The following is a 115,343-nucleotide window of genomic DNA, read 5'->3' on the forward strand; positions in this document are numbered from 1 at the left end:
AGAACCAGGCTGGCAGCTTCGAGTTTGAACTCAGGAGTGAAGGAACGACGTTGTCTTTTCATTGAACACCTCTTTGGCGGCAAGATTACCACCTATCTGGGTGTCCGGGATTATTGAACCACTACAATGCCTTGCCCCTACGCAATTGAATTTATATATCCATGCGTAGGGTCCCGACATGTCGGGACAGCGCCCTTGCCGAATCCGCTGCAACAGATACCTAAAACAACAAACGCCATAAAACAAAAAGCCGCACCCTAGCGGGTGCGGCTTCAGTTTGACGGGTAAAGCAACTCAGGACTAACGCCTGTAGAGAGAGTGGAATTCAGTCCTGTGCTTCAAACCGTCGTTACCGTCTGGCGCTTAACGAGCCGCCATTTCATGACGTTTTGGCAGTTTGAAGGTCCATACGGAACCACCCTGGTTGAGGTCTTTCACGCGCTTGGCCACTTCGCCGCCCCACAGTGGTACCGCACCACCCCAGCCAGAGACCACGGCAACGTACTGTTCGCCGTCCTGATCCCAGGTGATTGGGGTACCAACAATGCCGGAACCGGTGTTGAACTTGTACAGCATCTCACCAGTCTTGGCGTCGAAGGCCATCAGGTAGCCTTCAGGGTTACCGGTAAATACCAGACCACCAGCCGTTGTCATCACACCACCCCACAGCGGAGCGTTGTTCTGATAGCGCCATACTTCCTTGCCAGTCTTTGGATCGATCGCACGCAATACGCCAATGTAATCTTCATTGATTGGCTTGATGGTGAAACCGGCACCCAGATAAGCCGCGCCTTTCTTATAAGCGGTCGGCTCGTTCCAGATGTCCATTTCCCATTCGTTGGACGGTACATAGAACAGACCGGTGTCTTTGCTGAATGCCATTGGCATCCAGTTTTTACCACCCAGGAAGGATGGTGCCGCGACAACGGTTTTACCCTTGTGACCATCAGCAGAATCTGCCGGGTTACCTGGACGCACGTCGTCGTTGTAGATCGGACGACCTTTCTTGTCGAGGCCCTTGGCCCAGGTGATCTTGTCTACAAACGGGAAGCCACGGATGAAGTCGCCGTTTTCGCGGTTCAGTACGTAGAAGAAACCATTACGGTCAGCCGTTGCCGCCGCTTTAACGGTTTTGCTGCCGTCCTTGTAGTCAAACGAGATCAGTTCGTTTACGCCGTCGTAGTCCCAGCCATCGTGTGGTGTGGACTGGAAGTGCCATTTGATAGAGCCGTCATCCGGATCAATGGCAACACGGGAAGAGGAGTACAGGTTATCGCCAGGACGCAGGTGGGAGTTCCATGGTGCCGGGTTACCGGTACCGAAGAACAGCTGGTCGGTGTCGGCGTCATAGGTGCCACCCAGCCAGGTGGCGGCACCACCGGACTTCCACAGGTCGCCAGGCCAGGTTTTGTTGGCCTTGCCGCCAGTGATGCCGTTTTCAACCTGCTTGCCGTTCTTCCACACATAACCCATGTGGCCTTCAACGGTTGGACGGGTCCAAGCCAGTTCACCGGTCTTGGCATCGTAGGCTTCTACCTTGCCGACAATACCGAATTCACCACCGGATACACCGGTAATAACCTTGCCCTTGACGACCATCGGTGCCGCCGAGATGGAATAACCGGCCTTGTAGTCAGCAACGGTTTTTTTCCAGACGGTTTTACCTGTGTCCTTGTCGAGCGCAACCAGCTTGGCGTCCAGCGTACCGAAGATCACCAGGTTGTCGTACAGGGCCACACCACGGTTGATCACGTCACAGCAAGGCATGATGTTTTCTGGCAGACGGGCGTCGTACTGCCACAGTTCTTCACCGGTTTTGATGTCGATCGCAAAAACGCGGGAATAAGAGGCGGAGACGTACATTACGCCGTCTTTCACCATTGGCTGGGATTCCTGACCACGCTGTTTTTCACCGCCGAAGGAGAAACCCCACACCGGAGTCAGATCTTGCACGGTCTGGGCGTTGACCTTGGCCAGTGGGCTGTAACGCTGGCCCTGCAGGCCCATGCCGTAGCTGACGACGTCGTTGGTGGTTGCCTGGTCGTCGAGAATGTCTTTGTCGGTTACACCCGCCTGGGCAGGGCTTGCCAGAGCGATGGCAGCAACCAGAGAGGACAGCGCCAGACCCTTCAAGCCGATAGAAGTTGTTTTCATTATTTTCTCCTTGGAAGGATTTTCTTATTCGTATAGGAGCTTCTGTGCCCGCCCAAGTGGGTTGGCAGCCACAGGTGCATCTTTTTCCAGATACCCGATCATTGTTGGTTTCGAGCGCTTTTCATCCAATCCGACCTGCGGGTTGATTTCCCAGTACCTTGGTAGCAGTCCCGATACCGCGACTGGTACTGCCGAATGATCAGTAGTGCTGATATAACAGGCGTTCAGTCGAAAATTCCGCCAGCCAACAGCAGCAATAAAAACGGCGCGGCCGCCAGGCGGCCACGCCGGGAGAAGAAACACACACAGGGAATTATTGCGTCTGTTCCTGAACCAGATAATGGTCAGTCTTGAGGAAAGGAAAGTGATAGCGGTCAGCGATGCTGGCCATCTGGCCACTGAACACCAGCTGGTTGATCACTTCTTCCAGTTCATAGGCCAGGCCCCGATAGTCGTCCTTTACGGCCATCCCGACATCCCAGAAGCGATGCGGCAGATCCGGCATGGGAATGTCCGCAATCACGTAGCGTTCTTCGCCAGCCTGCTGATTGAGCTTCGCCCGCCCCCACTGTAACTGCGACTGCATCCCCAGCACCGCCGCCACTTCACCCTTGCCCATGGCTTCAACGGCATCCATGGTGGTGGTGTAGTGGACCACGTTCTTGCGCAGCATGCCGCGGAAAGCCCCGACCAGATAGAAATCCGGCAGGGTATCGATTTCCACCCCGACCTTGTCGTAGTTGAAAATGGCCAGATTCTGGATAGAATCAATCTGCTCGCGGTCGATCAACAGCTCCCAGCGCTCACGCTGATAGGGCGCAAAAAAGTGCACCAGGTCATTGATCACCTTGCCGTCCGGGTCCACCTTGAAGGCAAACTCACGGTCGTACGGTACCCGCAACATCACATCCGCGACTTCCCGCCGCAGCATGGCTTCATCTTCGATGCGGGCCAGATAATGCCCTTTCCAGACATGGTTACGCAGATCGTCGTCGAGGTTTTCATCCGGAATCATCCAGTGCAATTGCAGTTTGACACCCAGGCCAGCGGCCAAAGCCTCAGCAATATCGACGTCGAAACCACGGGCGGTTTCACCGTCGAGCCAGGAATAGGGAGGAAAATCGCGGTAAACAGCAACGCTGATCACACCGCTGTCTTTAACGTCATCAAGGGAACGCGCCTGCACCGGAACGGCTGCATACGCCAGCAATACAAAGACCCAGATCCACCGCAGGGCGAATCCGGGCCGCTTGCACTCATTCAGTCTCATGAGAGAAGTCGCCGTCAACTTACTGTTGAACGTACTTGGTTACCAACCAGGCGCGGATCGACCAGAGTGCTTCCTGACTCAGGAAGTCAGCCATTTTCGGCATGTAGGGAACACCGTTGCGAACCGCACCGTTACGAACCCGGTAAACGAACCATTCGTCGCCGTCGAGGCCAGGTTCCAGGTAACGCAAGTCTGGCGCGATACCACCGGAGATGGCTTCCAGACCATGGCAACGAGCACAGTTCTGGGCATAGGCAGATTCACCAATTTCAATGGCTTTCGGGTTACCCACATAAGGGTTCTGTTCACGCCATTCATCACCCAGTTGCTCCAGTCCGGATACATCAACTGGCTGTGGAGTAACGTCACCGTGAGCCCATACAGCACCTGAAATTGCCATCAGACCCGCAAGCATCAAACCGTGCATCGCAGAAGCGGTAGTTTTCATTATTGAGCACCTATCGTTTTGTTATTTTTGATGGCTTCATTCTAGGTATGAGGTAATACAGGCCACAGAACACTTTGGTAGTCGATTTTCTGTACCTTGGTAGTAGGTTTTACGACCATCCCCGACGCTACCTCCCGACCCGCTACAGGACTAGCCCATCGCCCCGGCTATACGCCACAAACCAGCAGAAATCACTGCCAGTTAGTATTCTGCCAGCAGGTGCAGGGTATTATTCATAGTACGAGAGGCGTAAAAATCGCCTACTTAAAGGCTATATCTGCCCTGCTGCGGCTTGCGTAACCTGAAGCCATAACAGCATGACTGGTAGTGTCCCAGCGACCAGCCACACTGATAAAAACAACAAAATGTATTCAGCGAATCAGGGCCCGTCATAATGACTTTGATGGACATCAGCACTGCGATCCAACGTCTGGCAACCACTTCGATGCTGACTTGCAAAAGCCGTCTGGCCAACCTGGCGGCGCTAACCATTACAGCGCTAACCACTACAGCGCTAACCACTGCAACAACAGTCCTTTTGGCAACCACCAGCCAGGCCGCCGAACTGCAAACCATCCAGATCGGCTATCTGGAGCTGCAACAGCAACAATCGCCACTGCTGTCCAACGTCTTGCCAGACCCCGAGGATAATGGTCTGCAAGGTGCCCGCCTCGGTCGCGACGACAACAATGCCGGTGGCAAATTTCTCGGTCTGCAATATCAGCTGCAAGAATCCCGCAGTTACCAGCTCGACGACCTCAAGGCCAGTTTGCAGCAATGGCAAACCAACGGCATGCAGGCGGTGCTGGTCAACGCCCCGGCTGATGCCTTGCAACAACTCAGTCTGCTCGCTCCCAACCTGCTGCTGTTTAACATCGGCAGTAACAGTGATGAATTGCGCAGCCAGACCTGCCTCAATAATGTGCTACATACCCTGCCCAGCCGGGCCATGCTGACCGACGCACTGGCGCAATGGCTGATCAGCAAGAAACTGAAAAAGTGGCTGTTGATCACCGGCACCCGCCCCGGCGACAAGCTCTATGCCGATGCAGTACGCCGCAGCGCCAAACGCTTTGGTGGCAAACTGGTGGCCGAAAAAGACTGGACCTTCGACGCCGATTTGCGCCGCAGTGCCGCAGCTGAAGTGCCGCTGTTCACCCAGACCAAAGAATACGATGCGGTAATCGTCGCTGATGAACCGGGGGATTTTGGCGAATTTATTCTCTACAACACCTGGTACCCGCGCCCGGTGGTCGGCACCCAGGGGCTGACTCCGACTGGCTGGCACCGGGTGGTTGAACAATGGGGCGCAGCGCAGTTGCAGAATCGTTTTGACCGGCTGGCCCATCGCTGGATGACCGACAAGGACTACGCCGCCTGGGCAGCCATGCGTTCAATTGGTGAAACCCTCGCTCACCAACAACCATACGCCGCTGCGGCGCTGAAAGACTATTTATTGGGACCGGACTTCGAACTGGCAGGTTTCAAGGGCCGCAAGCTGACCTACCGCAACTGGAATGGCCAGCTGCGTCAGCCGATTCCACTGATCCATCCACGGGCGCTGGTGTCCCAGTCGCCGCAGGAAGGCTACCTGCACCCAACCACGGAACTGGATACCCTTGGCTTCGACAAACCGGAAAGCCAGTGCCGGATTGGCAGCTGAGCTTGCGAGATGGCTGTCACCAGCAGTAATTACAAGAGATACAGATCATGAACAACCCTCGCCCTCTGACACACGTTCGGCTTGCCAGTCCGCTTAAAACCAGCCTGATCCGAACCGCGCTGGCAACCGCAACCCTGCTGGCAAGCGGCCTGGTACTGGCAACGCCACTGGCGTATGTGTCCAACGAAAAAGACGACTCACTGTCGGTGATCGACCTCGACAGCCTCGAAGTGATCAACACCATCGAGGTTGGCCAGCGTCCGCGCGGCATCACCTTCAACAAGGATTACAGCCTGCTGTACATCTGCGCCAGCGACGACGACACGGTGCAGGTACTGGACGTTGCCAGCAACCGGGTGGTCGCCAACCTGCCATCCGGCGAGGACCCGGAGCAGTTTGCCCTCCACCCGGACGGCGACCGTCTTTATATTTCCAACGAAGACAGTGCGCTGGTGACCGTCGTCGATACCCACACCCATGAAGTTAGCGGCCAGATCGACGTTGGCGTTGAACCGGAAGGCATGGGCGTCAGCCCGGACGGCAAACTGGTGGTCAACACCTCGGAAACCACCAGCATGCTGCACTGGATCGACGCCAGCACCAACCAGCTGATTCACAACACCAAGGTCGATCAGCGACCGCGCCATGTTGAGTTCAGCAAGGATGGCAAACAGCTGTGGGCCAGCGCCGAAATTGGTGGCACCGTGTCGGTGATAGACGTCGCCAGCAAGGAGGAGATCCACAAGATTCGCTTCAATATTCGTGGCGTCCACCCGGACAAGGTGCAACCTGTGGGGGTCAAACTGACCTCTGACGGCCGTTATGCGTTTGTTGCGCTGGGGCCTGCCAACCATGTTGCGGTGGTGGATGCCAAGACTTACGAAGTACTCGACTATCTGCTGGTTGGTCGCCGGGTCTGGCATATGGCGTTGACGCCGGATGAAAAATACCTGCTGACGACCAATGGCATCAGTGGCGATGTTTCCGTGGTCGACGTTGCCAGGCAGAAAGTGATCAAGTCGATCAAGGTGGGGAGGTATCCGTGGGGGTTGGCGATCAAGCCTTGAAAAGAGATTCACAGGTAACTCGTTGCAGCTACTGCGCTTGCCCATACGGCGTCAAAGTCACGATTCCAGTACTCATTTATACTTATAAACTCCGTCTGAAATCGTGATTTATCCTTGCCTGACCATCGCTCGTAACGCTGCCATACGCCTTTTAAAGTCTTTAAATCGAAGAGAAGCCCAACTATGCCACTGGTTGAAGTCGACCAACTCAGTCATCAATACCCCGGCAAACTGGCGCTCGCTAACGTCTGTTTCAATATTGAGCGGGGCAGCTTTCATGCTCTGCTGGGGCCTAATGGCGCAGGGAAAAGTACGCTGTTTGCGCTGATCAGCCGTTTGTTCCGGGTCCAGCAGGGCGATATTCGCGTTAACGGCCACAGCCTGAAACAGGCACCCGCAGCGTTATTGGGCGAAATCGGCATGGTGTTCCAGCAAAGCACGCTGGACATGGACTTGTCGGTCCAGCAGAACCTCGACTACCACGCCTGTTTACACGGCATGGCGGGCAAGCTGCGCAAACAACGTATCGAAGCCGAACTGCAACGGGTTGAAATGCTGGATGCCCGCAACCAGAAAGTACGGGCGCTCAATGGCGGCCATCGTCGGCGCGTGGAAATTGCCCGCGCGCTGGTGCACCAGCCAAGTCTGTTATTGCTCGACGAAGCCACGGTCGGACTGGACCCACAAACCCGTGCCAGCCTGAATCAACACGTCCGCTCGCTCTGTGACCAACAAGGCGTAACGGTACTCTGGTCGACGCATTTGATCGAAGAAATCCAGCCGCAGGACCCGGTGACTTTGCTGCACCAGGGCCAGGTACGCGCCAATGCCTGTGCCGCTGAAATTTGCCGGCAAAATGCGGTGGAGTCGCTGGTCGAGGCGTTTACCTTGCTAACCAGCCCGGCTCAAAAACAGGCTGCCCAGCCTTCTGAATCCGGGATCAATGCATGAAACTGAGTGGATATGTCACCGCGTTTAACGGCATCCTCAAACGCGAGGCGCTGCGTTTTGTTCATCAACGCAGTCGTTTTTTCAGTTCCATGGTGCGGCCGCTGCTGTGGCTGGCGGTGTTCGCCGCCGGTTTTCGGGCCGCACTGGGGATTTCGATTATCGAACCCTACTCCACCTACATCACCTATGAGGTCTATATCGCCCCGGGTCTGATCGCCATGATCCTGCTGTTTAATGCCATGCAGAGTTCCTTGTCGATGGTTTACGACCGTGAAATGGGCAGTATGCGGATTCTGTTGATGAGCCCGTTGCCGCGCTGGTATCTGCTGCTCAGCAAGCTGGCTGCCAGCACCATAGTGGCGATTCCGCAGGTTTATGCGTTTCTGGCGATTGCCTGGTTGTTTGAAGTGGAGCCTCCGGCGCCTGGCTTTTTGTGGGTACTGCCTGCAGTCATTCTGGCCGGAGTTATGCTGGGGGCGATCGGACTGTTTATATCGAGTTTCATCCGCCAACTGGAGAACTTCGCCGGAGTCATGAACTTCGTGATTTTCCCGATGTTTTTTATGTCATCGGCGCTGTATCCATTGTGGAAAATGCAGGAGTCGAGTGAATGGCTCTACTGGCTTTGCTCGGTTAACCCGTTCACCTTTGGTGTTGAACTAATTCGGTTTGCCCTGTACGGCAAATTCAATGGTGAAGCACTGGCGGTCGTGAGCGGCTGTTTGTTGCTGTTTACCGTGCTGGCGGTGCTGGTGTTTAACCCCGAGCGCGGCCAGATTGGCAAAAAGCCGAGCAAGCCCGGCTGATTATTCAGCGCCGGGCGTCCAGCTCGGCTTTGCGAATCTCGCTGGCGGGTTTACCAGCAATGCCCCAATCGGATGGATCAATCCGCAAACAGGTACCGCGAATCACGCTGCGTTCGCACGCCAGCACATCCACCAGCAGCTGGGTAAAACTCTGGTGTAATGCCGCCACCTGCTGCGGCGTACGGTCTGCCAGCACATAAAACTGGTAAAAAGGCGCGCCACCGGCCTCAAATCCGGCACTGGCTGTCCATTCGGGATAGACATTGATAAAGGCCCGGATACGTTCCACCGGCGCTTCCAGCACCTGCGCAAATACCTCACAGGCACCGCGCGTCAGCTGACGGCCCTTGTCTTCAGAAACCAGCGTTGCTGGCACATTGAATGTCACCACAGGCATTTTATTATTCTCCGATCCTGATAGAAGCAGCTTTCAGCTTACCCGAAGGTAGTCAGAAACCGGCGGCCAAATGCCTGCCATTTTCGGGAATATATCGGCCCATTCGAGGCCGCGCTCAACGGCTATTCGTTCGCCAGCCCCAACTGCCTGAGCGGGTCGGTTATACTGCAGCGGTCTTGAAAGCCATTGCCAGGAATCCCGTTTTGCAACAGTCCGGTTCAGCCGCCATCGCCCTTACCAATCCCAAAAGCGCCACCAATGTTGGAGCGATTCTGCGCGCCTGCGCCTGCTTCGGTCACGCCCAGGTGTATTACACCGGCAAGCGTTTTGAATATGCCGACCGTTATCACACCGACACCCACAACGCCCGCGAAAAGGTTGCGCTGACGCCAACGCCTTCGCTGCTTGAGGTTGCCCGCCCGGAGCAAAAACTGGTCTGTATTGAATTTGTGGTGGGTGCAACACCGTTACCAGAGTTCCAGCACCCCGAACATGCGTTATATATTTTTGGTCCGGAAGACGGATCAGTCGATCAGGCCGTCGTTGATGCCTGCGATGACGTGGTATTTGTGCCGACCGATGGCAGCCTCAACCTGGCCGCAACCGTTAACGTAGTGCTGTATGACCGTGCTGCCAAACAGCAGCTGGCAATGGATCCGGTAGAGCTGGTGAAAAGCAGTCGTGACGTGAACAACCGTTTGAAAATCCGCAAGACTCCGGCCTGAGTTTACAGTCGCCAGAACCAACAAAACCGGACTAATTGACGACTGCAATACCCGGTTTTCCACTTTTCCGTCAGGATCAGTTATCGCTGCCGTCTTTCACATCATCCACCACTTCCTTGGTGTTCTTGCCAATCGACTTGACGATATCCCGCGAAGCGTGACCGATGGAAGTAGCTACGTCCTTGGTGCCTTCTCCAATAGTGGCACCGGTTTCCTTCAGCTGGGCACAGGCCGCCAGCAAAACCAGACTGGCACCCACCAGCGTCACCTTGATCATTGAACTCTTCACGTTTACTCCAGAATTGTTATTCGATTTCCGGGCAACTTTACCCCGCTACTGCGGGATTTTCCATTGACTGATCCATCGTTCTGGAATCTGGTCGAAACCTGTCTCTGATCAATAAATCACCGCTGAACAGGCGTACCTTGAAATAGCAAAGCCATGCTTCGTTTGGTTTTCATAACGGTCCTTGTTAACCAGAACAGGAGACGCATCATGAAACATTCCAGCTTATTCAATTATCAACACCTGTTGGCCATCGGCCTGCTGGCAGCGGTTGTCGGCGTAACCGGCTGCAGCCCGTATCACCATGGCGCTGGTTATCAGCAACCACCCCAACAACAGCCCTACACTCACATGATGCAAGGCTCTGGTTATGGCCCGGGTACCATGTATGGCGGTCAGCAAGCTGATCCAGCTGCTCAGCCTTATTCTGCCATGCCCATGATGGGCGGTTATGGTTACGGACCAGGCGGTTATGGCCGTCATGGCGTGATGGCTGGTAGCGGTTGCGCACAACAAGCCGCAATTCCTGACCTGACAGACGAACAGCAGCAACAAATGCAGACTATCCAGAATAATCTGGCTGATCAGCATTGGGCCCTGATGCAAAACATGCATCAAGCCCAACTGGAACTACGCAGCCTGTATCAGGCAGACCAGCCCGACGAAGTGGCGATCAAGGCCGCCTACGACAAGATGAACAGCCTGCGCCTGGCCATGTATGGCAGCCAGCAACAGGCCCGTGAACAAATGGATAAAGTATTGACTGACGAACAACGTAAAGCCATGCAACAGTATGGTTATGGCATGCCGATGCGACCAATGTGGTAACACGGCTACTGAGATAACAACAGCCAACAAAAAGCCGGGCACTGCCCGGCTTTTGTTTTTGCCATCAGAGAATCAGTCAAACGGCTTCGGAGCCGGTGTCTTGTCCGTTGATGGTGGCAGGATTGGCATCAGGAATTGTGGCTGATCGCCGGTCAGGGTTTTCAGGAAAGCAACGATTTTGGCGTTTTCAGCCTCACTGAACTGACGACCTAACTGCAAACGGCCCATGGTATCGACGGCCTGGGTCAGAGTTGCTGCTTCACCGTCATGGAAGTAGGGATAGGTCAGCTCAACGTTACGCAGTGTTGGCACCTTGAACTTGAAGCGATCCGCATCCTTGCCGGTCACACCAGCCAGACCTTCAGCGCTGTTTTTGGTCTGATAGGGCTTCACAAGACCCATTTTCTGGAAGGAGCTTCCGCCGACAGCTTCGCCGTTATGACAGGCCACACAGCCCGAGGTTTTGAACAGCTGATAACCTTCTTTTTCAGTCTGGGTCAGTGCCGTTTCATCCCCCATCAACCACTGGTCAAACGGAGAATGAGGGGTAACCAGAGTCTTTTCAAACTCGGCTATGGCACTGGTAACCTGATCAATGTCGACCTTGCCAGTGCCGAACACCAGCTTGAATTCGTTGACATAGCCAGGAATGGAACCGAGCACATCGACTGCCAGTGTGTGGGTGAAAGCCATTTCGCCCGGATTGGCGATTGGTCCACCGGCCTGCTCTTTCAGGTCAGCGGCGCGCCCATCCCAGAATTGGGCAATACTGAGGCTGGAATTTAATACCGTTGGTGCATTAATGGGCCCCTGTTGCCAGCTATGTCCAATCGAGGTTTTGAGGTTGTCCGTGCCGCCCATACTGAGGTTGTGGCAAGAGTTACAGGATATAAATCCGGATTTTGACAAGCGAGGATCGAAATACAGCTTTTTACCCAACTCGGCCTTGGCCAGGTTGATTTCCTTGACGGGTTGGATAGGTTGAATCGGTTCAGAAGCCTGTGCAGATGTGGTTATCGCTGCCAGACTTGCCAACAACCAAACAAGATTTTTTGCCTTTTTCATGATATGCCCTCTCTCCTTGGTAGCCCTGCAAGCAGCCTCAGAACGAGCCTTGTGATACAGGGTGAGGGCATGGTATGCCGCACAAACGACAATAATAGATGACGAAAATCAATATTGAATCGGCTACACGACCATCAATAATCAACGACTATTTAGCCAATATCTTTTCTATATTCATAAATTTCCGATTTATTATATGCGTCACAATAAATCTCATCTAAATATTGAATAGCCAATAAAAATGACGTTTATCAATGACAAGATTGAAATATCACCACTCATATAAAAATGCCGTTTTCAGCCAGTACCGGAATAAATTACCAGATAATCCGTTTATCAATGGATTGCTGCGATTGTTGCCAGATCAAGTCCGCGTTCCGACCATCATTGTCCGTTACCCTGGCACCGGCTTCAGCCACTGTCAGACCCAGCTGGCAGTGCCGTTGATAAACCCGTTTATTACTGATTGCTGGCGGCACATCCATAAACCAGCACAGATCAAACAGCTGGTCGCGCAAACGAGACCAGGGAAGCTGATCCAATAGCAGGTAATTGCCTTCTACCAACACCAGCTGATGCTGGCTGGTTAGCTGATACTGACCATCAAGCGGGTCACCCTGCGCATGATCGAAACCGGGGAAGCTGCCATGGCCACAATGTTTGGCGGCGATCAGTTCAGCCACACAACGCCGGGCATCAAAGGTAAACGGCGCACCGCGACGCTGATATGCCAGCGCAGGGTCTGGCATGGCATCCAGCTGATGGCGATACAAGTGATAGCCGTCCATTGGCAACACCAGCATCCGGCTGTTATCCGCAGTTCGGCCGTCGAGCTGATCCAGTACTTGTTTAAGCGCCAGCGCAAAGGTGGTTTTACCACTGCCAGGCGCACCAGCGAGACCAATCCACAGCGGCTGGGTACACTGATTCAGCTGTTTAATCAGCAAGCCCGCCAGTTCATTGAGGTAAGCCTGCTGGGCCGAAGTCAAAACCATCAATCGCTTAACCGGGCTGACGAAACAGGCGCTTGATGGTGATACCAATCACACAGGCACCAAACATAATCGACACCATCGGCAGCGGTGTGCCATCAGCAAATACCCCCGCAACGCCACCGCTGGCAGCACCTGTCATAAAGCCGAGTGACGCCATCAACGCCGTTGCAGTCCCTGCACGAGTGGCAAAAAATTCCTGCACTGACGACGTACAGTTCGCCACGATAATCGCGTGGCAGCTCATAAAGCCGACCGTTAATACCAGCGCGATCCAGAAGTTTGGCTGCTCGACCAACAGCAGGTAAGTCAGCATCACGAATGAGCAAGCCAGCTGCATATACTGACCCAGCTGAATCAGCCAGGAGGGCGAATGCTTTTTCAACAGTCGAATATTGAGTTTGCCCATCAGCACCATGGCCACCACGTTGGCGCCAAAGGCAAACGGGAACTGGGTTGAAGTCAGTCCAAAGAAATCCATGTAAACAGTTGGCGAGGCAGTGATAAAGGCGAACATTCCGGCATAGGCACCACACATGGCCCCCAGAAAACTCCACACCCGACGATCACGAATCACATGCCAATAATTACCCAGCAAGTTACCGGTGGCCTGTTTGGGACTGCTCTCCGGCACTCGCAGATAAAACAGCACCAACAACACCAGACAATACAACACCAGAAATACAAAAATGGCGCGCCAGCCTGCCAGCTGCAAAATCACCATGCCAATCAAGGGGGCGATCAAGGGGGCAATCAGCATCACCTGCACCACCCTCATCATATTGGTGGCCCCCGCACGGCCGGAACTCATATCACGTACGACCGACATGGCGCTCACTCCAGCCAACCCGGCACCCAGCGCCTGAATGATCCGCAAACCCCACAACAAATAGAGATTTTCATTCATCAACATGGCAGCCGAAGCCAGCAAGAACAGACTGAGGCCGGTCATCACCATTTTGCGACGGCCATAACGGTCAGACAGCGGTCCTCCCAACAGCTGACCACATGACATACCAATCAGGAAGAATGAAACTGTTACTTCAATATCGTGGTAAGCCGCATGAAAGGCCTCAGCCATCACCGGGACTGCAGACAAATAAATATCGGTTCCCAACGGTGCCAGCGCCGCCAGCCCGGCCAGCATCATCACCAGAGCCCTGGGCATACGGTAATCGGATTGTTCAACCGCCATGAATAACGGAACTCCCTGTTATGGACGAGATAAATAGGAAATGAGAGTGAGGATTGATAACACAGCTAGCCGGGTGCCGCCCAGATGGCTGGCGAAATTGACTGTTTCCCCCAGCACACCCTGAGTTCACAACCATCACCGCCCACTCAGGTAAGACCAGAACCCGCTAGCCAGACAGGCGGCTACGACGCAGGGTTTCGGATGGCAATTCACCAAAATAGTCGCGGTACTGGCCAGCAAAACGACCCGGGTTGGCAAAGCCATACTCCATCGCCACATCCGTCACCGCCCAGCGGCAGTCTGGCGCCGACAACTCCAGGTGCACGGCTTCGAGCCGCAACAGCCGGAAGTATTCCCCTGGCGTCATGCCCGCGTGGGCCTTGAGAAGGTTATAAATGGTACGACTGGTAATGCCCAGCCGACTGGCCAGCTGGTCGAGATCCAGCTCCTGATTGAGCTGGCGCAGAAAATAGCCCTGCACTTCGGCCATACGAGGGTCACTGATCGGCTGCAGCCGGAACAGCTGCTGCCAGTTGAACTGCCAGAGTTCGATGACACATTGCCGCAGCAGGCTGATGCACTGTTGCTGCATGGCGGCGGTCAACTGGCCCGGCTGGCAGATCCTTCGACCAATACCGAGCAAAATATCCACTTCAGCACCGCGCTGAACCGACTCCTGCACCATCAGCGGCTGCTGCCGCACCACCCGGCCAGAACGTAAGCCAAGCTGGCGCAGACAACTGCTGGTCAGCCGCATGCAATACAGGCTGCCTGGTCGCAAGACCGCCAGTTGCAGCTGCTGAGCGGGATTCAGCAGCAAGGCCTCACCACCATAAAGGGTACTGATGCCCTGTTCTGATGCCAGCTGCAAACAGCCGCTGACCAGCACCAGCAGTTCAAAGGTATCCGCAGCCGTTGTGAGTATTGGTGTGGTTGAGGCCGTCAACGGCCAACACTCTATCGGCTGCATTTCCGTGGCGAACGACATGTTGGAACTGGCGGCCATTTGCCGCTCTGGCAACCTTGGTCGTGCTGCTGCAGACGGCTGAATCAGCGCCGCCAGTTCGGTTGCCACCGCCGTTGATTCAAACAGGGAAGCTGGCGGGCACATTGGCCAATCAGCCCAGTGGCACAACCAGAACCGGACGCTTGCTGGACTGCACCACCCGACTCGGGGTGTGGCCCAGCAGGCTGTTCGGATGACGCGCGCCCACCACAATCAGGTTGGCGTCCATTTCATCGGCTACTTGCAGAATGGTTTTCCACGGTGTGCCTTCGCGAATCAGCACTTGCAGAGTACCTGCGTCGAGCATGTCTTCGGCGCACAACTCTTCCCGACAGAAACGGTGTACCCGTTCTTCTACCTGCGCCCAGACCTGTTTGATGCTTTCATCATGCAAGGCCTGCAGCGAGGCATCTTCTTTCATCATGGTCTTGACCAGCCGTTCAGCTGCGCCACTGACCGGTTCCACCACATGCAGAAAGGTAATCTGCGATTGATAGTGGCCGCACAGGCTGACCGCCTGACGAAACGCCGGGCGTGCACCCGGCTGAACATCGGAGGCGTACAGAATACGGGTGACTTCTGGCATCTTGTTCATGGCAAACGTCCTCTGTTAGCGGTACAGCAGTTCAGGCAGGAACAGCGAGATGGTCGGAATCAGCGTCAGCAACGCCAGTCGCACAATGTCCGCACACCAGAACGGCGTGACACCCTTGAAGATGGTGGCCGGCTTGACGTCCGGCAACACCGCGCTCAAGACAAACACGTTCATCCCCACCGGCGGCGTAATCAGACTGATTTCAGTCACCACCACTACCACGATGCCGAACCACACCAGGTCAAAGCCGAGGCTCTGCACCAGCGGATAGAAAATCGGTACCGTCAGCAACATCATCGACAGGCTCTCAAACACCATGCCGAGCAGGATGTAAATCGCCAGGATTACCAGAATCACCCCCATTGGGCTGATTTCCAGATTGGTCACAAACGCCAGCAACTGATCCGGCAAACCGGCCCGGTTGATGAAGTCAGAGAAAATCAGTGCGCCAATCAGAACTGCAAACAACATTGCTGTGGTACGACCAGTGTCGGTCAACGCATGGAACAGGCCAGACAACGACAACGAGCGACGCGCCAGTGCAATCACAAAGGCACCACCAGCACCAATACCTGCGGCTTCGGTTGGTGTGAACACACCGAGGTAAATACCACCCATCACCACAGTGAACAGAATCAATACGCCCCAAACACCACGCAAAGCCGCCAACCGCTCCGGCCAGCTCATCTTGTCACCTGGAGGACCCGCTTCCGGATTACGCCAAACCACATATTTTACCGCGGCCAGATACAGCAGAATGCCCAGCAAGCCCGGCAGAAAGCCCGCTGCAAACAGTTCACGAATACTGGATTCGGTCAGCAGACCGTAGATCACCAGAATCACACTGGGCGGAATCAGAATACCCAGAGTGCCGCCAGCAGCAATCGAAGCCGTCGCCAGTGAGTCGGCATAACCGAACTTGCGCATCGGCGGCATTGCCACCTTGGCCATGGTGGCCGAAGTCGCCAGAGATGAACCACAAATAGCCGAGAAACCACCACAGGCCACGACAGTTGCCATCGACAGGCCGCCCTTGCGGTGACCCAGAAAAGCGTTGGAAGCCTGATAAAGTTCCTGCGACAAGCCGGACTTGGTCACCAGGTTACCCATCAGGATAAACAGCGGAATCACCGACAAACCATATTCCTGGGCGGTATCAATGACCCGGTTGGAAGCCAGCGACAGCGCCGCCGTCCAGCGGAAATCAAAAACGTTTTCAAACGACAGGCCCTGCAAAAACGCAAAGCCGAAAAAGCCCACCAACCCCATCGCAAAGGCGATTGGCAGACGCACGATTACAATCAACGCCAACAGAATGGCGAATCCGATCAATGCTACGGTCATAATAAAAATCCGGAAAAAACCTGTTCAGACAGCGGGTGAAGCTGCACGTATGCGCTATTCAGCGAGTCCGCCCAAGCGGCTCAGCTGTGCTTTTCAGTCAGCAAGCGGTACACCCCGTAGGTGATCATCAAGGCCGCCGTGGCGTAACTCATCACAGCGATATACTGGATGACGTAACCCACCGGAATTTCCAGGTATTCACTGACCACTTCCCGCTTCAGCGAACGATCGGCCAGATAGAACATGCGTTCGGCAAGGAAATAAAGACCTCCGGAAATTGCCAGTGCTGACATCAAACCCAGCACCTTAACCACAGCGTTGCCCAGCAGGTTGTCGAGCAAGTCCACCACCACGTGGCCACCACGCCAGGTCACCAGCGGCATTTCGGCAAATACCAGCACCGCCAGGCCGATTTCAGTCAGCTCTACAGCACCGTTGATCGAGTTATTGAAGAAATAACGACCCACCACATCGGCACAGGTCAGCAACATCAACGCCATCAGCACTACGCCCGCGAAGGCTTCAAGAGCAAAGGCCAGCCATTTGACTGGCCCCTGCTCTTCATAGTGCTCAGTGACCCATTGGTTCAAACCAACGATAGACAAGGCACCCATAACGACTTACTCACCCGCGTCCAGCTTGGCCTGGTAGGCATGCGCGATAGAACGCAGTTCGGTCAGTGCGCCCTTGGCGTCAACCTTGCGGTCAGCGACGGAATCGATCCATTCCTGGTCAACACCCTTGATCAGCTGCTGGAATTCCAGATCCATCTTGTCGCCCTTGGCCACTTCAACGATCTTCACACCGGCTTCACGAGCGGCAGCAACGCCTTCGGCATCACCGGCATCCCAGGCACGACCGGCCATGGCCGACAGTTTTTCACCGGACACCGACAGGATGGCATCGCGGTCACGCGGGTCCAGATCTTCGAGGAATTCAGGATTTACAAAGATAGAAAAGCTACCCATGTACATGCCGCCTGGCAGCATGACCACATCGGTAGTCACTTCGTTCAGACGCAGTACTTTCTGCTCCATCATTGGCAGGAAGACGCCATCGATCACGCCCTGTTGCAGCATTTCATATACTTTTGGCGCTGGTGCGCCCACCGGGGTCACGTGCATACGTTCCGCCAGCACACTCTGGATACCGCCACCGACGCGGATTTTCTGGCCTTCCAGATCTTTCAGCGAAGTGATGGGTGCCTTGGTGTGAATCTGGCCAGCGCCGTGAGTGAACATACCGATCACTTCCAGACCGTCGAATTCACCGGCTTTCTCAAGGTACTTCTTGTAGACGCGCCACAGTGCAACGGAAGCGGCTTCTGCACCGGTATTCAGGTTTGGCAGTTCTACCACCTGAGGCAATTTAAAACGACCTGGGACATAGCCGTGGTAGCTGAAAGACGCATCAATAATGCCGTCCTCAACCAGCTGGAACATGGTTTTCGGGTGACCCAGCCCCTGTTCGATCTTGATTTTTACCCGGCCTTCCGTGGCTTCTTCTACCCACTTGGCCCAGGTTGGCCAAACCACCGCGTTCTGGGCGTTGGTTGGTGGCAGCCAGGTACCGACCCGCATAACGGTTTCGGCCATGGCAGATTGAGTCATCATGGCTCCGGCAGTAATTGCCAGCGCCGACAAGGCGGTCTTCAGATGTTTTTTGATTGTTGTCATTTTCGGCCTCTTGTAGCTTGCCGGGGCGCTCTGACTGGTGTGCACCAGACCCCGGATGCATTTTTATAGTTGTATTGCTGCAGGAACCTCCTGCGGGGCGGGCCAGTTACACTGACCCGATCCAGTTCCAGCAATCAGTTGGTACTGATCACTGTTCAACGAACAAAGGATGAATATTGTTTTTATTGAATTTCAGGACCGGATCCAGCTCGGTCATTTCAAAGGAAATCTGCACATAGTGCTCGTCGGTAATCGGCTTCATCCATTCGCAGAGGATGTCGAAGACGTTTTTGGCGACCTCTTTTTTCAGCTCCATGTCACGGCCATGGCCGATCTTGAGACTGAGGTTGAGGTAGCCAAAATCTTCGCGGCCGTCCGCCACCCGGTAGTCGTAACAACGGATGGCGCGGCTGCGCACCCCCCCAATCGGGAATGCGCCGGTCGATACCACGTAGTCGTGCAGAGCCTTGAAGAGCGGCTGGAACTCCAGCAGCTCATGCAGGTTGTCTGAATAATCGACGACGAAGTGTGGCATGGCTTACACGCCCCACTTTGGAATGTGGTGAGAACCCATGGAGATACAGACGTTCTTCGGTTCACAGAACACTTCGAAGCTGTAATCGCCACCTTCACGGCCAGTACCGGAACCTTTCACACCACCGAACGGGGTACGCAGGTCACGGACGTTCTGAGCATTTACAAACATCATGCCGGCTTCCACTTCGCGGGCGATGCGATGCACCTTGCCGACATCCTGGGTCCACAGGTAAGACGCCAGACCGTACTCGTTGTCGTTAGCCATCTTGATGACGTCGGCTTCATCCTTGAACGGAATCAGCACCGCCACCGGGCCAAAGATTTCTTCCTGGGCAATACGCATGCTGTTGGTCACATCACGGAACGCCGTTGGACGCACGAAGTGGCCACCCTGCAGGTGTGCTGGCAGCTCGTGAACCGGTTTCTCAGGGCCACCGGCAATCAGCCTGGCACCTTCTTCCATACCGATCTTGATGTAACCGGTTACCTTCTCCCAATGAGACTGGGAAATCAGCGAACCCACCTGGGTGTTCATGTCAGTTGGATCACCAACACGGACCTTGTTGGCGCGCGCGGCGAAGTCATCACAGAACTTGTCGTAGATGGTTTCCTGCACAAAGATACGGGAACCGGCAGTACAACGTTCACCGTTGATGGAGAAGATGCCGAATACTGCTGCGTCCAGCGCACGCTCGTAGTCACAGTCATCGAAGATCATTACCGGTGACTTGCCGCCCAGTTCCATCGAGAACTTTTTCAGGCCAGCGTTGGCAATGATGTGTTTACCGGTCGCCGTACCACCGGTGAAGGAAATCGCGTTCACATTTGGATCAGTGATCAGGGCGTTACCCGTGGTGCCACCGAAGCCATGAACAATGTTGAAAACACCGGCAGGAATACCTGCTTCCAGTGCCAGCTTGCCAAGGAAGTCGGTCGTCAGCGGCGACAGTTCAGACTGCTTCATTACCGCGGTATTACCCAGCGCCAGACACGGAGCGGTTTTCCAGGTACCGGTCATGAACGGCACGTTCCATGGCGAAATCAACGCACAGACACCGGTTGGCTGATAGAGGGTGTAGTTCAGCATCTGATCATCCATTGGATAGGTATGACCATTCATCTGCTTGGCTTTTTCAGCAAAGAAGTAGAAGTTGTTGGCAGCGCGAGGCACCAGCGCATTGCGGGTCTGGTACAGCGGCAGACCGGTATCTGCGGTTTCCAGAGCAGACAGCTCTTCCACGTTGTCAGCGATCAGATCACCCAGTTTCTCAATGATCTTGGAACGCTTGGCAACTGGCATGTTAGCCCAGGCCGGGAAGGCATCTTTGGCCGCCTGGGTTGCTTCAGCTACCTGTTCCGGAGAAGCGTGAGCGACTTCTGCCAGCACCTCGCCAGTTGCCGGGTTGACGGTTTCGAAGGTCTCTTTGCTTTCAACCCATTTGCCGTTAATCAGATTCTTGATCATGACGGTATGCCTTTTTCTTGTTTGGTATGACAGCTGTTCGGCGAGGGACGCCAGACATCGTTAATATATTAAGCAAGATATTTAACATATTAACCATTGTCAACAAACGGTTCGCAAAGCTGTTTTATGAAACAAGCATCAGGAAGGTTGATAGCACCCGGTAGATAGCAATAAAGAATCAGAAATCAATCAATAAAACTGTCAGGCAGTGTCGGTTTTTGGCACTATCCAAAGTATTCAACAAGGAACGTTTGACGCGATATGAACGCCACAGAACTGCAAGACTACCTGCAAGTCATTATCGAGAACCGTCTGCATCAAGCGGTGATGCTGTGGGGTAAGCCGGGGATCGGTAAGTCCTCCATCGTGCGTAGCCTCTGTGAACAAAACACACTGCAGTTTATCGACGTGCGTTTGAGCCAGTTAATGCCCAGTGACCTTCGCGGGATTCCAGTGCCGGATCAGAAAATGACCCACTGGTATCCCCCGGCATTTCTGCCGCAGCAAGGCGAAGGCATCCTGTTTATGGATGAAATCAATATGGCTCCGCCCGCACTGCAAGGGGTGGCCCAACAGTTGGTATTGGACAGACAAGTGGGTGACTACCGCCTGCCCGATGGCTGGCTGGTTTGGGCAGCAGGGAACCGCAGTACCGACCGCGCTGCGGTTTACGATATGCCCGCACCGCTTGCCAACCGATTTATCCACCTGACTCTGAACGAATCGGTCAATGACTTCCGCGCCTATGCACTGTCCACTGGATTGCATCCAGACGTGATCGGCTTTGTCAGTTTTCGCAGTGATCTGCTGCACAAGATGCACCCGACCAACCCGGCATGGCCATCACCACGCAGCTGGGAGATGGCTGCTCGTTTGCACCAGATCGGTTTGTCGATCGAGTCCGCTGTCGGTGATGCCTGCGCACTGGAATTTCATGCCTTCTGCCGTCTGCAACACGATTTGCCAGACATGGAAGCCATTCTTAAAGGCACATCTACTGCGGAATTTCCGCAAGAACCCTCATTACGCTATGCACTGATCTGCCACCTGATCAGCCGATCAGAAAAAAGCCAACAAGCCGTGCATTGTTTTGAGTGGCTGATAACGCAAGCAAGCTCCGAGTGGATTCAGATGTTTGTCTCTGAACTGGTGCCTGTTCTGAAGCAGCGCAAGCAATACTCTGCCTTCACCAAAAACATTATTGGCAACGAAAAAGCGCGACAGTATCTGACGCTATTTGCAGGGTTAATGATGGAACTTGAATGAGTTCACCAGAACAACAAGGACCAGCCACATGCCCCCTTTACAGAACAATCTGGATGATCTCTGGACTCGCTTTGTACTGATGCTGCGCAAGCAGCATCCTTTTCTGGCCAGTCTGGCCATGTTCGCCCGTTTTGAGCCAGACAATCAGGTTCACATCGCAGAAACGGCAGGCCAGACGTTACAAGTGGACCCCGGGTTTTTAAGCTCTCTGCCACGACCGGAACAAACCAGCTACCTGTTACACCAGCTGCTGCACCTGGCGCTGAACCACCAGCAACGAATGGGAGAACGAGAGCAATCCCGCTGGAATGAAGCCGCCGACATTGTTGTAAACCAGATCATCCGTGAGACCACCCGCTTTCCGGCAGCCCCTCGAACATACTTCGAGACTGGCTTTGCCGGCTATTCGGTTGAAGAGGTTTATCAATTACTGCCGCCAGTTAATAAGAACTGCCAAAGTACAGAATCGGCACCCAACCACCAGCCTTCAGTCCCCCAACAATCCACTTCCTCAAACACGAACACTGAAGGAGGCTCAGATACGAACAAGCCAGGCTCGGACAACATGGATGGAGATGGAACACCCCATCACGACCTGTTGCGCGAGCCTTCTGTCGGCTTGCAGCAGCAAAGCACAAATAGCCACAACTACTGGCGCGGCGCGCTGGCAACAGTACAACAGCTGGCAAACGACCAGATAGCCATCGGCCAGGCGGAACAGAATGCCAGCCACCTACCTGCCGGAGTACTACCCGGAGATACCACTTCGTCGTTAGCTATCGAGCTTGAAATTCTGCGCGAGGACAGCCTCGACTGGCGCGCCATGCTGCGCCACTACATGATTCCCTCACGCAACGATTACGTCGAGTTTGACCCCAGATTGCTGCATCAAGGTTTGCATCTGGAATACCTGCAATCCGAGCAGTTGCGCGTCGACATCATTATTGACACCAGCGGTTCCATTGAACGCGATCAGCTATCGAGTTTTATGAACGAGGTGGTAGCCATTCTGAACAGCCACCCGGATATCATTGCCCAGTTGTTTTACATCGATGTGGAACTCAACGGCCCACACCTGTTGCAACGCAATCAGCCCCTGCCTCAACCGGTCGGTGACGGTGGCACCAGCTTTGTGCCCTACTTCAATTTTCTGGCAACCGAGTACAGCCTGCTGGAGCGTCCTTCGGTCGCGATCTATTTCACGGATGGCTTTGGAGAATTTCCCGCCGAACCACCAGATATTGACGTGTTATGGGTAGTGCCTCCTCGCTCATTCGACCAGGCACAATATCTGTACTGCTTGACTGAAAGAAACCCCAACCGCCCCCTGTTTCCATTTGGGGTCAAAGTCGATTTAAAGGACTAAGAAAATGACGATTGATTTGCTCAGACAATCACTACAAGCCCCGGATGAAGAGCTCGAATATGATGGTGGTTGGGGAGATAAATACCCGGCTAATGGATTCTGGCGGCAAGTAGAAAATCAACAACAACTGAAAGAGGCGCTGGCGACTGTTGAAGCAATTAACCACGTTGATTTTTGTGTGATTGAGCAGTGCCTGCTATCGCCGCAGTGCCAAGAATGGTTCATTGCCTGGGTATTTATTCTGCGCAAGCACCTCACCACCGATCAATGCTTTCAGTTACTAAGCCATCCCAATGCCCCCGGCTCTCTGGTCGAACTCACTATGATTTTCGAATCAGAACTTATCGACTCAGGAGCAGCGGCAGCCAGGAAGTTTGTTGAATCCGCTCACACCCACCACCAAGACATTGACGATGAAATCAATAAGATCACCAGAAGAAGCAAAGAAGCCCGTCCCAGTCAGGTCATCGGGTTTAAAAACATCGAACACGTACTGTTTTACAGCAATGGGTTAAGAGGTTTGAGAAAACTTTTCAGGGATTCCTCAACCCCGATCAAGACCTATCCCCCGGAAAGCCTGCTAAACGATATGCTGACTAGTCTTGAAGAAAAATGCATCGCCGATGACCTGAAGATTTTCCTGCAGTTGGCAACCGAGCTTCAACCACAGCATCTTGAGCAAATGGCCGACTCGAAACACTGGCACTTGCGACTGGCCGTGGCCCAGTCCTCAAGCGCCTCCGGTGAACTACTCAAAAAACTTGCCAAAGACGGCAGCAAAAAGGTTCGGGAAGCAGCATCAATTAGCGCTCAATTGTCCGCAAGACAGTCCCAACCACAAAAGACAAATAACCAGCAAGCAACTGCTCCAGACTTTAACCTTCGATTAATGCAGAAGGCCGTACCGGTAGAGCAGCTACGGGAAATTGCACAAGCTGGCTCGGCTCTATCTGCCTGTGCTGCCACCTTGCATAGCAACAGCACCATCGATGTGATTCATGCCGCCGAAAGTCGCGACTTACCTGAATGGGCTCAACTCGGCATCGCCAGATCCACAGATTCAAAGGAACGCATTGAGTCACTGCTGAAGGGTGCCAGCAAGTTCATCAGGATTGCACTAGCAGCCAACCCCGTACTGACTAAACAACAGGCTTTACAGTTGCTCGGTGATGACTGGTGCAACGCCATTATCGCCAACCGATTTATCGACGATCCAGAGGTTCTGGATTCAATTACCGAACCAGAAAAGTGGCCAGAGATGCTGGCGACCTTGCGTAATCCCGACACTAAAGCCAAACAGCTGCAAACACTCTTTTATGAAAAAGACTTCAGATTTGAAATCATGGGCCGCTTAATCGCGCGCCATCCTAACTGCCCAAAAATCTTTTACAAACGTTTGGCGGCATACTGCCCCGAGGATCTGAAACAAAACCCAGCCTACGCCCTGTCGATGCTGGAAAGTGGTATAGCGGTAGTTCCCCAACCGCTTCGGCCAAACTCAATTTGTCCAGACCAGGACAGTGATGACAGCTATGAAATGGCGATCACTGATGCCTTGAATCGTTATGCAAATGACGACGCCCTGATCCGCCGGATTGCCGGTTCAAGAGCTCTCAACCCTAACGAAGCCAACCGGCTGGCCATCACTGACGATATCCATATTCACAATCGCATCCTGCGAAAAGACACGCCAGTTTGCAGCGAATTTATCTATCGCCTGATCGCTACAACCGGAACGCCGCTACAACGTAAACAACTGGCGTCACTGAAATTGAAGCGGGTGTACACACAGCTATTGCGGGAATTAACCAGCGACAAGGACAGCTCAGTACGGCAGGCCGCTGGCAAACAAGCAACAAAGAGAGGACTGGCCTCTGCCCAAACACCCGATAAAACCAGCCTCCGTACCCTGGGCAACAAGGCCGCACGTATCGACCTGGCTAAAACCAGCAGCGACCCTGACATTCTGCACATGCTGTGTGGAGACAAGGTGCTGGATGTTCGCCGGGCACTGGCCAAACATCAGCAGGCGTTACCTTTTTCCTGTCTGGAAAAACTACTGACCGATAGCGACGACCAAGTCGTCGACAGTGCTTTTTGGATACTGGATCGAATGATGAGTTCGCCAACGCCACCATCTCGGAATCAACTGCAAGCAGCCATCATCCAGATTCTTGAAAACAAGGACTTTTCTCCAGGCTTGAAATCCATGGTGCTGAAGTATTGCGACAATGCCCCATTGCTTGAAGCCATGTTAGAGCAAAAAGAAATTCGAAGATTTGCTCGACCCAAAAGTGGTAGCCATGTCCTGCTGTACAAAACCTTTTTGGACATCCAGAGCGCAGACGAATCGTTCTGGCTGTTACAGCATGAAAATGTACCGGCTGAAATCATCGAGCAGCTGGCGACTCAAGCTCAGGATCCGACCAGCATGCTCAAAAAACATATCGGTGAAAGTCATGGTACCTCCGTCAGCTCCCTGATCTACCTGATCAAGCATCACCCCAACCTGCTCGCTCACTGCTCACTGCAGAAAGCCATCGATCATGCCAACCGAAACAGCCACATGGACTTTGCTGATGCTCTGAAGTCGGAACCATTTCTACAGCCGTTCAAGGATTTTCAGGCACAGCTTCAAAACCCCAAAGACCAGCAGTTATTACAGCAACTGATCGATGAGGCAGAACAACCTGAAACGGTTTGAACAAGGAGTGACTGACATGGAAATAGACCTGAAACACGAAGCCCAACAATACATTTCCAGCCAGCATTACTGGGTGGATAGCCCAAAGGAAGTGAGAAAAGGCAGCCCGTCTCCCACATTCATGCTGGAAGTCGCACGAGCCATTAGTGAAGCCAGCGATTCACTGATCGACGAATGCCTGAACTTGCCAGATTGTCAGGGCTGGTTTCTGGAGTGGAGTCTGCTGCTTCGTAGCCACTGCAGCGATGCTCAGCTAGAGCTGATTGTGTTACATCCCAATAGTGATAAACACTTCATACAACAATTGGCGTTTATGATGCCGCTATGGTTCCAACAGCTCGAAAGCAAAGGACGAATGACCGAGCGAGTAAAAGCCCTATGTGGAGCGGAACTGGTAGACCTGCGTCTGCAACATAGCGATGACACCCGCCAAATAGCCGCCATTATACTGCTCTCGGAAAGCCTGTATTCAGGCCTGTTAAGTCTGCGTTGGACATTACGCACCTGGTATCCGGGCTCAACCGTGGAAGAGCGCCGCTTTCTGATTGCGTCGGTGCCTCCACTGTTTGCGGAGTTTGCTCTGAACTGGGCCTGTGCAACCGGCAAGAAAGTAGACATCGACGCAATTACGGACTTTATTCCGCAATTGTCCAAACAGCAGTTAACCCTTCTCACCAATTCAGAAGCACGCCAGGCTCGTGTGCGGGCAGCGTCCGACAAGCAGTGTCCATTGGAATTATTGATTCAGCTGAGCCAGGACAAAAGCAAACCGGTTCGGGAGGCGGCGTTGCGCCAGCTACCACTGGAATATCACCCAAAAACAAAGCCAGCCAGGAAATCCCCAGGAAAAAAGAACACATCGTCGAAGAACACATCAACGCAAGACACAGACATTCAGGAAACCAGCTTCATCAACAGCCTGTTATCAGATGCCCTTAGCAGCGACGACCTGATCAATGTCGTCCGCAATGGTGATGCGCTCAGTGTTTGTACTGCCACACTGCACAACAACGCCAATGCGGAAATCATCACCATTGCAGAAACCCGCCAGTTACCCGAATGGGCTCAGCTCGGTATCGCCAGACACACCCGCAACGCTGAACGAATCAATCAGCAGATGAACTCCAGAGACGAACACGTCCTTATTGCTCTGGCCGCTAACCCTAACCTGACCCCCGAACAGGCACTGGGCATGATTGGTCCAAACAACTGGGTCAACGCCCAGATAGGCAACCAGTTCATCGACAACAACGACATACTGGATCGTATTGCCAAACAGGGTGACTGGAAACAGGATCTCCCCGTATTACGAGACCATTCCACTACGGTCAAATCGCTGCAGGAAACGTTTCGTAAACGTACCCTGGGCTACGCCCTGATTGACCGCTTGATGGCCCGCAACCCCAAGTGTCCAAAAACCTTTTATCGCAAATTGGTGTATTACGTTCCCGATGACCTGCAACAGAACCCGGTTTACGCACTGCATCTGCTGGAATCCGGCAAAGCCGTATCACCATCCAGCTACAACCTCGCGAATGTTGTCAAAGAAGTCTATCGAGGTGACTCAGAAGGGTTAGAAGTTATTTTTGACGACATGATGACATCAGAAACGGACGCCAAACTGGTAAGAGATGCGCTCACAGCCCCCAGCCTCAACCCCAACCACGTCAACCAAATTGCGATAACTGCGGATCGTTACCTGCACAGGGCATTGCTGGACAATAAATGTCCTTGTCACAGCGAATTTGTTTATCGAATCATTGCCGCCGTTGGTTCTGTTACTCTACGCAAAGCCCTGGTCAACCATCCCCAACAACCAGCCTCCGACGAATTAATTCTGCTGCTGACCGACGACAAGGACAGCTCCATTCGCCAGTCAGCCGCCATCGAAGCTGCTCGCCGTGGACTGATCAAATCCTTCACCCCCGACAAAACCAGCCTGAAATCCCTTGGTAACAAGGCTGCCCGCATCGATTTGGCAAAGAACAGCAATGACCTGGAAATTCTGCAGATGCTCTGCAACGACAAACTGCCAGCTGTGCGCAGGGAGGTAGCTAGAAGAAGAGAACAGATCCTGCCATTACAGAACCTTCTCCAACTCACAACCGATAGCGATGAATATGTCCAAAGATCTGCGATCTATACCCTAAATGAAGATATCAATAACGACAGTGGCGAACTGCACCAGCAGTTTCAAAGCGAGTTAACGGCGCTTTTACAAGATGAACAACGCCCGGCAGAACTCAGAGCCCTTGCACTGGCACACTGTGAAGATGGTCAACTGGTTGACCAATACTGGCAGCACGAATCGATTCGGGCCGAATTTCTCACCGATACTGGTTCTCTACTCCTGTCACCGCACAGTCATTCTTCGTTGATGCGGCATTACCTGGATGCAGAACCCTTCGACGGAGAAAAATTCAAGGCCTGCTATCGCCTGAAAAGTCTGACCTTTGAACAAATCGACATGACTTTAAGCCGCTACCCCAAAGTCGCAAACGAGATGTATGAGGAATTGCGGCATAACTATAGTCTGAGGAAAGAGTCGCACCGAGCGGAAGAGGTATTGACCTTCCTGATTGCCAATTACCAATCATATATTCATCCCCAAGCGGCTCCCGAATGGGCAAAAGACCGCAAGGAAAAACTTACTAAAGCCATTGCGGCCTACCCGGACCTGGAACCCTTCAGAGCCTTTGTTGAACGCATTCCCAATCACAAAAACGTCATGCTCAGCATACTGGCGCAAGCTGAAGAACTGGCCGTTAGCTGCTGATATCCTGGTCGGATCATAAGGAGTCAGTCCCTCTATGATCCGATTGGTCCCCACCGCTTTTTCCGCCAGTTTCTCGAGCAATCTATAGCTCACTACAATAATTAATATATTAAGTTATTGACATCCGCCAGACTCGCAGCAAAACTAATTAACATGTAAACAAAAATAACGATCACTGTCATGCAGCTGATCCCGGTGACGGCCAATCTGCTGGTGCTGTCACCCGTCATTCACTCATCTGGAGAGCTCGCAATGAGACATTGCCGAATCCTCAAGGACGGCGTGGTAACCGAGGTTGCCATTGCGAACAACGAAAGCCTGGCTGCCGACAGCCAGTACCTGGCCGCCACTACGGGCACGGTTTATGGCATCGCGCTGAACGACAAGGCGCTGTACGCCAAGCTGGAACCCTCTTTCAACGACAAGCCACATGTGAGCCCACCAACCCGCCCGGTACTGCACATCAAGACCGCCAATACCCATATTGGTCATGGCGCGGCGATTCCGGCTCCAGCTGACGGCACCACCCTGTATGCCGGTCCTGCGATCGGTATCGTGATTGGCAAGCAGGCGACCCGCGTATCCGAAGCCGAAGCGCTGGAATTCGTCGGTGGCTACACCGTGGTTAACGAAGTCTCACTGGCAGAAACCTCTTTCTACCGCCCAGCGGTAAAAGCCAAGTGTCGCGATGGTTTCTGCCCGATTGGCCCATGGGTGGTTGATGCTGCCGATGTTGCGACACCTGAAGCACTGACGATCAAGACCTTTATCAATGGCGAACTGAGCCACACCACCAGCACCGACCAGCTGCGCGCTGGCGTGGCCGAACTGGTGAGCTACCTCAGCAGTTTTATGACCCTGAAAGCCGGTGACCTGATCATTGCCGGTACCCCGGAACGCACTGACGCACTGGCATTAAAAGCCGGTGACACCGTTGCCATCGAAATCGACTCCCTCGGCCGTCTGGAAAATCCGGTCGTGAATGAGTCTGAACTGGGTTAAGGGGAACAGCACATGAAACGCGCACGTATTCTGGTTAACGGCGAACTGACCAACGTCACTGTCAACGACAACAACGATGCGGTACTGGCTGACGGTACTGTGATTGCCCAGGCCGATGCTGACTGGCAGCCGCCTTGCGACGGCAAGATCTTTGTTCTGGCGATCAACTATGCAGACCACGCCGCCGAGCTGTCCTTCAAGGCACCGGATGAGCCACTGGTATTTCTGAAAGGCCCGAACGCCCTGCTGGGTCATAATAAAAACACCTACCGGCCAGACAATGTTGCCTACATGCACTACGAGTGTGAACTGGTGGCGGTGATTGGCAAGACCGCCAAGAACGTTTCCCGTGCAGACGCCATGGACTACATCGGTGGCTACACCGTCGGTAACGACTACGCTATCCGCGACTATCTGGAAAACTACTACCGCCCCAACCTGCGGGTGAAGAGCCGCGACACCTGTACGCCAGTTGGCCCGTACATCGTCGATGCCGCCGACGTACCCGATCCGCACAACCTGACCCTGCGCACTTACATCAATGGTGAGCTGAAACAGGAAGGTTCCACCAAAGACCTGGTGTTCAACATTCCGTATCTGGTCGAGTACCTGAGCAACATCATGACGCTGGAACCGGGTGACATGATTTTCACCGGTACTCCTGAGGGTCTGGCTGACGTGCAGCCGGGCGATGAAATCGTTACCGAAGTGGAAGGCGTCGGCCGTCTGGTTAACCACATGATCAGCGAAAGCCAGTATCTGGAATCGCTGCAGGGCTAAGCGCCCAAAGCACCCTATTGGTGAAAAGCACAAGACAACAACAGCAACCCGAGCTGCGCTGACCGGCTGACTCCTGTCAGGAGACCACAGGTTTGGAACCCTTCTTCCCCACCGCTCATCCGGGGGAGAGGGGTCCCTTATAAACAGCCAGCAGCACTAAAGCCGAGGAACCCTCATGCTTTCAGAAGACATTATCAAAGACTGCGCGGCCCAGTTGCACCAGGCCGAAAAAGACCGTCAGCAAATTCGCCAGATCTCACTGCAATATCCGGACATTACCATTCCAGATGCCTACAAGATCCAGAGTGAGTGGCTGAAGCTGAAGCTGGCCGAAGGTCGCAAGATCATCGGTCACAAGATCGGCCTGACCTCACGCGCCATGCAGATGTCCTCCCAGATCGACGAGCCGGATTACGGCACCCTGCTGGACGACATGCTGTTCCAGGACGCCGGTGACATCCCGACTGACCGTTTTATCGTGCCACGTATCGAAGTGGAACTGGCGTTCATTCTGAAAGCACCACTGTCCGGCCCCAACTGCACCATCTTCGACGTTTACAACGCCACTGACTACGTCATCCCGGCGCTGGAACTGATCGACGCCCGTTCGCAATCCATCGACCCGGAATCCGGTCGCCCACGTAAAGTGTTCGACACCATTTCCGATAACGCCGCCAACGCGGGCATCATCATGGGTGGCCGGCCGATCAAACCCACCGACGTGGACCTGCGTCGCGTAGGTGCCATCATGTACCGTAACGGCGTGATTGAAGAAACCGGCGTTGCCGCTGGTGTACTGAACCACCCGGCCAACGGTGTGGCCTGGCTGGCCAACCGTCTGCACCCGTACGGCATCACGCTGGAACCCGGCCAGATCATTCTGGGCGGCTCTTTCACCCGTCCGGTGGCGGCACGTAAAGGAGACACCTTCCAGGTCGACTACGGCGAGCTTGGATCGATCAGCTGTTATTTTAAATAATCGGTCAGACGCATTGTCGGATGCGGTTAAAAACGGGTTCCCACTCAGAAGCGTGGGAACGAGAAAAACAAGCATCACGCCATTCGTAGGAGGGAATTTATTCCCGATGGCCCAAGGCGGGCCCGCGATTTTCGCGAATAAATTCGCTCCTACAACAGGTCGGATAAGCTTGCGCCATCCGACACAGGTGCGGTTACAAACGAGTTCCCACGCAGGAGCGTGGGAACAAGAAAAACAAGCATCACGCCATTCGTAGGAGGGAATTTATTCCCGATGGCCCAAAGCGGGTCCGCGATTTTCGCGAATAAATTCGTTCCTACAACAGGTCGGATAAGCTTGCGCCATCCGACACAAGTGCGGTTAAAAACGGGTTCCCATGCAGGAGCGTGGGAACAAGAAAACAAGCACCACGCCATTCGCAGGAGGGAATTTATTCCCGATGGCCCAAAGCGAGCCCGTGATTTTCGCGAATAAATTCGCTCCTACAACAGGTCGGATAAGCTTGCGCCATCCGACACGGGTGCGGTTAAAAACGGGTTCCCACGCAGGAGCGAGGGAACAAGAAAAACAAGCATCACGCCATTCGCAGGAGGGAATTTATTCCCGATGGCCCTAAGCGGGCCCGCGATTTTCGCGAATAAATTCGCTCCTACAACAGGTCGGATAAGCTTGCGCCATCCGACAGAGCTTCAAGGAGACAACATGTCCGCTCCAATCAACCAATTCAAACAGGCCATGTTGGCCGGTGATCAGGCCCAGATCGGTTTGTGGCTGGGGCTGGCCAACAGCTACACCGCCGAACTGCTGGCCGGTGCCGGTTTTGACTGGCTGCTGATCGACGCCGAACACGCGCCTAACGATCTGCAGACTATCCTGGGTCAGCTGCAGGCCATTGCGCCTTATCCGGTAACACCGATTGTGCGTCCACCCTGGCCGGATGCCGTGCGTATCAAGCAGATTCTCGATCTGGGTGCCCAGACCATTCTGGCGCCGATGGTGGAATCCGGTGAACAGGCCGCCGACGTTGTTGCAGCCACTCGCTACCCACCGCAAGGTATTCGTGGGGTTGGCAGCGCGCTGGCGCGAGCTTCTGCGTTCAATCGTGTACCTCAGTATCTGCAGACAGCCAACGAGCAGATGTGTGTGCTGATCCAGATCGAAACCCCGGCAGGCGTTGCCGCACTGGATGATATTCTGGCCGTCGAAGGCGTCGATGGTGTCTTCATTGGCCCGTCTGACCTGAGCGCCTCAATGGGCTATATTGGTAACCCGGGTCATCCGGAAGTACAGGCCGTGATTGAAGAATCCATCGCCAAAATCGTTGCCGCAGGCAAGGCACCGGGCATCCTGATCGCCGATCAGGCACTGGCCCAGCGTTATATTGAACTGGGTGCGCTGTTTGTGGGTGTTGGCACAGATACCGGTTTGCTGATGAAATCGTCGAATGAACTGGCGGCCAAATTCAAGGCCTCCATTGAAGCGCCGAAAGCCGAAAAAGGTTCAGTGTATTAAGCGGTCTGGCGTCAGGAGACGGGAGTCAGGAGCGCCTTCCCGACGCCCGACGCCCGACGCCCGACGCCCGACGCCCGACCATAAAATAAAAAATAAGAAGAAAACCCCATGCCGGTTAACCATAACAACGAATGGATCCCCAATATCGTTATTGGTCAGGATTACGATCAGCACTACCACGATGCCGAGATCCACTTCGACGTCCTGGGCCGTATGGCCGATCATTTTGGCCGCGACATGCCGGTGCATATGCACGCCCAATACGTGCAGATTCATTTGATCCACGAAGGTGAAACCCATTTTCATATCGACGAACAGGTGTACCACTGTTTTGGTGCCTGTTGTTTCCTGACCCCCGCGGCGGTTCCCCATTCCTTTATGACCGAGCCCGGCGCCAGCGGCTGGGTGCTGACGGTGCATCAATCACTGGTGTGGTCGCTGATGGCTGGCAGCCAGCAGAGTCAGCAGGAAGTTGGTCGTTTGCAGCCTATTGGCATCGAGCAACAACAACTGTGCGCCACCGACCGGCTTGCCTGGGATCGTCTGGTCGGCAGCTTTGAAGCCTTGCAAGACGAGTGGAATAGCAGTCACGCCGATAAACAATTTGCCCTCGAAAGCCTGATTCGGCTGCTGTTGCTGCAACTGTTACGACTATCGCCAAAATCGTCTGCCACCGAAACCGTTGCCAGTGAAGAGCTGCGCTTGTTCCGGCGTTTTTCAGAACTATTGGAACGGGAGTTTCGCAATCGCTGGCCGCTGTCACGTTATTGCTCCAGCATCGGCGTGTCTGAAAGCCGCCTCAACCACATCAGCCAGCGGGTCGCCAACGTACCGCCGAAAAAGCTCATCCACGAACGTATGCTGCAGGAAAGCAAGCGCTTGCTGCTGCACTCCACGCTGTCGATCAACGACATCGGTTTTGAACTCGGTTTCAGCGATCCATCCTATTTTTCACGCTTTTTCCGCAAGCAGACGGGTCTGACACCACGGGATTTCCGTCTGACCAGCACCGAGCATTCCGCCAGCGGCCACACTCACTAACAGGTCGCTGGGCGTGGGAGCGCAGGCGGCCCGCCTGATGACTGTCCGGTGTAAATGAATATCCAGCCCAGGCTAACGAGTCAGTTTTTAACCCGACTCTGTTTTTAACCCGATTCTGAATCACCAAAGTGAACAGTGTAACGGCGTTAAAATTGCTTGTTTTAGTGTAATATTGACATTTATTTAACATATTAAGAGATCAGTTTTGTCCGCGTCGTCCACCACTACTGCAACAGCGCTTCCGGCTGGTTGGCCAGCCCCCGTCGTATCCGGTGTGTTATTGCTCATTACCTGGGCACTGACGCTGGCGGATTCACTGCATTGGCTCGAAACCACCACACTGGCAACCGTGCTGGCGTGGATCTACGTGGTACTGGAATTGCCACGCCTGAGCCCCAAACAACGCAAGCCGATTGTGGCACTGATCGCTGGCGGCATTGTGTTTACCGGGCTCAGCAGCTACACCACCGGCCAGCTCGACCTGATTGCGCTGGCTTCCGAACATTTGAAGCTGATCATGCTGCTGGCATCGGTGAATTTTATTCGTATGGCGACCCGGCTTTATGGCGGTAGCAGCAGCAAGGGATTACCAAGCTTTCTGGCCACCTTTACCGGCATGCATCTGTTTTCGTCGGTCGCCAACTTCTCTTCGTTGATGCTGGTTGGTGATCAGGTCCGGCGGCCACGCACGGAAGGCCAGCCCGACATCAGCCCGCTGTCGTATGTCATTCTGACCCGTGCGTTTGCACTGGCAATTTTCTGGTCGCCGTTCCTCAGCATGATCCCGCTGCTGCTGCACCATGTACCGGGTGTCGAGATGAGCAAGGTGTATCCCTGGTCGATGGCAATTGTGGTGTTCGCATTGGTGTTCACTGTGCTGGAAAGCCGTTTCCGTCACCACCAGGAACTGCAGCAATACAATGGCTACCCGATGCGCCCGGCCAGCCTGAAACTGCCAGCGGTGATGATTGTTGCACTGCTGGCGACCCACCAGTTGCTACCACAGCTGCCGATGTTGGTGGTGGTATCTATCATCGCTGTGCTGGTGCCAACCCTGTGGATGCTGCTGACCCACTCACCACAACAAAGCGTCGACAAGCTGAAGAATCACGTCAAGGTGGTACTGCCTGGCGCCCGGCCGGAAATTTCGCTGTTTCTGGCCGCCGGTTTCCTTGCGGCAGCGGTCAAAAGCAGCATCAGCGCCGGACTGATTCCATCGCCGTTTGAACATACCGACGCCCTCGCCGCGACTATTACCATGGTGGCCGTGTTTGTGATCGCCAGCCTGGGGATTCACCAGTTTGCGCTGGTAGCGATTTTTGCCGGTTTGCTGGCACAGGCCACCACTACGCCATCGCTGATGGCACTTGCCTACATCGTTGGCGTTTCTCTGGCGATGTCAGGTTCGGTGTTCAGCGCGGTTAATTTTATTTTGCACGGTCAGTATCAGGTCAGAAGCAGGGATGTCTTCCGCCTTAACCTGCCGTATTCCATCGCTGTGCTGATCTTCAGCACTATTCTGTTATTTGTTATGGAGGCCAACGGTGTTCAATAATCTGGCACCTGAAACCGATTCAGCATCTGCTCCAACTGCGGATGCCAGCTGCCCAAAGGAAGTCATCGACATGCGCAAGTTCAACGACTCGATTCCACTCAAGTTGCTGCGAGCACGAGAAGCCACCATGGCGTTCTTCCGCCCGATCCTGCAGGAAATCGGGCTGACCGAACAGCAGTGGCGGGTGATCCGGGCGTTGAATGAGTACGAGGAGCTGGAATCCAAACAGCTGGCCGATATTTGCTGCATCCTCAGCCCCAGCCTCACCGGCATCATTAACCGGCTCGAAGCCAGTGGCCATATCAAGCGCCGCAAGTCGACCGAAGACCAGCGTCGTATGCTGATCAGCCTGACCGACGAAGCCAAGACCATGTTTGCCGGTGTCAGCCCGCGACTGGAAGGCCGTTATCATGCAATTGCTGACAAGCTGTCGGCGGAAAAGATGGCACTGCTGCACGAATTGCTCGACGAAGTGATTAACCTCGAACCCTGACAGCAGGGTCCAATTGGAGCGCGGGCTTCTCGCCCGCTCCAGTCTTTTCGCCTGAGCCAGGCCCAACAAATTTCCACGCCTGACAATTCGGCCGCTCTCAACAACTGGGCCGCTCTCAGCAATAGGGCGCTCTCAACAACTGGGCGCGCCCGACCTCAACCGCCCCGCCTACATGCTCGAAAACATTGGCCATTCCCCCAACCCTGATCTGGCTCAAATGCTGACCTGATCTGGCTCAAGTACGCCCCTTTTCGGACTTTTTGCTGCGTTGACACTAGATAACATGTTAACTATATTTTACTTAACATGTTAATATTTAGTGATCACTAGCCAGCATGGACGGTTTCCAGCCTTCTGTGCCGACCGACAGAGCCGCAGCCAACTGCGGTTCTGCCAACTTCAGTCGAACAAATACAACAAGGTGATGACGATGGGCGAACTTACAATTGCTGCGAAAGTGACACACGTACCAACCATGCTGCTGTCGGAAAAACCCGGCAAACTGGAAGGCTGCCGCCAGTCGGCCATTGATGGCCACCGTGAGCTGGGCCGCCGTGCCCGTGCCGCTGGTGTCGATACCGTCATTGTGCTGGACACCCACTGGCTGGTGAACGCCGGTTTCCATATCAACAGCAACGAACACTTCGAAGGTGTTTACACCTCGCACGAGTTCCCCCATTTCATCCAGAACCTGCAATACAGCCATCCGGGCGAGCCAGCGCTGGGCGATGCCATCGCGGCCAAAGCCACGGAAAAAGGCGTGCACACGCTGTCACATCAGGTGCCAACCCTGGATCTGGAATACGGCACTCTGGTGCCACTGCAGTTCATGGACCCGGATTCACAATTCAAGGTGGTTTCCATCGCTGCCTGGTGCACCGTGCATAACCTCAACGATTCCCGCGTGCTGGGCGAAGCCATTGCCGAAGCGATTGCGGAGTACGACGGCAAGGTCATGCTGCTGGCATCTGGTTCGCTGTCTCACCAGATCTGGGAGAACGAGCTTTACGTTGCCAACAACGGCACCTTCACCATCTCCCGCGAATTCCACAAACAGGTCGACCTGCGAGTGCTGCAGCTGTGGGAGCAAGGCGAATACGCCACCTTCCTGAAGATGCTGCCGGAGTACGCCAAATTCTGTTGTGGTGAAGGCGGCATGCACGATACCGCCATGCTGTTTGGCGCACTGGGCTGGGACCAATACCAAGGCAAGGCCGAGATCATTACGCCGTACTTTGAAAGCTCCGGCACCGGCCAGACCAATGTGCAATTTCACCTGTAGGTAGCCATGAGCAACAGCACTTCGCTTTATCAGATCCAGGAGCTGAGCGCCGACTCAGCTCTGGCCATGTTACAAGCCGCCCGCGCCAAAGCGGGAGAGCTTGGCGTGGCCGTTTGCATTTCTGTGGTCGGCCCTCAAGGCTTGCCGCTGGCGAGTCTGCGGATGAACGGTGCGCCACTGCACTCCATCGACTACGCCGCAAACAAGGCCTACACCGCCGTCAGTTTCAAACGCCCGACCCATGAATGGGATCAACGACTGGCCAACCAGACCGACATCAAACAGGCGTTAGCCAGTCATCCCCGCATGTTGATGCTGGGTGGCGGTTTACCGGTTCAGTTGCCCGCCTCAGTCGATGCCAATACGCCGGTTATTGGCGCGGTTGGAGTGTCCGGAGCGTCGGTACAGCAAGACATTGAATGCGCAGAAGCGGCCGTTAGTGCCGCGTTACAACCAGCGGCCTGCTCGCCAGCCGCCAATTAATAACAACGAATAATACCAAACGGAGAAATGGAAATGCTGCAGGCATCCTACCCCTACTATCTTGCCAACGAGGCTGTAGCCGCCAACCAGGACCTCGAAGTCACCAACAAGTACACCGGTGAAGTCGCCACTCGTGTTGCCATGGCCGACGTTGCTGCCATCGACAAGGCCATTGCGGCGGCCGTAGAAGCCACCGAACCAATGCGCAAGATGCCTGCCTACAAGCGTCAGGAGATCATCTACCACTGTGTGCGTCGCTTTGAAGAACGCTTTGAAGAGCTGGCCCAGGCGCTGTGTATTGAAGCCGGCAAACCCATCAAGGACGCCCGCGGTGAAGTTACCCGCTTGATCGACACCTTCAAGATCGCCGCTGAAGAAGCGACCCGTATCTACGGTGAAGTGATTCCGATGGACATCAGCCCACGCGCCAAAGGTTACACCGGCCAGTGGAAGCGCGTGCCAATTGGCCCTTGTTCTTTCATTTCGCCGTTCAACTTCCCGCTCAACCTGGCGGCTCACAAGGTGGCACCCGCATTGGCAGCAGGCTGTCCGTTCATCCTCAAGCCAGCCTCACTGACGCCAATCGGTGCCATCATCATTGGTGAAATTCTGGCCGAGACCGACCTGCCAAAAGGCGCGTTCTCGATCCTGCCATGTCACCGTGACGGTGCTGACCTGTTCACCACCGACGACCGTCTGAAGTTGCTGAGCTTCACCGGTTCTCCTGAGGTGGGCTGGAACCTGAAAGCCAAAGCCGGCAAGAAGCCAGTGGTACTGGAACTGGGTGGCAACGCCGCCTGTGTGGTTGACGAAGGTACTGATCTGGAAGACGCGGTACAGCGCATTGTGTTTGGTGCTTATTACCAGTCTGGCCAGAGCTGCATCTCTGTTCAGCGCATCATGGTTCACGAAAGCCTGTACGACGAAGCCAAAGAGCGCCTGACCGCTGCAGTAAACGCCCTGGTGGCGGGCGATCCAGCTGACGAAAACACCTTCATTGGCCCAATGATCTCCGAGAAAGAAGCTACTCGTCTGCACACCTGGGTTGAAGAAGCCCGTGAAGCCGGTGCAACCGTTCTGGCCGGTGGCCAGCGCGACGGTGCCATGCTGCAAGCCACTCTGCTGGCAGACTGCACCCCTGACATGAACGTCAACACCCAGGAAGCCTTCGGTCCTGTTGCGGTGCTGAGCAAGTTCTCTGACTTCGACGAAGCGCTGAAAGAAGTGAACAACTCCGACTTCGGCCTGCAAGCCGGTATCTTCACCAAGGACATCTACAAGGCTCAAAAAGCCTGGGACGAACTGGAAGTCGGTGGTGTTGTGATCGGTGACGTACCAAGCTGGCGTGTAGACCACATGCCATACGGCGGTGTGAAAGATTCCGGTGTCGGCCGTGAAGGTGTGCGTTACGCCATCGAAGACATGACCGAAATCCGCCTGATGGTGCTGCGCAACCCGAACGCGTAAGCCAGCCTCTGTAGGAGCGAATTTATTCGCGAATTTATTCGCTCCTACACGGTGTCAGACCTAATTATTGAGGAACTGCATTGAACAAACCCCAACTCCAGGTCCCCATGCCACTGCTCTCCACCGTGGCGCTGGCATCACCACTGGCACTCAATCTGTTTGTGCCAGCGATGCCGGATGCTGCCCGCGAGTTGGGGGTCGATATCAACACCATTCAGCTGACCTTCACCGCCTACCTGTTGACGCTGGCGATTGGCCAGCTGATTTCCGGGCCTCTCGCGGATTTCTTTGGTCGGCGGCCAGTGTTGATGTGGGGTTTGGCACTGCATGTTCTGGGCAGCGTTCTGGCGGGCCTGTCCGGCGACATCACCCTGTTGGTCGCCGGGCGGGTCCTTCAGGCACTGGGGGGCAGCACCGCCATGTCGCTGGCGCGCACCATTATTGTCGATGTGCATGGCCGTCAGGGCGCAGCAGGCAAGATGGGATACATGGTGATGTCGATCGCCATTGCCCAGTCGATTGCGCCAACGGTTGGCGGTTATCTCAACCTCTGGTTTGGCTGGAGCTGGACCTTTGTGCTGCCAGTGATTATCGGCGCAGCGGTGGCCTTGCTGGCATTTCGCTGGCTGCCGGAAACCTGTCAGCAGAAGAGTGACAGCCTCAAACTCGGGCGGGTGCTGGGTTTGTATCGCCAGGTGCTGATGTCATCGGAATACCTTGGCTACGCCCTCTCGACCACCTTTATTGCAGCGGCTTTCTACATGTTTGTCGGCAGCTCGCCCTACATCGTCATCGACCAGCTGGGTGGCAACTCAGCCCAGTTTGGCAGCTGGTTTCTGGTGGTGTCGCTGGCCTTTATGGCAGGCAGTTTTCTGTCTACCCGGCTGGCGCAGCTGCTCAATATCGACCGCATGGTGCTGCTCGGCAACAGCTTTTCGCTGCTCGGTGCAGTGCTGCTGTTGTGGTTCGCCAGCCAGCAGCAACTGAGCCTGTGGACGCTGTTTGTGCCCATGGGGTTGGTCACGCTGGGACGTGGCCTGAGCCAACCAAATGCCCAGTCCGGTGCCATTGCCTGTGCGCTGGCGTTACCCAACGCCGCCGCCGGAACCGCTTCCGGGCTGATGGGATTTATTCAGCTGCTGACCGGCGCCGCGCTGGCACAGCTGACGCCCTGGTTAATGCACCAGGGTCTGGAAGTTTTAATGAGCTGCCTGGTGGCAGCGCCCGTGCTGGCAATCGCCAGCCACAGCTATTCCTGGTTACGCCGACAGCCGTCGGCGAATCAGTCAGGGCCGACTGAAAGCGGCCAGAAGTCATAACAATAAAATTCGAGCCAGTGCCATACTAGCCGTATGGCCCAACATAATGAGGATAATAAAAATGGGTAAGCTAGCACTTGCAGCCAAAATCACCCACGTGCCATCCATGTATCTGTCTGAACTGGATGGTCCGCGTAAAGGATGCCGTCAGGCGGCGATTGATGGTCACCTGGAAATTGACCGTCGCTGCCGTGAGCTGGGTGTCGATACCATCGTGGTATTTGATACTCACTGGCTGGTGAACTCGGGTTATCACATCAACTGCGCACCACACTGGGAAGGCACCTACACCAGTAACGAACTGCCGCACTTTATCAGCAACATGCCGTACGACCTCTACGGCAACCCGGATCTGGGCAACCTGCTGGCCAGGGTCTGTAACGAACATGGCGTTGAAGCCATGGCGCACGATGCCACCACTCTGGCACCGGAATACGGCACCCTGGTACCGATGCGCTATATGAACCAGGATAACCACTACAAGGTGATCTGTGTTTCCGCCCTCTGTACCGTGCATTACCTGAACGACAGTGCCCGTCTGGGCTGGGCCTTCCGTGAAGCGATCGAAAAATACTACGACGGCACCGTCGCCATTCTGGCTTCCGGCTCACTGTCTCACCGCTTCGCCCAGAACGGCCAGGCACCGGACTTCTCTGACAAGATCTGGAGCCCACTGCTGGAAACCCTCGACCGCGACGTGGTGAAAATGTGGGAAAACGGCGATTGGAAAACCTTCTGCGATATGCTGCCGGAATACGCCGCCAAAGGTCATGGTGAAGGCTTTATGCACGACACCGCCATGCTGCTGGGCGCACTGGGCTGGTCTGACTACGACGGCAAGGTTGAAGTCATCACCCCATACTTCGGCAGCTCCGGCACCGGCCAGATCAACGCCATCTTCCCGATTACAGAAGTGTCCGGCGACGCCGTACCAGCGGCCCAGGCATCACTGCAGGCCGAACTGGCCTATGGTGCAAGCCGGTTGTAAGGCGGGCTTGAAACGCTCCAGCGAGTGTCGGATGGCACTCGCTACGCTCGTTGATCCGGCCTACGCGAAGAAGATGGATGTAGGTCGGATAAGCCTGCGCCATCCGACGCCAGGTCATCCAATCGGCAACGAGTCTGGCTCCACGCTCCCGCGAGGGAATGAGACAGAAGAATCACCGGATCATACGCCGGACGACCACCGGCTTTGCCACCATTGCCATATAGCTCGTCAAATGGAGTTAAATCCACTCGATCCGCGATCTGATGGTGCAGAGCATATTCGAATGTCCGGACACCCCTTCAGGGCCAGAGGTAAACAGGGCTCTTCGAAGTTGATCGCTAGCATCGGCGTCTGGTTGTAATCGTAGTGCTTGTACCTTGGCATATCGCATCCTCGCTGCTGCCAGGGATTTTACCGCAGAGAGGCAGTTGAGAGAGGTTTTTCTACGGCTTCAACGCCAGCTAGAAGACGAGCGAAGCGAGTCCTGGTGAAGGCCACGCTTTTTATGGCCGCAACGAACTTCAGCGGATTGTTAAATGGCGATTGCACGCTGCCACCTTTTTGCTTGTTTTAGTGACCGATGCCTTAAATTTTGGCTATCTATCTTTGATGCTGAAATTTTAAGCAGCTTATCACAAATAGATATATCAATTGGAAAACCAGATTCGATCCATGTCACGGCTTTCTCTGCCCAATGTCTTGAGCCAAAATCAAGCGCAAACGAAAGCATCTCAGCCACGCTCTCGGTGCTAATTTGAGTCGGCTGAATCCTTTCCATTATTTCAGGATATTCATACTCAAGAAGAACTAAAAGAGAGATTAATCTGTTGCTCTCAATCCAGCGATGTTCGATCTCTTCAATTTCTACCATAGCCATTTAACGCCCGGCCTTGGGGCCCGTGATTTTACTCGTCCCGCCACGCTTTTCACTGTCCGATGCAACGTATTATTATACATTAATAGTTAGCGTCCAGTTAAATTCATCCATCCATTGACGGAGTCAAACACCCTTACATGCTCTTCCATCATCTCACCCTCGCTGAAATATGCGTGATAGATTCTAAAGCCATTCTCATCATATATATTGAAGTAACGTTTTTTCCTCCCACCTTGTTCGAAGGCCATTGACCAAACTCCATCCATAAACTCCACTTGGTAATCAATTTTAGACTCGCTAATGGTTACGCCATTCTCGTTGTTCTTTATAGTTTCGCTGCAGGCGCCTATAGTAAATTTACACGGGCCTCCTAAGTAAATAATCTCTTGACCATAGCCATCGATACGAGACTTTGATCTTAAAAATCCAGTTTTAGGGTCCAGAAACTCTTGTTTAACTATCCAATCCTCATTGTTATGTATGGATAGAACAGCAGTTTCTGGATTATTCTTATCCAAAACATAAAGATTTTCATCTGGTTTCAGACTTGAATAGGTCAAAGCTGTCAAAAAGCGAAACTGGTTGGGAAGCTGACTTATACTAAGCGCTGAGACCTTTTCGGGAGTAAGTAAATTCCCAGGATAATTAGATACAACCAAGTTTTGGGTAATAGCGGAATTTCTAGCCGCCTCGCTTTGTGCATTCCTATCATCTGCAAGCCATTTTCTCGCAACTCTCATCGCGGAAGCTTCAATTTGATCATATGACATCCTGGTGACATCAGTAATTTTCTTGCTACTGTCACAAGCAACTGGCTTTCCTGTCATAAAGCAGTTTTGACCATCTGTGGCATCGTAATTGCCCTTTCTTTCGTACTTAAAAGATGCTGCATTAGCCTCTGTTAATAACTTATCCGCGTAGTAAACACGTTCTCCATCAGTAGCGTATTTATATTTAACGAAGCGAAAGTTTGAAGCGTCAACATTAGGTAGAGTGTGTTCATCATAGTAGACGCAGCGATCATCCCTAGACCAGTTAAAGCTCTTCTCTTCAATAGCGCGGAAAGTAGCTAGATCACAGGGATTCAAAGGTTTCTCATTTACATAAACATTCGATGCGTCTTTAGCATATTCCAAATGTTTGGAACCTTGAACAATCACTGTTGTGGCTGGGTCAGCCCCTTCAATTATCTTCTTCTCGATGTAGACACGGTTTGAATCAGCACCATAGTTCTTTGCCAGTAGCCTGAAAGTAGCTGGGTCAGCAAGCGGAATTATATGCCCACGGTAGTAAACATGTTTATCATCTTTACCATAATACTTCTGACCCATTGTACTAAAACTGGCAGAGTCAGCGATATATAGATGTACATCGAATGGATTTTTATTGCTGCCAAAAGCCTTACGCTCCACCCAGACGACTTTATCAGGTAGAATCTTGTAATAGTGATATTTTTCTCGTGATACCGACCTATTGGTAGCACACCCAGTCAAAAGAGCAATTACCAACACCAAAACGATACTTTGTATCACCATTCTACCCTCTTCAACGTTCGATATATGGTGCCAGAATTACGCATATAACGAGCCTGTAGAAAAAGTATTTTTTGGAAGCATAATCGGATCATATCCAGATCAGCCCCGAGCATACTTCTTCTGACTGTTTTCAATAGCTGAGGGAGATTTTGAGCAGATAAAAAACGAATTAACGGCATGATTGACCTCCCTTTTCAATAACTTCCCTTTATCGACCAACATATGGCATCAATTTCTCGATGTTATGCACCAGTGAAAACATCTGCCATTGGGCTTGTACCTTCTTTTTATCCCGTAGACTGAACCGCTTCAACCCTTTATTATGTTCCAGATTCGCGAACACGGGTTCAACTGTCGACATTCGGTGACTGTATATTCGTTTGCCTTCGTCACTGTCAATTCTGGCCTGGCTCGTATCGTCCTGATACTCGCCCTCCGGGCTTGCGCTCCAAACCGTTCCCGACGGTTTGGTCATCCAGTCTGTATAAGTCGGTATTGCACTGTAAACCCTGAAGGAGACCTGTCTACCGGAGCCTTTTCTGTGATCGACTGACTCCGGGTTAGTCATGCATTGAACCTTGATTAGACAGACCCGGCAGCCCAGTAATCTGCCAGTAAAATAGGCGGTTTGATTCTCTTCGCTATCCTCGCGTATACCATTAAACGTCAGCGCTTTTCCCTGCGGACAAATGCAGGTGTTTTTCGTTGGGTCAAAGTCAAATTCGCTGGCAGGGATTTGCTTGTGGCGAGTGCTTTTTCGGTTCTCTTCGTGGCGGTGACCGTACTTGTCTTTCTGATCATCGAAGCGTTCATCACGGCTGCGAATGTCACAACAAATTGTGTAAAGCAAGAGCCTTTTCAAATGATGCTGCCCGTTTTACGTCTTCTAACGTGACTTCATACCAGCTTACTGAGTTGAAGTTAAACTCAAGTAAAGGCTCGCATGTGCCAACCTTAACGTATGTTTTAAATCCAAAACATGTAACGAAGCTGTCATACTCAACCCAGTATTTTTTTGAGCCTATAGCTAATGGTGGAGGACACCATACCTGTGGCTTTTCACTATGGACTCTATAGTTCACACCAAGAACATCTAACGCCTTTAACAGCTCCTCTCCACTAGCAAATTTGAGCTCACCTAAAAGCTCAAAACCGTCGTTGTAATGGCCACCTCTAGGGTATTTCAACCTGAAAATTTGGCACCCCCTAAGTTCACTTCTGAATTCTTCAGTTTGATAGAGATCGAATATTGACGTCATTGATGTACCTCCTTGTAGTCTGACTGGACAGCCGCCTAACTCCTGGCTCAGCCACCGCAAAACTGGCGGTTATTTTGCCGCTTTTTTAGAAAAACAAGTGACAGTTTCTGCGGTCAGTTTCAGCCACTTGTTATGTTTTCTCTACCACCTCTTTAATCATGTTGATCAAAGATTCCGCTTCCTGTTTTGTGAGTTTTATTGGTCTCATGCTCGCTGCTAGCTTTGCATTATCAGAAAGCTCTATACCAACGTGCTTACTGCCACTATTTGTCTCGATTACATGCGCACGAATTGTGGTTTTATTCGTTCCTTGAGCTTGGATAATCTCGTCATTTGCTGTATGCACAATTTTTCCACCAAGAATTCGTCCTTTACCAGTTTTGGAAAACATTGACCAAAGAACAAATCCCATAAATCCAAAGAAAATCAATAATGAGACATTGCTTAAAACATTATCCATCTAAATCTTGATCTCTAAAAAATATAACGCCACATAAAACGAGCCGAATACAGAATTAGCTTTGTGTTAAGTTGAAGCGAAGCGGAAACACAAAGCAACTGGAGTGTTTGGCGTCGTTTTTAATGAGTTTGCTAGCCATTAATCCAGTTAGTGTAACTAGCCCAGTCTTCTTCTACTTGAGCCATACATTGAACCTGATGGCTCTTAACTTCTTCCATAATTTGCTCGTGTGCAGATTGGACATTAAAGTTTTTTGGTGCATAAAACACAAATTCTTTGAATGTCCCCATTGTAATTGCTAAAGCCTGAACAGCTGAGCCATGTTTTCTGACTACATTAATTATCTGGTCTTCAACAGAGGCTAACTCTTCATTCTCTTCGGAGGTTGGCATATCACCAGGATTTGGGTCATTGAGAGGAATTGCAAATCCGATTTTAAGAGTATAATCAGTTTTACCAATATGATTGGATAAAGCATTATTTACTCTTACAAAGATAGGGTTGCCATCATAAGCTCCCTGAAGGATTTTCCAATCACCATCCTTGAACATCCCTGATATATCATCCTTTTTCTTAAATAAGCCGAACATAGACTCTCCCTTTGATGGCTAATGCCCAAAGCAGCGAGCGCCGTTTTTTGGCGCCCGCTGCTTTTTTTGTTAACTCTTACTTCCAGAACTGCCACCATTTTTTGATTTCCTGATTTTCTGGAAGCTCATTATTACCTAAGTATGCTTTATCTGCTTGAGGGTCGAAGACGATAAGCTCATGTTGTTCGAGCAAGCTCCATACGAAGTTACCTACTTCAGATGCCCTGCTAAAAACCATGCTTACAATTATATGACCTTCACCTTTATCGAAGCTACATGACCAAGGACTATTATCAACCTCTTCGTCGGAGAGTGTATCAATGCATGGGTATTTACTTTCTAATGCTGCAACAAACGACTTTAGCGCTTCCGACTGTGGCCATGAAGAGGGGGCTCCTTCGCAGCTACTAAGATAAGCAGCTTTCACCTCCTCAGTTGTGGCTCCTTGTTTAACTGAAAAGAAGCCTAAATCATGACTCATGCTCGAATTCCTTTTGGAGAGTTAACACTACCAGCAGAGGCGTGCAGCGTCCTACTGGCTGGCCTTGTTAAATTTTGACACCAGATTTTGAGAGCGATGCCTTTCATTTTGCAAGAATTTCTTCTTATTGTTTGAATTTAAAAGAAGAGATTCAGATATTGCCGAATTCATGGGAAACCCACATTCTAGCCATTCAATAGCTAGCAATGACCAACCACCTCCAATAGGCCAGTTAAGAGCGTACTCAATGAGTGCGCTAAAGTTAGCTTGCTCTAAAGGCGTATCTTTTGAATGCTCTAATGCTGCTGGGTATCCGTATTCTAACAACGGAAGTAGCGCCATGAGTTTATTGCTCTCAACGGCACCACTCCATCGTGTACAGATTTCTTCAACAGTTATCATAAATTTAACGCCGTATTAAGGGGCTGTCAAAGCGAAACATTGGCTGTCCGAGGAGGCCCGCAGGGCCGGAGCGTACTTGAACACCTTGTTATGTTTATCTTGCACAAAAACCACCTATAAACATGAGAACTGCACTAGCAAAACAGACTAGAAAAGACAGGATGTAATATGGCCTGAATTTTTTGCCTTTAGGATTTAAACCATTGCTTGTAACAAAAATACGTAGAGGCCAAAACCAAATTAAAAAAATGCCATACCACGATTGGGATTCTGATCTTTCCTCGTTTGTATAAACAGCAATTGCTAGGAAAATTAGCGCCAGGCCGGAAATTAAAGCTATCCCAAATATGCTTAGCTCTAGGGGTCCATTACAGTTTCCTGACGTGAAGCTCATTGTTTATCCCGAAACATAACGCCCGTAGCACGGGCAAGATTGTAGCGCAGCGAAAATTTTGTCCCTGTGCCTGCGATTGTTAGGATTGCCCATCGAACAAATCTGTGTCGCCTATAACTTTAAAATTCCGAGGATCAACTAGATATGCCGACCGAGGAGTTACATGAAGGTCACCATAGCATTTAACTGAGAGCTTGGGTTTATGGGCTTTGACAGCTTCCCAGTAATCATCTAATCCTAGCTGGATGGAGATATTCTTGTTAGTTCCGTTAACTAATGAGGCTACTCTTACTATTCCATAATCTTCAGCAGGCTCATGATCCATTCTTATTACTAAGCCATACGCCTCGTAGTTTTTAATGACAAATTTACCCTTAAAATATTCTGATGCCGTATCTAATATTGGAATGTGTCGAGAAAGAAACTTATGATTTTTTATAATATCTTGAGAATCTCTCTCAGATGCGGCAAGCTCTATAGAAATCTCTACATCACGACTACATGCTGATCCACTAATACCTATGATAGCGTCGCAGAGATTTGCATTTACTCCACTTGAAATTGCCTCTTCAAAACAAAGCAGTTCTTTCGTTTTCTCGTATTTTTCAATAGCAACACTTGTTGCCTGCAAGCTCCTCGCCAGATTATTACTTATTGATCGAGTAATAGAGCTATCAGCTTCAGGAATATCTATTTCAGAAAAATGAGTGATGGGTGCAATAACATTAACTATATAACTACCACGCTCGGTCTGCCCAAACCTTAATGTGTCTAAAAAATCTTTCACCGCTGATGGCCAGCTGCCAGAATAAAACCTCTTCTTATTGAACGCGGAAAGGCTAGATGAAACCAGCAAATCTTTTGCTTTTTCAAAAAGCAAAACACCGTCATCAATAGGTATAGCACCACCATCAACATCTGGACTCATAACCCGGATTTTCACTATATCAGAGTCAAAATTGATAACATCTTCAACTATCTTAGTAGACGACCGACCTTCAAATTCGGATAAAACTTGAATTGCTTCGTACATTCTTTGGGAGTAATCGCGAAGATTTTCATCTAATGGTTGGATGATTTCCAAGTCGAAATACTTTTCTTCCGGCCGATGCCATACTTTTGCTTTATCACCTATGACACCATCCTCTGCCCAGCCACATGAATACAGATATTTTTCAAGGCGACTCGGAATAACGTCTTTTATGAATAGTTTTAAGTCGAGGGAATTCATGCGACCTCCCTCGTATTAGCTACATTCATTAGATAGATCATGCTTTGCGAAGTAAGTCGTTGAGACCTAGGAATACTCAGTGTAACTGAAGTCTTATTGCTCACAGAGGGCATGCTACGCAGCGAGAACCAATAACAGCAGTGCTTTATTATGCTAGAGGTAGAATGATGGACTAACCAGTCTTCGCAGTTTGGCGGAACAACTAACACAAATAAGTATCTGGGACACAGTACATCTTCGCCTCTCAGGTCATTGTAATTCTTCAATGACAGTGAGAACTTGAGAAAATACTCATCCCCCTCATCATTAGCTGTACATTTCAGCTGGACGTCAATTTGAGGATTTCGAATACCAGTTTGGTAGCCTCTGCCCCGAATAATGACATCTATACTATCATCATCCACATCAGGCTCGGCGCTTCTCAGGCCTGATTGAGCTGCCAATGCTTTCACGAAAGCTTTGCTGAATAATTCTTTTTTTTGATTATCATCCATCTTTAAGCTCGTATCCGAAAAATCCTAACGCTTTGCTAATTGGCTGCCGCAGCGTAGCGTAGGCAGTCCAGTGGAGGCCACGCTTTTTGTGGCCGGAACGAAATTAAGCAACTTGTTAGTACTCTTTACGCCAAAGGTCATGTCGTTTTGGCCATAACTCAGAATACATTTTGTACGTACCGTATGGCATGAATATAAACATCAAAAGCGTCAATATAGCCATGAAATCCGAACCGATTTGAGCAGAATATATTTCAAATAGTCCGTCTTCAGATGTACCCAAAATTGCTTCTCTTTTGTCATCTAGAAACAAAATTTTATAAGTGTTGCCCTCTGACAGCTTAAACCTAAAGCTTTGGATGATTTTTTGACCATCAACATTCAAATTGTAGTAATAACTGTTGCCGCCTTTTGCTGAGCCGCTGACATGATCTAAGCTCAGAACCACTGCAGTAGTTTCTCTACCATTTTTCCAAAACGCATAACTACTATTCCCCAAAGAAAATGCTGACCAGAAAATGGCACCAATACCAAAGGTCAAGAAAGCGATAACAAAATAGCTAAGTAATTTCTTCATGGAGTACTAACAGCTTATTAGTGCGCATGCGCGGTTTCTGACTAAAGTTATTTCCAGAAAGAACTGATAAACACTTGATTTAAAATAAAAAATATCCATTTCCCGAATCATCCCTGCCAGAAAAGTGCGCATGCGCATTAACACTTTTTTGCTGTGCGCATTAACTTGTAAACCTGCAGCACAACTCCTTTTTATTCAGGCAGTTACGGTATCAGCCCCCTGCAAAGTGAGCAAGCGAGATGGATGAGCGAGCATTGATTTGTCCAACTCTTGAATTTTGCTGGTGAGAGAAAGATGTCTGCCAGCGCTTGCGATCTGCTCTGGATGATTACCAATGATCAATTCCACTGCTTTAACCCGTTTGGTTGGAAGCTACCAGAAGCCGATTTGAACAATGCCCGCAAGCATGACTATTCAATCGGAAGCTGTGGATTGCTGCCCCACTCGGCCCAAGAGCCGTCGTAGAGAGCGACGTTATTGTATCCGGCAATCACGGCCGCCAGCAGGATGATGCAGGCGGTGATACCTGAGCCACACGAAAACACCAGGCGTTGTTCAGGCTGAGTTACGATTTCCGCAAACAGTTGCTGCAATTGCGTTTCGCTCTTGAAGCAGTCGCCATCAAGCACGTGCAGGAACGGCAGGTTCAGCGAGCCGGGAATATGACCGGCACGAACACCCGGCCGGGGTTCTGCCACCTGGCCCAGGTAACGGGCCTGGGCGCGGGCATCCAACACGGTGATGGTCGGATCATTGAGTTGTTCCAGTAACTGATTACAGCTGCATACCTGACGGTCGTTATAATTCACAGCCAGGTCTGATTCAGACGTGGTCGCAGCGTCATCAAGGTCCACCACAACGTGGCGGTTTTCTGCCAACCATTTTGGCAATCCGCCATCTAATACGTACACCTGTTCGATGCCCATGGTGCGGAATATCCACCAGGCTCTGGGTGACGAATACACGCCCTGGTTATCGTAAATCACCACTACAGAGTCGGCCTGAATGCCCAGTGGCTGAACCGCCGCAGCAAAGATTGCTGCGGTTGGGAAGGTATGCGGCTGACTGGATGACGGGTAGATCAGTACTGTTTCCAGGTCACATTTGTGGCTGCCGGGAATATAACAAGGGCTGTCGTAAACGATGGGTTCCTTGCCAATCACGGTTGCCATGCTGGCGTCCAGCAGGATGAGTTTGTCGTTTTGCAGGTTGGCGGCCAGCCAGGCGGTTGATACCAGTGGTGATTGCATAACAGTTCCTTTTTCCGGCGAGAAACAGGGTTATACCCATATTTGCCAGCACCGGACAATGATTAGCGGCTATTCCTTCCAGATGACTGACCTTTTATGCTGCGGGGAACCCATTTCTCAGGACGAGCAGCATGACAGCGAATTACAGTATCCGGCCAATGACCCGTAGCGAAGTGGATATGGCGGTTGAATGGGCCGCCCAGGAAGGCTGGAATCCGGGTTTATACGACGCCGACTGCTATTTTGCGGCTGACCTCAGGGGCTTTCTGGTCGGTCTGTTGAACGATGAACCCATCGCCTGTATTTCAGCAATTCGTTACCCCGCCGCCAGCCAACACGCTGATAACACCGGTACTGGCGAGGATTTTGGCTTTATCGGCTTTTATATCGTCAAACCGGAATATCGCGGCCAGGGTTATGGTATCCAGATCTGGAATGCCGCCATGAACTATTTGCACGGCTGCAATATCGCGCTGGATGGCGTGGTGGCCCAGCAGGATAATTATCGCCGTTCAGGCTTTACACTGGCCTGGCGCAATATGCGGTTTGAAGGGAAAGTGCCAGCCGGGTTAATCCCCTCTGGCCAGACTGTGAGCTTGCAGTCGCTGCCGTTTGCGGAAGTCGAACGCCATAACAACATCTTGTTTCCGACGCCCCGCCCGGCGTTTCTGCAATGCTGGATTCAGCAAGCTGGCGCAACGGCGTTGGGGATAATGGAGCATGGCAAGCTGGCTGCCAGTGGTGTGATCCGGCCTTGCCGCAGCGGTTATAAGGTTGGGCCTTTGTATGCGGAATCAGCGGCGCAGGCACAGCAGTGTCTGAATGATTTGCTGTGCCAGCTGGAACCCGATTCAACGTTTTACCTGGACGTTCCCGAAACCAATCCAGACGCGCTGGCATTGGCGGAAAGCCTGCAAATGCAGTTGTCATTTGAAACCGCGCGGATGTACACCGCCAGCACACCAGATTTGCCCTGGCAGCAGCTCTACGGTGTGACATCCTTTGAGATTGGCTAATACGGTTCGCTTAAACCCGGCACCGTCGTTCATATTGAGTGTTTACTCTCGATTTACTCGGGAGTGAGGGCTGGCCATCACAAGGTTCGTTAGCCGCGGCCCAACCAGCCTTCGTAGGGTCCAGGCATGCCTGGATAACGGCTTTTTGATGACATCACAGCGGCTGTCGGGACATGTCCCGACCCTACAAAATTGCGCGTCGTTAGGTGCGGCTTGATAATGCCTTCGTAGGATCCAGGCATGCCTGGACAACGGCTTTTGGATGACGTCACAGCGGCTGTCGGGACATGTCCCGACCCTACAAAATTGCGCGTCGTTAGGCGCAGGTTGATAATGCCTTCGTAGGGTCCAGGCATGCCTGGACAACGGCTTTTTGATGGCATCACAGCGGCTGTCGGGACATGTCCCGACCCTACAAAATTGCGCTTCGTTTTGCCCGAATACATACCAAACCGAGTGTGGCTATCCTGCCCATATATGCAGGCGGGACGCCTGCGCTCCCGATCCACACAAAACCAATCCAAACCAAGCCAAATTGGTTAAGTGAACAGTATTACGTTCTAACCGGTTTTTATCGTTCCCGAATCTCTCTGACTCGTTCGGAATGACGCCACCTGCTGTTATTCAACTAGCGGCCCGGGAATCCTTCGAAACACGGAATTGGATCATCGTCAGCCCGCCAGTCCCGGTCCCAGGCCGCCTTGCTATCCATAAAGATGTGCGCCGACGGCTTCATCACCAGTTCGCTGTCGAGACTGCCTGCAGGCACCAGCCAGGTGCCGTCGTCCAGCCGGTAAGGCAACGACGAGCCACAGGTCGGGCAAAAACACTTGCGATGGCGAGTTTCCGGTACCTTGTATTCCACCGCCAGCTCACCACCTGCCAACCATTCCATCACTGCTTGCGGGCAGAACAGGTTGGCGGCATGAGCGGAGCCGCTATCCTTGCGACAACGGCTGCAGTGACACAAATAAAAGCCCGCGATCTTGCCCTGCAGCTGATAACGAATCTGGCCGCACTGACAAGAACCTTGCAAATTCCCAGTCATAACGTTTCTCCTATTTTTCCTTGTTATTATTCGGTGGTGCTGGTTGCTGCGTTCATATCCAGCCCGAACGTCTCCTGCCCGAACCTCTCCTACCCGGTCAACAGAGGTCGAGCTGATCCAGTTCAACGTCGCTGACAACCCGGTTACGACCGGCGTTCTTGGCTTGATACAAGGCATTGTCTGCCTTTAACAGCAACTGCCGGGCGGACTGCCCCGGCTCACGGCAAGCCGCCAGACCAAAACTGGCGGTCACGTGATCGACCTGTTCAAACTGCTCGGCGGCAATCGCGGTACGAATTTTTTCCGCTAGCCGATAAGCCATCTCGGCTGAGGTATCCGGCAGAATAATCAGGAATTCCTCCCCGCCCCACCGACCGATCATGTCATGGGCACGGCTGTTGGCTTTCAGTGTAGTGGCGATCTGCTTCAGTACCACGTCGCCGATCAAATGGCCAAAACGGTCGTTGATGCTTTTGAAATGGTCGATGTCCATCAGCATGATGGCGAATTCGTTTTGCTTGTCTGGCTGCCTTTCTTTCTGCTGCTCTGGCGATTTGCCCTGCTGTTTGGCCAATTGTTTATCGAGCTGGTTTTCGATGTGCAGCCGGTTGGCCAGACCGGTCAGGTTGTCTGTGGATGACAGCACCGCCAGTTCGCGATTACGCAGGCTCAGTTCCGAGTTGGCATCCTGCAGCTGATGTTCTGCCAGCTGACGCAAGGACATTTCCGATTTCAGCTGACGGTTAAGCCGCGCCAGCTTCCAGTTCCACAGCACAATGGCCAATAACACCACCAGAGCAGCGGCCACCAGCTTCCATACCAGCTGATAATCGACTTCCTGCTCGAACTTCACCGCCACCCAGCGCTGGAATACCTTTGAACGCTCTTCGTCGGTGATGTAATCCGTGGCCTTGTTGAACATCGACAACAGCTCCGGCGAGTCGTTACGCACCGCAATCGCCAGCTTCCAGTCTTCGTCCAGTCGGCCGCCGATCTTGAGGTTGATAAAGCGGCCCTGACGGATCGCCTGTCCAACCGGCGCAATTGAGCCAATCATGCCGAAAATGCGGCCTTCCTCGACTTGCCGCAGACCATCACTGATGTCGTCCACTTCGATGACGGTCAGGCGCGGATAATCCCGTTGCAGTTTTTTCAACAAGCCATAACCGTTGGGTACCGCAATGGTCTGGCCATCGAGCGACTTGAGACCGTCAACAAACATGGCATCGTCCTGAATCGCGATCACCAGCGGCAGCCGTAAATAGGGTTTGGTGAAGTTCAGCTGGCGGGCCGCTTCCGGGGTTTCAAACGCCGCCGACATAATGTCGCAACGGCGTCCTTTGGCGTATTCCAGCGACTGCGCTGTGCTGTCGGTTTGTACCAGCGTCAGGCCGATACCTATGCGGTCGGCCATCAGATTGAGGTAGTCCGCCACCATGCCTTCGTGTTTGCCACCTTCACCAATTTTTTCCAGCGGCATCCAGTCCGGGTTGGCGCAGTAGGTAATATTGGGCTTGTTGGCAAGCCAGGTTTTTTCGGCATCGGTCAACGCCAGACCACTGCCCGGTCGGGCAATAAAGTTCTCGTTGCCCATCCAGCGGCGGGAAATGGTTTCCATCTCGTCGCGGCTGAGTGATTCCACCGCCCGATCCATAATGCCCTGCAGCACCGGCCAGTCAGAACGCACACCAATACGCAGGTTAGCCAGATCCGGCTGGCCGATATCCACTTCGCCAGACACCGTCAGGTCGTTAAGCATGTTGCGCGCGATCAGATGGTTAAATACCGCTGCTTCTCCCAGCGCCGCATCGGCCTTGCCAACCGACACCGCCTTGAGGGTTTCGACCACATCCTTGACCAGATACAGCTTGATCTGGGGGTACTGCTTGCCGATCACTTCCTCGTAGAAAAAACCTTTTGGCACTGCCACGGTTTTGCCGATCAGGCTTTCGATATTCTCGTATTTGGCGGATTTTTTACTGGCAATGACGTTGGGGTTAAAGGCATACGGGCGGGTAAAACGAACGAATTCACGCCGCTCCGGGGTGTTGACGATATTCAGCATCACGTCGAGCTGGCGATCTTTCAACATATGCATAAAGTCGTTCCAGCCCGGGCCGCTGATGTATTCGATACGGAAGCCGGTTTTCTTGGCGATCAGGTCCATCACGTCAATGGAAAATCCCTTCGGCTTGCCCTGGTCGTTGTAGTTGAACGGCGGCCAGGCCATTTCGTTGTGCACCCGCAAAACCGGGTGAGCCGCCAGGAATGCCTTTTCGTCCTTGTCGAGCTGCAATAATTGAGTGCTTTGCAAGCCACTACTCAGCCAGCGCCGTCCCAGCCGTTCACGTTCCTGCTCGGTCACGGATTCCAGCGCTTTTTGCAGAATATTGCGGAAAATTCCCCAGTCATCCCGCACACCGATGCGCAGGTTATTGGCGAAACGCGGATCATCCAGACCACCAATCACCTTGGTGTTATTGATCAGGTTGTTGCGCATCAGGTAGTTCTGCACTGCGATACCACCCATGGTGGCGTCGGCGTGACCAAAGGATACCGCCTTGAGACTTTCCAGCTGGTCGGTCAGCAACAACAGCTGAATACCCGGGAAATTCCGCTCAATGATTTCCTGATAGAAAAAGCCTTTTGGTATCGCCAGCACCCGGCCGTTCAAATCCCGCAGGTCGCGAATTTCATTATTGTCATCGCGCACCACAATGCCTGGCGGGTTGTTCAGGTAGGGGTCTGTAAACAAGATAAACTTGCTGCGGTCTTCGGTCTGAATGATGTTGAGCATCACATCCAGCTCCCGCTTGCGCAGCATGTCCATAAACTGGCCCCAGCTCGGGCCGGTGATATATTCCACCTTGATGCCAAGCTTCTCTGCCAGCAGGTCCATAAATTCGATGGAATAACCTTTCGGGCGGCCAAATTCGTAGTAGTTGAAGGGCCCCCAGTTGGTCTCGTTGTGGACCCGGATGGTCTGGTGATTCATCAACCAGGTTTTTTCTTCGCTGGTCAGCCCCAGCTCAGCCGCCGGCTTTGCCCTGGCAGCTGCAGCTTCGGCAGGTGCAGTTTCTGCAGCCTGACCAGGATTTGCCGCCAGCGCCAACACCGCCATTACAAGCCAGACAACAAGATACAAATACCAATGCAAATTACGGGTGTTCGGAGCCTGATGGAAAACAGTCACTGCATGCCTTCTTTACTGATAAATCCTGAAACCAGCCCTTCGCCAGCGGTATCTATCTTATAGCACTAACAACTGTTTAAAAAATGATACGGTTATAAGTATGACCATTCCGCCCAATGACGGCTGCAAAAGATACAACCGCGAAATTTGTGCTATGCCGCGCCGCCATGATCCTCGAACCAGTTTTTCAAAAAGCGCATCAGCACCTGAATCCGGCGACTGCTGTAGAGGTCGTAATGCGCTACCAGCCAGAATGGCAGCGGCGGCAGGCTGACGTCGGGCAGGACTTCCTCCACAGCCATCCGGCTGGCCAGTATTTTGTGCATCACCACAATGCCAGCCCCCTGTTCCATCAGTCGCCGTCCGGCTTCGAGGCTATCTGTCCGAATCACAAAATCAGATCGCTTCAGCACGAATCCCATTTCACGGGCGGTCTCCAGATAACTGGTCAACTGGTCGAAACCGATCAGCTGATGCTGTGTCAGCTCGGCCAGACTGGTTGGTCTGCCATGCTGCTGCAAGTAGGCCGGGCTGGCATAAAAGCCCAGTTCGATATCCGCCAGCTGGCTGGCAACCAGATCAGGTTGCTCTGGTTTGAACATGCGTAAGGCAATATCGGCTTCACGCTTGCTGAGATTGGCGCTGGCGTTTTCGATCACCAGCTCGATTTGTACGTCCGGGTGTTGCTGGCGAAAGGCCACCAGTGCTGGCGGCAGTATATGAAAACCCACCAGCTCATTGGCACTGATACGCACGTCTCCCTGCAAGGTCTGCGACTGGCCACTGATCAAGCGTTCAAACTCACCGGCAGCGTCACGCATCCGCCGTGCGGGTTCCACCAATGCCATTCCTTGTTCGGTTAATTCCGCCCCCTGACTGGTACGCCGGAACAGATAGGTATCGAACGCCTGTTCAAGCGCACGGATGTGGCGAGTCAACGTCGGTTGAGAAATACCCAACTGCCGGGCCGCCAACGAAATCGAACGAGTCTCCGCTACGGCGAGAAAACCACAGACCCAGTCCCAGGGTAAATCAGTCAGCTTGCCATTCATATTTGAATATCTGTCATGAGTTTATGGCCATTCTAAATACCATAAAGAATAACAATACTGATCTGGAAATTCCCTGACCAGAGTTGAGACACAGGAGGCTAACCATGAACAAGGTACTGATTTTTGGCATCACCGGCGCACTCGGGCGTTACATGGCGCAAGCCTGTCTGGCGCAGGGCTGGCAGGTAACCGGCCATGCCCGCCAAGCGGAAAAACTGGCCGCCGAATTATCGGGCCAGGTCGATCTGGTGAACTGTCCACTGCAGCAAGACGATCCAGCGCTGGCCGCCACCATCGCCAGTCATGACATCATTATTTATGCCGCCAACCCGCCTTATCAGTTATGGCAGCAACAGGCTCTGCCAATGCTGGAAGCCGTATTAGGGCCGGTAGAAAATTTCCGCAAGACGCTGTTTTTCCCGGCGAACCTGTACATCTACGATCCAAAGCTGACACCTGAGGTAAATGAAAACAGCCCGGCGCAACCCGTTACAGCCAAAGGCCAGCTGCGACTGTTAATGGAGCAACGGCTGCGACAGGCCGGAGATCTTGGCGCGCAGATAATCATGATGCGTTGCGGCGACTTTATTGGCGCTGATGCTCCCAATAGCTGGATTCCCCAACTGCTTAAGCTTGCGGGGAAACAACTGCAACTGCGCTCACCAGGAGATTCACAGCAACTGCACAGCTGGGCCTGGTTGGGTGACTACAGCAAGGTTGCCGTAGTCCTGTTGCAACGTCGGCAGCAACTGGGCAACTTCAGCTGTTTTCATTTCCGCGGCTACTGTTTAAGCATTCAGCAACTGGCGGCGACACTGCAGCCATTGTGTCAGCAGCCTGTCAAAATCAGCACCATGCCGTGGTGGCCCTTGTACGCTTTGGCGCTGGTAATGCCCTTGCTGCGGGAAGTCATCAAGATGCGCTATTTGTGGCAATGGCCACTGGCGCTGGACGACAGTAAATTGCGGAATTTTTTGGCTGATCAACCGGAGCTGCTGCAAACAACTCCGATTGCCGAAGCCTTGCTGCAAGCCGGGCTGATTCCGGCTAACGCCCTGACAGCCCAGTCAGCCCTGACAACCCAGCCAGCAGCTCTGGCCGTTGATCAGGCATTGGTCAAATAACAATCACTGAAGCTGGCCTCGCCCGCCAGCCATCGATCAATCCGCTGACTGTCCCGCAAGGCTTCCAGCGTAGCTGCAATCAGGTCCAGCTGGGTCATGTCGTGGTCCGGGAAATACTCCCGCAGCCCCATCATCATGCCCTGCATGGCACCGTTATAAGCGACTATCTGGGCTTTTTCAGTGATAACTGCACCTTCGGGGAAGCCTTTTGCAGCCGCGTCGCGACAGCTTTTGAGATCAAACGAGGTTTGCCGTCGGCAGGCCAGAGGCCGGGCATCGTAGATTTCACACTCGCCCTTGTGCAGGAACGCACAGGACAAATTTACCCTGGCGCGCTGAGCCAGGGTTTTTCCCCGAATAGCGCTGTCGAGCTGCTGCAACTTGTCGATCAGGCGTTCTTTCTGCCGCTCGCTGTGCTGTTCATTGATATGTCGAACAACACGAAAAATCTCCGGTGCAATCACACCAACGGATTGATGGCAGCACCAGTGACATTTGGGTTTACAGGCCAGCTTGGGCGTTTCCGGATCGGCAATACGATCCTTGATCGCCGCTGCAAACCAGGCGGTTTTGCTGACGACCTTGACGATACCATCAAGGTCCCGTTGTTCAGCCAGCATGCTGGCAACGTCGTTGCCCTGGGCTGCGGCCAGGCTGTTCTGAAATTCAAGCTCATCTGGCGAAAGTGCTGTCAGTTCCGGCAAATTCATTCTGTTTCCCTGCACAGTTTCGTCCGCATGGTCAAATAACCCAGGACAATGAGGACCAACGCTACCGGCTTGTCATAAAAATGTATTGATTAAGCCCAACGAAAACGGGTTCGTCTGAATTGTCTGATATGTCAATAGTAGGGCTGGGATCAGAGTTGAGAGTGGACTCGGAGTGGAGAGTGGAGCGGGCCGCGCAGGCTGGGGCGGGATAAAAAACAACCGGTGCCATGACAAGCCATGGTCACCGGTTATCGGTCCCGATTGAAGTGGTCATGTATACCGCCGTGATGCTTGGGGGAACTGAGGAGAGCATTCAGTCAAGCAATCAGCTGGTCAGCAACATTCCTGCTCCAGACGCCACAGCAATTCCAGTGCTTCTTCGTCTTCGCACTGCTCCAGATAGCTATAAAGGCTGTTCATTTGGGCACCCACGAAGTACAGATTGTCGTGGTTCATCTTGGCTTGCTGTTCGCGCTTCTGCTGGAAGTATTCCTGCCATAACGGGTCACCGTGACCCGCTTGCAGGTGGGCGTTCAGCATGTCGATCAGCAGATTGGCGTTACCGTCACAATCGATACCGCAGAAAGTGACGTAGCGGTCGGTTTCGGCTGCTGCGTTTTCGGGCATGTTCATCAAGAGTCTCCCTGTGATTTATGAGCGAGGTTATGAGTAGAACTGCGTCCCACTCTAGTCATCACAGAGGCTGGCTTCTGTCAGCTGGCTGACAGTCGAGCGAATCCGGCGTTTATTTACACCTGCGCCAGTGCTTCCAGCGCCGCAATATCCAGCAGTTGCAGCTGCTGGCGTTCGAGTTTATTGAGCAAACCATCCTTGATCATGCGGTTGATGGAAGTCGACAGGGTCTGACGAGAAGTGCCCAGCAGGCTGGCCAGCAATTCGGTATGGCCGGTGAGTTGAATGGTGTCACTGTTCTGGGTGCCGCGTTCCAGCAACAGGTAGCGTGCCAGCCGGGCATCAACTGGCCGAAAGGCGAGATCTTCAATCAGGTTGGTGGCCTGATGCAGCATCATGCCGACTTCCCGCATCGCCGCAATCGCCAGTTCCGGGGCTTCTGCGATCATGCTGGTCAGCCGTTCAATTGGCCAGCTGCAAATACGGGTTGGTTCCAGAGCCTCCACCCAGGCACGGGTGTGGGTAACGTAAATACTGCCAGGCCGTAACCAGCCCAGCGTCAATTCCTTGTGTTCGGCCGACAGACAGATGCGCACACAGCCTTGCTGAATCAGGAAAATCCGGTTTTGATGATTGTCAGGCCGACAAATCACATCACCTTCATCAAACTGACGAATCTGCCCTTCCGGCAACTGCGCCAGCCAGTCAGCACTGCGCTCACCGGTATGCCCTGCCCCGGAACCGGACATAGCCGCGTGGGGATGACGCGTGGCGTCGCTCATGAAATCCAACCTCAACACCTACATTCAGTGAGGACTTTAACCAGCGAATGAGAGCCAGGCCAAGCGCACAAGCGGAATCCGCCGGAATTAACCGGCCAAAGTGAGGAATTTCGCTAATCGCTATCAGAATCCGGCTTTTGGCAGGTCGAGATTCCCAGTGGCATATAAGCCGGGCACCAACCCAGTGCTGCCGTTGCCAGTGGCACCAGCCCAATCAGCCCCCACCAGGAATGCGACATCAAGCCAATCGCAAGTATCACCAGCCCCAGTACAACCCGAAAAACCTTGTCTGACTTGCCAACATTACATTGCATATTCCACCTCCGGAGGTGAGCTATAGCGGCACCATTTTGTATAACAACCGTTCTGCAATCGTAAGCATAGTCCAGCCAACCAGCTTCGTATTCTGGCATCGCAAATGGTTCATTAGTGAACCCCAATAAACATGTAAAACATGCACATGTAGGCATGTTTATTTATCACCAACTGAATTTGATTTACCTCACGTAACACATGTCCAGTGCGAGCACGCAGGCCACTTTTTTGATGTTCGTCAAAGGTCAGACCTTTATCCCCCATAGACTCACACCTAACAACTCTCCCAGGCACATTTGATTGCCAGAATACTTATACCGACACAGGAGTGAGCACTATGGGATTTCTCAGCTTTTTCAGCTTCGGCAGCCATGAGAAGGAAGATGCCATTCGCGCCGCGGAAGCCGCTCGTCATGCCAGCCAATCCCTGGATATCGACGTTTCTATCGCCGCCCACGAAAACTGGCTGACCCGGCTGGAAACCTATGTTGCCGGTCACAGCGAAGAACACCTGCACGCAGACAACATCGCCTGTGACGATCAATGCGCACTGGGCAAATGGATTTACAGCGATGGTAAACGCTACCTCGGCAGCTACGCCGCCTTTGAAGACCTGCGTGCCACTCACAAGATGTTCCATTTCAAGGCCTCTTCCATTGTGTCACTGAGCCAGGCCAACAAACGCGAAGAAGCCGAGCAGGAACTGGCCAATGATCTGCACAAGCTGAGCGAAAAAATCAAACGCCGCCTGCTGGACCTGAAATCTGTCGATTGAACCCCCTCAGCCGACAGCCCGGCCTGATCAACCCACTGGTCAGGTCGCCCTTCTCCAATGCCCCAGCTGTCACATGATAAAAATGCCATTTCAGCGTTAAAACCCGCCATATTCCCTCTGTCCAAACGCTTTCCCCTCCTATCCAAAACAGAAAAGTCCCAGTTTTAACGAGAAAACGTCATGTTCCTTATTCCCACCGCTGGGAATAATGGCTCCATTGAAGTTTGCAGCGTCACAAGAGTCGCATCGCAACTTCCAGGAATTCTGCAAGGGCCCAGCAGGCTTCCGGATCAAATAACAATACAAAGACCATAAGGGCGTTTGACCATGACCACTTCAAACCCAATGCTGCAAAAGCTGCAGGAAATCCTGCCTGCCATCCGTGCCAACGCTTCAAAAGCCGAAGAGCTGCGCATGATCCCGAAAGAAAACGTGGAAATGCTGCACGGCATTGGACTGAACCGCGCGTTTTTGCCAAAAGCCTACGGCGGCCTGGAAATCTCACTGCCAGAGTTTACTGACTGCATTGCTGCACTGGCGGGTGCTTGCTGCTCTACAGCCTGGGGCTACAGCCTGCTGTGTACCCACAACCACCAGATGGCGATGTTCAACAAACAGGCTCAGGAAGAATTCTGGGGTGAAAACCCGGATGCGGTTGCCTCCTCTTCCATCGCGCCATTTGGTCGTTATGAAGAAGCCGAAGGCGGCATCGTCTTTACAGGTGATATGAAGTGGAGCTCTGGCGTTGACCACGCCGACTGGATCATTGTTGGCCTCAACCGCATGATCGACGACGAAAAGGTCTATTGCTTCGCGGTGATTCCGAAGTCTGACTTCACCATCATCGACGACTGGTACTCCATGGGCATGCAGGGCTCAGGCACCAAGACTGCCCATATCGACGGCGTATTTGTACCGGAACACCGTATTCAGGCCGCCCGCGACATGATGGAAGGCCGTCATGTTGGACGTGAGCTGTACCCGGACAGCAAGATCTACCACACCCCGTACCGTCCGTACTTCGCCAGTGGTTTTGCAGCCATGAGCTTGGGGGTTGCCGAACGCATGGTCGAAGTCTACAAGGACATCACCAAAAACCGCGTCCGCGCCTACACAGGTGCCAAGGTCGCCGGTTCCATCGCACCGGTGATGCGCATTGCCGAGTCCTACCAGCAAGTGTGCGCTGCCCGTGCCTACCTGGAAAAAACCTGGAACGAGCACAAGGAATTTGGTGAACGTCACCAGTATCCGACTCGTTACGAACTGGCCCACTGGCGTACCAACCAGGCTTACGCCATCAAGATGTGTGTCGAAGCCGTCAACCGTTTGTGGGCAGTCATGGGTGGTTCCAACTGGTACCTCGATCGTGAAGCCCAACGGCTGTGGCGCGAGTCCAACATGACCGCCGCTCACGCCTACACTGACTATGATGTTTGTGCCCAGATCATTGGCCGCGAATTGCTGGATATGGACCCGGATCCAAGCCTGCTGTAACTCCAAAGCCATGCTGTCGGACGGTGCACCTCGTTCCCACGCTCCTGCGAGAGAACGCAGCTGCCCGATGGCTACCACGCAGGAGCATGGTAGCCAGAAATCCCCCTAATTATGCGTCAGACGTCCGCCTTCGACGTCTGACGACAGCCACAGGACACCCTCATGACCACTTTCGATCCCAAAGCATTCCGCCGCGCCCTTGGTAATTTCGCCACTGGCGTCACCGTGATCACCGCCACCACCCCGGATGGCCAGCAAACCGGCGTGACTGCCAACAGCTTCAACTCGGTATCGCTGGACCCGGCACTGGTGCTGTGGAGCATCATGAAAAACTCCGGCAGTGTCGAAATTTTCGATCAGGCAAGCCACTTTGCCGTCAACGTACTGGCTGCCGACCAGATTCCAGTGTCGAACCACTTTGCCCGTCCATCTGACGATAAATTTGCAGGCATCAGCTACAGCAAAGGCCTCGGTGACGCGCCGGTGCTGCCAGACTGCGCTGCCGTATTCCAGTGTGAGAACTACCAGAAACTCGACGGTGGCGACCACTGGATTCTGATCGGCAAGGTCGTTGCCTTCGACGACAATGGCGGCGCACCACTACTCTATCATGGCGGTGCCTACTCGGCGGTGATCCCACATGCTGGCGTCAAACCCAAGGATTCCGAAGCGACTGCCGCCGCCGAAGCGAAGAACCAGAAACGGCTGGACAACAACCTCTACTACCAGATGCTGCAAGCAGTGAAACGCTACCAGACTGGCTATCAGCCACTGCAACAATCCACCGGCCTGCGTACTGTTGAAGCACGCATGATCCTGACTCTGAACGACTTCGGTTCGCTCACCGCCTCCGAGCTGGAACAGCGTATATCCATGCCAGATCAGGACCTGCAAGCCGCAGTGGAAGTACTCAAGCGCAAGGAATGGTTGGCGATGAATGAAGACCAGCTGAGCCTGACCGCTGCTGGTACAGAGCAGGCTGAAACACTCTGCAAGATCGCCAGCGACCGCCAACAGCAAGTGTTTGGCCAGTTCAGCGACGAAGAAATGGCCACTTTCCGCAAGGTACTGGACGCGATTCAGTAAGCTCTATTAACGCTATTTCCTGTTAATTAACGTCTCTTTTGCCCGGTCATACCAAGGTGTCACCGGGCTTTTTTATAAAAAGCCTTTCGGGCCGAGATACCAACGCCTATATAAATAAGAATTTTCCAGAGAATTTTAAATATATGGAAATTGGGTTATTTTCAACCACAACCAGTAATTTCAGATACTGGCATATTGGCCAACCTCCTTGCGATACTGACGATTAAAATGCTCCAGGGGTTCTACCCCGTTATTAGGAGTGTTAATTTTTCTGTGGCGTTTCCCTAACCTTTACCAAACAGGAAACGACGCACTATGTCCAACCAAAAATTCAGATTTGATCACCCTTGTTCATTCCACATCAAAGGCTCCATCTACATTTATTCCAAACACTGTCATTTCCAATCGCTGATTTCACAGGTCTTTGCAAAATATCACAGGTCACATTTAAAGGCTTGCCCCCGAACTCAGTAAACTCAGATTTTTTCATTTTACCACCACCCCAAATCTGGTTTTCTTCCGACATATCATCCAGATATATTCTTTGATAACTGACAAAGGCGACCTCTAACAAAACCCGATAGTTGTGCCAAATAGTATCAAAGTGAAAGTTTCCGTTTTCATCGGTGATGGTTTCATCCTGATATTCTCTCCCCTTTATCTCCCAGGTTCTGATGAGTTTTCGATTGGCCAATGGTTTATCACCTTCAACCAACCTGGCGTCAAAACCGGTAAACAGACATACTCGCTCTGGAATAATGATTCCCACTGAATCCTCCTGACAGGCACTCAGGGCAATCAAGCACAATATGACTGCAATGGCCTTCATCCCTGAATATTCCTTGTGGCTGTTTGAACAATAACGTTTAAATCCCGAGAATTTTATCCAACTAAAAATTCAGATTTGATCACCCTTTTTCATTCCATATCAAAGGTTCCATCTACATTTATTCCAAATACTATCATTGCTAAAATCAGGATTTTCAGGCTCACGTAAAATGTCACATATAACATTTTCAGGCTTGCCACCAAACTCAGTAAACTCAGCTTTTTTCATTTTTCCACCACCCCAAAGCTGATTTTCTTCCGACATATCATCCAGATATATTCTTTGATAACTCACAAAGGCGACCTCTAACAGAACCCGATAGTTGTACCAAATAGTATCAAAGTGAAAGTTTCCGTTTTCATCGGTGATGGTTTCATCCTGATATTCTCTCCCCTTTATCTCCCAGGTTCTGATGAGTTTTCGATTGGCCAATGGTTTATCACCTTCAACCAACCTGGCGTCAAAACCGGTGAACAGACATACTCGCTCTGGAATAATGATTCCCACTGAATCCTCCTGACAGGCACTCAGGGCAATCAAGCACAATATGACTGCAATGGCCTTCATCCCTGAATCTTCCTTGTGGCTGTTTGAACAATAATGTTTGAATGCCGGGCACCTTACCCGCCAACGACTCCCTCAAATGGGAACGTCGTCTGATTTTGTTTGTGCTACTACACAGAAAAGTGTCAATTAAGGAACATGCCCACAGTTATTCAGCGAAGAAATACCGAGAGTCGGAAAATACCAGCACCTGACAGGCAGCATGTATCTGGGCTTTTTCTATCGTTGAAGCAACGCCCAACGAACCTGGCGGAAAGATAACGGCCCTGCTGTCAGAAATTTGTTATGCTCAGCAACAGTTTTGAAATAACAATAACAACGAGCATCCATCCACTATGGATCAGCAAGCATTTACGCTGCCGTCAGACCAACACCTGACGCTGTTGGAGTCGCTGGGTACGCCAGCGTTCTACGACCTGTTTCTCGACTGGTTACATCAGCAATTAAATACCGATCAGTGCATGACGTTCCTGTGCCCGGACGGTGATCGCCTGACTACCGTCATCTCGAAAGACTTTGGCCGCGACCAACGCGCCCGCCAGCTGGCACTGTCGTACATTTCCGAAGAGCACTACCGTAATGACCCCAATTTTGAGTCCATCAAACAATGCCAGCCCGGCCAGCTGATGACCCTGCCACTGGCGAGTTATTGCCAGAAAATGGGGCGCCGCTACCGCGAGCTTTTTATCAGCGGCCCCGGTTTTGTCGACAAATGGTCGGTTATTTGCCACTCGCCGGACGGCAACTATTGCATCAACCTTTACAGCCGTCGCGGCCAATATCAGGACCTGTTTGGAGAACCCGGCAGTGAACGCGAAACCGGTATTGCCCGGCTGATCGCCATGCTGGTCACCAAACACTATTTGCTTAACAACCAGCTGCTGAATCAGGGGCCATTGGCACCGCTGTCGGAACGTGAACGACAGGTCTGCGAAGCCATGCTGGCAGGCAAAAAAGCCGAAGCCATTGGCCATGAACTCGGCGTGGCGGCCAGCAGTATCGTCACCTACCGCAAACGCGCCTACGACAAGCTGGGGATCTGCTCACGAGCGCAGCTGTTTGCGTTGTGCCGCTAACCCTGCCGAACTGACACCCAAACGGCTCACCAGGGATATTGCTGAAACCAATGTTCCAGGTGATCGATCAAGGCCCGCACTGCAGTCGACTGATGTTTACGTGAGGCATACAGCACGTAAATTTTCAGATCGTCCGGTCGCCATTGCGGCAACACCACTTGCAGTTCGCCGCTTTTCAGCAAGCCCGACACCAGATAGGTCGGCTGCATCGCAATGCCCATACCTTCTTTTGCAGCGGCCATCAGTGCCGTCACTTCGTTGGCCGTCAAACGGCAGTTCAGATCAACCGACACATCCTGCTTATCTGCATGGCTCAGGTGCCAGACATGACGACCAAAATTGCGATACCCCAAACACTGATGCCGACGCAAATCGTCCGGGTCTTGCGGCACGCCCTGTTGTTGCAGGTAAGCAGGTGACGCCACCAGCACGGACTCACACATCGCGATTGGCTTGCCAATCAGCGAGGGGTCCGGATTGGTGGCAAACCTCAACGCCAGATCAATTCGTTCGGCAGTCAGATCCGTAACCGTGTCCTGCAGCTGCAAGTCCACCGTCACCTGCGGATAACGCGCCATAAAATCGCGCAAGGCAGGCACCAGCTGGGAAAACCCGAACGACATACTGGTGGCAATACGAATCTGCCCGGCCGGTTGCTGCTGAGCCACCACCAGCTGTTCAAGCTGTTCAGCCTGCAACAACCACTGCTCGACGTCTGCCAGGCATTGCTCGCCAGCCGCGGTGAGAGAAATCTTGCGCGTCGTTCGATGGAACAGCCGCGCCTGCAGCCAGCTTTCCATCGCCTCAAGGTGACGACTGACCATCGGCCGCGACATATCCAGACGATCAGCAGTGCGGGTAAAGCTGCCGGAATACGCCAGATCCACAAACACTTTTGCTGCGGTTATACGATCCATTACCGCCCCAATTTGTTCGAATAACGAAATAATGGTGATCAGTATCTGGTATTTTTCAGTAACCAATCAAGCACCACAATGGCTCCATCTTCTGAACGTATTGCAACCGATTAACGGAGCTGAACATGAAAAAATCCCTGCTGAAAACCACAACCAAACTTGTGTCTGCCCCAATCGCAGCCTTTGGCCTGACGCTGCTGTCAAACGCTGTTCTGGCCGCCAACCAGAACCTGACTCTGGATGTGTACAACGCCGACGGTAACAGCTTCCACGTCAACTCCACCCTGATCATTGGTGACTCTGAAGTCATGCTGGTTGATACCGGCTTTACCAAAGCCGATGGTCTGCGCATTGCGGCCAAGGTGCTCGACAGTGGCAAGCCGCTGAAAACCATTTTTATCAGCCAGGCCGATCCGGATTTCTATTTTGGTGCTGAAGTACTGAAGCAGGTTTTCCCCGAAGCCAAGGTGATTACCACGCCGGCTGTTCGTCAGAGCATTGAAAAGAAAATGGCTGGCAAACTGGCCTACTGGGGCCCACTGCTGGGTGCCAATGCCCCGCAGCAACCTGTGTTGCCTGAGGCCTACGAAGGCAAGTTCCTGACTATTGACGGCCACACCATTGAAATTCGTGGCACCACTGGTGAGCTGGCCAGCCGTCCTTACCTGTGGATCAAGGACAGCAAGGCTATTCTGGGTGATATCGCGGTATTTGGCGGTCTGCATCTCTGGACCGCCGACACCCAGACCAAATCCCAGCTGGATGCCTGGAACCAGCAGCTCGACGCCATGCTGGCGCTGCAACCTGCAATTGTGATTCCGGGTCATATGGCCGCCAATACCGAACTGACCGCCAGCGCCATTGAATACTCCAAAGACTACCTGGCCAACTTCCGCCAGGCGCTGAAGCAATATCACAGCAGTGCTGAGGTCAAGGCTGCCATGCAGCAACAATACCCTCAAGCGGGCCTGGGTATTGCGCTGGAACTGGGTTCCAAGGTGCATACCGGAGAGATGAAGTGGTGAGTCGCAGAATAAACCAGCTTCTACATACGATACCGGGCCGCCAGCACAGCAGCCCGGCAGACTGAACAGCGCCACAACAACAGTAATCGCAGGAGCCGTCAGCATGACAACAGTCCACTACTTTTACGACCCCATGTGCGGCTGGTGCTACGGTGCCACCGCACTGATTAACGAATTGCAGCAACAGGCAAGCCAGCAAAGCTGGCAGTTGCAACTTCATCCGGGTGGCATGATTCCCCGCCGCACCATCGACAACAGTTTCCGCCAGCATATCCTGCAGGCCGACCAACGCATTGGCGAATTAACCGGCGCTCAATTCGGCGATTTGTACAAGCAAAGAGTCTCCAGCAACCAGCCACTGGTGCTCGACTCGCTGTTAACAACCCAGGCCATTCTGAGTGGCCGTGAACTGGGTCTGGATGAATTCAGCCTGCTGAAAGTCATTCAGCAAGCCCACTATCAGTACGGCCTCGACGTCAGTGACGCCGATATCCTGCAACAGCTGGCACTGCAGCTGGCACTGCAACAGGGTATCCAGCTGACGGCAACTGACTGGCAAACTGCCATGAGTGATAGCCATGAGCGACTGGGCCAGGCGCTGCAAGCCAGTCGGCAGTTGATGGGGAAACTGGGCGTGCAAGGCTTTCCGACCTTGTTACTGGAAACCGACACTGGCTGGCAACGACTGAATCACAGCCAGTACTACGGAAAGCCAGAAGAATGGAAGGAAGTTCTGAACAACGTGCCCGTCCAGTAAGCTCACGACCAAACTCCGGAGTTATTCGTGTAACTCCGGAGTTTGGATAGCAAAGATCACTGACAGATTCATCCGGATGCAGCGCAACCAGACTGCTGGGCATCGGACGGCAAACAGGATCGCAAGGCCCAGAAGGCAATCAGAGCATGGTTGGCAAGCACGCCGAACATAAACGTCTCTACCAAACAGATACAACCGCATACGGTGCAAATCAAGCGCAGCTTTTCTGGTTGATATCCCCAACCTTTCAAAACCGTAACCATATCCATCGCTACCATAAGCGCAGCCAGAAGCAGAAATATTTCCGGTCGCCCAGACCAGGCTGTTATGAGTTGCTCAAGTACCCGGTCCGATAGTAGCCACCAGTCAGCATCCAACAGACCCGCAGCAAAACACAGCTCCACAATATAAGTAGCAATAAAGAAATGCCGGCTGCCCAGCCACATGCTCTGCAACAAACTCACAAGTTTCCTTCCCTGAAAGTAACGACCTGATCCTAGTGAGAACTGGCTTTCACTTCAATAAACCACTTCGGCTGCATGGCCTCAAAATCCGTACGAACGTTAGACGGCAAATACGCAGCCGAATCCAGCACAAATGGCTGCCCGGCGATACGTTTGAACACCACCCAGTGCCAATAATCCTTGCCGTCCTGCTGGTGGTGCTTGATTGCCAGTAACGCCAGCGCTGGCAAGGCTTGCCAGGACCAGAAGGGAATTTCCTCAGGCGAGGTTGCAATGCCCGCTTCAGCTAACATGCGCCGCACGTATTGGGTGTCTGACCACAGCGATGAGTCGTCAGCATAAATTCCCATTTCATTGGCGATGGCTTGCATCTCGGCATAACTTTTACCAAGGATATTGGCAACTGCTGCGATGCCACAGCCGGTAGGTTCTTGCTGGATGACAGGTTTAAGCATATTCACTCCCCACAAGTCTGAAAGATACGCAGCCACTCTATTTATGGTAGGCGAGATAGCTGTATGCCGTCAGCCCTCACCAGTCACATTATCTTGCCTCATCACCGCAAAATATGATCCACCGGCTCCAGTCGATCCGGCACCGGCAGGCCCAGCGCCTCGGCGATGGAAATATCATTGACCCGGCACATCGCTGTCAGTGGCAAGTGGTTGGGCTTGTCAGCGAACGGAGTTTCCAGCTCCTCTGCCAGCGCATCCAGACCCCAGAAGGTGTAGGCGACGATCACGGTGAACACCAGCGTCATCCAGCCCATCGTGCCAACCAGACCAAACGGCAGCAGATAACAATACAGGTACGCCGTGCGGTGCGACAGCAAGGTATAGGCGAACGGCAGCGGCGTGGCCGCCAGTCGCTCACAACTGCCCTGAATAAAAGCCAGGCTGCTGATGCGGGCATCCAGAATACTGACGCCAACAGAATCCAGTTTGCCATCGCGATACCACTGGCCGATCAGGCGACCGGCCTGAGCCAGATAACGATCAGAAGAATTACCCTTTTCATCCGTACGCACCGTCACCCCGGACAACGACAGGTAGTGACCGACTTCTTCCGGCACCGGCTCACGCCGCAGCTGACCACGCAGGGCATGGTAGTGAGCGGCAATCAGATACATCAGCTGCTCGCGATCCCGGGTATCTCCAATCAGCGTCGAGCAGGAACGCGCCAGTGAACGTACGTCCACCACCATCGCGCCCCAGTGCTTACGCCCTTCCCACCAGCGGTCGTAACAGGCGTTATTGCGAAAACCGAGAAACAGCGACAAGGCGATACCCAGCAAGGTAAAGGGCGCAATCGAATAGCGCGCCATGTCAGCAATATGGTGGCCGTGCAGTTCAACCACTGCTGCAGTGAACATCATCAGAACGGCAAGGTGAGGGAAAATCCGGTTTAACACAGAACCTCGCAACACCAGCAGCAAGGCCAGGGCGTTGGGGCGCTCACGTACGATCATAGTCACAGCTCCGATTGCTGCAATTGAGGGAAGAAGCGGTAGATGCTGACAGGTCTGGCGACAGGCCGACCGCCGGCGCGCGATAATCTGCCGCTGTTCCTGCAATAGCAATACGGTCACGGCGGAAATTTTGTCGAATGCTGTCAATATCGAGCAGCGCAGGAATCCGGCTGGAAAGCGGCTTACCAGTTTGCCGAATGACGTTCTGTCTTTAACCAGTTGCCAGCAGACAGGCCCTCTATAACAAGCACTACAACCAGCACTGCAACGCCCGTTCTATTGCTGCGGAGGATGTTTCGCTTGTCCCCATTTTTTGGGGACAAGCCTTGGCCAGGCTTTTGAGTACTCTGATTTCCGTTCTCACAGTTTAACAATAATAAAACGGAGTACTCGTTATGATTAAGCCTGAAACTCATATCCAGCAAGCCGGTCGTCCATTCAACGGCGCAGAATTCCTCGCCAGCCTCAACGACGGTCGTGAAATTTATTATGCTGGTGAGCGCGTTGAAAACGTGACTGAACACCCGGCGTTCAAAAACGCAGCGGCTTCCGTTGCCGCCATGTACGACGCCCTCCACGCTCCTTCCACCAAAGACAAACTTTGCTGGGAAACCGACACTGGCAACGGTGGTTACACCCACAAGTTTTTCCGTTACGCCCGCTCCAAAGAAGAACTGCTGGAACAGCGTGATGCCATCGCCGAATGGGCGCGTATGAGCTATGGCTGGATGGGCCGTACTGCCGACTATAAAGCCGCTTTCGGTGACATTCTGGGTGCTAACCCTGAATACTACGGCGACTTCGCAGACAACGCCCGCACCTGGTACAAGCGCATTCAGGAAAACTGTCTGTACCTGAACCACGCCATTGTTAACCCACCGATTGACCGCAACAAGCCAAGCGACGAAGTGAAAGACGTTTACGTTCACGTCAGCCGCGAAACCAGCGAAGGCATCTATGTTACCGGCGCCAAGGTGGTTGCCACCAACTCCGCCCTGACCCACTACAACTTTATTGGCCAGACGGCGATTCAGGACATTGGTAACGACCCTGACATGGCGCTGCTGTTCATCACCCCGATGAACGCACCGGGTGTGAAGCTGATCTCACGGGTGTCCTACGAGAAAAATGCCACCGATACCGCATCTCCGTTCGATTATCCGCTGTCGTCCCGTTTCGACGAAAACGACGCCATCCTGATTCTGGAAGACGTGTTTATTCCATGGGAAGACGTGCTGATCTACAAAGACAAGGCCAAGCTGGCACAGTGGAGCTTCGCGGCCGGTTTTGGTCGTCTGTACCCGCTGCAGGCCTGTACCCGTTTTGCCGTAAAACTGGACTTCCTCGCCGGTCTGCTGGAGCAGGTGCTGGAATGTACCGGCGCGGTTGAATTCCGCAACGTGCAGGCGGAACTGGGTGAAGTGGTTGCCTGGCGTAACCTGTTCTGGTCCATCAGTGATCATATGTGTATGGCAGCGGCGGAATGGAAATCCGGTGCCTTTCTGCCACCCAGCGAATCCGCCTTTAACTATCGCGCCTTCGCACCCATGGCTTATGACAAGATTTTCCACATCATCAAAACCACAGCAGCGTCTGGCCTGATCTATCTGCCAGGCAGCAACAAGGATCTGCAGGTACCTGAGCTGGATGAAAAACTGGCCCGCTACTGCCGTGGTTCCGGCGACATCACCCACATCGAACGTATCAAGATCATGAAACTGATGTGGGATGCGATTGGTTCCGAGTTCGGTGGCCGTCACCACCTCTACGAACTCAACTACGCCGGTACCGCTGACGCCGTGCGTCTGCAATGTCTGGGCGCCGCCCGCGGCAGCGGCAGCATGGCGAAGATGCGTGAGCTGTCCGAGCAGTGCATGAGCGACTACAACGTCAACGGCTGGACCAACCCGATTCTGGGTTAATCCTGAAACCCCACTGGACCAGTGGGGTTTTCTGCTTTCTTTAGATCGGATAAAAACGCGCAGCGAGCGCCATCCGACACTAGCCGGTTGGGTAGCGGCACTTCGTGGCCTTATCCAACCGGCCAATAACGGATTACCAAACACAATAACAACGCAGCACGGCCTGTGCACAAGGACTACTCACCATGACCACTCAAACTGCTGAATTCGATCCCAAGGCGTTCCGGCGTGCGCTGGGTAACTTTGCTACAGGCGTGACTGTGATCACTGCCACCACCCCGGACGGCGTGCAAACCGGCGTGACCGCCAACAGCTTCAATTCGGTCTCGCTGGACCCCGCGCTGGTACTGTGGAGCGTTATGAAAAACTCCGGCAGCGTCGAGATTTTTGACCAGGCCAGCCACTTTGCTGTGAACGTGCTGGCGGCGGACCAGATCCATCTGTCGAACCACTTCGCCCGTCCGGCCGACGACAAGTTCGCTGGTATCGACTACGAAAAAGGCTTTGGCAATGCCCCACTGTTGCCAGAATGTGCCGCCCGCTTCCAGTGCGAGAACTACCAGAAACTCGACGGTGGTGACCACTGGATTCTGGTGGGCAAGGTTGTCGCCTTCGATGATATCGGCCGCGCCCCACTGCTGTATCACGGCGGTGCCTACTCGGCAGTGATTCCCCACGCGGGCGTCAAACCGAAAGACTCCGATGCCAGCCAGGCTGGTCTGGAGAAGAACGAGCAGCGCCTCAACAACAACTATTACTACCTGATGATTCAGGCGTTGAAGCGTTATCAGGCCGGTTACCAGCCACTGCAGCTGGCCACGGGTTTGCGGGTAATAGAAGCCCGTATGGTTATGACCCTCAACGACTTTGGTTCCCTCAGCGCCCGCAGCCTGGAGCAGCTGATCAGCATGCCAGACCAGGACCTGCAAGCCGCCGTCGAGATTCTCAAGCGCAAGGAATGGCTGGCGGTATCCGGCACTGGCGAAGAAGAAATGCTCAGCCTCACGGCAGCAGGCCATCAACAGGCGGAAGTGCTGTGGAATATTTCCCGTGAGCGTCAGCAGCAGGTATTTGCACAGTTTTCAGAGGCCGAGCTGGCGACGTTCTGCAAGGTGCTCGAAGCAATTAACTGAGCGTCCTTGCTACACGACTGAACTACCAGCTCTTACTTCAAGACGTTGCCGGCTGCAGCTGGCAGCAACCGAATACTGGTGCTCCATCAGACACCAGTCTTTTTCCTGGCGGCCCCCATACCGCCAGGTTTTTTCACCAGTTCCGCCTCGTCAATATTCCCAATGTAAAACAACTATCGATGCTGCCAACTGAGTCTCTGCCTGCAGCGATGTAAATATCAGTTTCAGCCTTTTGGCTGGTTCTATATCCATGCCAGTTGCCTAAAGATATCGCGTTCATTCCACTATTGATGGCTATGTGCCCAAAAAATCAGTGGCTAGCAGCGATTTTTTACTCTGAACAAGTATTTTACAGGGAGAATGGCACCATGCAGGGGCAATCTGACGAGTCAACATCCAGAAACTTCCGTTTTGATCTTTCATTTCTGGGAGACCAGCACACAACAACGAACTACACGCTTCATGCATTTGGTCAAAATATTCCGCTATCCAGAGTGGATGCAGATAACGCTGCAGACGGAGCCACTCATGTCGCCTCGGGAGTGCAAATAGAAGAAAACAAGATTCAATTGATCCGGGTATATGGCCCTTCTGCTATCGAAAATGCCCGCAGCCTCGCGCTGACCGCTATTTATACCCCCAGCCAAACAACGCTCTACAATGAGCAGGATATCGCCCGATCTATTCTGTATTTACACCCGCAAATCAGCGTTTTGACAGCAGAGCACAGTACAACGGTACTGCAGCACATCAGCCAGACAGCGACCTTTAAAAGCCTGGTCCTGGCGATTCGATATAAGAAAGACAGCTGGAACACCGTCCGCCCACTGCTGAATGACCAGCAACAGCCGATGATCAAAGCTGACGGCTCTCCTCATGTGCTGTACGACTATGATCACACCATCCTGAACCTCAGTGGAAAAATAGCGGCAGAAGCCAAAAAAGCCATCTACAACGATTTCTCACTCGAAAATATTCGCTGGTCGCTGCAGAAAGGCGTTAGCCACAAAGCACAAAATGTTCAAACCAACAAGTCCGTGAAACAACTGCAATCTGGTGGTTATCACTACCGGTTACAGGATGGCGGCCCTCACTATGGCTTGTCAGCAGAAATCCTGTCTCTCGATCAGGATGCTGTGCTGACCTTCAAAATTACCAACAGCTATATACGCCACCTGTCGATCTTTATTAATTTTCAGAGTAACGATGGCAAGACCCTGGTCGAAATTCCCGAGCATGAATGGATCTCTTACCTGCGTGATATAGCCAAAGACAAGTATATTGAGCTTCTTGATATTGCCTTGGCAGACCCGCTGGTCAACGCAATAATCAAAGCAATTCTCGGCGGCCAATATCACCGCTTCATCGGCACAGTCGGAGCGGAAACAACCTTTATGGGAGTTCCGGTTGCTTCCAATAGTCAGGAATTTTCATTTCAGCTGCCTATCAAGGAACACGATATTGGCAAGATCAAAATACTTTGCGGTAGCCTGGGGCTCGCCTCCGGCTTTAAGGACGACCCCGCCGTTGCCGTCATTGGCGCGGTAATGACCATATTTATTGATTTGATCGTGCCAGCTGTTTCCATTGCAATGGGCGTTGGCAGCGAAAGTAACACGCTCTATGAGTCGTTCGTTAACCCCAAATTCATAGTGCCAATTACTTACGCCTTGTATCAGGTGGTGTCTGATATCGCCACCAACTCCCCCAACCTGGCCAATGACCTGCAAGACTTCATTATCAGCAAAAGTGAGAAAATTCTCACGTTGCTGCTGTCTTCAATCGAAGTTACCGCTGAGCTGGCAGCCATTTTTGGTGCCGAGGCACTGGAAGAATCAATTCCCTATGTCGGCCTGGCACTAAAAATCCTGTCTATTGAAGCCGCCGGAGAACAGTTGTTACAAACTGTCTGCGAAGTGCTGGCCTCACCCGACGTTACCGAATTCACCGTGGCTGTCACACTGGATGCTGATATTACCCTGCGTCCCGACATGACGGATTTTCCGGATGCTCCGCCACAATTCGCCGAAACCGCTCACAGCTACACCTTGACGGCCCAATATTCCGATGTGCTCACACACAGCTTCAGTGGCGAAATAACAGACCCCAAAGTCGAAAGCCTCATCATTCCCTTACAAGACATTCCTGCTGGCGGCAAGGTAACGTTCATTGTCGCCCTGTATTCAGAGGAAGGTCACCTGGTCGGTAAAGGCTCCACGGGTGAAATCAACAATACCCTTGCGGAAGGCCAGGACATTCTGACGGCAACCATCAACGTCAAGGAACTGCTATATCCCCTCAACGAGCACACTCGTTATCAGCATCGACATATTCTTGAGTACCAGCACGACCACTACCAATGGCAGCAAACCGATACACCACCAACCGCAACAGCGAAGAATCTGGGGGCAGGGAGCGAAGGCCATCAGCTGGAACAACTGGCCGGTATAACCCTGAATGCCAACCAGGGCATTGTCGCCCAGGCATGGCAAGCCTCTGACATGAACATTCCGTCCATCGACGGTGGTCAGACACAGGTAGCCCTGTTTGGCTTCCAGAATATGAGCTACGGAGCTAATCCGGAAGCCGGTTATATGTTTACACCAAAAGGCTTCAGTGCCCCACCCAAACTGGCCTACATTCGGGCAGTGGGTGCAACAGATAACCAAACGGCACATTTTTACGTTGACCCAACAGGGGACGCAGATTCCGGCTATCATCTGCGCAAACTGAACAGCATCACTGATGCAGCAATTCCGGCAAGCAGTCCGCAGCGTCTGTTTGACCTTGACCGCAGCAGCAGCCATGGCCGCTTCCGCACTCGCCCTACCTCCGTTGCTATTCACAGCCAGGGCTACGCAGTCGCCGTAACCGCGGGCAATCCCACACTACAAATCCTGAAGATGGACCCAAAACCTGTACCTGACAGTGAAAGATTGTGGCCTGCTGTTATGTGCGGACCAGGAGACCGGAAAGGGTTGCTGGATGATCCAAGATTGGTAGCCATTACTCCAGACCAAACGGTTCTGGTGCTGGAAAAAGGTGGGCATCGCATTCAGGCGTTTAATTTTACCGGCGTGCCCGTCGACGCTTTCACCAATACTGAAAACCCTTGCTGGATTCCGTTACAAAATCCTCAGGGGGTGACTTACCTGTCGATGGATGTCGAAATCCAGGGCCACATTTATGTCCATTACCATGAGGGTAATGGCTACGATATTGATCAGTTTCACCTCGATATCTACAGCCCTGGTGGTGAGCGTCTGGTCAGCCAGCAAGGAATCAACGCCGGGTCGCTTTGCGTCGACCTGTGGCGCAATCTGTATACCCAGAACTACCAGGCATTAACAGGCCCGGGCCAGCGGAGTGAACCGTCTGTTAGTGAATACGCCCCACACACCCCGGTTACTCAGGATGCAACACAGGAATTGGCTCCCTCTGAGAGCGGCAACTGGCAGTCATTAGGCAACTGGCGCCTCAAATTCAGCGACCTCGGCACCCTCACCGCTTATGGCCATGAGTTTGCACCCACCATGTATGCTGGTGGATTTACAGTCGTTGGCGTTGGTCACCCCAAAAACAGCAAGATTTTTGGCGTTGTTAATAACAGCTGGGACAAGTGGAATCTCTATGCCGATCTGGATCGCCGTATTCTGGCAATTCGATCAGACCCCATCTTCCACGGAGCCAATTGGTATCTGAATTCCCACTTGATAGACCAGGGCAAAGCCAGCTACCTGTGGGTCAGCCGCTCCAAATATCAGTCAAATACACTGACTGAAGAACAACAGTTCCGGCTGCATAATCTGGGTCACGGCAACGTCGCGTTTGAAGCCTTGCATGGACCTCTGGCCGGACAATTTCTGAGTGCTGAACAGGGAGGCTGGTATCCTACCAATGGTGGCTATGGACGAGCTACCGTGAACTTCCGCAAGGTATCCAGCCCAGCCAATGGGCAGAAGTTTCTGGTAGAAGGCTCGCAACTGCCCATTCTGAAACTCACCAATTCCGCGCGCGACTGTAACCTCAGCAAGGAAAACCTGTCTGGACTGAACCTGACTGGCGCAGACTTTACCAATGCAACACTCCACGACACCCGCTTTGCTGGCGTAATCACCATCAAGGATGCTCAATTCAGCAGCGCGCAGCTGCAGGGAGCCATGCTTGATGGCGTCGATCTGGGAACAGCGGCTGGCTTCGAGCAGGCCAATTTCAGTGGCACCGATTTACGCCAGGTAGCGGGCGCAAACAACGCCCACATGAATCACGCGAAATTCCAGCACGCCAATCTCAGCGGCGTATCCATGGCTGGAGCCCAGCTTCACTATGCCGATTTCTCGGGCGCTATTCTCGATAACGTCGATTTTTCCGGCGCCGACCTGACCATGACAAACTTTGATGGCGCGTCAATGAAAGGCGCTAACCTGCAAGGTGCCATACTGCAGGGCACCTGTTTCAATCACGTAAACCTCAGCGACACCCTGTTTGACAGCAAACCGGATTTCGCCCGCAGGACAGAAAACCGGAATTCATTTTGCCAGGGAGTCGTTCCCTGGGCAGTCATCAGTGATAACTGGTCTTATCTCAACCTGACGGATGCCACCATTACCGGCATACCTGACACGATCGAACTGCTGCAAGCCCAGCATGCCTGGCTGCCAAATGAGCTGGACCTATCCGGTAAACAACTCGCAGCAGCCAACTTCGAAAGCGCCAGGCTAACGCGTCTACAAGCCCACAATGCCAACTTTTACGGAGCCAATTTCCGCAACGCCAGCCTCAACGGAGCCAAACTCAATAACGCCAATCTGAGCATGGCGGACCTTACCGGAGCCTTTTTGCAAGACGGCAATGCCTCCAGTCACCTGCAGGCTGGCAAACACGAGGCTGCCCAACTGAATGGCGCCATTATGATCAACACCTGTCTGGACTACGCACACTGCGACTACGTCAATTTTAGCGACAGCTATTTCCTGACCTATGCCGGGTATTCTTCAGCACGACAGGCATCGGCTATTGGTGCAATCTGTACCAATGCCAAATTTAACAATGCCAAACTGATTGAAACGCGCTTTGATAACGCCCAGCTGTCGGAAGCCGAATTTGATTCTGCTATTTGTGTTGCGGCCTCATTCAAACAAGCGCAGTTGTCACCACCACTAACGGCAATAACCGGTGCTGCGATTCTGGAAAAAGCAGATATTCGTGGTGCAGACTTCAGTGAAGCCAATATGGACGGTGTGAATATGCAGGGAGCGACGGTATCAGTGGAACCTGGATCGTTTTCGGATGTGTATACATTCGAGAACAGCGAGCCGATCTTTATCAGTCTGGACTTTGGCCTGACCCAATTGGGCAACACAACCTCAGGGACGACCTGCCCTGATGGCAGCTCCGGTCCATGTCATCTAACCAGTGATTATTTGACTCGTTAACTTCCCTCCGTGGCGGCTGAGCCATCAACCACTTTTCCTGTATAGCAGCCGGTAGTCCAGGAAAAGTGGTTCCCAGTCAGGCTGACATCACTGGCTGACCGCCCAGACACCATTGTCGATCAGCTGCTGACTGAGGTCTTCAATCAGCTCTGCCAATAAGGCCATCACCCGGCTTTCCTTACGCTCATGCATACGGATCAGATTCACCACCCGATTGGTTTCCGGTTCGACAATATCCAGCACATGAATCTCACCACTGGCAATCTGCGGGTACACCGCGGTGGTCGAACACAGCAACATGCCATAACCATCCACCACATAACGCAAGGTGGTCAGTAACTGGCCAAACGGATTCTGGCGCTGCAACCGGATGCCGGTGAGCTGCTCATACTGTTCGACCCGATAACCCAACGAATCTTTTTCGCTGGTATACATCACCGGGTATTCAGCCAGTTCCGCAAAGCTGATGCTGTTGCGCTGGCACAACTCGTGGTAGCTGCCCGTCGGTGTGGTGCCCACCGCCAACACCAGTTTTTCCGTCAGCAGGTATTCACTGCTCATATCCATATGGCGCGAGGCGTCTTCCGAACACACCAATAGATCTACCTCACCCTGTCGCAACATCTGGTAGAGGCTGCTCGACAGACCGGTTTGCAGGTCCAGTTCAATGCCCGGATAACGCTCATGCATGGCTGCCATCAAGGGCACCGCCAGCGCATTACCGATCGGCTGGGTCATGCCGATCACCACCCGGCCATAGGGTTGCTGTTCATCCCGCAAATCGCTGCGGGCCTGTTCTAACAGCTGCAAGGCAGAAGTGGCCGCTGGCAGGAATTTCTGGCCAGCGGCGGTCAACCGCACGCCCTTGTGATCACGCTCCAGCAAGGTCACTTTCAGCTCATGTTCCAGTGCCGCCATCTGCTGGCTGATACTCGGCTGGGCGATGTCCAGTTCCCGCGCAGCCGCGGCAATACTACCGGTGCGGGCACAGGTCACCAGATACAACAACTGTCGGGTGTTCAAACATCAATCTCCTGTTTCAGAACCAATCCAGACCTACAGTCCAAGCCTACAGACCGCCTCTGTCAGCCCCCTATAAGCTTTGCCTATACCCCCCTCAATAAACATCAGTCTACCGACACAATCCAGCATTAATTAACATCGAAACAAATTACAACAACATCAAGCACAGGAGCTGTGTATGTCCGCCAACCCGCTGGCCCGTGATCCGGCCAACTTCAACAAACCCCCTCATATCAGCGACATCGAATGGGAAACCCGCGTCAAGCTGGCGGGAACCTATCGGGTGTTCGCCATGCTGGGCTGGGATGAAAGCATCTACAACCACATTTCCCTGCGGGTTCCGGGTACTGAACATTTCCTGATTAATCCGTTTGGCCTGCACTACACCGAGGTGACCGCTTCAAATCTGGTCAAGGTGGATGTCAAAGGAAACCTGGTCGGCCATTCCGACTGGCCCATCAACCCGGCCGGATTCACCTTCCATGGCAAGATTCACGAGCAGGTTGCCGACGGGCATTGCGTGATGCACGTGCATACCACCCCAACCCTGTCAGTCTGTTGTCTGGAAGACGGCCTGTCGTATACCAACTTCTATTCCGCCCAGCTGTGGCAGCGGATTGCCTGGCACGATTTCGAAGGCATAACCCTGCGCGCCGACGAAGGAGACCGTATTCTCGCCAGCGCTGGTAACAAACAGATTCTGATGCTGAAAAACCACGGCCCGGTAGTGATTGGTGCCACGCTGGCGCAAGCCTTCTCGCTGATGTGGCTGTTGAACCGCGCCTGCGAAGTCCAGCTGGCGACCCAGAGCATGGGCAAACCCCAGCCAATCAGTGAAGATGTGCTGGCCAGCTGCGCCGCCGATTCGCTCAATTTCGACCCACGCTATGGTGCTGGTGAAGATGCGCTGGCGGCCTTTATCCGCCGGGCAGAAAAGCTGGACCCGTCATTCCGTTATTAGTCATTCCGTTGTTAATAAACGGCCTGACGACTGAGTTAAAACGACAGTGCTCAACCAAGAAACCAATAAAAATAACCTCATAAAAATAACAAAGGTGTATCCATGAAAGTTTTTACCCGTGTCGCCCGCTCTTTTGTGCGCCCACTGGCGCTCTCTATTGCCGTTGGCGGTGCCATGATGAGCTGGTCAGCCTCTGCTGAAACCGTGCTCAAGGTCGGCACCTGGCTACCACCCACCAACCCGCAAAATGACATTGTCTGGCCCACCTGGGCCAAGTGGGTTGAAGAAGCTACCGAAGGCCGGGTCAAGGTCAAACTGGAATATGGTCTGGGCCATCCGAAGTCGATGTTCAGCCTGGCGGAAGATGGCGTGGTTGATGTTGCGTTCAGCGTACTGGGCTATTTGCCCGGTCGTTTCAAACTGCCGTTAGTCGCTGAATTGCCAAACATCAGCGACAGCGCCGAGGCTACCTCCGTAGCGCTATGGCGGACCCAGCAAAAATACTTCGCCAAGTCTGAAGAATTTGACGGTCTGGAACTGCTCGGCCTGTTTGTTCACGGCCCGGCGCAATTGCACACCCGTGAGCCGTTCAATACCCTGGCTGAGCTGAAAAACAAGAAGATCCGCACCGGTGGTGGCTTGCAGCAAATGGTTGCCGAACGGCTGGAAGTCAGCCCGGTGCAGGCGCCAGCCACCAAGGTCTATGAAATGTTGCAGCAAGGGGTCGTGGATGGCGTCTTTATTCCGGTGCTGGACCAGAAATTCCTGCGTCTGAATGAAGTGATCAAACAGATCACTGTGATTCCAAAAGGCCTCTATGCCAGCTCATTTGGCATTTTTGCCAACCCGGACTCACTGGCTGATCTGGACCCGAAAGACCGTCAGGCGATACTGGACGTCTCTGGCGAGCGACTGTCAGCCCTTGCTGGTCGTGCCTGGGAACAGGCTGATGAAGCTGGCTATCAGGCCGCCCGCGAAGGTGGTGTGGAAATTCGCCAACTGACTGAAAAAGACCCGCTGTTGCAAGACATCCGTAGCCGACTCGATAACCTGGACGCAGAATGGATAGTCTCCGTCGAAGATCGCGATGTTGACGCCAAAGCAGCACTGGCCTATCTGAAACAGCAGGCAGCGGCCTATCAACCGCGCCTGAGCAGTGTAAATACGCAGGATTGATTATGAATATCACCATTATTGGTGCTGGTGCGATTGGCGGCTATATAGCCGCCCGCCTGGCGGAGCACGGCCAGTCAGTAAATATGATTGCCCGTGGGGAAACCCTGGCCCAGCTGCAACAACATGGCATTGGCCTGCAGGAAGGTGACGGCGAAGTCCGTTATTTTCCTGTCAACGCCGTTGCCGATGCCAGCGAATTGCCCGTGCAGGATCTGGTGATCGTTGCGGTCAAGGAACCAGCTTTGCAATCGATATTGCCCCACTTGCAGGCCCTGAAGAACCCGGACACCCTGTTGATGACCGCCATGAACGGCATCCCCTGGTGGTTTACTGCGGGTATCGACGGTGCCCGCGACGTGCGACTCAACAGCCTCGACCCGGATGGCCAGCTCACCGAGCTGATCTCCCTCTATCATGTGATAGGTTGCGTGTTGCATATGGCCTGTAGCAGTCCATCCGTGGGTATCGTGCGCCATAATATGGGGGATCGAATGATCATTGGCCCGGCGACCCGCCAGCCGTTACCAGCGACAGACACCATTGCTGAGTTACTGCGCCGTATTGGTTTTCAGGTCGAAACGACCGATTACGTGCAAAGGGACATCTGGTTCAAACTGTGGGGCAATATGACCCACAACCCGATTTCCGCACTGACGCTGGCCACTACCGACCAGATCGTCAACGATCCCTACACCAGCCAGCTGGCGGTTCGTATCATGCAGGAAGCCCAGCAGGTCGGCCGCCGGATTGGCTGTGCAGTGGATCAGGACCCGGTGCAACGTAACCTCGAAACCCTCAAACTGGGGGCGTTCAAAACCTCCATGTTGCAGGACCTCGAAGCCGGTCGACCGCTGGAAATCAACGCCTTGCTGGGTGCCTTCTGCGACCTCGCCCACAAGCTGGATGAGCCGGTTCCATACGCGGAAAGTTTGTTTGGCCTGATTCGCTTGCTGGATCGTAATCGCTGAGCAGTAAACACCAATCGTTGTCCCGGCATGCCGGGACCCTACTCCAACCTCCGCCATATACCCGGCCTTGCCAAAGGCCGAAGCGCAGGCCCCGACGCCAACATCGTCTATATTCCCGACATTCGTAGGGGCAAGGCATGCCTTGCCAAAGGCCGGGGCGCAGGCTCGTTCGGGACGACAGTGTTATTTGAAGCACGGCGAATAATGGACACGTCTTCCTGAGCTTGCCTCAGGATCCATACAACAGTGCAAACCTCACCGCTGCATGGATCCCGAATCTCGCAAGCTCGTTCGGGACGACGATTATTCCAGCTTTTCATCGTCCTGATCGGGCTTCAAGGATTCGCCGCTACCTGGCCTTCCTGTGCCATCAACTCATGGGCACGCTGACGCAATTCGGTTAACGCCGCCTGGCCATCGACGCCTTTCTCTTTGGCAATCGCCAGCCACTGTTGGTCGATACCTTTGGTCAGCTGCTGGAACTCCGCCACCATCGGCGAATCCGCCTGCAGGCGATTGATATGCACCTTATACTGCTCGGCCATTTCAATACCCTTGAGATCCGACTGGTCCCAGGCTTTGCCAGCCAGCGCCGACAGCTTCGCCCCCGACACCGCCAGAATGGCCTTGCGATCTCGCGGCTCCAGCGAATCCATAAAGTCTTCGTTGGCGAACATGGCGAAGCTGCCCAGATACAGGCCGCCCGGCAGCAAGGTCAGCCAGGGCGCAACTTCTGCCAGCCGGAAGTCCTTCTGGCTGGCGGCTGGCATAAACACGCCATCAACGATGCCCTGTTGCATCATTTCATACACCTTCGGCCCCGGTGCGCCGACCGGGGTAACGTGCATCCGCTCACCTAACACCTGTTGAATGCCACCGCCAATCCGCACTTTCATACCGGCCAGATCAGCCATTGAACGAATTTCGTGAGTACTGTGAATCTGCCCCGGACCGTGGGTGAACAGCCCCAGCAGTTGCACGCCTTCGTGTTCACCGGCCTTGGCCAGATACTTCTCGTAGACTTCCCAATAGGCTTGCGATGCGGCCTCGGCATTCACTCCAAGGTTTGGTAATTCAACGATCTGGGTCAGCTGGAAACGCCCTGGCACATAACCGTGATAGGCCCAGGCGACGTCGGCAATTCCATCTTCCACCAGGTTAAAAAAGGTCGACTGGCTGCCCAGCCCGTATTCCAGTTTGACGGTCACCCGGCCTTCGGTGGCATCTTCAATCCACTTCGCCCAGGTCGGGAAAACGATGCTGTTTTGCACGTGTCCCGGCGGCCCTGCGGTAGCGACGTGCATCACTACCGGGTCTGCCAGCACAGTACCGGCAGCCCCCAGCATGGAAACCATCACAGCCTGGCGAACCGCCCGACCAAGACCGATTGCCGCCAGTTTGGCAGGCAGCCAACGAACAGAATTGTTGCGCATGATTGAGTACCTTCTTGTTGTTATTGTGTTGTGATTGCCGTGCAAATCGGCCGGGTCAGCCCGGCCTGCCTGTTATTAAAAAGTCTGTTATTAAAGGGAAATTACGCCGGCTGTAGCTGCAGACATTGATTGAGCGGAATGTCGCCGTCAGACAACCGTTCGAGATCCAGTTCAGTGGCGTTAACAATCAGCTTTTTGGCCTGCAGAAAATCCGCCGGACGCCCAAGACTGTGGCAGGCCAGCAAACGATTACCGGCCAGATACAGCCAGCTCACGCCTCTGGCGGAGTCCGCCTGCTGACGGCTCAGCACCTGATCACAGCCGTCGGGCAAACCGACCATCTGCAACTTGTGGCCATATTGGGTCGACCAGAACCAGGCAGGAGCATCGGCTGGCTCCGGCTGTTGGCACAACCGGGCAGCGATGATCGCCGCCTGATGCTGGGCACTTTCCACCGACTCCAGCCGCAGCTGGCGTTGGTAAAAACGGTTAAACCGATTGGCGCAGTCACCTGCGGCAAAAATGGCCGGGTCACTGGTCTGGCAAAGCGCATCCACCCGCACGCCGTTGTCACAATCAAGCCCGGCCGCCTGAGCCAGCGCGCTATCCGGCTCAACACCAATGCCAACCACCACCAGATCGGTTGGGATGACACTGCCGTCTTCCAGTAACACCTGATTCACCTGGTGGCCAGGAACCTGACTGGCCTGCAGCTCAGCCACCTTGCTGTGATAACGGATTTCAACTCCCTGCTGTTGATGCAAGCCAGCCAGATACTCAGCGACAGCAGCATCGGCGACCCGTTGTAACAGCCGTCCACCCGCTTCCAGCAAGGTGACGTCGAGACCCAGTTGACGGCCACTGGCAGCAATTTCGAGGCCGATGAAACCACCACCAATGACCGTCAAACGCTGGCCTGGTCGCAGTCGCGCCCGCAGCCGTTCGGCATCCGCCCGGGTCTTGAGATAACAAACACCTTCGAGCTGGCTGCCTGGGATCTGTAACTGCCGCAAGCGGGCACCAGTGGCCAATACCAGCCGATCCCAACCCAGCGAACTGCCATCCTGCAACAGCACTCGCCGTTGCTGCCGGTCGATAGCACAAACGCCACTGTCGAGCCGGATATCCAGCTGCAAGTCAGGCAAGCGTTGGGGGTCCAGTAAGGTCAGCTGGCTATCGTCGGCCTTGCCCAGCAAATAATCTTTTGACAGCAGCGGCCGATTTACCGGCAACGTACCTTCCGCCGACAGCAGGGTGATTTGCCCGCCATAGCCCTGCTTTTGTAACTGACTCAGCAGAGCGGCAGCGACATGGCCACCACCCACAATGACCAATCGTTCCATAAGCACCTCATCGAACACTTGATAGCCCTGGTTTCGTTAATATTGCAACAACCCCCTAGCACTCGGCCGGAACAACCGTCAGCGCCAGCCCATCCATCGCTGCCTCGAGGCGCAGCTGACAACTGAGCCGCGACTGGCCATTGACCACATCCAGCGCCGCCAGCAGATCACTTTCTTCCGGCTGACAGGCTGGCAAGGCCGCCAGCCAGGCGGGATCAATATGCACATGGCAGGTGCCGCAGGCCGCGCAGCCGCCACAAACACCTTCAACACCGTCACTCTGGTCGCGCAGCAGCTCCATCAATACAGTGCCTTCCGGCGCTTGCAGTTGTTGTTGCTGGCCACTGGCCGAAGTCACCTGAATCCGGATACTCATCTGATACTCCTGTTAGTCGCCGATCAGGCTGGTTGTGGCTGTTGTGTTGCGGTCGTTTGAACCGCAGACGAGCTGGCAATCAGGCCCCGCTCGGCATCAGCCCGCCGCTTGATATAACGGCGCATGGCAACACTGGCAGCATCGGATTTGACGGAAATCTCGAAATATTCCTCGCCCTCTTCCTGCGCCATCAACTGCTCCTGCTGTTGCAGACCCACCACATCTTCCTGAAACGCGGCCATCAACTGCTGGTGCATAAATTCGGTGACACTGTTGTCTTCGAGGGCAAAGTTACGGCCGTGCACAACAAAGTAGTGGGTCTCGGTGGCAGTCGCGGGGGTCGGAATATGAGCGGTTTTGATGCGCTGGTCCGGCCGTTCAGATTCATCCAGGCTGATGTCGTAAAACTCGGCATGCACAATGTGCAACGCCGGGGAAACAAAGTCCGACGTGGTAATCCGGGCAGCATCCTTGCCTTCCAGCCCGGTTGGTTTGGCCCACACTGGCGGCAGCCGGGTTGGCACCACATAGCGCTTCAGCCACATCCGGTCATCGGTGATCTTGACGTCGAAATCTGCCTTGGCGTAATCCGGCGTGCCGAAGGTGTTGGCGTGCAGAAAGCTCAGGTGAGTAAGGTCGAGCAGGTTTTCGTGCAGGTAAACATAATTGGCCTTCAGGTCCATGTATTCTTCCGACGTCACCCAGCCGTCTTCCAGCATCGGCATCGCCGGAATTTTGGTCACATCCGCCAGCTCAGGTTCGCCCATCCAGACCCAGATCACCGGCCCCATTTCCACCAGCGGATAATGACGAATCGAGATGCCGCCGCAAGATGCCTGTGACGGCACTTCCACCACTTCACCCTGATCGTTGTAACGCATGCCGTGGTAGCCACAGACCACAGTATCGCCATCCAGAGTACTGTGTTGCAGCGGGAACGAACGGTGACCACAACGATTGCTGAGCGCCACGGCGGTGCCATCAAGCTTGCGGTAGAACAGCAACGACTTGCCCAGAATCGTGCGGGCCATCAGCTCACGGCTGACTTCTTTCGACAGCGCCGCGATGTACCATTCGTTGAAAATAAACGGGGTTTGCCGACCGGCCAGTTGTTGGCCTGCAATACGAGCGGCCTTCTGAATGCGCGTTAGAGCCATTTGGTTCTCCTGTTAGTCTTGTTCTGGAACCCGAATTCCAGACTAACCGGCTACCGCCCAGCCAACACTCACAAGATATTGTGAGATTCGGGCCAGCACACTGACAGACGCTTGCGCATTGGCTCCACAAGACACATAGTTAACAAGCTAACTACTGATGCAAATCAAAGCACTCGACTACCCAATAACAAACAACAAGGTCGCAGTATGAACATGGCATCTTCCCTGCCACTGCCACAGCTGATCAGCTCACTGGGCAGTGACCAGTTTGAATCCACCCTGGTCAGCAGCCTGCGGGCGCTCACCGGAGCTGATCACTGTCTGCTGATTTCCTACCAGAATGACCAGCAACGACCGCTGACACTGTTTTCAAGCGGCGCTATTTACCGGCCACTGGCGCGGGAATGTCGGCATATGTACGACGAAGCTTTGTTCCTGCGCGACCCCAATTTCAGCTGGCTGCAACAACAGGCACCGGCAGGCGAACCCAGCCTTAAACATCAGTCCGCTGTTGAATTGAAAGATTCGGAATATCGCCAGCAGCTGCTGGACCGCTGTGGCATCGAGGAAAAACTGGCATTTATGTACCAGCAGGATGGTCAGGGGCTGTGCCTGAACCTGTATCGGCTGGACAGTTCCAACGCCGCCGAGCTGGATCAGCAGCCCTTGCTGCAACACGGTGAATTATTGGCATCACTGCTGGATAAACACATTCGCTGCGCCCGCCAGCAACGGGTGGTATTCGATCTGCCATGGGTGCGGGCTCGGCTGCAACTGGCCGTCGCCAGCCTGCTGACCAGCCGCGAAATCGACGTCGCCAGCCGTATTGTGCTGGGCTTCAATTCAGACGCCATCGCCCTCGATCTGGGCGTCAGCGTCAATACCATCCTGACCCACCGACGCAATCTCTACGACAAGCTGGGCATAAAAACCCAGAATCAGTTGTTTGGTATTGTGGCGGAGGAAGGCTTGCCGTTTCGGCGGCATTAGAATCAGTTGGCAGGCGTCCCTCCCGCTGTCCCGGCATGCCGGGACCCTACACCAACCTCCGCCATATTCCCGGCCTTGCCAAAGGCCGGAGCGCAAGCATCCCGCCTGCATATTTGGACAAGACGTCCACCCTCCAGGCAGGCCCTACGACGACGTCATCTATAACCCGACTCCGTAGGGGCAAGGCATGCCTTGCCAAAGGCCTCAGCGCAGGCGTCCCGCCTGCATATGTGGACAAGACGCCCACTCTCCCGGCAAGCCCTGCGACGACGTCATCCATAACCCGAATCCGTAGGCGCAAGGCATGCCTTGCCAAAGGCCGCAGCGCAGGCGTCTCGCCTGCATCTGTGGGCGAGACGCCCACTCTCCTGGCGGGGGCCATACAACAGCGAACGCCTCCCCGCCGTACGAATCCCACCCGATACATCACAGCATGAATTATTCGCTGGTTACCAGCGACTGCTGACTTTGCAGGCTGCGCGCCTGATTACGCAATTCCCGCAGAGCCTCAGCCGCATCCACGCCGGTGCTGGCAACATCGGCAATCCACTTCTGATCAAGCGCTTTGGTCAGCTCCAGAAATTCATGGGTCATGGCACCGCCGAACGGAATATGACGAACCGTTACCCCTTGGGCGATGGCTTCCTTGATACCAACCTGGTCAGATTCGTCCCACGCCTTGCCCGCCAGCTCGGACAGTTTGGCACCCGACACTGAACGAATCGCATCGCGGTCTTCTGGCGTCAGTTTGGCCATAAAATCGGCATTGGCGAAAATCGCAAAGCTGCCCAGATAAAAACCACCCGGCATCAGGGTCACATAGGGCGTGACCTCGGCCAGCTTGTAATCATGCAGCGCCGACGCTGGCATAAACACGCCGTCGACGGCCTGGTTTTTCATCATCTGATAGACCTGTGGGCCAGAGGCAGACACCGTATTGAGCTGCATCAGGTCAGCCAGCTGCTTCTGGATACCACCACCAACGCGGAAGGTTTCGCCGCGAATGCCTTCCAGCCGCCGGATCTTCTGCTGGCTCAGCAACTGACCCGGGCCATGGGTGTAAAGCGCCATGACTTCCAGGTTGCCGTGCTCACCAGCCTGGGCGAGGTATTTTTGATAGACATTCCAATAAGCCACGGAGGCCGCCTGGGCATTAACGCCAAGATTCGGTAGTTCAACGATCTGGGTCAGATGAAAGCGGTCAGGCGCATAGCCATGGTAAGCCCAGGCGGCATCGGCCTTGCCCTGCTCCACCAGGTCAAAATAACTGGCATGGTCGCCCATGTTGTAGACCAGCTTGATTTTCACCCGGCCCTGAGTGGCTTCTTCGATCCACTTGCCCCAGGTGGCAAACACGACGGCGTTTTGTACATGGGTTGGCGGCCCGGCAGTCGCGACACGCATCACCACTTCGGCTTGTGTCGGTAGCACCAGCACCATCAGAACAAAAAGAGAAAGACGTGAGAACGCCCGCGAAAGCACTGCATACGCTTGCATGGTTAATCCTTGTTGTTTTTATTGTCTTGTTGTTTGGGGGTTGTGGGCCGCTGCCTCCAGGCTTGCTTAACCACACGATTAATATGTTAATCAATACCTGACTACAGTGATAGTTAAAATATTAAGTAAAACAAGGAAAGCTGAACAGTTAACAGCAATAACAACAATGATTGAGCAAGGAAATGGTCGAGCAAGGGCTTGCTGGCCTGTGGCCCGGAAACCATCAGTCAGGTCGCCTTTCGCTGGGGCTTCAACCATTCAGCGCATTTCAGCCGCAGCTATAAAAACCGCTTTGGCGAAACCCCGACAGCTACTCGTGGACGTGCCGGGCAGGCACTGGCGGGATAAACCAGTGGCAGCGGCCACACCGCTGCTCTCTCAAGCTGCTCTCGCAAGCTGCACTTTCACCAACAGGACCGCCCGATGGATAAATTCCCGGCGGTCCAGACAGTGCGCCGTAATTATTCTCATAACCAGTTCACACCCAAGACCTTTGGATTTGACCAACCGGAGCTGCTCCAATATCGTCGCTCTCTTATTCCGATAGCCACTGCATACCTACTATTTCCGTTAATTAAAGGAATAACGCGATGTCACAGGGAAAACACCTATTTGCGGGCAAACCAGTGATCGACTGGGCCATCAATCAGCCGCTGCCAGACCCACGCAGCCACGGCATTCGCTTGTCCGTCAACGAATACAACGATGACGACCCGTCCTTTCAGGACTACTTCAAGGCCTTCTTACAGCAGCCTGGCATCGACCAGATCGATACCCTGTTGCTTGGTAACTGGGGTGAGGCTTTTGAAACCGGGATTGACGACGCCTTGCAACAGCTGGTTGAAGCCAGCGATCGCCTGAGCGCAGTAAAACACCTGGCTCTGGCCGAGATGGACTCCGAAGAGTGTGAGGTTTCCTGGATTAATCTGGGTAACTTCGGCAGCCTCTATAACGCCTATCCACAACTGCAAACCTTGCAGATAAAAGGCTCTGTTGGCTTGCAACTGGGCGAGCTGAACCTGCCAGAACTGCGTAGTCTGACGCTGATTAACGGTGGCCTGTCACACGAAGTGTTGGCCGAAATCAGCCGCGCCAACTGCCCCGAACTGCAGCACCTGGAACTGTGGCTGGGTGAAGAAAACTACGGCTGTGATATCGCCAATGAACACCTGCAAGCCCTAGTAAAACAGCTGCCACGCTTCCCGCAACTAAGCTACCTGGCGCTCTGCAACTATGAAGCTGCCGATGAGCTGGCCAAACTGTTGCCGTCACTGGAACTGCCTGCCACCCTGACAACCCTCGACCTGTCGAAAGGCACACTGTCGGATGAAGGCGGGGCTGCACTGCTGACCATGGCGGAGCGTCTGGGTCAGTTGCAGACACTGGACTTGCACCATCATTACCTCTGCGACGACATGATGCAGCAGCTGCAACAACTGCCATGTCAGGTTGATGTCAGCGAACAGCAGGAAACCGACTACTACGACGATGGCGATGTCTATCGCTATATTTTCCTGGCTGAATAATCCGCTTACAGACCACTGCTGCAACAGCCATACAAATGCCGCTGTTGCAGCCGTTACGATTCGTTGCCGATGACATTTCCCTCCGCTCTCTCCACGGTGCCACCCCAAACGCATCCAGCACCACACTGGCTGTTGCTGGCGTCTGCCAATGATCCGCGCACACATGCCTTTGCCACTGCGCTGCAACAGCAGCAACCCAATAGCCACCTGACCATTCATGACTGGCAACAGGCCAAATTGCCATTGGCGACCTTGTCCGAAGCCGGTCTGGGGCAGCTGCATATCCGGGTTGAATCCGCCAGCCACGACCTGGAAACAGTACGGCAACTGAGCCGACTGGGCACCGCCAGGGCCCAACAACAAGGCTTCGCCCCGGTGCCTGAGACAACGCTGGCGGCGCTGCAGGATGGCGCCTATTTGCCAGCTGCCTGTTATTACCATGGCGTTGGCGAGCGCTTGCAACAGTGGCAGCAACAGCTGCAAGACCACGGCATTGAACATCAGTGGATGAACCGCCCGGAACATATTCAGGCGGTCAGTGACAAGCTCCGCTGCCACCAGCAAATGGCCGATGCGGGCATCGCCGTGGCCGAAGCCCGCTACGATATCCACACTGCCGAGCAACTATGGCAGCTGCTGCAACAGCCCGGCTGGCAACGAGTCTTTGTGAAACCGCGTTTTGGTGCCGCTGCCGCAGGGATTCTGGCACTGGCACAGTTGCGCCCCGATCTCTGGCGTGGGCAGACCACACTGCACCAGCATCAGGGGCAATGGGTGAACAGCCTTCGTCCGCAATTACTGCGAGAACAAGCCGACATCAACGCCGTGGTCGAACAGCTGTTGCTGTCCGGTATTGTGGTGGAAAAATGGCTGCCGAAACTGAAATACCGGCAGCTGGAAAGCGACTGTCGTTTGCTGGTGATTGGCGGCGAGATCCGCCTTGGTGTCTTGCGTTGCAGCCACAGCCCGATTACCAACCTGCACCTGCTGAATCAGCGTCACCCGCTTGAATCCCTGTGGCCACTGGTGCCAGCAGCGGCGATCAGTGCCTTGCACGAAGATATGGCAAAGCTTGCACAGCTTTTCCCGCACAGCACCCAGCTGGCGGTGGACGTTGCCTTTCATCAGTATCAGCGCCGTCACCGGGTGCTGGAGGTCAACGCCTTTGGTGATTTTCTGCAACGGGTCGAATATCAAGGCATGAACAGTTACCAGCTGCAGCTACAACACTATTTACAACTGCAACTGCCATCACAACCGCAAATGCAACCGCACCAACCTCTATGACCAATACCTGTGCCAATACAAGCGTTATGTCACCGGCTCTGAATGCCCGAGCGCTGATCGAACAGCGAACCTCCATTCTGTGGCTGACCTTCGACACCCTGCGTTTCGACGTGGCGGAGCGCGCCATGCAGCAGGGCCAAACGCCACTGTTGCAGCAACTGCTGCCCAATGGTCAATGGCAAAAACGCCATACTCCGGCGACCTTTACCTATGCCGCCCACCATGCATTTTTCTCCGGTTATCTCCCCACGCCGATTCCCAAACCGGCGGACTACCAGCGCCTGTTTGCCTGTGAATTTGCCGGTTCCAGTACCACCGGAGAGCACACCTGGTGCTGCCCTGCAGCGACCCTTCCGGAGGGGCTGGCGCAGCTGGGCTATCACACCGAATGCATCGGCGGAGTGGGGTTTTTCAACCTGCAAAACCCATTGGGGCGTGTGCTGCCCGGACTGTTCCAGCAGCAACACTGGCGTCCCGAGCTGGGCGTCACCGACGATCAATCCACCCGCCATCAGGTGCAGCAGGCCTGTGCCTCCATCGCCGCTCTGGATGCGCAAACACCGCTGCTGATGTTTATCAACCTGTCGGCCATGCACCAGCCCAACTGCGGTTATATCGACGGTCAGCAGCAAGACGATGTCCACAGCCAGCAGGCAGCACTGGCCTATGTCGACAGCCAACTCGGGCCGCTGATTCAGGCGCTGCAGCAACGCGGTGACACTCTGTGCCTGTTCAGCAGTGACCACGGTACCGCCTATGGCGAGGATGACCAGAGCGGTCATGGCATCGCCCACCCCTGCATCTGGGAAGTCCCCTATGCCGAATTTGTCTTGCCAGCCGCCGCTGGCGCAGCCATGAAGATAATGAATGAACGTCCAGACTGATCCCAACACCGCGACTGACGCGGAAACCCGTCTGCAACAGCTGCTGGAACAACAGGATGACTACCTCAACTACGTCTATTCCTATCCGCACAAAACCGCCTACCGCGAGCTCAGCCCGGCCGTCGATTTGTCGCAGGCCTGGGCCAACGAGGTAAAGCAGCAGCTGTTTTTGTATGTGCACGTGCCGTTTTGTGAAATGCGCTGCGGTTACTGCAACCTGTTTACCCTCAGCCGCCCGCCCGAGGCGCTGGTGGCGCAATACCTTGATACGCTGCAACGGCAGGCCCGCATCAGCGCCGACTGGCTGGGCAAGGCCCGGTTTGAGCAGCTGGCTTTCGGTGGCGGCACACCAACCTACCTGACACCAGTCCAGCTCGAACGAGTGTTCGATATTTTACGAACCGAGCTGAACTGGCAGGGCACACAGGCGTCGGTCGAGGTCTCGCCAGCCACCGCCACAGTAGAACGACTGGCGCTGCTAAAACAGCAGCAGGTCAGTCGCATCAGCATTGGCATCGAAAGTTTTGTTGACCACGACCTCAAGGCGCTGGGCCGTCCGCAACAACACAGCCAGGTTGAACAGGCGTTACACAACATCCGGCAACAGGATTTTGACTGCCTCAATATCGACCTGATCTATGGTAATCACCAGCAGTCAGCACAAGACTGGCAAGATACCCTGCAGCGCGCGGTGGCCTGGCAGCCACAGGAAATTTTTGTTTATCCCTTGTATGTGCGGCCCCTGACCGGGCTCGGCAAACGCGCCAGTCGTCTGGGTGAAATCACCAGTGACCGCCACCTGGCTTACCGCCAGGCGCGGGATTACCTGCTGCAACAGGGTTATCAACAGCTGTCGATGCGCCAGTTTGTGAAGCCCAAAAGCGAGCCCGGATTGGCTGCATCCAATCAACCTGGTCAGTCTTACCGCTGTCAGGAAGATGGCATGATCGGCCTTGGCCCCGGTGCCCGCTCCTATACTTCGCAACTGCATTACTCCGGCCACTATGCGGTGGCACAGCCGCAGATTCAGCAGCTGATTGAGGATTACGTCAACAGCAGCGACGATGACTTCCGCGTCGCCCGTTATGGCTTTGAGCTGGATGCCAACGAACAGCGCCATCGCTTTGTCTTGCTGGGGCTGCTGCAATGTGACGGGCTGTCCCGTGCCCATTATCGGCAACGCTTTGGCGAGGATGTACTGCAACACTTTCCACAGCTGCTGTTGCTGCAACAGCAGGGCTGGATCGAGATATCAACACAGCAACTGCGCCCAACAGCGGCGGGTATTGAGCAGGCTGACCTGATCGGCCACTGGCTGTTCAGCGACCGAGTACGCGAACGTATGCAGGGCTGGGACTGGCAATGAGCATGGCAGACACTTCTGCTGTGGCGACCAATCATCGTGCCGATCTCAGGCCATTGAGAATCCTCTACCGGGGCAAGCTCAGCAGCTGTAACTACGATTGCCATTACTGCCCGTTTGGCAAACAGCGCGACAGCCGCGAAACACTGGCGCGTGATGAAGCGGAACTGTTGCGCTTTGTTGACTGGGTAGGCCAGCAAAGCCGAGCAATTGAAGTGATGTTCACGCCCTGGGGCGAGGCGCTGATTCACCCTTATTACCAGAACGCCATCAGGCAACTGTGCCAGCTACCGCAGCTGCACAAGGTGGTGATCCAGACCAACCTGTCGAGTCCAGCGCATCAACTCAGAGCCTTGGCCCACGACAAGCTGGCACTGTGGTGTACCTATCACCCGCAGGAAGTCGATGAGGCGCGTTTTATCCAGCGCTGTGAGGCCCTGATCAGCGCCGGTATTCGCTTCAGTGTCGGTGGCGTTGCTAACCCTGAGGACATCGAGGCTCTGCAGTCACTGCGCCAACAGCTGCCCGCGCAGATCTATCTGTGGATCAACCTCAACCGGGACAATCAGCAGCAGCTGAGTGAACAGGACTGGCAGCATTTGCGCGCCATCGACCCTTTGGTCGACCACAACGCCCATGTCTATCCCAGCCTGGGGCGTCCGTGCCTGACCGGTTCAGAAGTGATCAGCGTCGACGGTGATGGCGAAGTTCAACGCTGTCATTTTGTTAAGCAGTCGTTAGGTAACCTGTACCAGTCAAACGGCTATCAAGCCACCGAGGTGCCCTGTCCCAATGAAGGTTGTGACTGCCACATTGGTTATCTGCACATGCCTGAGCTCGGGCTTTACCGGGTCTTTGAAGGCGGTGAACTCGAACGAATCCCGGTCGGCTATTAGCCCCTCAACAGCCGCATCAGAAACCGCTGGCTAACAGCCGATAGCTGTCGAGTCGATGCTGCTGGCTGTGAGTCACAGTGACGGCGGTGATTTCATCACAACCATAATCGGCTGCCAGGGCTTCCATCTCCTGCCAGCACTGTTCTGGAGTACCGACCGTATAGCCGCTGAGGATATGCTCGTATTCGGCCTGCAGGGAAACCGGCAGCGAGCGATAACGATCCTGCACCTGATCTGGCGTCAGGAAGGCTTCACGTTCACCCATTTGCGCTGCCAGCTTACGGAATACCGCAGTTCCGGCCCGGTGTTTGGCTTCCGCTTCTGTTTCGGCACAGATACAGGCAATCGCCAGAATCTTCTGCGGCGAACCCTGATGGCCGGACTTTTGCCATTCAGCTTCGTACTGCCTGAAAATCTGTGGCCGACAGTTGTCCGGGTCGATAAATCGCGCCAGCGCCAGGTTATAGCCCAACCGTCCGGCCAGGCCAGCACTGCCACCGCTGGAGCCCAGCATCCACAGCTGTGGCTGACGGGACGCGTCCGGCAACACATGAATCGAGGCATACGGGCTGCGATGATCCATTTGGCCGGTAACAAAACCCCGCAGCATATCGGCCTGACTGGCATACAGCTCACCATGGCTGGGCTGGCCCGGGAACGCCAGTGCCGTGCTCGTCAGGCCTGATCCTCCCGGAGCCCGGCCAACGCCCAGGTCGATACGATCCGGGTGAATATTGGCCAGCATGGCAAAACATTCCGCCACTTTTAACGGGCTGTAGTGCGACAGCATTACGCCACCACTGCCGACCCGAATCCGCTGGGTTTGGGCGGCAATGGTAGCGACCAGAATTTCCGGGCAAGGGTTGGCAAAATGCACACTGTCGTGGTGCTCGGCGACCCAATATCTGTGGTAGCCGAGTTGGTCACACAGTTGCGCCAGCTCCAGGGTTAGCGAAGGGGCATCAATTTTCGGGTGGCTGCCGTGCACCGGCGACTGATCCACCACGGAGATTTTCAGAGTCATAACGCATCCAGAATTTAGTTAATATATTAATAATAAGTAAAAAATCCCATCCGACTCAAGCCGGAGAAGCAAGGCGCGACAAGACTGTGGCAAACACCACAAATGCGCTCGGTAACCCGCGTGGCGTCTCGTTCATTGCAACGTCAGAGCTTGCTGCTGTTCCAGCTTCCGACCTGGCTGAATATGCCAAGTAACTGATCTGAATCAGTTTTTTGGTGAGCTTCTGGATTCTCCAATCACTGGTTCTGGCTGGAGTTGATTTTGCACCCTGTCTGCTAACGACTACCTGCAACAGGATGAATCATGAGTCAGATTGGAATCTTTTTCGGCACCGACACCGGCACCACTCGCCTGATGGGCAAGAAGATGGCAAAACTGCTGGGTGACGATATCGCCGCCAAACCGCTGAACATCAACCGCGCCAGCATCGACGACCTGCTGTCTTACCCGGCGTTGATTCTGGGCACCGCCACCTATGGTGAAGGCCGCCTGCCCGGGCTGGAAACCAATGTGCGCAACGGCAGCTGGCTGGAGTTTTTACCGCAACTGGAAGGCGCTGATTTCAGCGGCAAGGTAGTAGCCCTGTATGGCCTCGGTAATCAGGTGAAATATGGCGAACGTTACGCCGATGGCATGTTTGAGCTTTATCAGCTGTTCAAAGGCATGGGCGCCACCATCATTGGTGACTGGAGCACCGAAGGCTACACCTACCAGCAATCCAAAGCCGTAGTCGACGGTCGTTTTGTTGGCCTGGCACTGGACCACAAAACCCAGGGGCTGCTGACCGAAGGCCGTATGCGAGACTGGATTGCGCAGATCAAACCGGCTTTGGTGGCGGCGGTGGAAGCACAGGCTGAACCAGCCTGACCTCCCGGAGAATACTGCCGAAATAACGTCGGGCGTCCCGCAAGGTCGCCCGTTGTCATCTTCACCAGTATGAGAGGTTCACACAGTAGAGACCGGTTGATCCGTAAAGTCTTCCAGTTCGATCTCGTCAGCCAGCAACAATTTTACGTCCTGCTCCGACAATCGACTTTTTAGCTGCACCATCAGAGGTTTCAGCTGCTCATGATGACTCATCAAATACCAGATACGGCTGATCAGCTGATCCAGTGAGGTGTTGCCGTCATAACTTACCGCTCCGCTATCAGCCACGATCGCCAGCAATTGCCGAACCGGTTCACGACTTTCATCAAGCTTGCGGGCGTGAGGCTGTAGTGCCCGTTGCAAACAATCCTGCAATTCGAACATATGGTCAGCAGCGGTGCGAATCTGAACCTTGCGTACAGAGCCTCGCAGATCATCCTTACAGGCTGGGGCAATAATACGGCTTTTAATACCCGCCAACTCTGCTGCCAACACATTGCTGTGTTGCAGCAAAGCCTGCTCAGTACGTTCGAGCCAATCAAACAAATTCGCTAAAAAAGAAGGGCTTTTGGTTTCCAGCTGCCGCACCAACAGCGGATATTCCAATAACAGGCTGGTTAGATTACGTACGGTCATAACAGTGGATTTCAGCATGCTGCTCCCCTTATTCCGGCAGTAACAGGCGTTTCTGCTCGCCATCAGCCGATTCGAGTTTCTGCCATTCCACCGCATCTTCAGAAATTTTCAGCTTGATTTGCATGATGTGCTCAGGCTTCTGATCTCGCAGCAAGTGGGTCTCGGCAATGACCTTCATATCCCCCAGACTGGTATTGCCAACAAGGCCTTGCAGCTGGCTGGTTGCACTTTCATTGAGGCGGCCGGAAAGATCATCGGTGCTGGCTGATTTTTCCAGTTCCGGTTGCTGCGCAAGTACCTTGCTGACCTGCTCAGCCAGCTGCTTGCTGAAGCTGGCTACCGGTGTCAAATCACGGCTTTTGTTGATACTGGTTTCCAGTTCACGAGTCTCGCTGGCAATCAGTGACCGGACCTGTAACGAGGTTTCCCGAGGCAGGCTGCGAACCCCCAGACTACGGGTGATCTCAGCGTAAATCTGACTGTTAAAATCCTTGTTATTAATAATATCCACCGGCGCGTCAATCTGCTCTTCGGCCGAATCGATTGCCACCGGAATGGTGATCTCGACATCGTCGATACGCATTCTGGGTACCGAAAAATGCTGCAATAACTCGTGTTTGGCGTAGTCCTCAGCAACCCGCACCGTCTGTATATCAGCCATTACCCGGGCGGTATTAAGGCTGGAGATTATGCTTCCCAGATATTCGTTCAACTTTGGCATCAATTAGTCCCTCGTGGATTCTTGCGAGAAAGTTGGCCAGCATCCCGGTGAATGAAAACCAGTGCATCAGGAGGCTGAGACACTGGCCAACGTCGGTCAATCGTCAGATCAAACGCTGACGATGCTGTCTTCCAGCATGGTCAGAATACGATCCAGGCCCGGTGGCAGTTCATCGTTCAGCGCGGTTACCTTGACACCCAGGTTGTAGGTTTTTTCTACGCTGGTACCCGTGGTGGAGGTCCGCTTATAGGATGCAGATGCCTTGAAGTTGACGATCTTGTAGTCAATGCCGAGGGAGGCACTGGCGGCAAACTCGCTCGATACATTGGCGGTTTCGGTTGAGGTCAGCTTGGCGTTAAAGTCGATCACCATCTCTTCAATCCGCAACGCCGGAATGGTCAGCATGGTGAGGAATGGCACCTTGATTTTGACGTCCTGTTCGTCGAAGCCGGTACCGTCAGCCTTGGGGACAGATTTCTTGTACTCGAAGTCAACATAGCGCAAGGCACTGCCACTACCGCTGTCTTCAAATCCAACTTCCTTGATGAAGTTTACCTGCGACATGGACGCCGCATGCTGAGCCTGCACAGCAGCTTGCATTGGCCCACCAATGTAAACACTGAAATCGAGGCTATTCAGTTCTTGAACCAGATTTGGCATGAGTCTCTCCTTGAGATTTATGAGCTGGCATTTTCCTGATGCACTGCGACTGGCTGGTTACTTTTTATCCAGAGCCAGTCAGCGCCACGCTAATCATCGCTGGCTCAACTCACAACCCGGGGAAAATCGATTTTGTTACCTGGTACTCTCCTGAAGTGTGAGCACTCGCTCAATTTGTCAATAACGGTAAATAATGTCAGTGATTTATCAATAACCAAACCGAATAGATCTTGTATTGGTTACAACATACTCAAATATCCCAGACTGGCTGCAGCCGCTGAAGTACGGTTTTCAACGCCCATTTTGCGGAACACGGTTTCCAGATGCTTGTTAACCGTCCGTGGACTCATGGTGAGGATCTGGCCGATTTCCTGATTGGTCTTGCCGCGCGACAGCCACAGCAGTACTTCGGCTTCCCGTTCAGTGAGGCCAAAATGGTCTTTGAGGGATTGCCGCAGCGACATTTCATCTTCATCCACCAGCCGCAGCAGGAACTCCCCCGGCGCGGGCAAGCCAAGAAACTTGACCTGTAAGGGACGTTCGCCAACATCAATTCGCAGTTGCTGAAAACGCTCCGGTGACCTGGCAAACCACTGCGCCAGCGCACTGCTGGCCTGTTGCTGGAATTCGCTTTCAGCCAGGCCCTGCTGTTGCATCACTTCGCGGGCGCGACCAGAGCACCACAGCAAATGACCATGGACATCACAGGCCAGCGTCGGCTGGCCAATTTCTTCCAGAGAACGCATCGCCCGGCGGGTTTTGCGGGCATTGGCGATGTGCACCGGCACCCGCGCCAGTAGTACATCAAGATTGACCGGCTTGGTGACGTAATCAACGCCGCCAGCGGCCAGCCCGCGCACCACGTCATCACTGTCAGACAGCCCGGTCATGAAGATCACCGGAATACTTTCCAGCTCGGAATCCTGCTTCAGTGCGGCGCAGGCTTCAAAGCCGTCCATGTTGGGCATGATGGCATCCATCAGAATCAGGTCTGGCATCATCCGCCCCGCCACCGCCAGCGCCTGCTGGCCATCCATCGCCACCAGCACGGTATATCCGGCATCGATCAGGGCTTCATTCAACATTCCCAGTGATTCAACGGTGTCATCCGCAATCAGCACGACTCCGCTGTTGGCTGCTGTGGTCATGGCCATGGGAGTCGCTGCTTTCATCGTTGATTACCTTTTTCGCAAGAGTGATTAGTTCACCAAACCGGAAGCCCGTCAGTTGCTGGCGCAACAGCCGGGTCAAATCGGTGCTGGCCTGACGGACCTCCATGTTAACCAGCACGGCTTCCATGCCGGCGATATGACCAATTTCCGCAGCTGCCAGCAGCTCACGGGCTTCACCAATGGTCATGTCGACGCGCTGACGAGGATTAAGCTCGGTGATGCCGTCTGGCTCATCTTCAAAGCGCCATTGCAGTTGCAATACCTGCCCCACCGCAGCCAGTAACTTACTGTCGCGGATTGGTTTGATCAGATAACCGTCGTTGAGCCGCGGTTCTTCATCGGCAGCATCGCCACGGGCCTGTGCCGACTGCCGGTCTTCAGCATCCGCCGACACCATGATCACTGGCGTTTTGTCGCCGTCTTCGCGAATCTGCCGTAACAGCTGCCAGCCGGTCAGGCCCGGCATCGAGATGTCCATCAACAGCAGATCAACGCGGGTTTGTTGCAGCATCTTCAGACAGGCCCAGCCGTCTTCAGCTTCGAGAACATCGAATCCCAGTGGCGTCAGAATTTCACTCACCAGCCCCCGATGGGCGGCGTCATCATCGACCACCATGAAGGTCTTGCGATCACCGCGATAACCGACAATACGCCGTTCCGGCACCACTTTCAGACCTGGCCCGGAAACACTCGACAGCATCATGCTGAGACGGAACACACTGCCAAAACCGGGCTGGCTTTCGAGACTGATATCACCGCCCATGATGTCGGCCAGCAACCGCGTAATGGTGAGTCCGAGGCCGGTGCCGGGTGTTTGTGGCAAGCCTGGTTTACGAATTCGCTCGAACGGCTGGAAGATACGTTCGCGATCCTGAGGGCTGATGCCGGGGCCGGTATCAACGATGGTGAATTCTGCCACCTGACTGCGATAACTGACGGTCAGGCTGACCCGCCCGCTGACGGTAAATTTCACCGCATTCGACAGCAGGTTGATCAGAATCTGGCGCAGGTGTTTTTCGTCGGAGCGGACAATACGCGGCAAGTACTGGCTGGGCCGATACTCAAACTCAATGCCCTTGCTTTCGGCCTGCAGGCGGAACATGTGTACCAGTTCGTCCAACAGTCGATGCACATCAAATTCATCGCGGCGGATTTCCAGCCGCCCGGCTTCAATGCGGGAAATATCCAGCAAACCTTCAATCAGGTCGGCGAGGTGATCACCACTGCGATGAATCAGCCCAACCTTGTCGCGCTGGCGCTCCGACAGGCTGGGGTCTTTTTCCAGCAACTGGGCGTAACCAATAATCGAATTGAGCGGGCTGCGCAGCTCATGGCTGATGCCGCCGAGATAACGGCTTTTGGCGCGGTTGGCAGATTCCGCCTGTTCCTTCGCCTGTTGCAAGGCGCGGTCGGTAATTTCGTGGGCAGTGATTTCCTGTTGCAGCAATTCGGTCTGGCGCTGGGATTCCTTCAGCGCAAACATACGACTCTCGTTGGCCAGCACAAACAGCCAGATCAACACTCCCATGATAATCAGCAGCAGCAGATACACCTGCACCAACACCCCGGACAACAACGCATAACCTTCTGAATAGGTCGGGATCTGCATATACACCAGCCAGAACAGACCTCCGACCACCGAGCCAATTATCGCCATCAGGCCGGTGAACTGCAGCAGTCGCGGGTTCATGCGGGTCACCAGCCATTGTGGCAACACCAGTTCCAGCAGCTGCTGAATCTGTTCGCTCAGCCGTGCCTTGTCCTTGCACTGGTCATGACAGCGTGACTCCAGCGTGCAGCAAAGCGAACAGATCGCGCCCTGATAAAGCGGACAGACCGCCATGTCTTCACTGTCGAAATGGTTTTCACAGACGGTGCACTGGCAATTGCCCAGTGGCACCTGCTGGATCGGCCGCGCCAGATAAAAACGCCCCCGGGTCAGTAACGCCAATAGTGGCGACAGCAACAGTGCCGCCGCCAGCGCGATGTAAGACGACATAGCCTGGGCGAGTTCGCCAAACAGGCCGGAGAAACACATGATGCCGAGGATCGACGCCAGCACCATGGCGCCAAAGCCGACCGGGTTGATGTCGTACAGATAGGCGCGTTTGAACTCGATGTGTTTGGGGCTGAGGCCCAGCGGCTTGTTGATGATCAGATCAGCCACCAGCGCACCGACCCAGGCCACCGCAACGTTGGAATAGATACCGAGAATCCGCTCCAGCGACTCGTACACGCCCAGCAGCATCAGCAGCAGCGCAATCATCACGTTGAACGCCAGCCACACCACCCGGCCAGGGTGACTGTGGGTCAGCCGTGAGAAAAAATTCGACCAGGCAATCGAACCGGCATAGGCGTTGGTGACGTTAATCTTGACCTGACACAGCACCACAAACAGCCCCGTCAGCGCCAGCACCACCATTGGCGAATCGCTCAGATAACCAAAGGCCACGTAATAGATGCGGGTCGGGTCGGTGGCGTCCAGCGCCGACATACCGGAGCGCAACGCCAGTACCGCCAGAAACGAACCGGCCAGAATTTTCAGCATGCCAACCACAATCCAGCCCGGCCCGCCGACCAGCAAGGCCAGCCACCAGCGCAGCCGGTGATCCTTTTCGGGCTCCGGCAAAAAGCGCAGAAAGTCGACCTGCTCGCCGATTTGTGCCACCAGCGAAAACACCACCGCCGAGGTCGCGCCAAACAGAATCAGATCGAAATGGCTGCCATCGTGGGCCGCTGTCGTGGCCGGCATCACCCCGGCGAAGTTGACCCACTCCAGCGCCGCCTGCCACTCGTGCCAGAGGATGTAGATAAACGGCGTGATCTGTAACAGCAACCAGAGCGGCTGACTCCAGACCTGAAAGCGGCTGATAAAAGTGATGCCGTGGGTCACCAGCGGAATCACCAGCACCGAGCTGAACAGGTAGCCGGCCCATAACGGCAAGCCAAACAGCATCTCCATCGCCGACGCCATAATCGCTGCTTCGAGGGCAAAAAAGATAAAGGTGAAAGAGGCGTAGATCAGCGAGGTTACGGTCGAGCCGATGTAGCCAAAGCCAGCCCCACGGCTGAGCAAGTCGATATCAACGCCATAACGGGCGGCGTAATAACTGATCGGAATCGAGCTCAGAAAAATCAGCGCCGACACCACCATGATGGCGGCTACCGCCGAGTGAAAGCCGTACAGCAAGGTGACGGTAGCGCCAATGGCTTCCAGCGCCAGAAACGAAATAGCCCCCAACGCGGTATTCGACACCCGCGCTGCGGACCAGCGGCGGGCGCTTTTGGCGGTAAAACGCAGGGCAAAATCTTCCAGCGTCTGGTTGGCAACCCAGCGGTTGTAACTGCGACGGCTGCTGTAGGGCGACTGTTTCGACATGGTCGTTGCGGTGCAGTGATGACCGACCCGGCCATCTCCTCCTGATTATTGAATCAAGACCATATCCAGAACCCCCTGTTGCCGATATGCGTCAATGTACGTACGTCGTGGACAGCAGACGCGCATGTTCCGACAACGGCCTTTTCGGGATGCTGGAAAACGTTCCTTACCCGCACCGCTGAATCCATGAAGAGGCCCAATTATGATTTTAAAATCAAGGCATTACGACTCACCGAAGGGCGCTCGCCGCTCATTTTTGCGAAAAATGTTGGCCATTCCTGCCGCTTTGGCACTGGCGCACGCCAGCCTGCCTGCACTGGCAGACGACGCCAACACCACCGGTCTGGCAGTCACCAAAGACACCGTCAAGGTCGGCATCCTGCACTCGGTAACCGGCACCATGGCGATCAGTGAAACCGGTTCCGTGCAGGCTGAAAAGCTGGCCATCGAACAGATCAACGCCATGGGCGGTGTGCTGGGCCGCAAGATTGAATACATCCAGGAAGACGGTGCCAGTGACTGGCCAACCTTCGCTGAAAAAGCCAAAAAACTGCTGGTCAATGACAAGACCGCAGCGGTTTTCGGCTGCTGGACTTCCGCCTCCCGCAAAGCCGTACTGCCAGTGTTTGAGCAATACAACGGCATGCTGTATTACCCGACTTTCTACGAGGGTCTGGAACAGTCGCCCAACGTGATTTACACCGGTCAGGAAGCGACCCAGCAAATCATTGAAGGCATCGACTGGGTGGTCAAAAACAAGGGCGCGAAGAAGTTCTTCCTGCTTGGCTCCGACTACATCTGGCCACGCACCTCCAACAAGATTGCCCGCAAGCACATCGAAAAGCTGGGCCTCAGCGTAGTGGGCGAAGAGTATTACCCACTCGGTCATACCCAGTTCAACTCAGTGATCAACAAGATCAAGCTGAAAAAGCCTGACGTGGTTTACGCCATTGTTGTAGGTGGCTCCAACGTGGCCTTCTACAAGCAGTTGAAAGCTGCGGGTATCGACATGACCAAAGAGCATCCACTGGTGTTCACCATCTCGGTAACCGAGGACGAAATCCTCGGCATTGGTGGCGAAAACATCGAAGGTGCCTACGCTGCCATGAAGTACTTCCAGTCCTTGCCTAACGACAACAACAAGGCCTTTGTCGATGCCTTCAAGGCCAAATATGGCAACGACATCGTCATCGGTGACGTCACCCAGGCGGCCTACCTTGGCCCATGGCTGTGGAAAGCTGCGGTTGAGAAAGCCGGTTCCTTCGACATCGACAAGGTCCGTGCGGCCTCTCCTGGCATCGAACTGACTACCGCGCCAGAAGGTTATGTGCGCATCCACGAAAACCATCACCTGTGGTCGAAAACCCGTATCGGTCGTGCCAAGGCCGATGGCCAATACGAAGTGGTCTACGAATCAAAAGACCTGATCGAGCCAAACCCATTCCCGGCTGGCTACCAGTAAGCAACACGCAACTGAACGCGCGGCCCTTGCGGGCCGCCGTTTCCGACGTTGATACCACCGGGAGATACAACCATGTTTGCCGACTATACCTCCTCAGAGCTGCTCTCGATCTTTGCCATGCAAGGGTTTGCCGGTCTGATCCTGTTTTCTGTTTTTGTTCTGATGGCGCTTGGGCTGGCGATTATTTTTGGCCAGATGGGCGTGATCAATATGGCACACGGCGAGTTCATGATTCTCGGTGCCTACATGACCTACCTGACCTCACACGTATTTGAAAACTACCTGCCTGCATCGATTTACGGCATGTATTTCTTTATTGCCATGGTGATCGCCTTTTTTGCTGCTGGCGCCCTTGGGGCCCTGGTGGAATGGGCCATGATTCGCCACCTCTACAAGCGTCCGCTGGATACCCTGCTGGCCACCTGGGGCCTGAGCCTGATTCTGCAGCAGCTGTATCGGACCATTTTTGGTACCCGCGAAGTAGGTGTCACCCTGCCCGACTGGCTGATGGGCTCCTATGCACTGAGTGATTCCATTGAAGTGCCAATCAACGGCCTGTTCGTTATGGCGCTCACCGTAGTCGTGACCGTTGGCGTCTGGCTGATGATGCAGAAGTCCCGTCTCGGCAAACAAACCCGCGCCGTGGTGCAAAACCGTCCGATGGCGGCGGCAGTCGGTATTAATACCGCCAAAGTAGACCGCCTGACCTTTGCGCTTGGTTGTGGCATCGCGGGCATCGCCGGTTCCGCCTTCACCATGATTGGTTCCACCGGCCCGACATCCGGCCAGCTCTATATCGTCGATACCTTCCTGGTGGTGGTGTTTGGCGGTGCGTCGAGCCTGCTGGGAACGGTGGCGTCGGCATTCACCATTTCCCAGGCGCAATCGACCATGGAGTTTTTCCTCAGTGGCTCAATGGCCAAGGTTCTGACGCTGTTGGTGGTGGTCGGCATTCTGATGCTGCGTCCACAAGGCCTGTTCTCGCTGAAAATGCGCAAGTAAGGAGCTGACCATGAATTCAATGATTTCCAATCTGTTTAGCCGTTATCAGCTCACCCATATGTTGATTCTGGCGCTGCTGTTGGTGGTGGTATTGCCACTGAGCATGGATATTTTCCGCCTCAATCTGGTGGGCAAGTATCTGACCTATTCGTTTGTCGCCATCGGCCTGGTGTTGTGCTGGGGCTACGGCGGCATTCTGAGCCTTGGCCAGGGGGTGTTCTTTGGTCTCGGCGGCTATTGCATGGCGATGTTCCTGAAGCTGGAAGCGTCAACGCCGGAAGCTACGGCGATTCAGTCCACCCCGGGGATTCCCGACTTTATGGACTGGAACCAGCTGACCGAACTGCCGTGGTTCTGGCAACCCTTCCACAGCTTTGGTTTTACCCTGCTGGCGATCATTGCGGTACCAGCCATCTTTGCCCTGATCGTTGCGGTGGCCATGTTCAAGCGCCGGGTTGGCGGTGTCTATTTCGCCATCATTACCCAGGCGGTGGCGGCCATCCTGACGATTCTGATTATTGGCCAGCAAGGCTTTACCGGCGGCGTTAACGGCATCACCGACCTGCGTACCCTGCACGGCTGGGATATCCGTACCGACAGCGCCAAGTACGTTCTCTACTTCGTCTGTGTGGCACTGCTGTTTGGTTGTCTGTTCGCTGCCAAATACGTCATCAACAGCAAGCTCGGCCGCTTGTTGGTGGCCATGCGTGAACGCGAGGACCGGGTGCGTTTTTCCGGCTACGACGTGTCGGCTTTCAAGATCTTTATTTTCTGTTTGGCAGCAGTGTTCTCCGCCATTGGTGGTGCCATGTTCACCCTTCAGGTGGGTTTTATGTCGCCCAGCTTTGTCGGCATCGTGCCGTCGATTGAAATGGTGATCTTCTGTGCGGTGGGCGGTCGCCTGTCCGTGCTGGGGGCGGTGTACGGCGCGCTGCTGGTGAATTTCGCCAAGACCACCTTCTCGGAATCCTTCCCGGAACTCTGGCTGTTCGCCATGGGCGCACTGTTTATCGGCGTGGTCATGGCCTTCCCGAACGGTCTGGCCGGCGTCTGGAGCAGCCAGGTTGAGCCGCGCATCAAGGCGCTGTTCAACAAGCCCGGCCGTACGACCCCGGCTGCCACTAACAGCACCAGCGCACCAGCAGCAACCCCAGCGGAATCCTTTAACCCGGAGGAGCCAAGCCATGCTCGAGGCTAACAAGCACATCGACCAGCAGGATTTTGTTCTGAGTATCGAAGGGCTGACAGTGTCATTCGATGGCTTCAAAGCCGTCAACGACCTGTCGCTGTACGTCGAGGAACAGGAGATCCGCGTCATCATCGGCCCCAACGGAGCCGGTAAAACCACCGTGCTGGATCTGATTTGTGGTCGCACCAAATCGACCGAAGGTTCGATCAAGTTCAAGGGCAAGGAGCTGACCCGCCTTAACGAGCACCAGATTGTGCACGCTGGCGTCGGTCGCAAGTTCCAGAACCCGTCGATCTACGAAGACCTGACGGTGTTCGAGAACCTCGAACTGTCCTACCCGCGCGGTCGCAATGTCTGGGGGGCGCTGACCTTCAAGCGCGACCAGGCGGTAATCAGCAAGGTGGAGGAAATTGCTGAAATGATTTTCCTCGGCGACAAGCTGGATATGAACACCGACCTGCTCAGCCACGGTCAGAAACAATGGCTGGAAATCGGCATGTTGCTGATCCAGGACCCGGAACTGCTGATGCTGGACGAACCGGTCGCCGGCATGTCGGTGGCGGAACGCCAGCAAACTGCGGCGCTGCTGCAACGCATTACCAAAGACCGCTCGGTGCTGGTGATTGAACACGACATGCAGTTTGTCGCCGATATCGCCGACCGCGTCACCGTGCTGCACCAGGGCAAGGTGCTGTCCGAAGGTTCGATGGAACGGGTGCAGAACGATCCCAAAGTCATCGAAGTGTATCTCGGCCACTGAGCCAGCCGAACGAGGAAACCAACAATGTTGCAACTCACTGATTACAGCGTCGCCTACGGTCAGAGCGATGTGATTCGCGGCCTCAACCTCGAAGTTGGCGACGAGGAAATCGTCGCTGTACTGGGCCGCAACGGCATGGGCAAAACCACCTTGATGAAGTCGCTGATTGGCATGATTCCGAGCAAGTCCGGCGACTGCCAGCTCGACGGCACCAGCCTGATACCGCTGCAAAGCCACCAGCGCGTGGCTGCCGGGCTCGGTTTTGTACCCCAGGGTCGGATGATCTTCTCGACCATGACGGTGAAGGAAAACATCGAAACCGGCCTGACTTCCACGGGCAGCAACCAGATCCCGGAGGACCTCTACGAGATGTTCCCGGTATTGAAGGAAATGCAGCACCGCCGTGGCGGCAACCTCTCGGGCGGCCAGCAACAGCAGCTTGCCATCGCACGGGCGTTAGCCAGCAATCCCGGTGTATTGCTGCTGGATGAACCAACCGAAGGCATCCAGCCCAGCATCATCAAGGAGATGGCCCGCACCCTGCGCAAGATCCGCGATCAGCGCAAGCTCGCCATCATCGTTTCCGAACAGGTGCTCAGTTTCGCCCTCGATGTGGCCGACCGCATCCTGGTGATCGAAAAAGGCAACATAGTGCTGGACGTACCAGCCAGCGAGGCGGACCAGACCATGATTTCCAAATACCTGTCGGTATAGGCATCTGACGGTGTAATTCCAGACCCCAACCCAACCCGAATTTAAATCCGGCGGTGACCGGAGGGGCACGGTCGTGCCTGCAAACAGCCACCGCCAACCTGCAAAGCCTCAATGGCCTTGGCAATTAAGGAGCTAAACCATGACTGATACCATCATCAAGATTGATCTTAACCAATCCGCCTACGACAACGACTGCGTTCACAATCGCTGGCACCCGGACATTCCCATGGTGGCCACGGTTAAACCTGGCGATGACTTTATTGTTGAGTGTTACGACTGGACCGGTGGCCAGATCAAGAACAACGATGACGCCGCAGATATCCGCGACGTCGACCTCACCCAGGTGCATTTCCTGTCTGGCCCGATTGCCGTAGAAGGTGCCGAGCCTGGCGACCTGCTGGAAGTAGACATTCTCGATATCGGTGCATTTGACGAGCAACAGTGGGGTTTCAACGGCTTCTTTGCCAAGAAAAACGGCGGCGGCTTCCTCACCGACTACTTCCCGGAAGCACAGAAATCGATCTGGGACTTCAACGGTATCTACACCAAGTCCCGCCATGTTCCCGGCGTTGAATTCGCCGGTATCCTGCACCCGGGGCTGATCGGCTGTCTGCCGTCCCGCGACATGCTGGATATGTGGAACAAGCGCGAGAAAGAACTGTTCGACACCGATCCGGAGCGCGAACCAACACTGGCCTGCCTGCCCTACGCCGACACCGCCCATATGGGTCGCCTGCAAGGTGACGAACGGGCCGCCGCGGCCGCTGAAGGCGCCCGTACCGTGCCGCCACGCGAGCACGGCGGTAACTGTGACATCAAGGACCTGACCCGCGGTGCCAAAGTGTACTTCCCGGTTTACGTCGACGGCGCTGGCCTGTCGGTGGGCGATTTGCACTTCAGCCAGGGTGATGGCGAAATCACCTTCTGTGGTGCGATTGAAATGACTGGCTGGATTCACATGCGCGTCAACCTGATCAAGGACGGCATGGCCAAATACCAGATCAAGAACCCGATCTTCAAGCCGAGCCCAATGGTGCCGAAGTACGACGACTACCTGATCTTTGAAGGTATCTCAGTGGACGACGACGGCAAGCAGCACTTCCTCGACACCAGTCTGGCCTATCAACAGGCCTGTATGAACGCCATCAAGTACCTGACCCAGTTTGGTTACACCGAAGCACAAGGCTACGCAATCATTGGCTGTGCGCCGATTCAGGGGCATATCAGTGGCGTTGTCGACGTACCGAACTCCTGCGCCACCCTGTGGTTGCCGACCGACATCTTCGAGTTCGACATCAAGCCGAACGCCAACGGCCCGGTCAAACACCTGGATGGCTCCATCGACATTCCGAAGGCCCCGGATCTCGACTGATCCTGTAACCAACCCCACTGACGGCTGGCCAGGCCCGCCGTCAGTCCGACTTTTGATGAGGAAACCGCCATGCCGATGTACGAATATAAATGCCCGCACCACGGCGTATTTCAGGAACTGGCTCCGATGCAGCAGCACGACCAGCCAAAACCCTGCCCGCAGTGCCAGACCGTTTCAGCACGGGTGATTGTGCTGCCACCGGAAATTGCCCGGGTATTGAGAGAAACCCGCGCGGCGATGGAACGTAATGAAAAAGCCCGTGAAAGCCCGGATGTGATGACCGCCGGACAATACCGGGAACGGGAAGAGGAGCGTCAGGCCCGTGCCGCCGTAGAGCACAGGCACCACTCAGGCTGTGGCTGCAATCAGGGCAAAAAGCGCAAAAGCAACCTGATGTACACCGCCGAAGGCAACAAGATGTTCCCCGGCATGCGGCCGTGGATGATCAGCCATTGATAACAGCCTGGCAGCATTCACCGCCGTATGGATTTTGGAGCAAGCCCGAAGCAACGGCGGGCATCCTGCCGGTTGATCAGGGCCGCCAGATAATCCGTTCCCACAGCACCCGGAACCGGACTTCTGGCACCACAAAACAAAACGGCTGCCCTTCGACACCGAGCTGCTCAAGCAACGCACCGGCACGAAACTCCAGGCACTCGCACGCAATGACCTCATCCAGCGGGATCGGCAAGTCAATCCCCGCCTGAGCGAGCATACCGGTGTCTGAGACAGCACAAATCGCCGAGTCCTGCTGGGTCAATGCCGCCACCGCCTCGGACCAGGATGGATAGAAAGCTTCAAACCCGGCAGGCAGCTTCGGCGTTTCGCAAGGGCGAACGCGGGAATACAACTCCGGAGCACTACCACTGGCAGCGGTAATTTCCGTCAGATATTCATCGCCCCGCTGCTGATGCAAAAACGAATTCGCCAGATGGGAAGGCAAGGCATCACTGAACACCCGGCTCCCCACGGCGTAGGCCAGGTTATCAAATACATTACGGATAAAAACCACCACTCCGGCAGCCGGGCCAAGCCCGTTGGCAGAGTTGACATAAAAACGCCAGTTACTTTGCAGGGGCGATGGCATCCACTTACGCACCGCAGACGCCGGACCAAAGTGGCCATGCTGATAGGAAAGGATAGTCAGAATGGTTTTATTACCCACAGATACCAACTCAACCCCCGCCGGCACTGCCGCCTGGGCCAGTGGCAAAGGCACCACCCAGTTGAGATAGACAACCGTGCTCACGTCACTTTGCAGCTGCAGAAATGGCAAGCGGGAAAGCACTGCACGCCGTATTGCTGCCAGTCGACTGGAGTTTGCCAGCCAGTTGAATACGGCGGTCATCATTCCCCCGCGAGGGGTTACAAAGCGGTTCGAAGTCATAACGTCATCCTTGAGTAATGACAGCAAGATACGGATCAGAAGTGTTGTTTGTAAACAGCAACCCGCGGCCCGCTTTTTGCGTTAGCTATTTAGCTACCTGTTTTGCCAGATACAGGCTGGTTTTCTGCACTAAAACAACGCCTTGATGCATCTGCCGCACGGATATGGGCATAGAGAAATGGACGCCACGTCATCAGGACTGTCAGGGCACCGTCGCCCAAACGGATCATTCTGGCCCGATGCGAGATCAGCAGTACGATGAACAGTCATTTCGAGATGCATTCCAGTTCCGACGTCCGCAATCTGTTGTCAGACTTTGAGGTCTTTCGTACCCGTGATCACGATGAAGCGCGGGAATGGGGCCGCAAGGTGTTCTGCGACAATTCTCTTGAATACCTGTCATCCGATGATCTCAACGCCTACCTCTATTATCGCAAGGTCGGCGACGTTGGCCTTGGCCGTATGAGTTATGGGGCAGAAGTGATTATTTCACCGGCCGAGCTGCACTCCTTTGTGCTGTTTCAGCTACCGATTCATGGCCGGGAGCAAACGACCCAGCGCGGTGTGGTTACCGAAACCCGTCCCGGCGTCGGCAACTTTATTAACAGTAACAGCCCGTCCCGGGTACACCACGACGACAACACGGAAAAGCTGATTGTACGGATCGAACGAGCGACGCTGGAACAGCACTGCCAGAGCTTTATTGGTCGCAGCCTGAATCAGCCGCTGGAGTTTGACGCTCGTATGGACATGTCCAACCCAGCGGGGCACAGCTGGATGCGAACCCTGCGTTGGGCCTATGACATGCTGTCGATCCCCGATCTGAGCATGTCTCCTATCGTCGAAAAGCAGATCGAGCAGTCGGTTCTTGCCATGGCGCTGAGCTGTCAGCCACACAGTTTCAGCCAATTACTGACACAGCGAGAGCCACTGATTGCACCGGCGTTTGTACGCCGCGCCCAGGACTTTATTGCCGCCAATGCCAGCAATCCAATCAGCGTATCCGACATCGCCCGCGAGGTCGGTGTCAGCAGCCGCTCGTTATACGACGGCTTTCAACGCTACGCCCAGACCACCCCCAACCAGTTCATCCGGGAATTCCGGCTGCAACGGGTACGCGAAGAGCTGCTCGGCAGCTGTGCCAGCCAGACGACGATTACCCAGGTCGCACTGCAATGGGGATTTGGCCATCTCGGCCATTTCACCACAGCCTATAAAAAACGCTTTGGTGAAACGCCGTCGCAAACCCTCGCCCGTTAATTGGACAAATGCTCCAAATTCTCCATCAGTCACTTTTCTGCACGAACGGGATAACCTCTGCCGAAATGGGAGTGCTGGCCAAGGCTGCGATTCCTAGCATGACATCACAACCTCAAACGTGATTAGCCGGGGATTTACCATGTCAGACCAGCCTATTGTTCGCCGTCGTGTCGTCAACAGCAGCATCAGCGAAAGTCGCGTCAACGACGACCAGACCCAAAGCCAGTATCAGCCATACAAAGACGCTGCCTGGGGTTTCATCAACCACTGGTATCCTGCCCTGTTCAGCGAAGAACTGGCGGAAGACGCCGTTGAAGGCATCCAGATTTGTGGTATTCCGATCGTTCTGCGCCGCGTCAACGGTAAGGTCTTTGCGCTCAAGGACCAGTGTGTCCACCGTGGTGTACGGCTGTCTGAAAAGCCCATGTGCTTCAACAAGAAAACCATTTCCTGCTGGTATCACGGCTTTACTTTCGACCTTGAAAACGGCGACCTGACGACCATCGTTGCCAACCCGCAAGACAAGCTGATTGGCACCACCGGGATTACCCCTTACCCGGTCGAAGAAGTCGCCGGTATGATTTTCGTATTCGTGCGTGACGACAACTTCCCACTACCAGACGTACCACCGCTCTCCGAAGACCTGCCATTCCGCTTCCCGGAAAACAGCGAACGCTTCCCTCACCCATTGTGGCCAGCCTCCCCCAGCCTGCTGGATGACAACGCGGTTGCAATGGGAATTCACCGCACCGGCTACGGCAACTGGCGAATCGCCTGTGAGAATGGCTTCGACAACGCCCACATTCTGGTACACAAGGACAACACCATCGTCCACGCCATGGAATGGGTACTGCCACTCGGTATCCTGCCGGTCGATGATGAATGCATTACCGTGGTCGAAGACGATCAGGGCCCCAAAGGCATGATGCAGTGGCTGTTTACCGACAAATGGGCACCGGTACTGGAAAACGAAGAGCTGGGGCTCAAGGTTGAAGGCGTCAATGGCC

At 54.0% G+C, this 115,343-nt stretch carries 106 protein-coding genes (1 of these 106 running past the window's edge); 53 read left to right on the plus strand and 53 right to left on the minus strand.

Translation table 11 applies throughout. The annotated features are described in order from the left end of the window. Window positions 1-363: 363 nt before the first annotated feature. The 3 genes from K6123_RS21365 to pedF all read right to left on the minus strand — a co-directional run bounded on the left by K6123_RS21365 (window position 364) and on the right by pedF (window position 3,872). Window positions 364-2,154, minus strand: a complete 1,791-nt coding sequence (locus K6123_RS21365) for a PQQ-dependent methanol/ethanol family dehydrogenase (RefSeq protein WP_221801458.1) — start codon at window positions 2,152-2,154, stop codon at window positions 364-366. Window positions 2,155-2,467: 313 nt separating this feature from the next. Then, a complete protein-coding gene (locus tag K6123_RS21370) occupies window positions 2,468-3,424 on the minus strand; it encodes a substrate-binding periplasmic protein (protein WP_221801459.1) in 957 nt (318 codons plus the stop codon). Between the two features lie 19 nt (window positions 3,425-3,443). Further along, window positions 3,444-3,872 (minus strand): cytochrome c-550 PedF, encoded by a 429-nt coding sequence (gene pedF, locus K6123_RS21375; RefSeq protein ID WP_425517721.1) that lies wholly within the window; start codon window positions 3,870-3,872, stop codon window positions 3,444-3,446. Window positions 3,873-4,266: 394 nt separating this feature from the next. On the opposite strand from pedF, the gene K6123_RS21380 reads away from it, so the two are divergent. The 4 genes from K6123_RS21380 to K6123_RS21395 all read left to right on the plus strand — a co-directional run bounded on the left by K6123_RS21380 (window position 4,267) and on the right by K6123_RS21395 (window position 8,359). Then, on the plus strand, window positions 4,267-5,535 hold the full coding sequence (locus K6123_RS21380; protein WP_246624957.1) for an ABC transporter substrate-binding protein: 1,269 nt from the start codon (window positions 4,267-4,269) through the stop codon (window positions 5,533-5,535). 47 nt (window positions 5,536-5,582) lie between these two features. Continuing rightward, on the plus strand, window positions 5,583-6,602 hold the full coding sequence (locus K6123_RS21385; RefSeq protein ID WP_221801460.1) for a YVTN family beta-propeller repeat protein: 1,020 nt from the start codon (window positions 5,583-5,585) through the stop codon (window positions 6,600-6,602). A gap of 183 nt (window positions 6,603-6,785) precedes the next feature. Continuing rightward, window positions 6,786-7,553, plus strand: coding sequence for an ABC transporter ATP-binding protein (locus K6123_RS21390; protein WP_221801461.1), 768 nt, complete (start codon window positions 6,786-6,788; stop codon window positions 7,551-7,553). Next, window positions 7,550-8,359 (plus strand): ABC transporter permease, encoded by an 810-nt coding sequence (locus tag K6123_RS21395; RefSeq protein ID WP_221801463.1) that lies wholly within the window; start codon window positions 7,550-7,552, stop codon window positions 8,357-8,359. Before K6123_RS21390 ends, K6123_RS21395 begins: the two co-directional genes overlap by 4 nt. A 4-nt stretch (window positions 8,360-8,363) precedes the next feature. Here the strand turns inward: K6123_RS21395 and K6123_RS21400 are convergent, their stop codons facing one another. Continuing rightward, a complete protein-coding gene (locus K6123_RS21400; protein ID WP_221801465.1) occupies window positions 8,364-8,756 on the minus strand; it encodes a tautomerase family protein in 393 nt (130 codons plus the stop codon). Window positions 8,757-8,959: 203 nt separating this feature from the next. Here K6123_RS21400 and K6123_RS21405 point away from each other — a divergent pair, with 203 nt between their 5' ends. Continuing rightward, window positions 8,960-9,481 (plus strand): RNA methyltransferase, encoded by a 522-nt coding sequence (locus K6123_RS21405; RefSeq protein WP_246624958.1) that lies wholly within the window; start codon window positions 8,960-8,962, stop codon window positions 9,479-9,481. A gap of 76 nt (window positions 9,482-9,557) precedes the next feature. On the opposite strand, the gene K6123_RS21410 is transcribed toward K6123_RS21405, so the two are convergent. After that, window positions 9,558-9,770 (minus strand): hypothetical protein, encoded by a 213-nt coding sequence (locus tag K6123_RS21410; protein WP_221801468.1) that lies wholly within the window; start codon window positions 9,768-9,770, stop codon window positions 9,558-9,560. A 207-nt stretch (window positions 9,771-9,977) separates the two neighbouring features. Between K6123_RS21410 and K6123_RS21415 the strand changes: the two genes are divergently transcribed. Further along, window positions 9,978-10,595 carry a Spy/CpxP family protein refolding chaperone gene (locus tag K6123_RS21415; RefSeq protein WP_221801469.1) on the plus strand — a complete coding sequence of 206 codons (618 nt, stop codon included), beginning with the start codon at window positions 9,978-9,980 and terminating at the stop codon, window positions 10,593-10,595. Between the two features lie 72 nt (window positions 10,596-10,667). Here the strand turns inward: K6123_RS21415 and K6123_RS21420 are convergent, their stop codons facing one another. The 10 genes from K6123_RS21420 to hpaE all read right to left on the minus strand — a co-directional run bounded on the left by K6123_RS21420 (window position 10,668) and on the right by hpaE (window position 20,470). Further along, on the minus strand, window positions 10,668-11,660 hold the full coding sequence (locus tag K6123_RS21420) for a cytochrome-c peroxidase (protein ID WP_221801470.1): 993 nt from the start codon (window positions 11,658-11,660) through the stop codon (window positions 10,668-10,670). Window positions 11,661-11,977: 317 nt separating this feature from the next. After that, window positions 11,978-12,655: a nucleoside/nucleotide kinase family protein gene (locus K6123_RS21425; protein WP_221801471.1), complete on the minus strand. Its 678-nt coding sequence runs from the start codon at window positions 12,653-12,655 to the stop codon at window positions 11,978-11,980. 7 nt (window positions 12,656-12,662) lie between these two features. Next, window positions 12,663-13,847 (minus strand): multidrug effflux MFS transporter, encoded by a 1,185-nt coding sequence (locus K6123_RS21430; protein WP_221801472.1) that lies wholly within the window; start codon window positions 13,845-13,847, stop codon window positions 12,663-12,665. A gap of 166 nt (window positions 13,848-14,013) precedes the next feature. Then, entirely contained in the window at window positions 14,014-14,958 is a 945-nt protein-coding gene (locus tag K6123_RS21435; protein WP_221801473.1) for a helix-turn-helix transcriptional regulator, read from the minus strand. Between the two features lie 7 nt (window positions 14,959-14,965). Continuing rightward, a complete protein-coding gene (locus K6123_RS21440; protein WP_246624959.1) occupies window positions 14,966-15,448 on the minus strand; it encodes a universal stress protein in 483 nt (160 codons plus the stop codon). 15 nt (window positions 15,449-15,463) lie between these two features. Beyond that, window positions 15,464-16,792 carry a TRAP transporter large permease gene (locus K6123_RS21445; RefSeq protein WP_221801474.1) on the minus strand — a complete coding sequence of 443 codons (1,329 nt, stop codon included), beginning with the start codon at window positions 16,790-16,792 and terminating at the stop codon, window positions 15,464-15,466. Between the two features lie 80 nt (window positions 16,793-16,872). Then, the gene (locus K6123_RS21450) at window positions 16,873-17,406 is read right to left on the minus strand and encodes a TRAP transporter small permease (RefSeq protein ID WP_221801475.1); all 534 of its coding nucleotides are present in this window, start codon (window positions 17,404-17,406) and stop codon (window positions 16,873-16,875) included. Between the two features lie 6 nt (window positions 17,407-17,412). Beyond that, window positions 17,413-18,468 (minus strand): TRAP transporter substrate-binding protein, encoded by a 1,056-nt coding sequence (locus tag K6123_RS21455; RefSeq protein WP_221801476.1) that lies wholly within the window; start codon window positions 18,466-18,468, stop codon window positions 17,413-17,415. 148 nt (window positions 18,469-18,616) lie between these two features. Further along, window positions 18,617-19,003 carry a 5-carboxymethyl-2-hydroxymuconate Delta-isomerase gene (locus K6123_RS21460; RefSeq protein ID WP_221801478.1) on the minus strand — a complete coding sequence of 129 codons (387 nt, stop codon included), beginning with the start codon at window positions 19,001-19,003 and terminating at the stop codon, window positions 18,617-18,619. Between the two features lie 3 nt (window positions 19,004-19,006). Beyond that, window positions 19,007-20,470 (minus strand): 5-carboxymethyl-2-hydroxymuconate semialdehyde dehydrogenase, encoded by a 1,464-nt coding sequence (gene hpaE, locus K6123_RS21465; protein ID WP_221801480.1) that lies wholly within the window; start codon window positions 20,468-20,470, stop codon window positions 19,007-19,009. A 261-nt stretch (window positions 20,471-20,731) separates the two neighbouring features. On the opposite strand from hpaE, the gene K6123_RS21470 reads away from it, so the two are divergent. From K6123_RS21470 to hpaD (K6123_RS21545), 16 genes are all read left to right on the plus strand, one after another. After that, window positions 20,732-21,736 (plus strand): AAA family ATPase, encoded by a 1,005-nt coding sequence (locus K6123_RS21470; RefSeq protein ID WP_221801482.1) that lies wholly within the window; start codon window positions 20,732-20,734, stop codon window positions 21,734-21,736. Window positions 21,737-21,764: 28 nt separating this feature from the next. Next, window positions 21,765-23,102, plus strand: coding sequence for a DUF2201 family putative metallopeptidase (locus K6123_RS21475; protein ID WP_221801485.1), 1,338 nt, complete (start codon window positions 21,765-21,767; stop codon window positions 23,100-23,102). A gap of 4 nt (window positions 23,103-23,106) precedes the next feature. Next, window positions 23,107-25,806: a hypothetical protein gene (locus K6123_RS21480; protein WP_221801486.1), complete on the plus strand. Its 2,700-nt coding sequence runs from the start codon at window positions 23,107-23,109 to the stop codon at window positions 25,804-25,806. Between the two features lie 16 nt (window positions 25,807-25,822). After that, on the plus strand, window positions 25,823-28,582 hold the full coding sequence (locus K6123_RS21485) for a hypothetical protein (protein WP_221801488.1): 2,760 nt from the start codon (window positions 25,823-25,825) through the stop codon (window positions 28,580-28,582). Window positions 28,583-28,834: 252 nt separating this feature from the next. Then, entirely contained in the window at window positions 28,835-29,584 is a 750-nt protein-coding gene (locus K6123_RS21490) for a fumarylacetoacetate hydrolase family protein (protein ID WP_221801490.1), read from the plus strand. Window positions 29,585-29,596: 12 nt separating this feature from the next. Continuing rightward, complete coding sequence (locus K6123_RS21495; protein WP_221801492.1) at window positions 29,597-30,364, plus strand: fumarylacetoacetate hydrolase family protein; 768 nt, start codon at window positions 29,597-29,599, stop codon at window positions 30,362-30,364. Window positions 30,365-30,539: 175 nt separating this feature from the next. Then, on the plus strand, window positions 30,540-31,343 hold the full coding sequence (gene hpaH, locus K6123_RS21500) for a 2-oxo-hept-4-ene-1,7-dioate hydratase (protein WP_221801494.1): 804 nt from the start codon (window positions 30,540-30,542) through the stop codon (window positions 31,341-31,343). A gap of 702 nt (window positions 31,344-32,045) precedes the next feature. Beyond that, the gene (gene hpaI / locus K6123_RS21505) at window positions 32,046-32,855 is read left to right on the plus strand and encodes a 4-hydroxy-2-oxoheptanedioate aldolase (protein WP_221801496.1); all 810 of its coding nucleotides are present in this window, start codon (window positions 32,046-32,048) and stop codon (window positions 32,853-32,855) included. Window positions 32,856-32,963: 108 nt separating this feature from the next. Continuing rightward, on the plus strand, window positions 32,964-33,896 hold the full coding sequence (gene hpaA, locus K6123_RS21510; RefSeq protein ID WP_221801498.1) for a 4-hydroxyphenylacetate catabolism regulatory protein HpaA: 933 nt from the start codon (window positions 32,964-32,966) through the stop codon (window positions 33,894-33,896). A gap of 280 nt (window positions 33,897-34,176) precedes the next feature. Beyond that, window positions 34,177-35,451, plus strand: coding sequence for a hypothetical protein (locus tag K6123_RS21515; RefSeq protein ID WP_221801500.1), 1,275 nt, complete (start codon window positions 34,177-34,179; stop codon window positions 35,449-35,451). Next, window positions 35,441-35,944 (plus strand): homoprotocatechuate degradation operon regulator HpaR, encoded by a 504-nt coding sequence (gene hpaR, locus K6123_RS21520; protein ID WP_343224025.1) that lies wholly within the window; start codon window positions 35,441-35,443, stop codon window positions 35,942-35,944. The genes K6123_RS21515 and hpaR overlap by 11 nt, the downstream gene beginning before the upstream one ends. Before the next feature lie 430 nt (window positions 35,945-36,374). Beyond that, window positions 36,375-37,226: a 3,4-dihydroxyphenylacetate 2,3-dioxygenase gene (gene hpaD / locus K6123_RS21525; protein WP_221801502.1), complete on the plus strand. Its 852-nt coding sequence runs from the start codon at window positions 36,375-36,377 to the stop codon at window positions 37,224-37,226. Window positions 37,227-37,232: 6 nt separating this feature from the next. Continuing rightward, window positions 37,233-37,709, plus strand: a complete 477-nt coding sequence (locus K6123_RS21530; RefSeq protein WP_221801504.1) for a GlcG/HbpS family heme-binding protein — start codon at window positions 37,233-37,235, stop codon at window positions 37,707-37,709. A 33-nt stretch (window positions 37,710-37,742) separates the two neighbouring features. After that, entirely contained in the window at window positions 37,743-39,176 is a 1,434-nt protein-coding gene (locus K6123_RS21535; RefSeq protein ID WP_221801506.1) for an aldehyde dehydrogenase family protein, read from the plus strand. Between the two features lie 107 nt (window positions 39,177-39,283). Further along, window positions 39,284-40,495 carry a multidrug effflux MFS transporter gene (locus tag K6123_RS21540; protein ID WP_221801508.1) on the plus strand — a complete coding sequence of 404 codons (1,212 nt, stop codon included), beginning with the start codon at window positions 39,284-39,286 and terminating at the stop codon, window positions 40,493-40,495. A gap of 61 nt (window positions 40,496-40,556) precedes the next feature. After that, complete coding sequence (gene hpaD / locus K6123_RS21545) at window positions 40,557-41,483, plus strand: 3,4-dihydroxyphenylacetate 2,3-dioxygenase (protein WP_221801509.1); 927 nt, start codon at window positions 40,557-40,559, stop codon at window positions 41,481-41,483. A 532-nt stretch (window positions 41,484-42,015) separates the two neighbouring features. On the opposite strand, the gene K6123_RS21550 is transcribed toward hpaD (K6123_RS21545), so the two are convergent. The 12 genes from K6123_RS21550 to K6123_RS21605 form a co-directional block, all read right to left on the minus strand. After that, the gene (locus K6123_RS21550) at window positions 42,016-42,360 is read right to left on the minus strand and encodes a hypothetical protein (protein ID WP_221801512.1); all 345 of its coding nucleotides are present in this window, start codon (window positions 42,358-42,360) and stop codon (window positions 42,016-42,018) included. A gap of 86 nt (window positions 42,361-42,446) precedes the next feature. Continuing rightward, window positions 42,447-43,895 (minus strand): DKNYY domain-containing protein, encoded by a 1,449-nt coding sequence (locus K6123_RS21555; protein ID WP_221801513.1) that lies wholly within the window; start codon window positions 43,893-43,895, stop codon window positions 42,447-42,449. Between the two features lie 208 nt (window positions 43,896-44,103). Then, on the minus strand, window positions 44,104-44,745 hold the full coding sequence (locus K6123_RS21560; RefSeq protein WP_221801515.1) for a transposase: 642 nt from the start codon (window positions 44,743-44,745) through the stop codon (window positions 44,104-44,106). After that, window positions 44,723-45,154, minus strand: coding sequence for a hypothetical protein (locus K6123_RS21565; protein ID WP_221801517.1), 432 nt, complete (start codon window positions 45,152-45,154; stop codon window positions 44,723-44,725). Before K6123_RS21565 ends, K6123_RS21560 begins: the two co-directional genes overlap by 23 nt. Window positions 45,155-45,284: 130 nt before the next feature. Continuing rightward, window positions 45,285-45,614 (minus strand): hypothetical protein, encoded by a 330-nt coding sequence (locus K6123_RS21570; RefSeq protein ID WP_221801519.1) that lies wholly within the window; start codon window positions 45,612-45,614, stop codon window positions 45,285-45,287. 131 nt (window positions 45,615-45,745) lie between these two features. Then, entirely contained in the window at window positions 45,746-46,204 is a 459-nt protein-coding gene (locus tag K6123_RS21575; protein WP_221801520.1) for a DUF695 domain-containing protein, read from the minus strand. A 76-nt stretch (window positions 46,205-46,280) separates the two neighbouring features. Then, window positions 46,281-46,685: a hypothetical protein gene (locus tag K6123_RS21580; RefSeq protein ID WP_221801521.1), complete on the minus strand. Its 405-nt coding sequence runs from the start codon at window positions 46,683-46,685 to the stop codon at window positions 46,281-46,283. Between the two features lie 51 nt (window positions 46,686-46,736). Continuing rightward, window positions 46,737-47,087 carry a hypothetical protein gene (locus K6123_RS21585; RefSeq protein ID WP_221801522.1) on the minus strand — a complete coding sequence of 117 codons (351 nt, stop codon included), beginning with the start codon at window positions 47,085-47,087 and terminating at the stop codon, window positions 46,737-46,739. Window positions 47,088-47,560: 473 nt separating this feature from the next. Further along, window positions 47,561-48,712 (minus strand): hypothetical protein, encoded by a 1,152-nt coding sequence (locus K6123_RS21590; protein ID WP_221801523.1) that lies wholly within the window; start codon window positions 48,710-48,712, stop codon window positions 47,561-47,563. Next, the gene (locus tag K6123_RS23540) at window positions 48,709-49,206 is read right to left on the minus strand and encodes a DUF4365 domain-containing protein (RefSeq protein ID WP_221801524.1); all 498 of its coding nucleotides are present in this window, start codon (window positions 49,204-49,206) and stop codon (window positions 48,709-48,711) included. Before K6123_RS23540 ends, K6123_RS21590 begins: the two co-directional genes overlap by 4 nt. Before the next feature lie 115 nt (window positions 49,207-49,321). Beyond that, entirely contained in the window at window positions 49,322-49,783 is a 462-nt protein-coding gene (locus K6123_RS21600; protein ID WP_221801525.1) for a hypothetical protein, read from the minus strand. Between the two features lie 410 nt (window positions 49,784-50,193). Continuing rightward, complete coding sequence (locus tag K6123_RS21605; protein ID WP_221801526.1) at window positions 50,194-51,033, minus strand: sulfurtransferase; 840 nt, start codon at window positions 51,031-51,033, stop codon at window positions 50,194-50,196. A gap of 131 nt (window positions 51,034-51,164) precedes the next feature. Here K6123_RS21605 and K6123_RS21610 point away from each other — a divergent pair, with 131 nt between their 5' ends. After that, window positions 51,165-52,049 (plus strand): GNAT family N-acetyltransferase, encoded by an 885-nt coding sequence (locus K6123_RS21610; RefSeq protein ID WP_246624960.1) that lies wholly within the window; start codon window positions 51,165-51,167, stop codon window positions 52,047-52,049. Between the two features lie 628 nt (window positions 52,050-52,677). Here K6123_RS21610 and K6123_RS21615 read toward each other — a convergent pair. The 3 genes from K6123_RS21615 to K6123_RS21625 form a co-directional block, all read right to left on the minus strand. Continuing rightward, on the minus strand, window positions 52,678-53,097 hold the full coding sequence (locus K6123_RS21615) for a GFA family protein (RefSeq protein ID WP_221801527.1): 420 nt from the start codon (window positions 53,095-53,097) through the stop codon (window positions 52,678-52,680). Window positions 53,098-53,194: 97 nt separating this feature from the next. Beyond that, on the minus strand, window positions 53,195-56,290 hold the full coding sequence (locus K6123_RS21620) for a transporter substrate-binding domain-containing diguanylate cyclase (RefSeq protein WP_221801528.1): 3,096 nt from the start codon (window positions 56,288-56,290) through the stop codon (window positions 53,195-53,197). A gap of 152 nt (window positions 56,291-56,442) precedes the next feature. Then, complete coding sequence (locus K6123_RS21625) at window positions 56,443-57,342, minus strand: LysR family transcriptional regulator (RefSeq protein ID WP_221801529.1); 900 nt, start codon at window positions 57,340-57,342, stop codon at window positions 56,443-56,445. Between the two features lie 104 nt (window positions 57,343-57,446). On the opposite strand from K6123_RS21625, the gene K6123_RS21630 reads away from it, so the two are divergent. Continuing rightward, complete coding sequence (locus K6123_RS21630) at window positions 57,447-58,466, plus strand: NAD-dependent epimerase/dehydratase family protein (protein WP_221801531.1); 1,020 nt, start codon at window positions 57,447-57,449, stop codon at window positions 58,464-58,466. Here the strand turns inward: K6123_RS21630 and K6123_RS21635 are convergent. The 4 genes from K6123_RS21635 to K6123_RS21650 all read right to left on the minus strand — a co-directional run bounded on the left by K6123_RS21635 (window position 58,448) and on the right by K6123_RS21650 (window position 60,905). Beyond that, on the minus strand, window positions 58,448-59,176 hold the full coding sequence (locus tag K6123_RS21635) for a YkgJ family cysteine cluster protein (RefSeq protein ID WP_221801533.1): 729 nt from the start codon (window positions 59,174-59,176) through the stop codon (window positions 58,448-58,450). The genes K6123_RS21630 and K6123_RS21635 overlap by 19 nt on opposite strands. A 333-nt stretch (window positions 59,177-59,509) precedes the next feature. After that, the gene (gene cowN, locus K6123_RS21640) at window positions 59,510-59,809 is read right to left on the minus strand and encodes a N(2)-fixation sustaining protein CowN (protein ID WP_221801535.1); all 300 of its coding nucleotides are present in this window, start codon (window positions 59,807-59,809) and stop codon (window positions 59,510-59,512) included. A 116-nt stretch (window positions 59,810-59,925) separates the two neighbouring features. After that, window positions 59,926-60,591, minus strand: a complete 666-nt coding sequence (locus K6123_RS21645) for a Crp/Fnr family transcriptional regulator (protein ID WP_221801536.1) — start codon at window positions 60,589-60,591, stop codon at window positions 59,926-59,928. A 113-nt stretch (window positions 60,592-60,704) separates the two neighbouring features. Continuing rightward, a complete protein-coding gene (locus K6123_RS21650) occupies window positions 60,705-60,905 on the minus strand; it encodes a YgaP family membrane protein (RefSeq protein ID WP_221801538.1) in 201 nt (66 codons plus the stop codon). 338 nt (window positions 60,906-61,243) lie between these two features. On the opposite strand from K6123_RS21650, the gene K6123_RS21655 reads away from it, so the two are divergent. The 3 genes from K6123_RS21655 (at window position 61,244) to K6123_RS21665 (ending at window position 64,261) form a co-directional block, all read left to right on the plus strand. After that, window positions 61,244-61,681, plus strand: coding sequence for a CZB domain-containing protein (locus K6123_RS21655; protein WP_221801540.1), 438 nt, complete (start codon window positions 61,244-61,246; stop codon window positions 61,679-61,681). Window positions 61,682-62,008: 327 nt separating this feature from the next. Continuing rightward, entirely contained in the window at window positions 62,009-63,175 is a 1,167-nt protein-coding gene (locus K6123_RS21660; RefSeq protein ID WP_221801542.1) for a p-hydroxyphenylacetate 3-hydroxylase oxygenase component, read from the plus strand. Window positions 63,176-63,337: 162 nt separating this feature from the next. Further along, entirely contained in the window at window positions 63,338-64,261 is a 924-nt protein-coding gene (locus K6123_RS21665; protein WP_221801544.1) for a p-hydroxyphenylacetate 3-hydroxylase reductase component, read from the plus strand. A 361-nt stretch (window positions 64,262-64,622) separates the two neighbouring features. Here K6123_RS21665 and K6123_RS21670 read toward each other — a convergent pair whose 3' ends face one another. Together K6123_RS21670 and K6123_RS21675 are read right to left on the minus strand one after the other, a co-directional pair. Continuing rightward, window positions 64,623-65,090, minus strand: coding sequence for a DUF6795 domain-containing protein (locus tag K6123_RS21670; protein WP_221801546.1), 468 nt, complete (start codon window positions 65,088-65,090; stop codon window positions 64,623-64,625). Between the two features lie 99 nt (window positions 65,091-65,189). Further along, window positions 65,190-65,657: a DUF6795 domain-containing protein gene (locus tag K6123_RS21675; protein WP_221801548.1), complete on the minus strand. Its 468-nt coding sequence runs from the start codon at window positions 65,655-65,657 to the stop codon at window positions 65,190-65,192. Between the two features lie 332 nt (window positions 65,658-65,989). Between K6123_RS21675 and K6123_RS21680 the strand changes: the two genes are divergently transcribed. Further along, window positions 65,990-66,730 carry a helix-turn-helix transcriptional regulator gene (locus tag K6123_RS21680; RefSeq protein WP_221801550.1) on the plus strand — a complete coding sequence of 247 codons (741 nt, stop codon included), beginning with the start codon at window positions 65,990-65,992 and terminating at the stop codon, window positions 66,728-66,730. 26 nt (window positions 66,731-66,756) lie between these two features. On the opposite strand, the gene K6123_RS21685 is transcribed toward K6123_RS21680, so the two are convergent. Beyond that, the gene (locus K6123_RS21685) at window positions 66,757-67,647 is read right to left on the minus strand and encodes a LysR family transcriptional regulator (protein WP_221801552.1); all 891 of its coding nucleotides are present in this window, start codon (window positions 67,645-67,647) and stop codon (window positions 66,757-66,759) included. Between the two features lie 125 nt (window positions 67,648-67,772). Here K6123_RS21685 and K6123_RS21690 point away from each other — a divergent pair, with 125 nt between their 5' ends. Together K6123_RS21690 and K6123_RS21695 are read left to right on the plus strand one after the other, a co-directional pair. Next, a complete protein-coding gene (locus K6123_RS21690; RefSeq protein WP_221801554.1) occupies window positions 67,773-68,672 on the plus strand; it encodes an MBL fold metallo-hydrolase in 900 nt (299 codons plus the stop codon). 103 nt (window positions 68,673-68,775) lie between these two features. Next, window positions 68,776-69,429 carry a DsbA family protein gene (locus tag K6123_RS21695; protein ID WP_221801556.1) on the plus strand — a complete coding sequence of 218 codons (654 nt, stop codon included), beginning with the start codon at window positions 68,776-68,778 and terminating at the stop codon, window positions 69,427-69,429. 68 nt (window positions 69,430-69,497) lie between these two features. Here K6123_RS21695 and K6123_RS21700 read toward each other — a convergent pair whose 3' ends face one another. The 3 genes from K6123_RS21700 to K6123_RS21710 all read right to left on the minus strand — a co-directional run bounded on the left by K6123_RS21700 (window position 69,498) and on the right by K6123_RS21710 (window position 71,361). Further along, window positions 69,498-69,893: a hypothetical protein gene (locus K6123_RS21700; RefSeq protein WP_221801558.1), complete on the minus strand. Its 396-nt coding sequence runs from the start codon at window positions 69,891-69,893 to the stop codon at window positions 69,498-69,500. Between the two features lie 32 nt (window positions 69,894-69,925). Next, window positions 69,926-70,348, minus strand: a complete 423-nt coding sequence (locus K6123_RS21705) for a hypothetical protein (RefSeq protein ID WP_221801560.1) — start codon at window positions 70,346-70,348, stop codon at window positions 69,926-69,928. A 101-nt stretch (window positions 70,349-70,449) separates the two neighbouring features. After that, window positions 70,450-71,361 carry a bestrophin family protein gene (locus K6123_RS21710; RefSeq protein ID WP_221801561.1) on the minus strand — a complete coding sequence of 304 codons (912 nt, stop codon included), beginning with the start codon at window positions 71,359-71,361 and terminating at the stop codon, window positions 70,450-70,452. Between the two features lie 395 nt (window positions 71,362-71,756). Between K6123_RS21710 and K6123_RS21715 the strand changes: the two genes are divergently transcribed. From K6123_RS21715 to K6123_RS23480, 3 genes are all read left to right on the plus strand, one after another. Continuing rightward, on the plus strand, window positions 71,757-73,283 hold the full coding sequence (locus K6123_RS21715) for a 4-hydroxyphenylacetate 3-hydroxylase N-terminal domain-containing protein (RefSeq protein ID WP_221801562.1): 1,527 nt from the start codon (window positions 71,757-71,759) through the stop codon (window positions 73,281-73,283). A gap of 185 nt (window positions 73,284-73,468) precedes the next feature. Beyond that, entirely contained in the window at window positions 73,469-74,416 is a 948-nt protein-coding gene (locus K6123_RS21720; RefSeq protein ID WP_221801563.1) for a p-hydroxyphenylacetate 3-hydroxylase reductase component, read from the plus strand. Between the two features lie 494 nt (window positions 74,417-74,910). After that, window positions 74,911-79,851, plus strand: a complete 4,941-nt coding sequence (locus K6123_RS23480; RefSeq protein ID WP_221801564.1) for a pentapeptide repeat-containing protein — start codon at window positions 74,911-74,913, stop codon at window positions 79,849-79,851. Between the two features lie 87 nt (window positions 79,852-79,938). On the opposite strand, the gene K6123_RS21730 is transcribed toward K6123_RS23480, so the two are convergent. Further along, window positions 79,939-80,874, minus strand: coding sequence for a LysR family transcriptional regulator (locus K6123_RS21730; protein ID WP_221801565.1), 936 nt, complete (start codon window positions 80,872-80,874; stop codon window positions 79,939-79,941). Window positions 80,875-81,052: 178 nt separating this feature from the next. Between K6123_RS21730 and K6123_RS21735 the strand changes: the two genes are divergently transcribed. The 3 genes from K6123_RS21735 to K6123_RS21745 all read left to right on the plus strand — a co-directional run bounded on the left by K6123_RS21735 (window position 81,053) and on the right by K6123_RS21745 (window position 83,979). Next, window positions 81,053-81,835, plus strand: a complete 783-nt coding sequence (locus K6123_RS21735) for a class II aldolase/adducin family protein (protein ID WP_221801566.1) — start codon at window positions 81,053-81,055, stop codon at window positions 81,833-81,835. A gap of 102 nt (window positions 81,836-81,937) precedes the next feature. Continuing rightward, window positions 81,938-83,011 (plus strand): TRAP transporter substrate-binding protein, encoded by a 1,074-nt coding sequence (locus K6123_RS21740; protein WP_221801567.1) that lies wholly within the window; start codon window positions 81,938-81,940, stop codon window positions 83,009-83,011. A 2-nt stretch (window positions 83,012-83,013) separates the two neighbouring features. Beyond that, window positions 83,014-83,979 carry a 2-dehydropantoate 2-reductase gene (locus K6123_RS21745; protein ID WP_221801568.1) on the plus strand — a complete coding sequence of 322 codons (966 nt, stop codon included), beginning with the start codon at window positions 83,014-83,016 and terminating at the stop codon, window positions 83,977-83,979. A gap of 335 nt (window positions 83,980-84,314) precedes the next feature. Here K6123_RS21745 and K6123_RS21750 read toward each other — a convergent pair whose 3' ends face one another. The 4 genes from K6123_RS21750 to K6123_RS21765 all read right to left on the minus strand — a co-directional run bounded on the left by K6123_RS21750 (window position 84,315) and on the right by K6123_RS21765 (window position 88,288). Continuing rightward, on the minus strand, window positions 84,315-85,412 hold the full coding sequence (locus tag K6123_RS21750) for a TRAP transporter substrate-binding protein (RefSeq protein ID WP_221801569.1): 1,098 nt from the start codon (window positions 85,410-85,412) through the stop codon (window positions 84,315-84,317). A 101-nt stretch (window positions 85,413-85,513) separates the two neighbouring features. Next, window positions 85,514-86,755 carry an NAD(P)/FAD-dependent oxidoreductase gene (locus K6123_RS21755; protein WP_221801571.1) on the minus strand — a complete coding sequence of 414 codons (1,242 nt, stop codon included), beginning with the start codon at window positions 86,753-86,755 and terminating at the stop codon, window positions 85,514-85,516. Between the two features lie 55 nt (window positions 86,756-86,810). Further along, window positions 86,811-87,131, minus strand: coding sequence for a 2Fe-2S iron-sulfur cluster-binding protein (locus K6123_RS21760; protein WP_221801573.1), 321 nt, complete (start codon window positions 87,129-87,131; stop codon window positions 86,811-86,813). A 23-nt stretch (window positions 87,132-87,154) separates the two neighbouring features. Continuing rightward, window positions 87,155-88,288, minus strand: coding sequence for an aromatic ring-hydroxylating oxygenase subunit alpha (locus tag K6123_RS21765; RefSeq protein WP_221801575.1), 1,134 nt, complete (start codon window positions 88,286-88,288; stop codon window positions 87,155-87,157). Between the two features lie 207 nt (window positions 88,289-88,495). On the opposite strand from K6123_RS21765, the gene K6123_RS21770 reads away from it, so the two are divergent. Next, entirely contained in the window at window positions 88,496-89,278 is a 783-nt protein-coding gene (locus K6123_RS21770) for a helix-turn-helix transcriptional regulator (protein WP_221801577.1), read from the plus strand. A gap of 438 nt (window positions 89,279-89,716) precedes the next feature. Here K6123_RS21770 and K6123_RS21775 read toward each other — a convergent pair whose 3' ends face one another. Then, window positions 89,717-90,775, minus strand: coding sequence for a TRAP transporter substrate-binding protein (locus K6123_RS21775; RefSeq protein ID WP_246624961.1), 1,059 nt, complete (start codon window positions 90,773-90,775; stop codon window positions 89,717-89,719). Window positions 90,776-90,973: 198 nt separating this feature from the next. On the opposite strand from K6123_RS21775, the gene K6123_RS21780 reads away from it, so the two are divergent. The 6 genes from K6123_RS21780 (at window position 90,974) to K6123_RS21805 (ending at window position 96,731) form a co-directional block, all read left to right on the plus strand. After that, the gene (locus K6123_RS21780; RefSeq protein ID WP_221801578.1) at window positions 90,974-91,123 is read left to right on the plus strand and encodes a helix-turn-helix domain-containing protein; all 150 of its coding nucleotides are present in this window, start codon (window positions 90,974-90,976) and stop codon (window positions 91,121-91,123) included. Between the two features lie 242 nt (window positions 91,124-91,365). After that, window positions 91,366-92,301, plus strand: coding sequence for an STM4015 family protein (locus K6123_RS21785; protein ID WP_221801580.1), 936 nt, complete (start codon window positions 91,366-91,368; stop codon window positions 92,299-92,301). A gap of 69 nt (window positions 92,302-92,370) precedes the next feature. After that, the gene (locus K6123_RS21790; RefSeq protein WP_221801582.1) at window positions 92,371-93,588 is read left to right on the plus strand and encodes an STM4014 family protein; all 1,218 of its coding nucleotides are present in this window, start codon (window positions 92,371-92,373) and stop codon (window positions 93,586-93,588) included. Further along, window positions 93,585-94,472, plus strand: a complete 888-nt coding sequence (locus K6123_RS21795; protein WP_221801584.1) for an STM4013/SEN3800 family hydrolase — start codon at window positions 93,585-93,587, stop codon at window positions 94,470-94,472. The genes K6123_RS21790 and K6123_RS21795 overlap by 4 nt, the downstream gene beginning before the upstream one ends. Beyond that, complete coding sequence (locus K6123_RS21800; RefSeq protein WP_221801586.1) at window positions 94,456-95,838, plus strand: STM4012 family radical SAM protein; 1,383 nt, start codon at window positions 94,456-94,458, stop codon at window positions 95,836-95,838. Before K6123_RS21795 ends, K6123_RS21800 begins: the two co-directional genes overlap by 17 nt. Beyond that, the gene (locus K6123_RS21805; RefSeq protein ID WP_221801588.1) at window positions 95,835-96,731 is read left to right on the plus strand and encodes an STM4011 family radical SAM protein; all 897 of its coding nucleotides are present in this window, start codon (window positions 95,835-95,837) and stop codon (window positions 96,729-96,731) included. Before K6123_RS21800 ends, K6123_RS21805 begins: the two co-directional genes overlap by 4 nt. 16 nt (window positions 96,732-96,747) lie before the next feature. Here K6123_RS21805 and K6123_RS21810 read toward each other — a convergent pair whose 3' ends face one another. Next, complete coding sequence (locus tag K6123_RS21810; RefSeq protein WP_221801590.1) at window positions 96,748-97,755, minus strand: MsnO8 family LLM class oxidoreductase; 1,008 nt, start codon at window positions 97,753-97,755, stop codon at window positions 96,748-96,750. Between the two features lie 303 nt (window positions 97,756-98,058). Here K6123_RS21810 and K6123_RS21815 point away from each other — a divergent pair, with 303 nt between their 5' ends. Continuing rightward, window positions 98,059-98,622 (plus strand): flavodoxin, encoded by a 564-nt coding sequence (locus K6123_RS21815; RefSeq protein WP_221801592.1) that lies wholly within the window; start codon window positions 98,059-98,061, stop codon window positions 98,620-98,622. 78 nt (window positions 98,623-98,700) lie between these two features. Here K6123_RS21815 and K6123_RS21820 read toward each other — a convergent pair whose 3' ends face one another. The 5 genes from K6123_RS21820 to K6123_RS21840 all read right to left on the minus strand — a co-directional run bounded on the left by K6123_RS21820 (window position 98,701) and on the right by K6123_RS21840 (window position 105,190). Then, window positions 98,701-99,276, minus strand: a complete 576-nt coding sequence (locus K6123_RS21820) for a hypothetical protein (protein ID WP_221801594.1) — start codon at window positions 99,274-99,276, stop codon at window positions 98,701-98,703. A 10-nt stretch (window positions 99,277-99,286) separates the two neighbouring features. Further along, on the minus strand, window positions 99,287-99,979 hold the full coding sequence (locus K6123_RS21825) for a hypothetical protein (protein ID WP_221801596.1): 693 nt from the start codon (window positions 99,977-99,979) through the stop codon (window positions 99,287-99,289). A gap of 108 nt (window positions 99,980-100,087) precedes the next feature. Next, a complete protein-coding gene (locus K6123_RS21830) occupies window positions 100,088-100,639 on the minus strand; it encodes a DUF2589 domain-containing protein (RefSeq protein ID WP_221801598.1) in 552 nt (183 codons plus the stop codon). Between the two features lie 239 nt (window positions 100,640-100,878). Continuing rightward, window positions 100,879-101,811 carry a response regulator gene (locus tag K6123_RS21835; RefSeq protein WP_246624962.1) on the minus strand — a complete coding sequence of 311 codons (933 nt, stop codon included), beginning with the start codon at window positions 101,809-101,811 and terminating at the stop codon, window positions 100,879-100,881. Then, window positions 101,744-105,190 carry a hybrid sensor histidine kinase/response regulator gene (locus K6123_RS21840; RefSeq protein ID WP_221801601.1) on the minus strand — a complete coding sequence of 1,149 codons (3,447 nt, stop codon included), beginning with the start codon at window positions 105,188-105,190 and terminating at the stop codon, window positions 101,744-101,746. Before K6123_RS21840 ends, K6123_RS21835 begins: the two co-directional genes overlap by 68 nt. A 265-nt stretch (window positions 105,191-105,455) precedes the next feature. On the opposite strand from K6123_RS21840, the gene urtA reads away from it, so the two are divergent. The 7 genes from urtA to K6123_RS21875 all read left to right on the plus strand — a co-directional run bounded on the left by urtA (window position 105,456) and on the right by K6123_RS21875 (window position 112,145). Beyond that, window positions 105,456-106,652: an urea ABC transporter substrate-binding protein gene (urtA, locus tag K6123_RS21845; protein WP_246624967.1), complete on the plus strand. Its 1,197-nt coding sequence runs from the start codon at window positions 105,456-105,458 to the stop codon at window positions 106,650-106,652. Window positions 106,653-106,724: 72 nt separating this feature from the next. Beyond that, window positions 106,725-107,654 (plus strand): urea ABC transporter permease subunit UrtB, encoded by a 930-nt coding sequence (gene urtB / locus K6123_RS21850; protein ID WP_221801604.1) that lies wholly within the window; start codon window positions 106,725-106,727, stop codon window positions 107,652-107,654. Window positions 107,655-107,664: 10 nt separating this feature from the next. After that, window positions 107,665-108,852, plus strand: coding sequence for an urea ABC transporter permease subunit UrtC (urtC, locus tag K6123_RS21855; protein ID WP_221801606.1), 1,188 nt, complete (start codon window positions 107,665-107,667; stop codon window positions 108,850-108,852). Continuing rightward, window positions 108,839-109,603, plus strand: a complete 765-nt coding sequence (urtD, locus tag K6123_RS21860; protein WP_221801608.1) for an urea ABC transporter ATP-binding protein UrtD — start codon at window positions 108,839-108,841, stop codon at window positions 109,601-109,603. Before urtC ends, urtD begins: the two co-directional genes overlap by 14 nt. Before the next feature lie 24 nt (window positions 109,604-109,627). Beyond that, complete coding sequence (gene urtE, locus K6123_RS21865) at window positions 109,628-110,317, plus strand: urea ABC transporter ATP-binding subunit UrtE (RefSeq protein ID WP_221801609.1); 690 nt, start codon at window positions 109,628-109,630, stop codon at window positions 110,315-110,317. A 139-nt stretch (window positions 110,318-110,456) separates the two neighbouring features. After that, window positions 110,457-111,689, plus strand: a complete 1,233-nt coding sequence (gene fmdA / locus K6123_RS21870) for a formamidase (protein ID WP_221801611.1) — start codon at window positions 110,457-110,459, stop codon at window positions 111,687-111,689. Between the two features lie 69 nt (window positions 111,690-111,758). Beyond that, entirely contained in the window at window positions 111,759-112,145 is a 387-nt protein-coding gene (locus K6123_RS21875) for an FmdB family zinc ribbon protein (RefSeq protein WP_221801613.1), read from the plus strand. A gap of 76 nt (window positions 112,146-112,221) precedes the next feature. On the opposite strand, the gene K6123_RS21880 is transcribed toward K6123_RS21875, so the two are convergent. Next, complete coding sequence (locus tag K6123_RS21880; RefSeq protein WP_221801614.1) at window positions 112,222-113,076, minus strand: DUF2071 domain-containing protein; 855 nt, start codon at window positions 113,074-113,076, stop codon at window positions 112,222-112,224. Window positions 113,077-113,334: 258 nt separating this feature from the next. Here K6123_RS21880 and K6123_RS21885 point away from each other — a divergent pair, with 258 nt between their 5' ends. Next, the gene (locus K6123_RS21885) at window positions 113,335-114,336 is read left to right on the plus strand and encodes an AraC family transcriptional regulator (RefSeq protein ID WP_221801615.1); all 1,002 of its coding nucleotides are present in this window, start codon (window positions 113,335-113,337) and stop codon (window positions 114,334-114,336) included. A gap of 139 nt (window positions 114,337-114,475) precedes the next feature. After that, window positions 114,476-115,343: the 5' portion of a Rieske 2Fe-2S domain-containing protein gene (locus tag K6123_RS21890; protein ID WP_221801616.1), read on the plus strand. It continues 467 nt past the right edge of the window; 868 of the gene's 1,335 nt are visible here — the first part of the coding sequence; the start codon lies at window positions 114,476-114,478; the stop codon falls past the right edge of the window.

Source organism: Oceanobacter mangrovi (genome assembly GCF_019740315.1).
GTDB classification, from domain to species: Bacteria; Pseudomonadota; Gammaproteobacteria; order Pseudomonadales; family Oceanobacteraceae; genus Oceanobacter; species Oceanobacter mangrovi.

What these genes read in the sequence shown, in the direction of transcription:
- K6123_RS21365 (WP_221801458.1), bottom strand. Translation starts at nt 2,154, where the DNA reads ATGAAAACAACTTCTATCGGCTTGAAGGGTCTGGCGCTGTCCTCTCTG.
- K6123_RS21370 (WP_221801459.1), bottom strand. Translation starts at nt 3,424, where the DNA reads ATGAGACTGAATGAGTGCAAGCGGCCCGGATTCGCCCTGCGGTGGATC.
- pedF (WP_425517721.1), bottom strand. Translation starts at nt 3,872, where the DNA reads ATGAAAACTACCGCTTCTGCGATGCACGGTTTGATGCTTGCGGGTCTG.
- K6123_RS21380 (WP_246624957.1), top strand. Translation starts at nt 4,267, where the DNA reads ATGACTTTGATGGACATCAGCACTGCGATCCAACGTCTGGCAACCACT.
- K6123_RS21385 (WP_221801460.1), top strand. Translation starts at nt 5,583, where the DNA reads ATGAACAACCCTCGCCCTCTGACACACGTTCGGCTTGCCAGTCCGCTT.
- K6123_RS21390 (WP_221801461.1), top strand. Translation starts at nt 6,786, where the DNA reads ATGCCACTGGTTGAAGTCGACCAACTCAGTCATCAATACCCCGGCAAA.
- K6123_RS21395 (WP_221801463.1), top strand. Translation starts at nt 7,550, where the DNA reads ATGAAACTGAGTGGATATGTCACCGCGTTTAACGGCATCCTCAAACGC.
- K6123_RS21400 (WP_221801465.1), bottom strand. Translation starts at nt 8,756, where the DNA reads ATGCCTGTGGTGACATTCAATGTGCCAGCAACGCTGGTTTCTGAAGAC.
- K6123_RS21415 (WP_221801469.1), top strand. Translation starts at nt 9,978, where the DNA reads ATGAAACATTCCAGCTTATTCAATTATCAACACCTGTTGGCCATCGGC.
- K6123_RS21420 (WP_221801470.1), bottom strand. Translation starts at nt 11,660, where the DNA reads ATGAAAAAGGCAAAAAATCTTGTTTGGTTGTTGGCAAGTCTGGCAGCG.
- K6123_RS21425 (WP_221801471.1), bottom strand. Translation starts at nt 12,655, where the DNA reads ATGGTTTTGACTTCGGCCCAGCAGGCTTACCTCAATGAACTGGCGGGC.
- K6123_RS21430 (WP_221801472.1), bottom strand. Translation starts at nt 13,847, where the DNA reads ATGGCGGTTGAACAATCCGATTACCGTATGCCCAGGGCTCTGGTGATG.
- K6123_RS21435 (WP_221801473.1), bottom strand. Translation starts at nt 14,958, where the DNA reads ATGTGCCCGCCAGCTTCCCTGTTTGAATCAACGGCGGTGGCAACCGAA.
- K6123_RS21440 (WP_246624959.1), bottom strand. Translation starts at nt 15,448, where the DNA reads ATGAACAAGATGCCAGAAGTCACCCGTATTCTGTACGCCTCCGATGTT.
- K6123_RS21445 (WP_221801474.1), bottom strand. Translation starts at nt 16,792, where the DNA reads ATGACCGTAGCATTGATCGGATTCGCCATTCTGTTGGCGTTGATTGTA.
- K6123_RS21450 (WP_221801475.1), bottom strand. Translation starts at nt 17,406, where the DNA reads ATGGGTGCCTTGTCTATCGTTGGTTTGAACCAATGGGTCACTGAGCAC.
- K6123_RS21455 (WP_221801476.1), bottom strand. Translation starts at nt 18,468, where the DNA reads ATGACAACAATCAAAAAACATCTGAAGACCGCCTTGTCGGCGCTGGCA.
- K6123_RS21460 (WP_221801478.1), bottom strand. Translation starts at nt 19,003, where the DNA reads ATGCCACACTTCGTCGTCGATTATTCAGACAACCTGCATGAGCTGCTG.
- hpaE (WP_221801480.1), bottom strand. Translation starts at nt 20,470, where the DNA reads ATGATCAAGAATCTGATTAACGGCAAATGGGTTGAAAGCAAAGAGACC.
- K6123_RS21470 (WP_221801482.1), top strand. Translation starts at nt 20,732, where the DNA reads ATGAACGCCACAGAACTGCAAGACTACCTGCAAGTCATTATCGAGAAC.
- K6123_RS21475 (WP_221801485.1), top strand. Translation starts at nt 21,765, where the DNA reads ATGCCCCCTTTACAGAACAATCTGGATGATCTCTGGACTCGCTTTGTA.
- K6123_RS21480 (WP_221801486.1), top strand. Translation starts at nt 23,107, where the DNA reads ATGACGATTGATTTGCTCAGACAATCACTACAAGCCCCGGATGAAGAG.
- K6123_RS21485 (WP_221801488.1), top strand. Translation starts at nt 25,823, where the DNA reads ATGGAAATAGACCTGAAACACGAAGCCCAACAATACATTTCCAGCCAG.
- K6123_RS21490 (WP_221801490.1), top strand. Translation starts at nt 28,835, where the DNA reads ATGAGACATTGCCGAATCCTCAAGGACGGCGTGGTAACCGAGGTTGCC.
- K6123_RS21495 (WP_221801492.1), top strand. Translation starts at nt 29,597, where the DNA reads ATGAAACGCGCACGTATTCTGGTTAACGGCGAACTGACCAACGTCACT.
- hpaH (WP_221801494.1), top strand. Translation starts at nt 30,540, where the DNA reads ATGCTTTCAGAAGACATTATCAAAGACTGCGCGGCCCAGTTGCACCAG.
- hpaI (WP_221801496.1), top strand. Translation starts at nt 32,046, where the DNA reads ATGTCCGCTCCAATCAACCAATTCAAACAGGCCATGTTGGCCGGTGAT.
- hpaA (WP_221801498.1), top strand. Translation starts at nt 32,964, where the DNA reads ATGCCGGTTAACCATAACAACGAATGGATCCCCAATATCGTTATTGGT.
- hpaD (WP_221801502.1), top strand. Translation starts at nt 36,375, where the DNA reads ATGGGCGAACTTACAATTGCTGCGAAAGTGACACACGTACCAACCATG.
- K6123_RS21530 (WP_221801504.1), top strand. Translation starts at nt 37,233, where the DNA reads ATGAGCAACAGCACTTCGCTTTATCAGATCCAGGAGCTGAGCGCCGAC.
- K6123_RS21535 (WP_221801506.1), top strand. Translation starts at nt 37,743, where the DNA reads ATGCTGCAGGCATCCTACCCCTACTATCTTGCCAACGAGGCTGTAGCC.
- K6123_RS21540 (WP_221801508.1), top strand. Translation starts at nt 39,284, where the DNA reads ATGCCACTGCTCTCCACCGTGGCGCTGGCATCACCACTGGCACTCAAT.
- hpaD (WP_221801509.1), top strand. Translation starts at nt 40,557, where the DNA reads ATGGGTAAGCTAGCACTTGCAGCCAAAATCACCCACGTGCCATCCATG.
- K6123_RS21550 (WP_221801512.1), bottom strand. Translation starts at nt 42,360, where the DNA reads ATGGCTATGGTAGAAATTGAAGAGATCGAACATCGCTGGATTGAGAGC.
- K6123_RS21555 (WP_221801513.1), bottom strand. Translation starts at nt 43,895, where the DNA reads ATGGTGATACAAAGTATCGTTTTGGTGTTGGTAATTGCTCTTTTGACT.
- K6123_RS21565 (WP_221801517.1), bottom strand. Translation starts at nt 45,154, where the DNA reads ATGACGTCAATATTCGATCTCTATCAAACTGAAGAATTCAGAAGTGAA.
- K6123_RS21570 (WP_221801519.1), bottom strand. Translation starts at nt 45,614, where the DNA reads ATGGATAATGTTTTAAGCAATGTCTCATTATTGATTTTCTTTGGATTT.
- K6123_RS21575 (WP_221801520.1), bottom strand. Translation starts at nt 46,204, where the DNA reads ATGTTCGGCTTATTTAAGAAAAAGGATGATATATCAGGGATGTTCAAG.
- K6123_RS21580 (WP_221801521.1), bottom strand. Translation starts at nt 46,685, where the DNA reads ATGAGTCATGATTTAGGCTTCTTTTCAGTTAAACAAGGAGCCACAACT.
- K6123_RS21585 (WP_221801522.1), bottom strand. Translation starts at nt 47,087, where the DNA reads ATGATAACTGTTGAAGAAATCTGTACACGATGGAGTGGTGCCGTTGAG.
- K6123_RS21590 (WP_221801523.1), bottom strand. Translation starts at nt 48,712, where the DNA reads ATGAATTCCCTCGACTTAAAACTATTCATAAAAGACGTTATTCCGAGT.
- K6123_RS23540 (WP_221801524.1), bottom strand. Translation starts at nt 49,206, where the DNA reads ATGGATGATAATCAAAAAAAAGAATTATTCAGCAAAGCTTTCGTGAAA.
- K6123_RS21600 (WP_221801525.1), bottom strand. Translation starts at nt 49,783, where the DNA reads ATGAAGAAATTACTTAGCTATTTTGTTATCGCTTTCTTGACCTTTGGT.
- K6123_RS21605 (WP_221801526.1), bottom strand. Translation starts at nt 51,033, where the DNA reads ATGCAATCACCACTGGTATCAACCGCCTGGCTGGCCGCCAACCTGCAA.
- K6123_RS21610 (WP_246624960.1), top strand. Translation starts at nt 51,165, where the DNA reads ATGACAGCGAATTACAGTATCCGGCCAATGACCCGTAGCGAAGTGGAT.
- K6123_RS21615 (WP_221801527.1), bottom strand. Translation starts at nt 53,097, where the DNA reads ATGACTGGGAATTTGCAAGGTTCTTGTCAGTGCGGCCAGATTCGTTAT.
- K6123_RS21625 (WP_221801529.1), bottom strand. Translation starts at nt 57,342, where the DNA reads ATGAATGGCAAGCTGACTGATTTACCCTGGGACTGGGTCTGTGGTTTT.
- K6123_RS21630 (WP_221801531.1), top strand. Translation starts at nt 57,447, where the DNA reads ATGAACAAGGTACTGATTTTTGGCATCACCGGCGCACTCGGGCGTTAC.
- K6123_RS21635 (WP_221801533.1), bottom strand. Translation starts at nt 59,176, where the DNA reads ATGAATTTGCCGGAACTGACAGCACTTTCGCCAGATGAGCTTGAATTT.
- cowN (WP_221801535.1), bottom strand. Translation starts at nt 59,809, where the DNA reads ATGAACATGCCCGAAAACGCAGCAGCCGAAACCGACCGCTACGTCACT.
- K6123_RS21645 (WP_221801536.1), bottom strand. Translation starts at nt 60,591, where the DNA reads ATGAGCGACGCCACGCGTCATCCCCACGCGGCTATGTCCGGTTCCGGG.
- K6123_RS21650 (WP_221801538.1), bottom strand. Translation starts at nt 60,905, where the DNA reads ATGCAATGTAATGTTGGCAAGTCAGACAAGGTTTTTCGGGTTGTACTG.
- K6123_RS21655 (WP_221801540.1), top strand. Translation starts at nt 61,244, where the DNA reads ATGGGATTTCTCAGCTTTTTCAGCTTCGGCAGCCATGAGAAGGAAGAT.
- K6123_RS21660 (WP_221801542.1), top strand. Translation starts at nt 62,009, where the DNA reads ATGACCACTTCAAACCCAATGCTGCAAAAGCTGCAGGAAATCCTGCCT.
- K6123_RS21665 (WP_221801544.1), top strand. Translation starts at nt 63,338, where the DNA reads ATGACCACTTTCGATCCCAAAGCATTCCGCCGCGCCCTTGGTAATTTC.
- K6123_RS21670 (WP_221801546.1), bottom strand. Translation starts at nt 65,090, where the DNA reads ATGAAGGCCATTGCAGTCATATTGTGCTTGATTGCCCTGAGTGCCTGT.
- K6123_RS21675 (WP_221801548.1), bottom strand. Translation starts at nt 65,657, where the DNA reads ATGAAGGCCATTGCAGTCATATTGTGCTTGATTGCCCTGAGTGCCTGT.
- K6123_RS21680 (WP_221801550.1), top strand. Translation starts at nt 65,990, where the DNA reads ATGGATCAGCAAGCATTTACGCTGCCGTCAGACCAACACCTGACGCTG.
- K6123_RS21685 (WP_221801552.1), bottom strand. Translation starts at nt 67,647, where the DNA reads ATGGATCGTATAACCGCAGCAAAAGTGTTTGTGGATCTGGCGTATTCC.
- K6123_RS21690 (WP_221801554.1), top strand. Translation starts at nt 67,773, where the DNA reads ATGAAAAAATCCCTGCTGAAAACCACAACCAAACTTGTGTCTGCCCCA.
- K6123_RS21695 (WP_221801556.1), top strand. Translation starts at nt 68,776, where the DNA reads ATGACAACAGTCCACTACTTTTACGACCCCATGTGCGGCTGGTGCTAC.
- K6123_RS21705 (WP_221801560.1), bottom strand. Translation starts at nt 70,348, where the DNA reads ATGCTTAAACCTGTCATCCAGCAAGAACCTACCGGCTGTGGCATCGCA.
- K6123_RS21710 (WP_221801561.1), bottom strand. Translation starts at nt 71,361, where the DNA reads ATGATCGTACGTGAGCGCCCCAACGCCCTGGCCTTGCTGCTGGTGTTG.
- K6123_RS21715 (WP_221801562.1), top strand. Translation starts at nt 71,757, where the DNA reads ATGATTAAGCCTGAAACTCATATCCAGCAAGCCGGTCGTCCATTCAAC.
- K6123_RS21720 (WP_221801563.1), top strand. Translation starts at nt 73,469, where the DNA reads ATGACCACTCAAACTGCTGAATTCGATCCCAAGGCGTTCCGGCGTGCG.
- K6123_RS21735 (WP_221801566.1), top strand. Translation starts at nt 81,053, where the DNA reads ATGTCCGCCAACCCGCTGGCCCGTGATCCGGCCAACTTCAACAAACCC.
- K6123_RS21740 (WP_221801567.1), top strand. Translation starts at nt 81,938, where the DNA reads ATGAAAGTTTTTACCCGTGTCGCCCGCTCTTTTGTGCGCCCACTGGCG.
- K6123_RS21745 (WP_221801568.1), top strand. Translation starts at nt 83,014, where the DNA reads ATGAATATCACCATTATTGGTGCTGGTGCGATTGGCGGCTATATAGCC.
- K6123_RS21750 (WP_221801569.1), bottom strand. Translation starts at nt 85,412, where the DNA reads ATGCGCAACAATTCTGTTCGTTGGCTGCCTGCCAAACTGGCGGCAATC.
- K6123_RS21755 (WP_221801571.1), bottom strand. Translation starts at nt 86,755, where the DNA reads ATGGAACGATTGGTCATTGTGGGTGGTGGCCATGTCGCTGCCGCTCTG.
- K6123_RS21760 (WP_221801573.1), bottom strand. Translation starts at nt 87,131, where the DNA reads ATGAGTATCCGGATTCAGGTGACTTCGGCCAGTGGCCAGCAACAACAA.
- K6123_RS21765 (WP_221801575.1), bottom strand. Translation starts at nt 88,288, where the DNA reads ATGGCTCTAACGCGCATTCAGAAGGCCGCTCGTATTGCAGGCCAACAA.
- K6123_RS21770 (WP_221801577.1), top strand. Translation starts at nt 88,496, where the DNA reads ATGAACATGGCATCTTCCCTGCCACTGCCACAGCTGATCAGCTCACTG.
- K6123_RS21775 (WP_246624961.1), bottom strand. Translation starts at nt 90,775, where the DNA reads ATGCAAGCGTATGCAGTGCTTTCGCGGGCGTTCTCACGTCTTTCTCTT.
- K6123_RS21785 (WP_221801580.1), top strand. Translation starts at nt 91,366, where the DNA reads ATGTCACAGGGAAAACACCTATTTGCGGGCAAACCAGTGATCGACTGG.
- K6123_RS21790 (WP_221801582.1), top strand. Translation starts at nt 92,371, where the DNA reads ATGACATTTCCCTCCGCTCTCTCCACGGTGCCACCCCAAACGCATCCA.
- K6123_RS21795 (WP_221801584.1), top strand. Translation starts at nt 93,585, where the DNA reads ATGACCAATACCTGTGCCAATACAAGCGTTATGTCACCGGCTCTGAAT.
- K6123_RS21800 (WP_221801586.1), top strand. Translation starts at nt 94,456, where the DNA reads ATGAACGTCCAGACTGATCCCAACACCGCGACTGACGCGGAAACCCGT.
- K6123_RS21805 (WP_221801588.1), top strand. Translation starts at nt 95,835, where the DNA reads ATGAGCATGGCAGACACTTCTGCTGTGGCGACCAATCATCGTGCCGAT.
- K6123_RS21810 (WP_221801590.1), bottom strand. Translation starts at nt 97,755, where the DNA reads ATGACTCTGAAAATCTCCGTGGTGGATCAGTCGCCGGTGCACGGCAGC.
- K6123_RS21815 (WP_221801592.1), top strand. Translation starts at nt 98,059, where the DNA reads ATGAGTCAGATTGGAATCTTTTTCGGCACCGACACCGGCACCACTCGC.
- K6123_RS21820 (WP_221801594.1), bottom strand. Translation starts at nt 99,276, where the DNA reads ATGCTGAAATCCACTGTTATGACCGTACGTAATCTAACCAGCCTGTTA.
- K6123_RS21825 (WP_221801596.1), bottom strand. Translation starts at nt 99,979, where the DNA reads ATGCCAAAGTTGAACGAATATCTGGGAAGCATAATCTCCAGCCTTAAT.
- K6123_RS21830 (WP_221801598.1), bottom strand. Translation starts at nt 100,639, where the DNA reads ATGCCAAATCTGGTTCAAGAACTGAATAGCCTCGATTTCAGTGTTTAC.
- K6123_RS21835 (WP_246624962.1), bottom strand. Translation starts at nt 101,811, where the DNA reads ATGAAAGCAGCGACTCCCATGGCCATGACCACAGCAGCCAACAGCGGA.
- K6123_RS21840 (WP_221801601.1), bottom strand. Translation starts at nt 105,190, where the DNA reads ATGTCGAAACAGTCGCCCTACAGCAGCCGTCGCAGTTACAACCGCTGG.
- urtA (WP_246624967.1), top strand. Translation starts at nt 105,456, where the DNA reads ATGTTGGCCATTCCTGCCGCTTTGGCACTGGCGCACGCCAGCCTGCCT.
- urtB (WP_221801604.1), top strand. Translation starts at nt 106,725, where the DNA reads ATGTTTGCCGACTATACCTCCTCAGAGCTGCTCTCGATCTTTGCCATG.
- urtC (WP_221801606.1), top strand. Translation starts at nt 107,665, where the DNA reads ATGAATTCAATGATTTCCAATCTGTTTAGCCGTTATCAGCTCACCCAT.
- urtD (WP_221801608.1), top strand. Translation starts at nt 108,839, where the DNA reads ATGCTCGAGGCTAACAAGCACATCGACCAGCAGGATTTTGTTCTGAGT.
- urtE (WP_221801609.1), top strand. Translation starts at nt 109,628, where the DNA reads ATGTTGCAACTCACTGATTACAGCGTCGCCTACGGTCAGAGCGATGTG.
- fmdA (WP_221801611.1), top strand. Translation starts at nt 110,457, where the DNA reads ATGACTGATACCATCATCAAGATTGATCTTAACCAATCCGCCTACGAC.
- K6123_RS21875 (WP_221801613.1), top strand. Translation starts at nt 111,759, where the DNA reads ATGCCGATGTACGAATATAAATGCCCGCACCACGGCGTATTTCAGGAA.
- K6123_RS21880 (WP_221801614.1), bottom strand. Translation starts at nt 113,076, where the DNA reads ATGACTTCGAACCGCTTTGTAACCCCTCGCGGGGGAATGATGACCGCC.
- K6123_RS21885 (WP_221801615.1), top strand. Translation starts at nt 113,335, where the DNA reads ATGAACAGTCATTTCGAGATGCATTCCAGTTCCGACGTCCGCAATCTG.